This window comes from Pseudomonas sp. NPDC089422 (genome assembly GCF_044749405.1).
GTDB lineage: Bacteria > Pseudomonadota > Gammaproteobacteria > Pseudomonadales > Pseudomonadaceae > Aquipseudomonas.
The window spans coordinates 57,030-158,486 of the sequence record NZ_JBIVHW010000015.1 but is presented as its reverse complement, the minus strand read 5'-3'; the positions used below and the strand labels follow the sequence as shown (position 1 = coordinate 158,486).

Below are 101,457 nucleotides of genomic sequence, written 5' to 3'. Positions count from 1 at the left end.
AGGTCAGAGTACCAACGAACGGGTCGGTGGCAATCTTGAACGCCAGGGCCGAGAACGGCTCGTTGTCGTCAGCAGGACGCTCGTCGTACTGCTCTTCGGTGACTTCTTCCTTCGGCACGTCGATCAGATCAGGGTGGATACCCTTGATCGCAGGGATCTCGGTTGGCGCAGGCAGGAAGTCAATGACGGCGTCGAGAACCAGGGGAACGCCCTTGTTCTTGAACGAGGAACCGCAGACAGCAGGAACGATCTCGCTCGCCAGGGTACGGGCGCGCAGACCAGCCTTGATGTCTTCGACGGACAGGTCACCTTCTTCAAGGTACTTGTTCATCAGCTCTTCGTTGGCCTCGGCAGCAGCCTCGACCATGTTCGCGCGCCATTCTTCGGCCAGATTGAGCATGTCCGCAGGAATTTCTTCCTCGCGGTAGGTGGTGCCTTTGTCGTCTTCGTTCCAGTAGATAGCTTTCATCTTGATCAGGTCGACCTGACCCTGGAAGTTATCTTCCGCACCGATGGCCAGCTGAACCGGGACCGGGGTGTGACCCAGACGGTTCTTGATCTGACCTACGACGCGCAGGAAGTTTGCACCGGCACGGTCCATCTTGTTCACGTAGACAACACGTGGAACGCCGTACTTGTTGGCCTGACGCCACACGGTTTCGAACTGCGGCTCAACGCCGGAAGTTCCGCAGAACACAACGACCGCGCCGTCGAGTATGCGCAGCGAACGTTCTACTTCAATGGTGAAGTCAACGTGGCCGGGGGTATCGATGACGTTTACACGGTAATTGTCATACTGACCAACCGAACCTTTCCAGAAGGTGGTAACGGCAGCGGGGGTAATGGGGATACCGCGCTCCATCTCCTGCACCATCCCGTCGGTGGTCGCGGCGACGTCGTGCACCTCACCTATCTTGTGGCTCACACCTGTGTAGAACAGGATCCTCTCGGTAGTGGTGGTTTTGCCCGCGTCAATGTGGGCATAGATACCGATGTTACGGAAGTGATCGATTGGTGTAGTCCTAGCCATTTTGATTGCTCCTGATTTAGAAACGGCCACCGCCTGCTGAGGTGTCACGCGCACGAGTATGGAGGCAGTCAAAATGCGACGAAACTGGCATAAATATCAGGTCCACTAACATGGTATTTCAGAATTTCCGCTTTACTCATGAGGAATTTGAAACGTGTTATGAGTACGGCCTGAAAAGCTGTAACTGAAATTTGAAGCGTTCTGGGTAGCACTACAAAGCCAATGTCATGCTTGCCGCAGACACTCGTGCAGCACGAGCGCTGGGCAAGTCATTCTCAGTGATACTTCTGAAATACCTCACCAAATTGCCGGCCCTTTTCAAGCCTTACAGCTGCGCCCGGCGCCCGGCCCACGGGCGGTCCTGCTCCAGCTGGCTGGCCAGGCGCAGCAGCACATCTTCGCCACCGAGCCGGGCGGTGAACAGCATGCCCACCGGCAAGCCGCCGTCGCTCTGCCCCAGCGGCAGGGAGATCGACGGTTGGCCGCTGACGTTGGCCAGCACGGTGAAGCCGGCGCTGCCCATCGCCCGTTGCGCGTAGCTGTCCCAGGGCTGGTCGAGGCTGAGCTGGCCCAGGGCCGGGGTGAGGTTGGCGGTGACCGGCGAGAGGATCACATCGAAGCGGGTGAACGGCTGCTCCATCGCCGCGCCAATGCGCTCGAAGCTCTGCCGTGCGCGGTACATCGCCTCGCCGTTGGTGGCGCTGGCTCGCTTTAGCACCACCTGGGTGATCTGCTCCAGGTCGCCCGGCCCTGCCGCGCGGCCCAGCGCCTGCTCGCGCTCGTGCACCAGGTTCGACAGCGCGGTGCCGATCACCGTCCCATGGGCGCCGAACAGCTCGCGCGGGTCCACGGAGAGATGTAATTCTTCGAGTTCATGGCCGAGGCCCTGCAACTGCTTGATGGTCTGCTCCAGGGTGGTGGCCACTGCAGGGTCCAACGGTGCGCCGGTCAGCGACTGGCGCACCACGGCCACACGCAGCTTGCCTGGAGAACGCTTCAACTCCTCCACGTACGGGCGCTCCAGCGGTGCGCTCCAGTAGGCGCTGCCGGCTTCGTGGCCCTGCCCGGCATCGAGGAACAGCGCAGTGTCACGCAGCGTGCGCGACACCACATGGCCAACGCTGGCACCGAACCAGCCCTCGAAGTGCAGCGGGCCACTGGGCGTGCGATACCGGCTGGGCTTGAGCCCGACCAGGCCGCAGTACGACGCCGGGATGCGGATCGAGCCGCCGCCGTCGGTGGCATGGGCCACCGGGACGATGCCGGCTGCCACCGCCGCGGCGGCGCCACCGGATGAGCCACCGGCGCTCATGGCCAGGTTCCACGGGTTGTGGGTCTGGCCCCAGAGCAGCGATTCGGTGGTGGTGGTCAGGCCGAACTCCGGGCAGGTGGTCTTGCCGAACGGCACCGCACCGGCCTGCTCGTAGCGGGCGATCAGGGTGCTGGTGACGCTGGCCGGCGGCGCATCGCGGAACAGCCGGCAGCCATGGGTGGTCGGCGTGCCTTGCAGGTAGGTGTTGAGGTCCTTGAGCAGCAGCGGCACCCCGGCCAGCGCGCCCTTGGCACTGTCACCGGCAGCGCGGCGACGGGCCAGCAGAGCCCGTGCGTAGGCCTCGTGCAGCATGTTCACGGCGCCGACCCTGGGGTTGACGGCGGCATGCCGGGCCAGCGCGGCGGCCAGCAGCTCTTCGCCGCTGAGGCTGCCGGCGCGTACCGCCTCGGCCATGGCCCAGGCGTCCAGGACTTGGTAGTCGGCGGCTGACAGGCCCATGGTTGCGGCGTCGGCAAAACGCCCCAGCAGGCCAACGCCGAGGCCGACAGCCCCGGCCTTGAGCACGCCGCGGCGTGACCAGCTGGAGATAGCAGTGGAATGCGGATCTTGGGTCTGGTTACTCATGGCGTCCTGTTCTTCATTGTTGTAAGTACGCATCAGTCGGCAGTGACCTGGGCCAGCATGGCGGCGAGGTAATGCTCGCCATACGGTGGCAACAGCCCCCACTCGCGGCGCGGGTCGTGTGCCGGGGCCTGGAACACGGTGCGCAGGTGGCTGAACTCCAGGAACCCCTCGCGGCCGTGATAATGCCCCATGCCCGAGGCGCCGACACCGCCAAACGGCGCATCGTGCAGGGCGGCATGCATCATCACGTCGTTGAGCGTCACCCCGCCAGACAGCGTGTGGTCGAGCACCCGCTGTTGCTCCTGCGGGTCCTCGCCGAAGTAGTACAGCGCCAGCGGCCGTGGCCGGCTGTTGATCTGGGCAATGACCTGGTCCAGCGTGTCATAGGCCAGCACCACCAGCGCCGGGCCGAAGATTTCTTCGTGCATGATCTGCGCCTGCCCGGGCGGGTTGACCACCACGCTCAAGGGCCGACGGCGTTCAGCCGCAGTGCCTGGGACCACCTCGGGCATCGTCTCGACGCGCACGCCAAGCTGCTGCGCATCCTGCACCAACGCTTCGACCCGCGCCAAGTGCCGGGCATTGACCACGGCCACCACGTCCGGGTTGCCGGCCACTGTCGGGTTCAGCGCACTGTACGCGGCGCGCAGCTCGGCGAGGAAGCACTCAAGCCGCGCCCGGGGCACGTAGACCAGGTCCGGGTTGATGCAGATCTGCCCGGCATTGGTGGCCTTGGCCACCGCAATACTGTGCGCGGCCTTGGCCAGGTCGGCGCTGGCCGACACGATCACTGGCGACTTGCCGCCCAGTTCCAAAGTCACCGGCACCAGATTCTGCGCAGCATTGGCCATCACCTTGCGCCCCACCGCCGTGCTGCCGGTGAACACCAGGTGGTCGAACGGCTGGGCGGTGAAGGCATCGGCCAGCTCCGGGCCACCGGTCACTACCGCCACCTCCAGCGGGTCGAGGTGCGCGGCGCACAGTTCGGCGACCAGCGCCGCCGTGCGCGGCAGCACCTCGGACGGTTTGAGGATGGCCCGGTTGCCGGCGGCCAGGGCCGACGCCAGCGGGCTGAACAGGGTGTACAACGGGGCATTCCAGGTGCCGATGATGCCCACCGTGCCCTTGGGCTGGTAACGCACCCAGGCCTTGGCGCCGAGCTGGTCGTAGGGCGCGAAGGGCGCCCTGGGCTCATCGGCCATCCACTGCTGCAGGTGGTCCCTGGCGTGCTTGAGGCTGGCCAGGGCACCGAGCACATCGTTCATCAGGGTGAAGCCGGCGGGCCGACCGCCGAAATCCTCGTCGATGGCCTGGGTCAGGCTCTCGTGGTGGCGCACCAGCAGATCGATCACCTGCTGCAGGCGCTGGCGACGGCGCTCGGCCGTGACGGCGCCCTCGCCGACGAAGGCGCTTTGCTGGCGCGCTAACAGGCCGCTGAGCGCCTGGACCGATGACGGAACGGGTGGCATGGGTGTCTCCTCTGGCTGTTGACTGCGCCCGATGCGCATGGCGCCACACTAGCCATGGCGCGGCGGCTGCGCCTCGTCCGATCGGACCAGAATCGAGCCACTGCGTTAGTCCGTTGAGACGATGCCCGGCAAGGCCTGCAGGCCAATACTGGCGGCACAAAAGCCACCCGCATGAGGCCAGCCATGGCAACCCAACAGATCGGTTTCGACCCCCAGGCCTTCCGTGCCGCACTTGGCACCTTCACCACTGGTGTCACCATCATCACCTCCCAGGGCGAAGACGGCGCGCCAGTGGGCATTACCGCCAACAGCTTCAACTCGGTGTCGCTTAACCCGCCGCTGGTGCTGTGGAGCCTGTCCAAGCAGGCGCGCAGCCTGCCGGTGTTCAGCAACGGCAAGCACTGGAACGTGCACGTGCTGTCGATCGGGCAAGAGAAGCTGTCCGGCCGCTTCGCCACCCAGGGCGAGGACAAGTTCGCCGAAATCGAGCTCGACAACGGTATCAGCGATGCCCCGCTGCTGCAGGATTGCACCGCGCGTTTCCAGTGTCGCACCGCCTTCCAGTACGAAGGCGGCGACCATGTGATCTTCGTCGGCGAGGTGCTGGCGTTCGACCACAGCGACCGCGCGCCGCTGGCCTTCCAGAGCGGCCAGTACGCCCTGGCCACGCGCAAGCCGCGCAGTGAGCTGCGCCTGGCCACCACGCCGCCGCCACCGGAATGCAGCTACACCGAAGACCTGCTGGGCTACCTGCTGGGCCGCGGCCACTACCAGGTGCTCAACCGGTTGCGCCAGCTGCTCAGCAACCAGCAACTGGATGAACAGGCGTTCTTCGTGCTGGCGGTGCTGTCGATCCGCGACAACCTGACCCTGGACGAGCTCAATACCTTCGTCAGCTACACCGGCCATGTGGTGACCCTGGCCGGCATGCGCTTCCTCGAACGCCAGGGGCTGGTGGCCATCGAAGGGGATGACGCGCCATTGCGCTTCGTGCTGACCGCCAATGGCCGCGAGCTGTCGTTGCAGCAGGTGGCGCTGGCCAAGGTGGTCGAGGAAGATCTCATCGGCAAGCTCGGTGAGGCCGATGCCCAGGCGCTGAAGGTGTTGCTCAAGCGCCTGATCGTGGTCAGCGACCCCGGCCTGCCGGACCTGTGGGCACCGCGATGAGCAGCGCCACGCCTACCCTGCCGTCGACCACGGTCGGCTGGCGCAGCCACGGCCTGCTGCTGTTGCTGGCGGCCGTGTTCGCCGACAACTTCGTCGGCCGGCAGATCCTGGCGGTGATGTTCGAGCCGATCAAGGCTGAGTTTCAGGTCGGTGACAGCGCCCTGGGCCTGATCTCGGGGCTGGCTTTCGCCGCGGTGTATGCCCTGCTCGGCTTGCCGGCCGGGCGCCTGGTCGACCGCCTGCCACGCCTGCGCCTGCTGGCGCTGGCCTGCCTGCTGTGGGCGCTGGCGACCATGAGTTGCGGGCTGGCGGGCAGTTTCGTGGTGCTGGCCCTGGCGCGCATGCTGGTGGCGGTGAGCGAGGCGCCGACCACCTCGGCGTCGCTGTCGCTGATCGCCGACCTGTACCCGCCGCAGCGGCGCTCGTTCGCCATCAGTTGCTTCACCGCTGCACCGACCTTCTCGTCGATCATCGGCCTGAGCATCGGGGCCTGGGTAGTCGAGCAGTATGGCTGGCGCACGGCGTTCATCGCCCTGGGGCTGCCGGCCCTGGCCTTTGCCGTCATCCTTGGGCTGCTGGTGCGCGAGCCGGCACGTGGCCGCTGGGACCTGAATAGCCACCCTGCACCGGCGCCGCGCCTCGGCCTTGGTGCCGAAGCCCGCGCACTGTGGGCGCTGGCGCCCTACCGCTGGCTGATCCTCGCAGGCGGGCTGACCACGCTGGGTTCCTATGCCGTGGCCATGTGGAACACCAGCTTCCTGGTGCGCTCCCATGGCTTGTCGCTGCGCGAGGCCGGCATGCTTGCGGGTGTGGTCTGCGGCAGCGCTGCCGGCATGGGCGGGCTGTTTAGCGGCTGGCTGAGCGACCGCCTGGCCCGCCGGGGCGCGCACTGGCAGCTGTCACTGCCAGTGCTGGGCCATTTGGCAGCGCTGTCGGCACTGGCCAGCTACCTGCTGTGGCCCAGCGAGCGGCTGATGTACCTGGGCGCCCTGCCGGTGCCGGTGGCGATGCTGTGGTGCGCGCTGTACAGCTTCTTTGCCGTGTGGTGGGTGGCGCCGTCCTACAACCTGGTCACGCAGCTGGTGGCGGCGCAGCAGCGCGGCACGGCCATGGCCCTGCAGACCATCGTCAGCACCTTGCTGGGTGTGGGGGCCGGGCCACTGCTGACGGGCCTGCTCAGCGACCTGCTGCAACCGCTGTTCGGCGTGCAATCGCTGCGCTACGCGCTGTTGCTGGTGAGCCTGCCGGTACTTGGGGCGGTGCTGCTGTTGCTGCGCACGTCCCTGCATGTGCAGGCCGGTGTCAGCGATCAGCGCACCTTCAGCAGGTGATCCAGGGACACCTTGCCCGCCCCACGCGCGATCAGCAGCAGGAGCAAGCCCGCCCAGGTCAGGTGGGTGGGCCAGGCATCCGGGTAGACGAACACTTCGATCACCGTGGTCATGCCCAGCAACGCCAGGGCTGACAGTCGGGTCATCAGGCCCAGCACCAGCAGCAGCGAAAACAGGTGCTCGGCGTAAGTCGCCAGGTGCGCCGCCAGCCAGGGGGAAAGCAACGGCAAGGCGTACTCGGTGCGAAACAGCTCGTAGGTACTCGGCGTGATGGTGAGAAAGCCTTCGACCTTGGTTCGCCCGGACAGGAAGAACACCGAGGCAATGCCGAAGCGCGCAACCAGGCACAAAATGCTGTCGCCCAGGTGCTGTTGCAGGGCGTCGGCAAGCCGGTTCCAGGCGTGGCGCAGGTTGCCGGCCGAGGGTGTGGAGTGGACGTGGTCCATGGCGGTGTCCTCAAGCAAAGCTGAGCGGGCGGAAGACCTGTGCACCGACCAGGCGGCCGAGCAGGTCGCCGAAGTCCAGGTCCGGTTGGGTGTGTTGGGCAAACTGTGAGGCCTGTTCAAGCGACTGCCCGGCTGCGCAGGCCTGCAGGAACGCGCAGCCGCCCTGCTCCAGCGGCTGGTGACTGACGCCCTCGGGGCCACCGACAAACAGCGCGCCTTCACCGACCCAGGGCTGATCGTCTGCCCAGGCCAGCTGCTCGCGGCCGCAGCGCCAGAGGCGATAAGCCGGGTGCACCGCGCACCAGTGCCAGCGGGCATTGCCACGGGGGTACAGGACGCTGCGCGCCAGGTCGCCGGCCGTCATGCCCGCCAGCTCCGCCAGGTCGAGGCAAGGCGCATCGAGCGCGCTGAAGGCCTCGTTCCAGCAGGCATCCAGCCGTGCAACCTCGGCCAGGTACGGCACACCATGTTGTGCCTGCGCCTGCTCGATAAAATCGGCGAAGGCTGCGCCGTAATGGATCAACCGTGGGTCGTCGGGTGGCGCTTGCCGTGCGTAGGCCGCTGCGGCCGCTTCCATCCATTCGCGCCCGACCAGGGTCAGCACGCTGGGAAAGTTGTCACACAACGCCTCTACGCAGCCGGCCATGACCGTATTGCGGTACACCGCGAACGCCGGCTGCCCGGTGAGCGCCGCCAGCCCTGGCGCCGGGTGCCCCTGCAGGGCGGCGACGAACGCGTCCTGAAACTGGCTCAAGGTGAGGTTCATGGCCGCTCTCCTGGGCTATCAAGGGTCGCCTGGGCCATGGCCCGTTCGCCCAGCAGTTCATTGAACGACGGGACATTGCCATCCCGCTCGACCAGCGTCGGGCGCGAGCCAATCCGGGCGATCAGGCGCCGGTAAAGGGCCCAGACCGGCTCGGCGACTCGCGCATCGTGCGAGTCGATCAGCAAGCTGCCTTGTGCGTCGTGGCTGTAACCGGCCAGGTGGATTTCGCTGATCGCCTGTGCCGGAAAGCGGTCCAGATAATCGGCAGCACTGAAGCCCAGGTTATGCGCGCTGACATAGACGTTGTTGACGTCCAGCAGCAAGCCGCAACCCGTACGCCGGGCCAGTTCCGCCAGGAAATCGATCTCGTCCCATTCATGCCCGTCCAGCTGCAGGTAATGGCTGGGGTTCTCGATCGAGATCCGCCGCCCCAGCGCTTCCTGGCTGCGCTGGATGTTGCTGCTGATGCGGGCCAGCGCTTCGTTGCTGCGCGGGAACGGCAGCAGGTCGGGGTGATAGGCGCCGCGCCAGGTCGACCAGGCCAGGTGCTCGGACACCAGCACCGGCCGCACCTGGTCGATCAGCGTGCGCAAGCGTTGCAGGTGCTGCGGGTCCGGCTCGGCATCGGCCGCCAGCGACAGCGCCACGCCGTGCAGCGACAGCGGGTGGCGCTCGGCGATGCGCAGCAGCCAGGCAAGGCGCGGGCCGCCGACCATGTAGTTCTCCGGGTGAACCTCGAACCAGAGCCCTTCGGCGCTGCACGCCAGCGCCGCGTCATAGTGCTCGGCCTTGAGCCCGATCCCGGCGCCCAGTGCTGCCTTGCCGTTCATGGTCGGCCTCCCCTGCTCAGGACTGGATCGGGGTCAACGAACCCATGCCGTTCGGGGTCTTGATCGAGGTGCAGGTGCCGGCCGGGACGTTCTTCCAGTGCATGCCGTCGTAGTCCTTTTTCGCAGAGCCTGCGCAAGTGGTGCCGGCGCCAGCCTTGCAGTCGTTCTTGCCGGCCATGGCGACGCCGTAGCATTTTTCCATGGTGGCGCCGCTGCCGGCCGGTTGGGTGGGGGTGGCCGCCAGGGCGGCGCTTGCCAGCGAAGCGAGGGCCATGGCAGCGGTGGCGAGGGCTAAGGTTTTCATGCTGAAGTCTCCAGAGTGGGTGGCCGTGGCAGGTTTACCGGCGGCTCATGGAGTAGTTCGTGGCGTGGGCGGATCGGGTTACAGACCTCGGAAAAAATTTTCGCTCAACCGGCTGGTGCTGAGCCTGATCTGAGAGGTGTAGCGCCTATGAGATCGAGCGCCGCCCGCGCGGCGCATCGCAGGCAAGCCTGCTCCTACATTTGTTTCGGGCCAGTCATGCCTGTGCCATTGGCGCGCGTACCCTTGGTGCATGGCTCGAAATCGCGTCGTAAAAACAAGGGGGCGCGCGCCAATGCCTCAGGAATAATTGGCCCGAAACAAATGTAGGAGCAGGCTTGCCTGCGATGCGCCGCGCGGGCGGCGCTCGATCTCATAGGCGCTGAAAATGGTTTGTAGATATTTTTCGTACAGCGCCTAAGGTTCAATCCAGGGGGTCGCCAACGGCTGGCTCACCAAAATGCACCCACGGTGTAACCCAGGCGACCCATGCAGCGAACTAACTCACAGGCAGTGCTCGATGCGCGCGAAGCCCAGCTGCAAGCCTTGCTGCTGGCCGGGCTGGCAGGCGATGCGCAGGCCTACCGGGCCTTCCTCGCGGCCCTGGCGCTGCATATCCGGGCGTTTCTGCGGCGGCGCCTGGCCAGCCGTCCGGCCGAGATCGAAGACCTGCTGCAGGAGGTGCTACTGGCGGTGCACAACGCGCGGCATACTTATCAGGCGCAGCAACCGTTGACCGCCTGGGTGCAGGCGATCGCCCGCTACAAGCTGGTCGACTACCTGCGCAGCCGGGCCCGCCTGGATGCCCACAGCGCGCCACTGGATGACGACGCCGAGCTGTTCGCCAGCAGCGATGCGGAACCGGCCGAAGCCAGCCGCGACCTGGCCAGGCTGCTGCAACAGCTGCCCGAGCGCCAGCGGCTGCCGATCGTCCACGTCAAGTTGCAGGGGCTGTCGGTGGAGGAAACTGCGCAACTGACCGGGCTTTCCAGCTCAGCGGTCAAGGTGGGCATACACCGCGGCCTGAAGGCCCTGGCCAGGTTGATTGGAGGTAGGAGCGACGATGAAGACCGATGACCTGATCAGCCTGCTGGCCGCAGGCGAAGGCCCGGTACAGCACAACGCTACGATTCGGCGCCTGGCGTTGGCCGTGTTGCTTGGCGGCCTGGCCGCAGTGCTGATGACTGCAGCCCTCTACGGCGTGCGCAGCGACCTGGCCGAGGTGGCGCGCACGCCGCTGTTCTGGGCCAAGGTGGCCTTGCCCGGCAGCCTGGCGTTGCTCGCGCTGTGGCTGACCAGCCGGCTGGCCAGGCCGGGCGTGCGCGGTGGCCTGGCCCGGGGGCTGCTCGGCCTGCCCCTGCTGCTGCTGTGGCTGGGCGCGGCGCTGAGCCTGGCCGGCGCCCCGCTCGATGCGCGTGCCGACCTGCTGTTCGGCCGCACCTGGCGCACCTGCGCGCTGAATATCACCTTGCTCTCGCTGCCGGGGCTGGTCAGCGTGTTCTGGGCGCTGCGCGGCCTGGCACCGACCCGTTTGCGCCAGGCCGGTGCCGCTGGTGGCCTGCTGGCCGGGTCGACGGCCACCCTGGCCTACTGCCTGCACTGCCCGGAGATGGGCGTACCGTTCTGGGGCCTGTGGTACGTGCTCGGCATGCTGCTGCCGACCGCGCTCGGCGCCTGGCTGGGCCCGCGCCTGCTGCGCTGGTGAGCCCGCTCAGATCCGCCGCAGCCAGCCGATGAACTGGGCGAACAGCTCCGATTGCGAGTTGATGTCCAGCTTCAGGTACAGGTTCTTGCGGTGCATGCGCACCGTCTCTGGCGAGATGCCCAGCTCATGGGCGGTGGATTTCACCGAGTGCCCCTGCAACACCATCTGCGCCACTTGCCGCTCGCGCTCGGTCAGCACCCCACACCCGAAACTGTCGAACGCGGCCTGCACGCTTTCATTGGCTTCCGGCTGCGGCTCCAGGCCGTGCCGGGCAAAGCGCATCAGCAGCTCGCGAACCATCGGCTCAACGGCCTGCAACAGGTGCAGTTGCGCCACACCCAGCCGCGCACCGCTGCAGCCCTGGAACAGGCTCAGGGAGATCTTGCTGTCGTTGCCCAGGTCGACGATGAAGTAGCTGTCCTCGCTGCAGCCGGTGCCCAGGTAATAGGTCTTGTAGTAGTCGCTGTCAAAGAAGTTGTCCGGGGCGATCTCTTCCAGGTGGTAGAAGCCCTGCGCCAGGCCCTTCTGCACCGCCAGGCAGAACGGGTCGAGCAGGTAGCCAGCGGCGAAATAGCGCTCCAGCACCGCCTCGTGATAACGGTCGGGGATGCCCTGCTGGTACAGCAGCTGCGGCGGCTGGCCCTTGCGTTCGAGGCTGATCAGCATCGACTCGGCGTTCACCAGCTGGCTGATGGCCGCCGCCAGCCAGGCCAGCGCGTCCGGGCCCTCGCTGTGGGCGAAGGCCTGTTGCAGGGCGCTGTGCCATTGCTGCAGGGCATGAAACGGCAGGTTTATTGTGGTGTTTTCGTGTGCTCGGCTCATGCCCCGCAGTCTACCGGCCGGGGCACGCGCGCGCATCTTTGGCTGCAGGTCGGTCATTGGCCGTGATACAGGCCCTGCTCGGTCAGCTCCTGCGCCGCCTCGAGAATGCAGCTGCGCAGGGTCTCGACGATCTCGTCCACCTGGGCGTGGGTGACGATCAGCGGCGGCGACATCACGTTCAGGTGCATGATCGGGCGCACCAGCAACCCCTTGGCCTGGGCCCGCACATGGATGCGCTCGCCGATGTTCACCGCGTCCGGGAACAGCGCCTTGGTCTGCTTGTTGGCGACGAACTCGACACAGGCCATCAGCTTCATGCAGCGCACCTGGCCGACCAGCGGCAGCTCGGCCAAGGTCTGCAGGCGCTGCTCCAGGTAGCTGCCGACATCGTTGACGTGGGCCAGCAGGTTCTCCCGCTCGATGATCTCGATGTTCTTCAGCGCCGCCACGCAGCACACCGGGTGCCCGCTGTAGGTGAAGCCGTGGGTGAAGCAGCGGCCCTGGCCCGGTTCGGCGATCACCTTCCAGATGCGCGCAGAGAAGATGCACGCGCCCAGGGGCAGGTAGGCCGAGGTCAGGCCCTTGGCGGTGGTGATGATGTCCGGGGTGACGCCGAACAGCGCTTCGGAGGCGAAGAACGTGCCCAGGCGGCCGAACGAGGTGACCACTTCGTCGGCGACGAAGAGGATGTCGTAGGTCTGGCACACCTGCCACATGCGCTGGAAGTAGCCCTTGGGCGGGATGATCACCCCGCCCGAACCCATGATCGGCTCGGCGAAGAAGGCGGCGACGTTGTCCGCGCCCAGGGAGAGGATCTTGTCCTCGAACTCGGCCACCAGGAAGTCGAGGAACTCGGCCTCGTCCATGTCGTCGCCGGCCCGGTAGAAGTTGGGGTTGGAGACGTGGTGGATCAGCTCGTGGGCGTAGTCGAACTCCGGTACCCGGTCGGCGGCCTTGTTGCCGATCGACATGGTCAGGCAGGTCGAGCCGTGGTAGGCATTGTAGCGGGCGATCACATGCTTTTTGTGCGGTTTGCCGCGGCAGTTCTGGTAGTACTGGATCAGCCGGTAGGCGGTGTCCACGGCGGTGGAGCCACCGGTGGTGAGGAACACGTGGTCGAGGTCGCCGGGCGCAAGGCTCGCGAGCTTCTGGCACAGCTCGATGGCTTTCGGGTTGGCCATGTCCGAGAATGGGTTGGAATAGGCCAGCTGGCGCACCTGGTCGGCAATGGCCAGGGCCATTTCCTCGCGGCCCAGGCCGATGTTGGTGCACCACATGCCGCCAACAGCGTCGAGGAAGCGGTTGCCCTGGGTGTCATGGATGTAGGCGCCGTCGCCGGCCTGGATGTTCAGCGCGCCCTGCTCGGCGTGCTCGTCAAACATGTGGTAACCGTGCATGTAGTGGGCTTTGTCGGCTTTCACCAGCTGGTCGTTGTGCGAGGTGGCGGCCAATGGGCGAGTCGGGGTAGCCATAAGCAATTCCTTGTCGGATCGGTACGGTGAAAGGTGTCAGATGCCGGTCTTGACCGTGCTCCAGACCCGGGTGATGGCGCGCATGGCCTGGGGGTCCTGGGACTTCTGGGTGAACAGCCGCTCGCGGGTCGGCTCGTCGGGGTAGATGGCCGGGTCGTTGCGGATATCGGCCTGCACCAGCGGCGTGGCGGCGGCGTTGCTGTTGGCGTAGTGGATGTAGTTGGTCACCTCGGCCATGGTCTTGGGTTGCAGCAGGTATTCGATGAAGCGGTGGGCATTGGCCACGTGGGGGGCGTCGTTGGGCAGGTAGAGGCTGTCGAACCAGATCAGCGAGCCTTCCTTGGGAATGAAGAACGCCAGGTTGATGTCTTTCTTCGCTTCCACCGCGCGAGCCTGGGCGGTGGCGTAGTCGCCGGACCAGGTCAGGGCCATGCACACGTCACCGTTGGGCAGGCTGGTGAGGTAGTTCACCGAGTCGAACTTCTTGATGTAGGGGCGGATGCCCATGAGCACGTCCTGGGCGGCCTTGAGATCTGCCGGCTTGGCGCTCTGTGGGTCCTTGCCGAGGTACTTGAGGGCCAGCGGGATGACTTCACTGGGCGCGTCCATCACGGTCACGCCGCAGTCGGCGAAGCGCGAGACGATCTTCGGGTCGAACAGCATGGCCAGCGAGCCGATCGGCGCGTCGGGCATGCGCTGCCTGATCTTGTCGACGTTGTAGGTGATGCCCGAGCTGCCCCAGGTGTAGGGCGCCGAGTAGCGCATGCCGGGGTCGAAGGCCTGCAGGCTCTGCACCACTTGCGGGTCGAGGTTGGCCCAGCTGGGCAGCTTGGATTTATCCAGCGGCTGGAACACCCCGGCCTTGATCAGCGGTGGCACCAGCGAGCCGTTGAGCATCACCAGGTCGTAGCCGGAGCGGCCGGTGAGCAGTTTGGTCTGGACCGTCTCGTAGCCGTCGAAGGTGTCGTAGATCACCTTGATGCCGGTCTGCTTCTCGAAATCGGCGAGGGTGTTTTCGCCGATGTAGTCGGTCCAGTTGTACAACCTGAGCGTGTTGCTGGTGTCTGCCTCGGTGGCCAGGGCGGCCGTGGCGGTACAGCACAGCAACAGACTGGAAATCACCTTCAATGCCTTGCGCATAGCAACTCCATCGCGTGGTCAGGATGGAACCACTATCGAGGGATTGGCGGGTGGGGACCATACCCCGAATGGGTGTGTCCCGCGTCCTCGTTGAATCAGACAGTTAAACCATGCATAGGCTCAGCTTATGAATGCATGCGTTTAATCGATTTTATTTATGCACTCCGTACTGCAAGGATGCCTGGCCCAAGGTGCGCTTTCACCCGCGCTCCGCCTGGCCCCTTTCCGGAGACACACGATGCGACCGTTCTGGCTTGAACAAGCCCTGAAAAACCAGCCCGACGAACCCTGCCCGCCCCTGCGCCAGGACACCCGCGCCGATGTCTGCATCATCGGTGGCGGCTACACCGGCCTGTGGACCGCAATCATGCTCAAGGAACAGAACCCCGAACTCGATGTGGTCATCGTTGAAGCGGACATCTGCGGCGCGGGGGCCAGTGGGCGCAATGGCGGTTGTGCGCTGTCCTGGTCGGCGAAGTTCTTTACCCTGGAGCGTTTGTTCGGGCTTGAAGAGGCCATACGCCTGGTGAAGGCATCGGAGCAAAGCATCTATGCGATCGGCGACTTCTGCAGAAAGTACGGCGTGGATGCCGACTACCGTCTGGACGGCACGCTGTATACCTCGACCAGCCAGGCTCAGGTCGGCTCCACGGACGCGGTGGTCGCGGCGCTGGAACGCCATGGCATCAACACCTTCACCAAGCGCGCGCTCGCCGATGTGCAACGCATGGCGGGCTCGGCCCAACACCTTGAAGGCTGGTACTCGCCCGCCGCGGCCAGCGTGCAACCGGCCAAGCTGGTGCGTGGCCTGCGCCGCGTCGCACTGGGGCTGGGCGTGCGTATCCATGAAGGCACGCCCATGGTCGGCCTGGACGAAGGGCAGTCCACCTCGGTCATCACCCCCCATGGCAAGGTCACTTGCGCCAACGTGGTGCTGGCGATCAATGCCTGGATGGCCCGGGCCTTTCCACAATTTTCGCGTTCGGTGGCCATTGTCTCGAGCGACATGATCATTACCGAACCTCGGCCCGACCTGCTGCAGCGCATAGGTCTGACCAGCGGCGTGACCGTGCTCGACTCACGCATCTTCGTTCACTACTACCACAACACCCCCGACGGGCGAATCATGCTGGGCAAAGGGGGCAATACCTTTGCCTTCGGCGGGCGCATGCTGCCGGTGTTCGACCAGCCATCACCCTATGCGGACCTGTTGCGCGGGGCGTTGGAAAAGTTCTTCCCGGCCTTCGCTGGCGTCGATATCGCGGCGACCTGGAACGGCCCTTCGGATCGCTCGGTCACCGGCTTGCCGTTCTTCGGCCGCATGGGCGCCAGGGGCAATATCTTCTATGGCTTCGGTTATTCCGGAAGTGGCGTGGGCCCCTGCCACATGGGTGGTCAGATTTTGTCATCGCTGGTGCTGGGGCTGGACAACCCGTGGACACGTTCGCCCTTGCTCGACGGCCCGCTCGGGCATTTCCCGCCGGAACCTATCCGTTACCTGGGCTCATTGATGGTACGCAATGCCATCCGCCGAAAGGAGCATGCCGAGGACCTTGGCCGGCGCCCTCGCCGGCTGGATGTTCAGTTGGCCAGGTTCGCCGCCGCCGCCGGCAAGGCGGACAAGGGGTGAACCCGGCGTCTGCCTGACCTTTGTAGGAGCGGCCTTGTGTCGCGATAGGGCCGCAGAGCGGCCCCGGCAATATCAGCGGCAAAGCTGAAAACCTGGGGCCGCTTCGCGGCCCTTTCGCGACACAAGGCCGCTCCTACAGATCGCGCCATGCTTGCTTCAGCGCGGCAGCGGATACAACGCCTCATCGAACTGGTCCAGCCGTGGGAAATTCAGCGGCAGGTCATCCGACAGGTGCTGCAGGCGCTGCTCGTAACTGCGCAGGAACGCCTGGCGCGCCTCGTCGTTGATGTACGGCACATGCCAGGCCACGAACGGTTCCAACACCTCGAAGCCGACATAGGCCAGGGTGCCGCGCAGGATCGGCCGCAGCATGTCTTCCAGCGGCCCGTGGATCGCCCCCTCGCCGAACATGTGCTCACGCCCGCCCAGGGTCACGGTCACCAGTGCACGCTTGCCGGCCAGGCCGCCCTGGTCGTAGAAGCGCTTGCCGCCGTAGCACACCCCGGACACCAGCACCCGGTCGATCCAGCCCTTGAGCATCGCCGGCGCCGAGAACCAGAAGATCGGGAAGTTCAGCACCAGCAGGTCGGCCCACAGCAGCTTGTCCAGCTCCTGCTGGATGTCCGGGGCGATGGAACCGCTCTTCACGCCCAGACGCTGCTCCAGGGCATACACCAGGTATTCCGGGTTTTCCCGGTGGCTGAAGTCGTCGGCGCTGGCCACCGGGTTCCAGCCCATGGCGTACAGGTCGCTGACCTGCACCTCATGGCCCTGGGCACGGAAGGTCTGTGCCGCCTGGTCGCGCAGCGCGGCGGTGAAGGATTGAGGCTCGGGATGAGCGTGAACGATCAGGACTTTCATGGGCAATCCTCAAACAGTTGCCAAAGGGGAAGTGGAGTTGCGCGCCGCCAGCAGGCGGTCGAGCCAGTCGGGGTCCATCTCGGGCTCGCAGGCGAACAGCAGCCCGGTGTAATCGCGGTGCGGCGGCTGGAAGATCGCTTCGCGGCTGCCCTGGTCGACCACCCGCCCGCGCTGCATCACCAGCACCTCGTCGGCGATGGCGCGCACGGTGGCCACGTCGTGGGTGATGAACAGGTAGGCCACGCCCAGCTCGCGCTGGATCCGGTCGAGCAGTTTCAGCACGCCCTCGGCCACCAACTGGTCAAGGGCCGAGGTCACTTCGTCGCAGATGATCAGCTGGGGTTCGGCGGCCAGGGCACGGGCGATGCAGATGCGCTGCTTCTGCCCGCCCGACAGCTCGCGTGGCAGGCGGTCCATGTACTTGGCCGGCTCCAGGTCGATCATCCGCAGCAGGTCGGCGACCCGCTCACGCAGCGCCTTGCCCTTGAGCCCCAGGTAGAAGCTCAGCGGCCGGCCGATGATGTCGACGATGCGCTGGCGTGGGTTGAGCGCGGTGTCGGGGATCTGGTAGATCATCTGGATGCGCCGCAGCTGCTCCTTGCTGCGCTGGCGGTAGTCGGCCGGCAGGGCTTCGCCGTCATACAGCACCTGGCCCGCGGTTGGCGGCAGCAGGCCGCTGATCAGGCGCGCGGTGGTACTCTTGCCGCTGCCCGACTCGCCGATCACCGCCAGGGTCTGGCCGCGATAAAGCTTCAGCGACACATCGTGCAGCACCGGCTGCTGGCCATAGCGGGCATCGGCATTGCGCACTTCCAGCAAGGGTTTTTCATTTCCCGGGCAGGCCTTGGCCGCGGTGTGGAAGTTGCGCACCGCCCACAGCGACTGGGTGTATTCCTGCTGCGGGGCACTGAGCATGTGGCGGGTCTGCGCCTCTTCCACCAGGCTGCCGTGGCGCAGCACCATGATGCGGTCGGCCATCTGCGCCACCACCGCCAGGTCATGGCTGATGTACAGCGCGGCGCTGCCGAAGGTTTTCACCGCATCGCGGATTGCCGCCAGCACTTCGATCTGGGTGGTGACGTCCAGCGCCGTGGTCGGTTCGTCGAAGATGATCAGGTCCGGGTGGCAGGCCATCGCCATGGCAGTCATCACCCGCTGCAGCTGGCCGCCGGACAGCTGGTGCGGGTAACGCTGGCCGATGTGCTCGGGGTCGGGCAGGCGCAGGATACGGTACAGCTCCACCGCCTCGGCCTCGGCCTTGGCGCGGTCGATGCCGCCATTGGTCACGGCCGTTTCCACATGCTGGTCGATCAGCCGGTGCGCCGGGTTGAACGAGGCGGCAGCGCTCTGCGCCACATAGGCGATGCGCAGGCCGCGCAGCTTGCGCAGGGTATCGGCGCTGCACTCGAGCAACGGGATGCCGTCGAAGCACACGCTGCCGCCGGTGATCCGGCAGCCATCGCGCACGTAGCCCATCGCGGCCAGGCCCAGGGTGGACTTGCCGGCACCGGACTCACCGATCAGGCCCAGCACCTCGCCGCGCTTGAGGGTCAGGTCGATGCCCTTGATCAGCGGGTGCCAGGCGTCGTCATGCTGGCCTTCGATGCGCAGGCCACGGATTTCCAGCAAGGTATCAGGGTTCATGCTCAGCACTCCTTCAGGCCGCTGGACAGGTGCAGCACCCAGTCGACGACAAAGTTCACGCTCACCGTGATCAACGCCACCGCCAGCGCCGGCAGCAACGGGCTGATGTCACCGAAGGTGATCAGCACCGCGTTGTCGCGCACCATGCTGCCCCAGTCGGCAGTCGGCGGCTGAATGCCGAGGCCGAGGAACGACAAGGCGCTGATGAACAGGAAGACGAAGCAGAAGCGCAGACCGAATTCGGCAATCAGCGGCGCGGCGGCATTGGGCAGCACTTCACGGCTGACCAGCCACCACAGCCCTTCGCCACGTAGCCGTGCGGCCTCGACGAAGTCCTGCACCACCACATTCATGGCCACCGCCCGCGACAGGCGGAACACCCGCGTGGCGTCGAGCAGGGCGATCACCAGCACCAGCGAGGTGGCCGTGGTGCCGACCACGCTGAGGATCAGCAAGGCGAAGATCAGCTGCGGGATGGCCATCAGGATGTCCACCAGGCGCGACAGGCCCTGGTCGATCCAGCCGCCCTTGATGGCCGCGACCAGCCCGCACAGACCGCCCAGCAGGAACGCCAGGCTGGTGGTCAGGAAGGCGATGCCCAGGGTGTTGCGGGCGCCGAACAGCAGGCGGCTGAAGGTGTCGCGGCCAAGGTTGTCGGTGCCCAGCAGGAACTGCGGGCTCCACGGCGCAAAGCCCTCGCCGACCACCTGGGTTTCGCCGTAAGGCGCCAGCAGCGGCGCGAACAGCGCCACCACGGTGTAGGCAACAATCACCAGCAGGCCGAACTTGGCGCTCAGGGGCGCGCGCAGCACAGGTGTGATCAGGCTCATGGTCTACCCCTTCGGATGCATCAGGCGTGGGTTGCTGGCGATCGACAGCACGTCGGCGCCGGTATTGAGCAGGATGTAGGTGCCGGCGAAGATCAGGCTGCAGGCCTGCACCACCGGGATATCGCGCTTGGCCACCGAGTCCACCAGCAACTGGCCGAGCCCCGGGTAGACGAACACCACTTCCACCACCACCACGCCCACCACCAGGTACGCCAGGTTCAGCGCCACCACGTTGACGATCGGCGCCAGGGCATTGGGCAAGGCATGCCTGAAGATCACCCGCGCCGGCGACACGCCCTTGAGCCGGGCCATCTCGATATAGGGGCTGGCCAACAGGTTGATCAGCGACGCACGGGTCATGCGCATCATCTGCGCGATCACCACCAGGCTCAGGGTCGCCACCGGCAGCACCGAGACTTCCAGCACCTCGCCCAGCGAGGCATCCGCAGGCAGGCTGGAGATACCTGGCAGCCATTCGAGCTTCACCGCGAACACCAGGATCAACAGGTAGGCGACGAAGAACTCGGGGAACGACACGGCGCTCAAGGCGCCGGTATTGAGCAGGCGGTCGAACCAGCTGTTGCGGTACAGCGCCGCGAGCATGCCCAGCAGCAAGGCCGTCGGCACCGAGAACAGCGCCGCCAGCAAGGCCAGGCTGAAGGTGTTGCCCAGCCGTGCGCCGACCAGTTCGATGATCGGCCGCTGGTTGGCCAGCGAAACCCCCAAATCACCGTGCAGCAGGCGCCACGCCCACTGCACGAAACGCTGCACGGGCGACAGGTCCAGCCCCAGCTGGGCGCGCAGGGCCGCCACGGTTTCCGGGGTGGCCGACTGGCCGAGCATGGCCTGGGCGATGTCGCCTGGCAGCAGGCTGACTGCCAGGAAGATCACCACCGAGACCGCAAACAGCGACAACAGGCCCAGGGCCAGCCGCTGCACAAGCAGTTTGCCAAGATTGTTCACCGTACCATTCCTCGTCTGGATGCTTGCGAAACGTCAGCGGCTCAAGCCTGCCACCAGCGCTCGATCACCCGCAGGCCGTCCAGCTCGCCATAGGGCGCGGTGAGCGGGCCATGGGCCACGCGGCTGGAACGGGCGGCGACGGAGCTGGCGAACAGCGGCACGATCGCCCCGCCTTCATCGCGGCACAGCGCCTGCATCTCGTTGTACATCTCGCGGCGCAGCGGCTCGTTCATCTCGCCGCGGGCGGCGTTGAGCAGCTGGTTGAAGCGCGGGTTGTCCCAGTGGGTCTCGTTCCACGCCGCGCCCTTGGCGTAACCGATGCTGAACATGCGGTCGGCGGTGAGGCTGGAGTACCAGAACGAGGTGGTGAACGGCTGTTTCATCCAGACATTGGTGAAGAACCCGTCGGCAGGTTCGCGCACCACGTCGATGTCGATGCCGGCCTGACGCGCCTGCTCCTTGAACAGCACCGAGGCATCCACCGCGCCGCTGTAGGCGGCGTCGGAGGCCTGCAGGCGCACCTTGAGGCTGTCCATGCCGGCCTGGCGCAGGTAGAAGCGGGCCTTGTCCGGGTCGTAGACGCGCTGCTCCAGCGCCGGGTTGATGAAGCGGTTGGCCGGCTGCAGCGGGTGGTCGTTGCCGACCTGGCCGTAGCCGTAGAGCACCGAGGCCAGCAGGGTCTCGCGGTTGATCGCGTGCTTGAGGGCCAGGCGCACGTTGTTGTCGCGGAACTGCTCGCTGTCGGTGAGCATCGGGAAGGTGTAGTGCTGGGCGCCCTTGGTTTCCTCGATCACCAGCTTCGGGTTGCGCTTGAGCAAGGCCACGGTCTTGAGGTCGACCTTGTTGATCACATCGACCTTGCCGGTGACCAGGGCGTTTACCCGCGCGGCGCCGTCGGCGATGGCGATCAGCTCGGCGCTGGCGAAGTGCGCCCTGCCCGGCTTCCAGTAGTCCGGGCTGCGCTCCAGGTCCATGCGCACGCCCGGCTCGAAGCCCTTGATGCGGTAGCCGCCGGTGCCGACGCCGGCCTGCCAGTCGGCCAGGCCATCCTTGGCGGGCATGATCACCAGGTGGTAGTCGGCGACCACGTAGGCAAAGTCGGCGTTGCCCGAGTGCAGCTCGAACACCACGGTGTCGGGGGCGCTGGCGCTCACCTTGGCGACATCGCCCAGTACGGTCTTGGCGGCGGAGGTGGACTTGTCGCCCAGGTGGTGCTGGATCGAGGCCACCACGTCGTCGGCGTTCAGGGTCTTGCCGTTGTGGAAGGTCACGCCCTGGCGCAGGGTGAAGGTCCAGACCTTGGCGTCGGGGCTCGACTCCCAGCGTTCGGCCAGCTCAGGGATGGCAGTGCCTTCCACGGAAATTTCGGTGAGGGTGTTGTACACCGCCGAGAAGCCGATGAAGGTGAAGGTGTCGACCCACGAGCCGGGGTCCCTGGAGTCGGTGGTGCTGCCCCCGGCCAGGCCCAGGCGCAAGGTGCCGCCCGGCTTTGGCGTGGCCTCGTCGGCATGGCCACGCAGCGGCAGGCCGAGGGAAAATGCCCCGGCGATGGCTGCGGCGGCCGCGCTGTACTTGAGGAAATCCCGGCGCGGCAGGCTGCCGTCGAGGATGGCGTGAGGATTGTTCTTGTTGTTATCGCTCATGGCATTTGCCCCTGTTGAACCGCAAGAAATTGTTGTTCGGTCAAAGCGGATTGCGTAGAAGCTGTTTACAATTTGTAATTGTTACCGTAACAAATACATTAGCGGCAGGACAAGCTGATTTCCAGCGCCCGATACCGGGCTTTTTCAGTGGTGTAACATTGACGTTTTCGCAGGGAGCCTTTGCCCCATGAGCCAGTCGACTCGACTCATCACCGCCTCGTACATCCTTTCGTTCGTGGCGGCCAATGCCCCGCAGAAGTTGCGCACCGAGACCATCGCCAAATGGGTCAAGGTGCACCCGACCCGCGTGCGCTCGATGGTGTCGCAGATGGTCAAGGCCAATATCCTGACCTCCTATCGCGGCGCCCAGGGCGGCGTGACCCTGGCCCGCGCACCGCAAGAGATCACCTTGCGCGAGGTGTATGACGCGGTGCAGGAAAGCTCGCTGATCGCCGAGAAGATCGACAACCCGTTTGCCGGGCTCGAAGACCACTGCAAGGTGTACGAAGTGTTCACCCGGCTGTTCGCGATGCTGGAGCAGAACATGCGCCTGGACCTGGGGGCGATCACCGCGGACCAGTTGTTCGTGGCGTTTGATACGCCCAAGGAACATACGGCCTGAACACGGTCCCGGTAGGAGCGGCCTTGTGTCGCGAAAGGGCCGCAAAGCGGCCCCAGCAGTTTCTGCGGCGAAGCTGAAACCCTGGGGCTGCTTCACAGCCCTTTCGCGACACAAGGCCGCTCCTACAGGGGGCCGCGTCAGCCATTCAGAGCTGGATGGCCTTCACCTCGACGAACTCGTGCAGGCCCTCCTCCCCCCACTCGCGGCCATTGCCCGACTGCTTGTAGCCGCCGAACGGTGCCTGGTAGTTGAACGCCCCGCCATTGATAAAGCACTGCCCCGCACGCAGCTGGCGGCCCAGTTGCAGCGCCTGGTCACGGCTACCCGCCCACACCGCGCTGGACAGCCCGAACGGCGAGTCGTTGGCCAGGGCAATGCCTTCGGCCTCGTCGGCGTAGGGAATCAGGCACAGCACCGGCCCGAAGATTTCCTCCTGGGCAATGCGCATGCGGTTGTCGACGTCGGCGAAAATCGTTGGCGGTACATAGAACCCACGCTCGAAGCCCACTGCCGTCTCCCCGCCACAGACCATCCGTGCGCCCTCTACCTGCCCCGCCCGGATGTATTCCTGCACCGTGCGCCGCTGCCCGGCCGAACACATCGGCCCGAGGAAACTGCGCGGGTCCTGCGGATCGCCCATGACCATGCTACGGGCCTCGTCCACGGCGATCTCCACGGCTTCGGCATAGCGCGAGGCCGGCAACAGCATGCGCGTCAGCGCCGTACAGGTCTGCCCCGAGTTGATCATCACGTCCTGCACGCCATGGCGCACCGCTGCTTCGAGCGGGGCGTCGGCGGTGATCAGGAACGGCGACTTGCCACCCAGCTCCAGGCACACCCGCTTCACCGACGGCGCTGCCGCCTGGGCAACCCGCACACCCGCCCCGGTGGACCCGGTGAACGAGACCATGTCCACCAGCGGGTGCCGCGCCAGCGCCTCACCGACCTTGGCCCCCGGCCCGCTGACCAGGTTGAACACCCCGGCCGGCAACCCGATGGCCTCGATCATTTCCGCCAGCAGGAAGGCATGCAGCGGGGTCTCTTGGCTCGGCTTGACCACCACCGTGCAGCCCGCCGCCAAGGCCGGCGCCAGCTTGCCGATCAGTTGATGCAGCGGGTAGTTCCAGGGGTTGATGAACGCACACACGCCTACGGCCTCGCGGTACACCCGCGAGTTGCCGATTTCGCGCACCTCGTCCATCCTGCCGGCCAGCTCGATGTACTGCTCCAGACCGTCGATGGGCCCATCGACCTGCACCGGCCGGCACCACTGCACCGGCATGCCCAGCTCGGTGGTGATCACTGCGGCCATCTCGTCGGCCCGCGCCTTGAGCTGTTCGGCCAGGGCGCGAATGAACCCGGCGCGTACGCTGGACGGCGTGCGTGACCAGCCGGCGAAGGCCCTGCGCGCCGCGTTGACGGCGCGTTGCACATCTTCTTCATTACCCAGCGGCACCTTGCCGGCCACCGCCTCGCTGGCCGGGTCGATCACCTCGGCCATGCCCTGCCCCACTGGTTGCTGCCAGCGGCCATCGATGAACAGACGGCGGTATTCACGCATTGCGTTGCGCCTCCATCAGTTCGCTGGCGCACAGGGCAATGCGGCGGCAGGCTTCACCCAGCGGCTCGGCGCCGAGCACCAGGCCCAGGCGGATATGCCCGGCCGCACTCGGGCCGAACGCTTCACCGGCCAGCACCGACACACCATGCTGGTCGAGCAGGCGGTCGGCGAAGGCTTGTGCGCTGAGCCCGGTCTCGCGGATATCGACCATCACGAACATCCCGCCATCGGGCTTGAGTGCCCGCAAGCCCGGGCAGTGGGCCAGGCGCTCGCACACCAGGTCACGGCGCAGGCGGTAGGCTTCGCGCATGCCGTCCAGTTCCGGCAATGGCTGCTCCAGCGCGGCCACCGCGGCATCCTGAATGAAGTCCGGCGAGCCATAGAGCATGCACAGCGCCAGGTTTTCCAGGTGCCCGGACAGCGCCGGCGAGCCGACCACCCAGCCGACCCGCCAACCGGTCATGGCATGGGACTTGGACAGGCTGTTCAGCGTCGCCGTGCGCTCGGCCATGCCTGGCAGGCTGGCCGGGCTGACGTGCTCGCCCTCGAACAGCAGCTCGCTGTAGACCTCGTCGCTGATCAGCCACAGGTCATGGGCGATGCACAGTTCGGCCAGGGCCTCCCACGTGCTGCGCGGCAGGCTGGCGCCGGAGGGGTTGTGCGGGCTGTTCAGCGCCAGGGCACGGGTGCGCGGGGTGATCCGTGCGGCGACGTCCTCGGGTTGCACGCGAAAGCCATGCTCCGGGCGCACCGGCACCGGCATCACCTTGGCGCCACAGGCACCGAACACCGCCTCGTAGGTGACATACATCGGCTCGGCGACGATCACTTCATCGCCCGGCTCCAGCACGCATTGTGCGACGCAGAACAGCGCGCACTGCGCGCCCGCCAGCACCGTCACCTGGTCGGCGGTGACCGCCTGACCACTGCGTTGCTGGTGGCGACGGGCGATGGCCTCGCGCAGGCTGCGCTTGCCGCGCACATCGGCGTAATGGGTGTTGCCGGCTTCGAGGCTGGCCACGGCCGCCTGGACGATCGGCGCCGGGGTGTCGAAGTCCGGGTCGCCGACCGACAGCAGCAGCACATCGCGGCCCTGTTCGAGCATGGCCAGGGCGCGGTAGTGGATCTCCCAGGCGGCAGCGCCGTCACCGGCGATCCGTTGGGTCAAAGAGGAAAATCGCATGGCTGGTCGTCCTGTTGGGCGGGGTGGGCTCAGCGCGCGCAGGCGTGCTTGAGCTCGATCAGGGTCACGCCGTTGCGGGCAAAGCCGCCGCGCAGGTCGCGTTGCAATTCGTCGAGGCTTTGCGGCTGCGCGACCGTGCAACCGAAGGCGCGGGCCAGGCCGGCAAAGTCCGGGTTGCGCGGCAGTACGCCGATGGGCTCGATGTTCAGGTCGAGCATGTCGTCGCGGATCTGCCCCAGCGCATCGTTGTTCCACAGCAGCACCACCAGCGGGCGGTCCAGTTCCTCGACCGCGGTCGCCAGCTCCTGCGCGGTGTAGAGGAAACCACCGTCGCCCACCAGCACCAGGCCCGGGCGGTCGGCCGTGGCGAACATCCCGCCGATACCGGCCGGCAGGCCGTAGCCGAGGGTGCCGTAGCCGGTCGGGTGCAGCCAGCTGCGCGGCGCCCGGCTGTTGAACACATAGTTACCGGTGTAGGCCAGCTGGGTCATGTCGGTGCTGATGAAGGCGTTGTCCGGCAGCTCGGCCGCAACCCGCTGCAGGATCGCTTGGTGGATCGCCTGCAACGGGCCATGGCTGGCCTGCACGGCGTCACGCAGGCGGGCCACTGCCGCGCTTGCCCAGGTTGCATCACGCACGCCGTCCGGCAACTGTTCGAGCAGCCCCGCCAGGGTCTGCCGGGCATCACCGTGCAACGCCAGCGCGCAGGGGTAGAAGTCATTGAACTTGCGCGGGTCGATATCCACCCGTAGCAGCTCGCCGGCCACGGGCAGGCGCTCGCGCCAGAAGTCGGTGTCGGCCATTTCGGTGCCGACCGCCAGCACCACGTCGGCCTCGGCGATCAGCGCCCAGCCCGGTTCCACGCACAGGGTGGAGCCGGCGTTGAGCGGCGAGTCCAGCGGTGCCAGGCCCTTGCCGGCGACGCTGGTGAACAGTGGCGCCGCCAGGCGTGTGCTCAGCTGCTGCAGCTCGGCCCCCGCCTGCAGGGCGCCACCGCCGGCGATGATCATCGGGCGCTTTGCCGCCGCCAGCCTGGCGGCCGCCTGTTGCAAGCTGTCGAGGCTGGCCGGGCCACGCCCGGGGCGGCGCACCACTTCATTGCTCCAGTCTCGCGCCACCGGCGCAGCCAGCACATCCAGCGGCACCGAGATATGCACCGGGCGCGGGCGTTCGCTGTCGAACACGGCATAAGCACGGGCGATCAGCTCCGGCAGGTCCTCGGCCTTCAGCGCCACGGCCGAGAAGGCGGTGATCGGCGCGGTCATGGCGCGCTGGTCCTGGGTCTCGTGCAGGCAGCCCCAGCCTTTGCCCAGGCTGGCGGTGTGGTTGACGCTGGAAATCACCAGCAGCGGAATCGAGTCGGCGTAGGCCTGGCCGATGGCGGTGGCCGCGTTGGTCACGCCGGGGCCGGTGATGACAAAGCACACGCCCGGCTTGCCGCTGACCCGGGCATAGCCGTCGGCCATGAAGCCGGCGCCCTGCTCGTGCCGGGTGAGCACGTGGCGAATGCCGCTGCCGGGCAGGCCGCGGTACAGCTCCAGGGTGTGCACGCCGGGGATGCCGAAGACGGTATCGACGCCGTAGTTGGCCAGCAGGCGCACCAGCGCCTGGCCGCCCGTGAGTGTGGGGTGGGTCATGTTCATGTCCTTACACTTGGCCGAGGCGGATCAAGGCATCGACCGCCGTGGTGCCATTGGCACCGACCATCAATGGGTTCACATCCAGCTCCAGCAGCTGGCTGGCGTTTTCGCAGGCGTAGTCGGCCACCGCGCGGATGGCGGTGACCAGTGCCTCCAGGTCAGCCGCCGGCTTGCCGCGAAAGCCCTGCAGCAAGGCCGCGCTGCGCAGGCCGAGCACAGCCTTGCGAATGGCACCGTCGGTGGTCGGCAGCAGCAGGCTGTTGCTGTCCTTAAGCAGTTCGACGAGGATGCCGCCGACACCGATCACCAGCGCCAGGCCGAAATCCGCCTCGCGCTTGATGCCGACGATCAGCTCGGCCAGCGGCGCGCCGGCCATCGGTTCGAGTAGTACCTGGTCGAAGGCGACGCCCGGCGCGTAAGCGGCAATGCGCGTGCGCATCTGTTCAAGGGCACGGCTGAGGGCTGCCTCGTCGGCCAGGTTCAGCGCCACCGCACCGGCCTCGGTCTTGTGCGGCAACTGCGCGCTGACGGCCTTGAGCACCAGCGGGAAGCCCACCTGGCCGGCATCGGCCAGTGCGTGCTGCGGGCTGCTCAGCACGCCATTCGGAATGGGCAGGCCGAAGCCGCGCAGGGCCTGCTTGGAATCCCACTCGTTGAGCAGGCGGCTGTCGCCAGCCAGCGGCTGCGGGCACAGCGGCACCAGCGCCGACTCGCCCAGCGCCAGCAAGGCTGGGCGCTGCTGCGCGTAACGGGCAACCCGGCCCCAGGCCGCCAGGCCATCCTCCACGCCTTGCAGCGCCGGCACCCCGGCCGCGTGCAGGCGCTCACGGGCGCTGGCTGGCAGCAGTTCGGGGAAGGCCGAGGTGACGAAACCGGTCTTGCCATGGCGCTTGAGCGCCGCGCAGTACAGCTCCAGCAGCAGGTCGCATTCCTTGCGCTCGCCGGTGAACTCGGCGGGGTAATCGAGCACCAGCATCGCCGCGTCGGCGTCGCTGCGCAGGGCGCTGTCGAGCATGCGCGCCTTGGCCGGGCCGTCGCCCCAGATCGCCGTGGTGAAGTCCAGCGGGTTGACCAGGTTGGCGTAGGTCGGCAGCACTTGCGCCAGTTCTTCGACTTGGCTGGCGTCCAGGGCTGGCAGGCTCAGCTGGTTGCTTTCGCTGTAGTCGGCGATCAGCCCGGCATCGCCGCCCGAGCAGGCCAGTGCGATCAGGCTGGGGCCCTTGGGCAGGTTGCCGCAGGCGGCGGCCTTGAGGGTTTCGACGAAACTTACCGGGCCGCTGACGCGAATCACCCCCAGGCGCTCGAACAGGCTGTCGTACAGGGCATCGGAGCCGGACAGCGAGCTGGTGTGGCTCAGCGCCAGCTCGGCGCCAATCTGCGACACGCCGGTCTTCAGCGCAACGATCGGGATGCCCTTCTCCAGCGCCTTGTGCGCGGCACGGGCGAAGCCCGGCACGTTCTTCAGGCCTTCCAGGTGCAGGCCGATGGCGGTGACCCGGGGTTCATCGAGCAGCACGTCCATCAGTTCGGCGATGCCCAGTTGCGCCTGGTTGCCGACCGAGGCCATGTAAGCCACCGGCAGCGAGCGGTCGCTCATCGACAGGTTGTAGGCGAAGTTGCCGCTCTGGGTCAGCACCGCCACGCCCTTCTCTACCGCCTTGCCACCGTGGGCCACGGGCCACAGCGCGGCACTGTGCAGGTAGTCGAGCAGGCCGTAGCAGTTGGGCCCGAGCAGGGCCATGTCGCCGGCGGCTTCGAGCAGTTGCCGTTGCAGCGCCTGGCCCTCGGCGCCGCTTTCGGCGAAGCCAGAGGCGTAGCAGATCGCCCCGCCCGCGCCTTTGGCGGCAAGCTCGGCGACACAGGTCAGGGTCAGTTCGCGGTTGGTGGCGATGAACACCGCGTCCGGCGCGCAGGGCAGCTCGGCCACGCTGCGCACGCAGGGCACGCCGTCGATGCTGTCCTGCTGCGGGTTGACCAGCCACATCTGGCCCGGGTAGCCGCCGTCGGCGCAGCGCTTGAGCGCACGGGCCATGCTGCGCCCGCCGACGAAAGCCAGGTGCCGGGGTGCCAGCAGGCGTTTGAGGTTGTCACGAATGGCTTGCGACATGGGGAGGCTCCGGTCAGCGCAGCAGTGGACGCAGCAGTTCGCGCGAGATGATGTGCCGCTGGATCTCCGAGGTGCCTTCCCAGATCCGCTCGATGCGCGCGTTGCGCCAGATGCGCTCGACCGGCCCCTCGTCCATCAGGCCCATGCCGCCGTAGATCTGCACCGCCTCGTCGGCGACCTTGCCGAGCACTTCGCTGGCGAACAGCTTGGCCATGCCCGCCTCGCCGTCGGTCATGCTGCCCTGGTCCATCTTCCAGGCGGTGTGCAGGGTCAGCAGTTCGGCGGCGCGGATCTGCGTGGCCATGTCGGCGAGCTTGAACGACACGCCCTGGTAGGTGCCGATCGGCTGGCCGAACTGCTTGCGGTCGGCGGCCCATTGCAGCGACACGTCCAGCGCGCGCTGGGCCTGGCCGACGCAGTTGGCGGCGACCATGACCCGGCCTGCGGTCAGCCAGGCGTTGGCCACGTCCCAGCCCTTGCCGACTTCACCGAGCACCTTGGCGGCCGGCACCTTGCAGTCGTCGAAGAACAGCTCGTAGGTGTGGTAGCCACGGTTGCTCACGCATTTCGGGCCACGGCGGATGGTCATGCCCGGGGTGCCGCGGTCGACCAGGAAGGCGGTGACGGCGTTGCGCTTGCGGCCGTTGTGCTCGTAGGTGTCGGTGACGGCAAAGACGATGGCGAAGTCGGCGTGCCCGGCATGGCTGATGAAGTGCTTGCTGCCATTGATCACGAAGTCGTCGCCTTCACGCACGGCGCGGGTCTTGATCGAGTTGGCGTCGGAGCCGGCGCCCGGTTCGGTCAGGGCGAAGCAATCAGTCTTCTCGCCACGGATGCACGGCAGCAGGTAGTCTTCGACCTGCTGGCCGGTGCAGGCCATGAGGATCTTCGACGGCCGGGCGACGAATACGTGCAGCGCCCAGGAAACCTTCGACAACTCGCGCTCGATCAGGGCCTGGGACAGGTAGTCGAGGCCGCCGCCACCGACTTCCTCGGGCATGTTGAAGGCGTAGAAGCCGGCGGCAATGGCCTTGCCACGGATCTGCGCGGCGAGCTCCGGGGATACTTCGTCGGCACGGTCCACGGCTTCTTCATGGGGCAACAGCTCCTTGGCGACGAAGCTGCGTACGGCATCCACCAACATTTCTTGTTCTTGGGTCAGTTGGAAATTCATGGCCTGTTCCTGGGTAACCGGGGAAAGAGTGAGTGCTTATTTGCCGCTGAAGCGTGGCGCGCGTTTTTCCGTGGCTGCGCGCAAGGCCTCGGCGCCGTCCTCGCTGCGCCCGCAGAGCAGGCCGGCGGCCAGTTCGGCAGTGAGCTGCTCGGCCAGGCTGCGCGAGGCACCGTCGCGCATCAGGCGCTTGGTCTGGGCGTAGGCGAAGGTCGGGCCCTGGGCCAGGCGCGCCGCCAGTTCGGCAGTGGCGGTTGGCAGCTGGTCGTCGGCGACCACTTCACCGACCAGCCCGGCCGCCAGGGCGCGTTCGGCGCCCCACAGCTCGTCGAGGAACAGCAGGCGCTTGGCCTGTTCGCTGCCGATCAGCCGAGGCAGGTGCCAGCTGGCGCCAGCATCCGGCGAGTAGGCCATGCTGGTGTAGCCGGCTTTGAAGCGGGCCGACTGGGCCGCCAGGCGCAGGTCACAGCACAGCGACAGGTCCATGCCGGCGCCGACGGCGGTGCCGTTGATGGCGGCGACGGTGGGCTTGTCGAGGGTGTGCAGGCAGTGCATCAGGGCGTGGGCGGTTTCGGTCCAGCCGTAGGTTTCCAGTGCGCCGCGGGCTTCGGCTTCGGCCCATTCGGCGAGGTCGGCGCCGGCGCAGAAGCTGCGGCCGGTGCCGGTCAGCACCACCACGCGCACGGCCGGGTCGAGGTTGTACGCCTCAAGGGTGGCGTGGAGCTGCTTCAGGGTGGGGATGTCCAGCGCGTTGCGCTGCTCGGGGCGGTTCAGGGTGATCCAAGCGACGCCGGCTTCAACCTGGGTGAGTAGGGACGACGGAACGGTCATGACGGGCCTCGGATTATTGTGATTGCTGTGAGAGGTGAGGCTCATGCTAAACGAGTGTTCAACAAGGAGGCAATTGGGGTTGAGGCGGTGTTACAACTTCGAACAAGTGGTGCGTAATCGGGGGGGAAGCAGATCGCGTTTGGGCCACAAGGTGCATGGCGACAGGGTTGCAGCGCCTGTGAGATCGAGCGCCGCCCGCGCGGCGCATCGCAGGCAAGCCTGCTCCTACATTTGTTTCGGGCCAGTGAGTCCTGTGGCAGAGGCGCGCGTACCCCTTGGCGCATGGCTCGATATCGTGTCGTAAAAACAAGGGGCGCGCGCCAATGGTTCAGCCATGACTGGCTCGAAACAAATGTAGGAGCAGGCTTGCCTGCGATGCGCCGCGCGGGCGGCGCTCGATCTCACAGGCGCTGCAAAAACACCGACGAACACTTGCTGGCCCTCAAGCCGCCGGCATTTCCAGCGCTACCCCCTGACGCTTGCGCTGCACCAGGAAGTACGCCGCATAGCACAGCGCAATGAAGCCAAAGCCCCAGTACAGCGAAGGCCGCTGCGTCTCATCCATTGCCAGGAACACAAACAGCGAACTGCACAGGGTAATGCACAGCAACGGCACCAGCGGGTACAGCGGCGCGCGGTACTTGAGATCGCTCAGCTGGCCGCCGTCACGCAGGAACTGCTGGCGGAAGCGGTACTGCGCCAGGGCGATGACGATCCAGGTCACCGTGCCGGCCATGCCGCTCACCGCCATCAGCACCATGAACAGGGTATCGGCGGCGACAAAGCTGGTCAGCAGCGACACCAGCGCGAAGCACAGGGTGACGAACAGGGCGCGCAGTGGCACGCCACGGCTGCTCAGCGGCGACAGGCTGCGCGGTGCCATGCCGGTCTTGGACATCGCCCAGAGGATGCGGGTGGAGGCATACAGGCCGGAGTTGCCCACCGAGAGAATGGCGGTGAGGATCACGAAGTTCATCAGGTCGGCGGCGTAGGGAATGCCGACCATGTCGAACACCTGCACGAACGGGCTTTCCATCAGCCCGGCCTGCTGCCACGGCACGATCGCCGACAGCACCACGATCGCCAGCACGTAGAAGATCAGCACGCGGAACACCACGTTGCGCACGGCCCGCGGGATGCTCTTTTCCGGCTGATCGGTCTCGCCGGCCGCCACGCCCATGATCTCGCAGCCCTGGAAGGCATAGACCACGGTCATCATCACCGCGAACACTGCCGACAGGCCATTGGGGAACAGCGAATCGCCGATCAGGTTGCTCATCATCGGCGCCGGCGCCCCGCTGTTCAGCGAAATGCCGCCGAAGATCACCAGCACACCGACGATGATGAAGCCGAGAATCGCCGCCACCTTGATCCCGGAGAACCAGTATTCCGCCTCACCGAAGGCGCGGGTGGCCATGGCGTTGATGCCAAACAGCACCGCCACGAACAACGCCGACCAGTACCAGATCGGCACCTCCGGGAACCAGCGCGTCATCAGCATGCCGGCGGCGGTGAACTCAAGGCCCACGGTGGTGGCCCAGCTCATCCAGTACACCCAGCCGATCATGAAGCCGGTGGCCGGGCCGATGAATTTCGTCGCATGGGCCTGGAACGAACCGGACACCGGCATCTGTACCGACAGTTCACCCAGGCAGACCATCACCAGGTACATCAGGAAACCGGCGACCAGGTAGGCCAGGATCGCGCCCATCGGCCCGCCCTGGTTGATGGTCACCCCCGAGCCCATGAACAGCCCGGTGCCGATCACGCCACCGAGCGAGAGCATGAAGATGTGCCGGCTCTTCAATGCCCGCGTGAGGTGGATACCTTCAGCTTTACGGCCTTTCATTATTATTATCTCCAATAAGCGTCGAAGACCGCGTGTGCAGCGGTTAAGGCCGATTATTGGAAAGCGATGTAAGGCCCGGTTGATCGTAAAGATCAAAGATGTAAAAAGTCGTAAGGATTTTGTCGCTCAGGCGAGCAGCAGTTCGGTGAGGGTGTGTTCGGCACGCTGCAACTGCTCGGCCAGCAACGGGCCCATGGCCCGCACACCCGCCTTGTCACGGGCCTGGGCCTGCTCTTCCAGCCGGCGCAAGGTCGCCGCCAGGCCGCACAATCCCATGGAATCGCTGCTGCCGGCCAGCCGGTGGGCCAGGTGGGTCACCTCGGTGCAGTCCCCCGCGTCGACCGCTTCGAGCAACGGCTGGCGCTGTTGCGCCAGGCCGTCTTGCAAGCCAGCCAGCAGGCCTTGCAGTTTCTGTTCGCCAAGCAGCGTGCGGTGCGTGGCCAACAGTTCGTGGTCAAGCCAGGCGGACGTGGCCGGCGTTTCCTCCTGACACTGCCCCGCCAACGCCTGGCGCAGATTGGCAAGCTTCAGCGGCTTGCCCAGCACCCCCTGCATGCCGGCATCCAGATAGGCACGCACCAGCCCCGGCTGAACGCTGGCAGTCAGCGCCAGGATGCGCGTATCGCGGTTGGGCGTGGCGCCGCCACGCAGCTGTCGGCACAGTTCCACGCCACTGATGCCTGGCAAGTGCACATCCAGCAGGAGCAGGTCGAAGCGTTGCCGCGCACACAGCTGCAAACCCTGCTCGGCATCTTCGGCCAGCCAGACTTCATGCCCGTCACGCTCCAGCAGCCCGCGCACCACCTCACGGTTCAGGGCCACGTCTTCCACCACCAGAATCTGCAGCGGCGTCGCGGCACGCTCAGCCTGCGCCATGGCCTGCGGCGCCTGTGCCGTCTGCAGCTCCAGCTCCAGCCAGAAGCAGCTGCCCTCCCCCTCGCGGCTGCGCACGCCAATCTGCCCGGCCATCTGCTCGACCAGGTGCTTGCTGATCGCCAGCCCCAGGCCGGTGCCGCCATAGCGCCGCGCGACCGCCTCGCTGGCCTGGACGAAACGGTCGAAGATCTTCGGCTGCATTGCCTCGCAGATGCCAATGCCGTCGTCGGTGACGCTCAGGCGCAGGCGCTGCCGCCCGGGTTGCTCCTGCAACACCTGTACTTCGACCAGAATTTCGCCGCCTTCGGTGAACTTGATGGCGTTGGCCAGCAGGTTGCTCAGCACCTGGCGCAGGTACTGCTCGGCGCCTTGCTGGTACGCGGCCAGCTGCGGGTCGATGCGGCACAGCACCAGGCTGTCGTTGACCAGCGCGCGGGGTTCGAGCAGGGTCACCACCTCGGCGCACAACTGGCGCAGGGAGAACGCCACGGCCTCGGGGCGGCTTTCGCCCTCTTCGAGGCGGGCAAAATACAGCACCTCGTTGAGGATGCTCAGCAAACCCTCGCCGGCCTTGTACAACGCCTCCAGGCGCTGGCGGTCCGGCGCCGCGAGCCCGGCGCCACGCAGCAGTTCGGCCATGCCGAGGATGCCGTTGAGCGGCGTGCGCAGCTCATGGCTCATGGTGGCGAGGAAGCGCGACTTGGCCAGGTTGGCTGCCTCGGCATCGTCCTTGGCGCGCATCAGGCTTGCCGTGCGCCGCTCGACCTGCTTCTGCAGTTCGTCGCGCTTGTCCTGCAAGGCCAGGCGGTCGGTTTCGCGGCGTTCGCTGTCACTGAGGATCGCCCGGCGCATGTCGTCCAGTGCCAGCGCCACGCTGTCGATCTCGTCGGTATGGGGCGAGCGGCGCTTGTTCAGGCGCAGAGGCTCGTGCCATTGCCCGGCACCGATGCGCCGGGCGAAGTCGGCCATGACCTGCAGGTGACGGGTCACCAGGCGATAGAACAGCCCCGACAGCGCCAGCGCCAGGCCACAGAGGAACACGCTCATCCACAACAGGCTGGTCAGGCCGGTGGCGAACAGCCGCCGGTGTACCGCGCCCAGGTCAGTACTCACTTCCAGCTCGCCCAGGTGCCGCACCGGCCCGGAAGGTGGCTGGTAGTCCAGGGGAAAACGCTCGACCCGCAGCGGCCCTTGAGGGTTCGGGTCACCTTGCTGCAAGCTGAAGTCGACGCTGCTCAGGCGCACCCGCGCCACATCGGAAAAGTCCACCAGCCCGCGCAACTGCACGTTCAGCTGCTCCTGGTTCAGGTCCCACAGGCTGCGCTCCAGGCTGGCCAGGTAGCCGGCGCGGATCAGCGCCATGCGCGCATCGATCTCGCGCATCTCGCGGCGGTACTCGAAATACAGCTGCACGCTGCTGGCCAGCACCGTGAAGCACAGGCTGAACAGCAGGATGAACAGCAGCAGCCGGCGCAACAGGCCACCCGGTTGCAGGCGGCTCATGGCTGGCTGACCATGTCGCGGTAGGTGACCTCGCTTTCATGCAGCCAGCGCTCCAGCTCGCCGGCGTCGGTCATCTGCTGCAGTTGCGCGTCGATGTCGGCCATGCGCTTGCTCAACGGCGAGTGGCGCGACACCGCCACGCGCAGGTAGTCGACACTCAGGGCCGGGGGCAGCGCGACGATGTCCTGGGCGCCGGGCAGGTGCTCGACGAACAGCTGGCCGGTGCGCCGCTCCTGGACCACGAAGTCGATACGCCCGCGAATCAGCTTGCCGAAGTTCTGCCCGCTGTCCGACACCCACTCGATATTCTGGTGCTGCGCCACGAAGCGGTCGAATGCCGGACCGTAGCTTTCACCGAACAACAGCCCGCCCCGATACCTGGCCAGGTCTTCGAGCTTGTCGAACTGCAGCGGGTGCTGACGGTTGGCGAACACCGCCACCTCCTCACGCAGCACCGGTACCTGCGAGAAGCGCATGGATTTGGCACGCTGCTCCGAGGTGTAGGCCAACACCACATCCACCCGCCCTTCGGCAGCGTCGAGCAGGCAGCGTTGCCAGTTGCCGAGCACGACCATCTCGACCTGGTAACCCAGCCGCCCGAACAGCTCGCGCACCACCGTCGGCGCCAGCCCGCGCGGCTGCTTGCCATCGCTCCAGGACACCGGTGGGTATACCGGGTAGTCGCAGTAACGCACGGTCTCGGCGGCCTGCAGCGCACCGCTGGCCAGCAACATCAGCAGGCCGAACAGGTACTGGCTCACGCGGCCACGCTGGCAGTGAACAGGTAGCCGGCGCCGTGGATGGTGATGATCAGTTCGGGCTCGGCGGGGTCATCGTGCAGCTTGCGCCGCAGGCGGCCGACCAGCACGTCGATGGAACGGTCGTTGGGCACCCACTCACGGTTGCGGATCTGGTCCATCAGCTGGTCGCGGCTCAAGGTATGGCCGCTGTTGCGCAGGAACACGCTGAGCAGCTGGAACTCACCGTGGGTCAACAGGGTTTCGCCGCCTTGCGCATCGATCAGGCGGCGGCGGTCGCAGTCCAGCGACCAGTCACCGAACTGCTTGAGGGTGACAGTGGCCACGCAGGCCGGCCGGGCGCCCTGGGCGTGGCGCACGCGACGGATCAGGTTCTTCGCGCGGGACACCAGTTCGCGGGGGTTGAGCGGTTTGCTGACATAATCGTCGGCGCCGCATTCCAAACCGACGATGCGGTCGATCTCGTCGTTGCGCCCGGTGATCAGGATGATCCCCACCTCCGAGCGCACCCGCAGCTCGCGGGTCAGGGTCAGGCCGTCCTTGCCGGGCAGGCGGATGTCGAGCATCACCAGTTCCACCGGCTGCTCGCTCAGTAGCGTTTCGGCCTGCTCCGCGGTGGCGGCGCAGTGGACGGTATAGCCTTCCTGGGACAGGTAGGCCTGGAGCAAGTCACGAATCAGCGGATCGTCATCGACGATCAGTACCTGAGAGGTCATTGCGGGTAGTCCTGAAGCGCCCGAAGGCGATTTTTTTATTAGAGTGGGCCAAGACTAGCGATTGCTGAACGGTCGATCAACAGCCCTCGGTGGCCGCGGTGAAGCGTTGCCGACCGCCGGCCTGCAGGCCATCGACCCAGGCCTCGCAGATCTGCACGCCCTGGGCCGGGGTGAAGGTGCCCGGGTTCAGCCCGGACTCCAGCCACAGGCCGTCGAGCAAGGCGCTGAGGCTGATGGCGGCGAGGTCGGCATCGAAGTGTTCCCAGCCCTCCTCCCGCGCCAGCTCGGCCAGCAGCGTGCGCAGTTCGCGGCGGTACTCGCCATAGGAGTGGTCGTGCACCTGGTTGATCGCCTCGGCGGTCTTCACCGCGCCCCAGAACGCCAGCCAGGCATCGAGCAGTTGCGGGTCGAGCAGCTCGGCGCTGAACGAGCCACGGAAGAACGCCGACAGCCGTTCGCGGGCATTGGGTGCGACCTGGGCCATGGCCTCGCGCAGCAGTTGCATGACCCGGCCGGTGACGGCCATGTAGGCTTCGGCGACCAGTTCGTCCTTGCCCGAATAGTGGTGGCTGATCAGGCCCACCGAGACGCCGGCTTCGGCGGAAATCTTGCGGATCGATGCGCCCTGGAAGCCATGGCGCTTCAGGCAGGCCAGGGTGGCCTCGACCAGATTGGCCTTGCGCAGTTCGGGCAGCATGCGGCTGAAGCGGGCTTCCTGGGTCATGGGTGGCTCTCGTGGATCGCACAGTTGAACGACTGTATAGCAACTCGCCTCGGTCGCGAAAGCCTGTTTATACTCGGCCACGATAACAACAACAGAGGCACCGCCCATGACCGACCTGATCCACGCGCAGCTCGACGAAGGCCTGCTGACCCTGCGCCTGAACCGCGCGGACAAACTCAACGCCCTGACCAACGCCATGTACACGCGGCTGGCGGAGCTGTTCGAGGCCGCCAACAACGACCCGCAGGTCGAAGTGATCCTGATCACCGGCAGCACCGAGTGCTTCACCGCCGGCAACGACTTGCCGGACTTTCTCGACCAGCCGCCGACCGACCTGCAAAGCCCGGTGTTCCGCATGATGTGGGCGGTGCTGGCGCTGGACAAACCGCTGATCGCCGCGGTGGCCGGGCCTGCGATCGGCATCGGCACCACGCTGCTGCTGCACTGCGACCAGGTACTGATCAGCCGTGACGCCAAGCTGCGCACACCGTTCGTGGCGTTGGGCGTGTGCCCGGAGTTTGGCGCGAGCCTGTTGCTGCCACAGATGCTCGGGCATGCGCGGGCGGCGCAGCTGTTGCTGTGTAATCAGGCGCTGAATGGCGAACAGGCCGTGCAGTGGGGGCTGGCGACCGAGTTGTTCGACGATGGCACACAATGCCTGGCTGCCGCCGTCAAGCTGGCGCGGCGCCTGCAGCAGCTGCCGGCCGACGCGCTGCGCATCAGCAGGCGTCTGCTCAAGGATGGGCAGCGCGAAGCATTGACCGCAACGGTGGCCAGGGAAGGCCTGCTGTTCATCGAGCGGCTCAACAGTGATGAGGCAAAGGCTGCCCTGACCGCGATGGTGACGCGCAAGGGCGCCTGAGGCGACGGGTTGATACACTTGGTAGCACAGTATTACGGCATACCACATGCCAGCAAGTAACACTGCCAAGCTCAACCCGTCAAAGACGACACTCCCAGCGCATTCGCGGTATTGGCCCGAGTTTTGCTGCCATGACTGAACCTATCACGCGAGTGTTCTGTTCATGGCCCGCTTCCCCTCCCTCGTTGCCAAGTTTCGCACCCGCCGTTCTGGCTGGGTGCGCGCCTTGCCGTGTGGGGCCATGAACGGATTCCTGCGCCGAGCGTCGGCACCGTTGCAGGTCACCCTGCAACGCCTTCCCGCCGCAGTCGCCGCCAAGCAGAACGGGTTCTGGCAAATAGTCGGCTGATTTCTTCCACGAGCGTTGCTGCTCGATTCTCGCAGGCCCTTTAGCGGCGCCTGCATCACTGCATCCGCAGAATGGCCTGGCGAGCTCCTGGAGCAGCGTCCGGTGTTCTGCACCTGGAAGAAACCCGATGACTCAAGACACTGCCATGCTGGTAATCGACCTGCAGCAGGAAGACAGCTTCCCCCTGCCGCGCTTCGACACTGTAATCGACAACGCTGCGGCGCTGATTGACGACGCCCGCCGTCGCAACCTGCCGCTGTTCTACACCCGCCACGTCAACGATGCGCAAGGCCGCGACCTGGCATTTGGCGAACCGGTCGACGCACAAGGCCGTCCGACCACTTACCGCGCTGGCACCCCTGCCATCGAAATCATCGACGCCCTGGCACCGCAGGCCGGTGACGTGGTGATCGACAAGCAGCGCTACAGCGCCTTTCACGGCACGCATCTGGCCCAGACCTTGAAAGGCCGCGGCATCAAGCGGCTGGTGGTGATCGGTGTATTGACCGACGTGTGCGTAATGAGCAGCCTGTTCGATGCCTACCAGCACGACTTCCAGCTGGTGCTGGTCGCCGACGCCTGCACGGCGACCACGCTCGCCGCCCATTACTCGGCGCTGTTCATCCTCTCCAACTGGCTCTACGGGCTGGAAATCTTCGCCACCGAGCAGTTGCTGCGCCGCTGGAACCACCAGCCGGCAGCCTCTGTGCGCAGCGCAGAACCCGACCACCTCGCCTTTGCGCCAGATGCGTTCGTGCAGACGATTGCGCGCTTCGAACACCAACTGGCTACCCAGCGCTGAGGGGAGAACGACATGAAAGTAGAGAAAAGAAGTATCGACTTCATCCCGGAAGCCGAACGCCATGGCGAGCCGCGTTCGCTGTTCTTCGTCTGGTTTGGCGCCAACGCCAACATCACCACGGTGGCCGCCGGTGTGCTGCCGATCAGCATGGGGCTCAACCTGTTCTGGAGCGCGCTGTCGATCCTGCTCGGCTCGTTGATCGGCGCGATCTTCATGGCGTCGCATTCCGCCCAGGGCCCGCGCCTGGGCATCCCGCAGATGATCCAGAGCCGCGCGCAGTTCGGCGTGTTCGGCGCCATCGTGCCGTTGCTGTTCGTGATGCTCATCTACCTGGGCTTCTTTGTCAGCAACACGCTATTGGCCGCCCAGGCCATCGCCAGTGCCAGCCCGTTCGGCAACGGCGGCAACATCGCCCTGCTCGGCGGCCTGTGCTTTCTGGTGGCGCTGTTTGGCTATCAGCTCATCCACCGCCTGCAGAAGCTGCTGTCGTTGCTGTCGATCGCAGTCTTCGGCATCGCCACCCTGCTGGCCCTGGCGTTGCCGATGGAAAGCGGGCAATGGACAGCGCAAGGCTTCAACCTGGCCACCTTCCTCGCCTCGGTGAGCATCGCGGTAACCTGGCAGTTGTCCTATGCGCCTTACGTGGCCGACTACTCGCGCTATCTGCCAACCCGCACGTCCACGCGGCAGGTGTTCTGGTACAGCTACGCGGGCACGGTCATCGGCGGCAGCTGGATGATGCTGCTGGGGGCGGTGCTGGCCAAGGCCATCGCCGGCTTTTCCGACAACGTCGGCCTGCAGTTACTCGGCGTGCTCGGTGGCGGCACCTTGCTGGCGGTGGCGTTCGTGCTCTACGGGCAGATCGCGATCAATGTGTTCAACCTGTATGGCGCCTTCATGTCGACGGTGACGGTGATCGAGCCGTTCGCGGCGCTGAAGGTCACCCCTGGGGTACGCGCAGGCTTCATGCTGGTGATCTGTGCCCTGGCGACGGCGTTGTGCACTTTGGCTCAGGATGACTTCATCCAGTTCTTCCTGAACTTCATCTTCTTCATGAGTTACTTCCTGATCCCATGGACGGCGATCAACCTGGTGGACTACTACGCGCTGCGCAAGGGGGTCTACCAAATTGCCGATATCTTCGACCCGTCGGGCATCTACGGCCGGGTCAACTGGATCGCTGTGGGCGTGTTCCTCGCCACCATCGCGCTGGAGATTCCGTTCATGAACACCTCCCTCTACGTCGGGCCGGTCGCAGCTTCGCTGCAGGGCATCGACCTGGCCTGGGTGGTGGGGCTGCTGTTCCCGGCAGCCTGTTATTACGGCCTGATGAGCAAGCGCAGGGTCGCGGCGGCCAGCACCGTCAAGACCTGATAAATGCAGCACTGAAGGATTGCGCGGCTCTTTTGGGAGCCGCGCTTGTCGTGGCGACGAACCGCAGCGATGGCCGCAAAGCGGCACCAACATTCTTGGGTCTGCCTTTGCTCGACAGCGTTCACCCTCAAACGGCCGATTTCGACCCGGACATTCACCAGAGGCTACAATACAGCCTCGAACCACAAGCAACTGCCTGCCCCAATCAATCGCAGGCTCATGAAAAGGAAGTCAAGCACATGGATGTACGTTGCACCTCTCTGGACGAAGTCCGCCAAGAAATCGATGAAATCGACCGCAGCCTCGTTTCGCTTCTCGCCAAACGGGGACGGCTAGTGACGCAAGCTGCGGCCTTCAAGAAAACCACCGATGATGTGCGTGCGCCTGCCCGGGTCGAGCAAGTGATCCGGAAGGTTCGTGAAATGGCAGACAACACCGGTGCCTCGGCTGAGGTTGTGGAACAGGTCTACCGGGCGATGATTTCGGCCTTTATCACTGAGGAGCTGACCACCCATGCGAAGCTGGCCCAGGAAACTTCAGCATCTTGATGACAACGCGGGACTCATCCGAAGCCCCGTCGCTTTTCTCCACCCACTATCTTGAAGCCGGGCAGTGTCTGCGCGCAGGTACGTTGCTGCCCATGATGTTTCGCGGTAGGAATACCCGACTCAAGTCACGGAGGACGACCATGCAGATACGAAAGATGACTCACGAAGACCTGCCAAGCGCCAATGCCTTGTGCCTTGAGTCGTTCATGCTGGCGGTTGCGCCCTTAGTCTCGGACCAGGGCGTGGAAACATTCACCAAGATTGCTGCACAGGAGGCGTTAGCTGAACGAATGGCTGGTGACAACCTGACACTGGTTTGTATCGTAGAGGGGACCCTGGCCGGACTTGTTGAACTCAAGGAAGGGCGCCATGTAGCGATGCTGTTCGTTGCGCCAGCCTGGCAGCGCCGCGGTATTGGCAAGCTCCTGATGAATTCGGCTCTGGAACAGGCCCGGGCCAACGTAGTAACCGTCAGGGCGTCGCTGTCTTCAGTGGCAGCTTATGAAAGTTACGGTTTTGCACTGGCAGGGGCAGTGGGCGAGGTTGCTGGACTGATCTATCAGCCAATGGAGAAGCGACTGAGCAGTTGAATGGCGCCTTCCGTCCCTGGGTAAACACCGCCCAAAGCTCATCGCTCCGGTTCGTTGCCACGACAAGCGCGGCTCCTACAGAGATCGCGCCAACTTTCAGAGATCGAGCAAGACAGCTGCTCCTGCAACAGACAGAGGCAGAGCCCTAGGAAATCGGGCTACCCGCCAGCTGCGACTCCAAGGCTTCGATTTTCATCAGCAACGCCTGCTGCTCGACCTTGGCCGCGTGGATGTCTTCGAAAACGCTGATGAGGTAGTCGGCAGCGCCATCGCCCTGGCGCTGGATGGAGGTCCGCACCCTCACCCACTTGTAGCTGCCATCGCCACAACGTACGCGTTTTTCGACCACGTAGCGGTTGATCGAGCCTGCCAGCAACTGCACCAGCAGGCTCAGATTGGCCTGCAGGTCATCGGGGTGGGTGATCTGTTGGAAATTCAGCGCGCACAGATCCTGCTGGCTGTAGCCGAGCAACGCGCAGAGGCTGTCATTGACGCGCTGCAAGCGCCCATCCAGATGAATGAATGCAAGCGCACCTTCGCTCAGCTCGAAGATCGAGCGGAAGCGTTCCTCACTGGTGCGCAGCGCTTGCTCCATCAGCTTGCGCGCGGTGTTGTCCATGCTGATGCCGACGATCTTGATCGGCCGGCCCGCCGCATCGTGCACCACCGTCGAGCGCGACGAAATCCAGCGCACGCTGCCGTCGGGCTGGGACATCCGGTAATCGTAATCGCAGTTTTCACCCGAGCGGATGATGCGGTCGTACATCGCCTGCATCGCCTCGACGTCCTCGTCAGGGAGATGGCTCCAGAAGTCTTCGTTCGAGCTGATGGTCCAGCCGTAGACGTCCTGCACGTTCGGCGAGTAGGTCAACTCGTCGCTGATCAGGTTCCACTCCCAGGTCACGATACGCGCGGCTTCCTGGGCAAGCTTCATGCGGGCTTCGTTTTCCATGATCTCGGCGGCGTAGCGGCGGCGCAGGTCGGTCATCGGCAGCTCGACGGGCTCCGCATGCTGCACGCTGTTCAAGGCCTCCTGGCCGTAGCGCAACCAGATCCAGTTCACCCGCAGAAAGTCGGCGAGCTTGCGCAGGTTGTCGTAGTCGATTTCCCCGCCCTTGGTCCATTTGTGGACGGCGGTGCGGGAGATACCCAGGGCGGTACCGACGGCCTGAAGCGTCAGCTTGTTGTGTTCCAGCAATTCCTTGAGGCGGAAGGCGAAGCTGTTTTCCTGCATGAGGGGGCGGTCCTGGGAGGGCTTGGCTGCCAGTATACACATCTGTCAACCGATGGATGACAGACGTGCCTGGCAAGCCCTTGACCTGGACCGGGGCTCAGAGGTCGATGACCAACCTTGCGCCACGGGCCCTGGAGACGCAGATCATCAAGGTCTGCTGGGACGCCTTTTCTTCATCGGAGAGGTACTGGTCAAAGTGCTCGGCTTCGCCTTCGAGGATGGCCGTTTCGCAGGTACCGCAAACGCCTTCGCGGCACAGGCACTCGACCTGGGCGGCCTTGACGTTCTCGATGGCCTGGATGATGGTCATGCCTTCCTCGACCTGGAGTTCGCGCCCAGACTTGCCAAGCACCAGGGTGAATGCACCGCCGGCAGCCGGGGTGGCCGCGAACTGCTCGAAATGCACGCGGGCTTCGGCAATGCCCGCCGCTTCGGCCCCCTCCACCACCGCATCGATCAAGGGCTTGGGGCCGCACACATAAACGTGCGCGTCCTCGCTCATGCTGGCAAACAGTGCCTGCAGGTCCAGGCGACGCCCGAGGCTGTCGACGTACACGTTGACACTGGCGGCATGCGGGCCATCCACCAGTTGCCCGTGGAAGGCGCCGTGATCGGGGCTGCGGAAGGCGTAGTGGAGCTCGTAAGGCGTAGCGCCCCCTTCCAGTTCGTGGAGTTGCGACAGGAAGGGGGTGATGCCGATGCCACCGGCGATCATCACATGCTTGCCGGCCGTGGCGTCGAGCGCGAACAGGTTGTTCGGCGTCGAGATGGTCAGTTCGCTACCGACTTCGACCTGCTCATGCATGAAGGCCGAGCCACCCTTGGACTGCTCTTCCAGGCGTACGCCGATCTGGTAGTGCGACAGGTCCCTGGGGTCGCTCATCAGGGAATACGCATTGCTGAGGCCTTCCGCCATCTTCACGATCACGTGGCTGCCACCGGTGAAGGCCGGCATAGGCTGGCCATCGGCGCGCGCAAGGGTGAAGCGCTTGATTTGTGGCGTCGCCTGTTCGACCTCGAGCACTCGCACACTGAACATCTCGTAAACACTGGCCATCTTGCACCTCAACTCCGCACAGGACGGCGGCCCCGCCGCCCTGGCCATAACTCGATCCGAAATCAACGATAGGTATGAACGCGCCCGGCGCTTTTCCGCCGGGGCTCTGGGTCAGTCCAGGTGGGCAACCGCAATCAGGTTGTGGAAGTGAGCGATGCCGTGCTCGCTGATGCCGGAGCGCTGCTTGTCGACCATGATCCGGCCTTGGCCACGGTAGCCCCGCGACTTCAGGCCCTTCTGCACGCTCTCGACCAGGCGCAGGTCTTCCGGGCGGAACACTTCGCGGTACCAGTCGATCAGCACTTGCTGCTCCGGGGTGATGTCCTTGTTCAGGAAATAGATGTCGTAGTGCTGCAAAGTGGTCTCGGCATCGACCGGGAACTCGTAGATGCAGGTCATGAAGTTGGCCCCCGGCGGCACGTTGAACATCGTGCACGGCCAGGCCCAGAAGCCTGCAAAGGACGGGTCGGTGACCGACTCGTCGACCTTGAACGATTGCTCGGACGACTTGGCCACGCCGTACTGCAGCGTCCAGTTGCCGTGCAGGGTGTGGCCGTACTGGCCGACGTCCACCGAGTCGGCAAAGCTCGGGTGCGCCGGGCCGCAGTGGTAGCACTCCAGGTAGTTGTCGACGATCGATTTCCAGTTGGCCGGGGTGTGGCTGACAAAGCGTGCCGCCAGCTGCAGGTCGTCAATGACGCTGCAGGCTTCGCGCATGCGCTGCTGCAGGCCGGGCAGCTGCTCTTCCACAGGGCCTGCGGCATTGTCCATGTTGATGTAGATGAAGCCTGCATACTCTTCGACACGCAGCTGCACGAGGCTGTAGTCACCCTTGTCGAAGGCCTCGACCTGGTCGCAGTTGCGCACATGGGTGAGGTCGCCGTCGAGCTTGAAGGTCCAGGCGTGGTACGGGCAGGCGATCACGTTCTTGGCCTTGCCGCTGCCTTCGAGCAGTTGGTGGCCGCGGTGCGGGCAGACGTTGTAGAAGGCGCGCAGCACGCTGTCGCGGCCACGGATGACGATGATGCTCTCGCCAATCACTTCGCGGGTGATGTAGGCGTTGTTCTCCGCCACTTCACTGCGATGGCCGACGCAAATCCAGCTCTTGGCGAAGATCTGCTCCTTCTCGTGTTCGAAGACTTCCTTGCTGGTGTAGTAGGTGGCCGGAATGGTGAACGCTTTTTCGTGGTCGCTGCAGAAATCAGCAGGCAGGCGTTGGAACTTGGTCATCTCTTGTCTCCAGGCTGCGCATTGCGCATCTTGTAATTCATGGTTAACTGGAACCTGTCAGTTAACACGCAGGGCAAAAAAAAGCCTGCTGCGGTCTCAACCAAGGGTCAGGGCGACACCGAGCAGGAAAAATCATCAGGCCGGCTCGGCAGCAGCAGCGATTGGCTGGGCCACCTGGCGTTCGCTGACCGGTTGCTCTTCGCGCGCCATGGCCGCGGCTTCTTCCTCGATGCGATGGGCCGGCACGGAGCCGTAGTCGGCCAGCATCCATTTGAAGAAGCCATACACCTTGATCAGCAGGATCACGGTAAACGGAATGGCGGTGAGCACCACGGCCGTCTTCATGGTGGACAGCGACGCCTTGGCAAACAGCATGGCCAGCGGCACCAGGGTCAGGGTCACGCACCAGAACAACCGATGAGTGGGCGACGGGTCTTCACCGTCCTGCAGGTTGCGGGTGCTGGTCGCGGCGACGGCGTAGGCGGCGGCGTCCATGTGCGACGCACAGAAGACCGCCATGATGAACAGGTACACCGCCATGAACACCTTGCCCCATGGCAGGCCCATGACCACCGCTTCAACGGCACTTTCACCGCCCTGTTCGGTGAGGATCTTCGGTACATCGATGGCGCCCGTGATGAACTGGTGCATGCTGTAGCTTTCCAGCGCGCCGAAGAAGAACCAGCAGCCGACGCTGCCGCCCATGATCAGCGCGAGCACCACTTCCTTGATCTGCCGACCGCGCGATACGCGGGTGACGAACATCGCGACGCCGGGTGCGTACGACACCCACCACAGCCAGTAGAACACGGTCCAGTTGCGGGTGAATTCGCCCTCGCCGGCCGGGTCGGTGAACAGGCTCATGTGCACATAGTTCTGGATCATCAGGCCAATGCCGTTGGCCGTGTTGTTGATGGTGAACTGGGTCGGGCCGACCAGCAGCACCACGGCGGCGAAGACCAGGGCGCCATAGCAGACGATCTTGCTGAGTTTCTGCAGGCCACCGTCGATGCCGATGTAGGAACTCAGCGAGAACAGGATCGCAATTACCCCGATCAGCATGACCTGCACAGTGAAGGTGTCTGGCGTACCCACCAGGCCCGACAGGCCGCGGGTCAGGGTCGAGGCGGTCAGTGCCAGGGACACCGTCAGCGCGCCCATCATGGTCAGCAGGAAGATCAGGTCGACCAGCCGGCCCACCGGCCCGGTGGCCTTGAGCCCGGTCACCGCCTCGACGACCGAGGCCAGGTTCAGGCCGCTCTTCTTGCGCACATGGAAGTGATAGGCCATGGCCAGCGACGCCAGGGCGTAGATCGACCAGGCGCTGATACCCCAGTGGAAGAATGAATAGCCGACGCTGTATTCCAGGGCTTCACGGGACTGCGCGGCAATGTTCAGGCCGGGGGTCTGGTAGTAGTAGGCCCACTCCATCACGCCCCAGTAGAGGGTCGAGGACCCCATGCCGGCGCAGATGAACATGAACACCCAGGTCACGGTGGCGTATTCCGGCTTGCCGGCGCCGAGGCGGATGTTGCCGTACTTGCTGAAGGCGATGCCCAGCACGGCAATGGTGCTGGCGAAGATGAGCAGTTGCACCGCGGTGCCAAAGGACCGCGTGGACCATTCGAACAGTTGATTGGCAGCAATGCCGGCCTGCTCGGGGAAGGCGGCCAGGCCAACCACCGTCAGCAGGACCGCGATCAGGCTCATGCTGATGAGGAACACATCAACCTTTTTGTTGAGGTAAGACATCAAGTGACTCCCAGGACGTTTTTGTTTTTTTGTCACATCCAACGCAGGCTCGGGATGAGGACGCTCTCCCTGGCGTCGTAACCAGTGGTTAACTGCAATCCTTTGGTTAACAGTCTGCGGACAATTCATCTGTTTCGCAAGCGCCTTTCATCCTTGGCCTGCCTTTGCGCAGGAAGGGTGAAAACGAAGTCGAGGTGTTCAAGAAAGGGAAATCAGGTGATTTGCGCCGAAAAACAGCGAATAGCCAACAAACCGAGGCCGCTTCGGATCGAAGGCGGCCTGCCTGTTGCTGCCGCGCTCGCTACTTGCTGGCGATCGACTGGCTCGCCAGCGGGCAGCTCTGGGCGTTGAGAAAGCGCGATGTCTTCAGCCAGTCCTGCTGCGGGTAATAGGCAAATACATAGCTGCCGCGCTGCAGCGTGTCGATCAGCCTGCCGGCAATGGCCGGCCGCACCGCCGGGCAGCCCTGGCTGCGCCCCAGGCGCCCAAGGCCCGGAACCACCTTGGGGTCGGCATAGGCGGCGGCATGCATGACAATCGCCCGCGACATGCTGTTGTCGTTGAACCCCGGCTCCAGCCCCTGCAGGCGCAGCGAGCGACCATGCTTGCCACTGTAGATCTGGCCGGTTTCATACAGGCCGATGGACGATTGGTAGCTGTTCGGGGCATTGGAGAATGTGGTTGGTACATCGGCGCCACTGTTCTTGCCGTGGGCGACCCACTCCTCGAACAACAGTTTGCGCGTGCGCAGGTCGAACACCCACAGGCGCTTGTCACGCGAGGCCTTGGAGTAATCGATCACCGTCAGCAGCTTGCCCGCCTCGCCGTGGCTGGCGCAGGCGTAGGCCGTGAGGGCCATGCCCAGCGCCGACAGGCTGGCGTTGGGTGCCAGCTGCTGCAGCTCGGCGGCGCTGGGCAGGGGCTGCGCGTGGGCGGCTTGCCAGGCGCTGAGGAAAAACAGGCCAATACTGGCCGCCGAGAGCCGCAAAGCTCCCCGCAAGGGTTCAAACATCGACATGGACTACCCCGGTAAAGGCCTGTCAGCAAAAAATCAGCTGGCTTGCGGCCAAAAGCCACCACTTTGCTTGAATTCTTCGGGATTGCCGATCATTTCTTGACCAATGGCTTGTGTGCCTTGCCATCGTCGGTGCTGATCACGGTGAATTTCCCGTCGCTGCGGGTATCCCGGGTCGACGCCCAATCGGTGATCACCAGCATCGTGCCGACGTCCATCGCCGCGCGCAGGTGCTGGCGGAACTCCGGGTTGATGGTCAATTGCCCTAGCTGTTCATAGGGCGTGTTCCCGTACTCCGGGTTGCTCAGGGCGACCACCGACCAACGTAAGGGTAGTGCATCATCGAGCGCCAGGGCGGAGGGTTTTTGCAGCAACGAGTAAACCGCCATGCCACTGCGGTGCTTGCTGCTTTCAAGCGAGAGTACCGGCGCCGAGCCGATCAGCTGGCCACCGCGATACACGTAGGCGCGCAGGTCGGCACGGCTGATCAGGATCGACAGCGGCCCGGCCGTCGGGTCCGGGTCGCTCCAGAACTGCTCGTTGCTCAATACCAGCGGGCCCTGGGCCTTGCCAGCGCTGACCGTGGGTGCCAGCACGCCAGGGTGGTAGACCTCCACCGGTGCACTCTGGGTATCGGAGACGATCACGGTGGTAGAGCTGAAGCCGGTGACCTCATACAGCCGCTTGGCAAACTCCAATGGCAGGCGCACGCAACCGTGGGAAGCCGGGTAGCCTGGCAGATGCCCGGCGTGCAGGGCGATACCGTCCCAGGTCAACCGCTCCATGTAGGGCATCGGTGCGTTGTTGTAGAGGCTGGAATTGTACTCGACCTTCTTCTGCAGAATGCTGAAGACCCCGGTGGGGGTTTCCCGCCCTGCCTTGCCGCTGCTCACGGTGCTGACGCCAATGGCGATGCCATTGCGATAGACGTAGGCACGTTGCTCGGTGAGGCTGACCACAACGGTAACCGGCCCCGCCGGCGAGACCTGCGGGTACCAGAGAAACTGGCCAGGCTTGAGGTTGTCGATCTGGCTCCTCAGTGCAGCCGGGGTGGGCACCTGCAGCGGCGCCGCTTCGACCCAGGTGGTGGCAAGCAACAGCCCCAGCGCGAGCGGTACATGCAACATCGAACTGATCCTCATGGCATCCTGCCCACAGCTTATGCGGAACATGCCCCGCAAGCCACCCGAGCCTCCTCGCGGGGTGCGGGGCGGTAACAACCCTGCACCAAAGTGTGCACAAAATTCCCAGCTCAGCGCACATTACCTGTGGGAGCGGCTTTAGCCGCGAACACCGGCAAAGCCGGTGCCAGGCACCGCGTCGCCTGCTTCGCGACTAAAGCCGCTCCCACAGAACTCCCGGCGCTCTTCACGCTCACGGGTTGGTACGAATCTTGTTTGTATACAAATACAAACAATAAAAGTACACAACCATCATGGAGTCCCGATGGCGTCGATTTCCCGTTCCGATGTTGGCCAGCTTGCCGATCGCGCCGCCGAAACGGCCGGCCCCCGCGAGATGCAGCTGAGCCCGCGCCTTTACAGCAACGACCTTGCACCGACCCGTGCGGCCAATCGCACCTGGGGGCGCTACAGCCTGTTTGCGCTGTGGACCAACGATGTGCACAACATTGCCAACTACTCCTTCGCCATCGGCCTGTTCGCCCTGGGCATGAGCGGCGCACAGATCCTCGCCGCCTTCGCGCTCGGTGCGCTGGTGATCTACGGCCTGATGAACCTGTCCGGCTACATGGGGCAGAAGACCGGCCTGCCCTACCCGGTCATGTGCCGGATCAGCTTCGGCATCCACGGCGCGCAGATCCCGGCACTGATCCGCGCGGTGATCGCCATCGCCTGGTTCGGCATCCAGACCTACCTCGCCTCGGTGGTCCTGCGCGTGCTGCTCACCGCCATCGCCCCCGACCTCAAGGCCTACGACCAGAACGCGATCCTCGGCCTGTCGACCCTGGGCTGGGTCACCTTCCTCGGCATCTGGTGCGTGCAGGTGGCGATCTTCGCCTATGGCATGGAGATGGTGCGCCGCTTCGAATCCCTCGCCGGGCCGATCATCCTGGTCGCCTTCAGCGGCCTGGCAGGCTGGATGTACTGGCGCAGCGGCCTGTCGATCGCCTGGTCCAGCGGCAACGCGCCGACCGGCTCCGGCATGTGGCTGAAAGTGTTCGGTGCCGCCGCGCTGTGGGTCTCGCTGTACGGCACCATGATCCTCAACTTCTGCGACTTCACCCGCAACTGCCCGGACCGCCGCACCATCAGCGTGGGCAACTTCTGGGGCCTGCCGGTGAACATGCTCGGCTTCGCGCTGATCGCCGTGGTGCTCGCCGGTGCGCAGTTCAGCATCGACGGCAAGCTGGTACAGAGCCCGAGCGAAATCGTTGCCGCCATCCCCAACACCGCCGGCCTGGTACTGGCCTGCCTGGCCTTCCTGCTGGTCACCGTGGCAGTGAACATCATGGCCAACTTCGTCGCCCCGGCCTTCGTGCTCACCAACCTGGCACCAAAGGTACTGAACTTCCGCCGCGCGGGCTTGCTCAGCGCCTCCATCGCGGTGCTGATCCTGCCCTGGCACCTGTACAACAGCCCGTCGGTGATCGTGTACTTCCTCGGCGGCCTGGGTGCCCTGCTCGGCCCGCTATACGGCATCATGGTCACCGACTACTACCTGGTACGCCGCGGCCGGGTGAACCTGCCGGAGCTGTACAGCGAAAGCCCCGAGGGTGCCTATCACTACCGTGGCGGGGTCAACCTGCGCGCCGTGGCGGCGTTCATCCCGGCCTCGCTGATTGCCATTCTGCTGGCGCTGGTGCCAGCGTTCGAGACGCTGTCGCAGTTCTCCTGGTTCTTCGGCGCAGGGCTGGGCGGGCTGATCCACTACGCCATCGCCAACCGCAGTGCCCGGTATCAGGCAGTGTCCGGCGAAAGCATTGCCGTGGACGCCGCGCACCACTGATTTGGGCCGGGAACAGGATCAGGTGCTTGTCTTGGGCTCTTGAGCTAGTGCGTAAATCGAGCGCCGCGCGGGCGGCGCTCGATCCCACAGACGCCGCATAACCCACACCAGGAATTAATTTCAGGGTGACCGCAAACGATCAGGATGCAAGCACTTGCGAACGCCTCGCTACGGGTGCCTCGTAGCGGTGCGGTTGCTGCCAGGCCAGCTGAGCCTGCACCTGCTGCGCCGCATCCATCACCTTCTGCGCCCAGCTGTCATCTTCCGGGTTGACCACGACCACCCGGAATCCGTGGTCAAAGCCCTCGATCCCGACCCCTTCGGAATCGTCGACGTGCAAGTCGATGTCGAATGCCGGTGGGTACTTCGAGGGGGTGTTCTCAAGCCCGTGCTGCGACAGGGCATGCTGGTGGCGATCACTGTTGACCACGCCGTCGACGTGAATGCCGTAGAGCATCAGCCAGCGCCGGATGTAGGCCGGTGTGCGGCCCGAAGAGGTGTAGATCCAGATGCTGCAGCCCTGGCGGCGCAGGTCGCGGATCAGCGAACGGGTGCCGCTGCGCAGCGGCTCGCCCAGCCAGCGGTGGACGAACGCCGGCAGCTTGCTGTGTTCTTCATCGGCGTGGTGCGGCAGACAGGCGAGCGTGTCATCGATATCGAAGGAAATGCGCATCTGCGGGCGCCTGAATCTGCGCCCGATGGCTTTCCACGCACGCCGTCCACCGGCCTTGCCTTGCTCCAGCATCGAATACCTTTCCATCAGCGGCTCCCCTGACGGGCCGGCACGCAGGTGCCGCGCAGGAAGAACTTTTCGGGTTCAGGTGCCTTCGCTTCCAGGAAGGCCGCATACTTTTTCTTGATCTTGGGCAATTCGTACAAAGCTTTCACACCATGCTTGGCGGAGTTGCGAATGACCGAGGACGGGTTGAAGTAGCCCTCGGCGTTGTCCAGCGTCAGCACGAACGGCGGCAGCCCTGCACGCATCAGCAGATAGCTGACGATGAGCGACCCCGTGCGATTGTTCCCTTCGATGAACAGCTGCGGCTTGCTGAGGATGCGCACGTAGACACCGGCCGCACGCTTCCAGACCGAATCACTGCGGTACGAGCAATACCAGTTGTACAGATCCTTGATGCCGCCTTCCACGTTGTTGAAAAAACGTGCCTCGGTGGCTTCGAGGTGCGCCGCGAACTCGCGGCGGCGTGCCGGGTCGCTGCCGCACAGCACGGTGGCGTTGATCTCCAGCATCAGGTTCAGCTGCTGCAGGTCGAACAGGTCCACACCCCGTGCGACATAGTCGTCAATCAAGGCATAGCCTTCAAGCACATTGAGCAGCACCTCGTCGGTGAACGGGTCACGCGGCTCGGTGAAATCTTGGCTGAGCTCGGCAAAACGGCCCTGCACCTCGCGCAGTGCGCGCTCTACCGCTGGCAGGTCAAGACGACATGTCGCATCCATTGGTAATCTCTTGAAACAGTACAAACGTGAAAGCGACCTGCCCCGCTCGGCCTTCCTGGCCTGCGGGGCGGGTCGCCTGGCGGGTGCCGGCGACTCAGCTGAACTTGCCGCTGATGTAGTCACTGGTCAGCTGTTCACGCGGATTCTGGAAGATCTGCGTGGTCGGGCCCATCTCCACCAGGTAACCGGTGCGGGTGCCCTGGGAGATGTCGACCGAGAAGAACGCGGTGGTGTCGGCCACACGAATCGCCTGCTGCATGTTGTGGGTCACCAGGGCGATGGTGTAGTCCTTCTTCAGCTCGACCATCAGCTCTTCCACACGGCGGGTGGCAATCGGGTCGAGTGCCGAGCACGGCTCGTCGAGCAGCAGCACTTCCGGCTCGGTGGCGATGGCACGGGCGATGCAAAGGCGCTGCTGCTGGCCACCGGACAGCGACAGGCCGCTGACCTTGAGCTTGTCCTTGACCTCGTCCCACAGCGCCGCACCTTGCAGGGCGTGCTTGACGCGGTCGCCGATGTCGCCCTTGTAGCGGTTCAGGCGCAGGCCGAAGGCAACGTTGTCGAAGATGCTCATCGAGAACGGGTTCGGCTGCTGGAACACCATGCCGATGTAGCGGCGCACCACCACCGGGTCCACGCCCTTGCCGTAGACATCCTGGCCGAGGAAGTGCACATGGCCTTCGAAACGGAAGCCCTTGACCAGGTCGTTCATGCGGTTGAGGCTGCGCAGCACGGTACTCTTGCCGCAGCCGGACGGGCCGATGAAACCGGTGATCTCGTTCTTGCGGATCGGTACATGGCTGTCACGCACGGCCATGAAGTTGCCGTAGAAAATCTTGTCCAGCTTGCAGTCCATGACGATTGGCGCTTCGCTGACCATGGGAGCGGCTCTCTGTGCAGTTGATACGTTCACGGTCGAATGCTCCCTTTCAATACTTTGGCTTGCCGAAGATTCGGCTAAGAATGTTGACTACCAGCACGATCATCACCAACACCAGCGAGGCCGCCCAGGCGAGCTCCAGCTGGTTGTCGAACGGCATGCCGGAGAAGTTGTAGATCAGTACGGCAAGTGATGCCGTGGGGTTCATGACGGCCAGGCTGCCGTCGTGGTAGATCCAGTAGTTGCTGAACAGCGCGGTGAACAGCAGCGGCGCGGTTTCGCCTGCGGCGCGGGCCACGGCCAGCATGACGCCGGTAAGGATGGCCGGCATGCCGGTCGGCAGGACGATCTTCCAGATCACCTGGGCGCGGGTGCAGCCCATACCGTAGGCGGCGTCCTTCATGATCTTGGGGACCATCTTCATCGCTTCTTCAGCGGTCAGCACGACGATCGGCAGCATCAGCACGGCCAGTGCCACGCCACCGGCCGGGGCCGAGTAGGTACCGGTGGTCATCACCACAAGGGCGTAGGCGAAAACACCGGCGAGGATCGACGGCAAACCAGTGAGCATTTTTGCGGCGAAGCGCGAAGCGTTGGCCAGCTTGCTCTCGGGGCCAAGTTCGGCGAGGAACACCGCTGCCAGGATGCCGACCGGCACTGCGATGGCGGCGGCGATACCGACCATGACGAAGGTACCGGCCATGGCGTTGCCAAAACCACCGCCCATCTCGAAACCGGTGGGAGGCAGCTCGGTGAAGACTTCCAGGCTCAGGCGCGCACCGCCGCGGGTGATCAGCATGTACAGCACGGAAATCAGCGGCACGCTGGCCAGCAGGGCCACGCACCAGACCGTGGAGGTCAGCACCAGGCTGCGCAGGGCGCGGCCTTCGAAGCGACGCTGCAGGCTGGGCAATGCGGTGGTGGCTGCAGTGAGGTCAGTCATTATTTGTTACCCCGCTGGGCGTAGAGCATGATCATCGAACCGAACACGTTCACCAGCAACGTGATGAACATCAGGACCAGGGCAGCGTACATCAGCACCTCGATCTCGTTCGGCCCGGCCTCCGGGAAGTTCAGCGCCAGCAAGGCTGCCAGCGTGTTGGCCGGGGCAAACAGCGAAAGGGTGATGGTGTTGGCGTTACCCACCAGCATCGCCAGGGCCATGGTTTCGCCCAGTGCGCGGCCAAGGCCCAGCACCAGGGAACCGAAGATGCCGGTGGCGGCCGACGGCACCATCACCTTGAGGATGGCTTCCCAGTGGGTAGTGCCCATGCCGTAGGCGGCCTGCTTGGTCTTCATCGGTACGCTGGTCAGCGCATCCTGGGACACTGCGGCAATGGTCGGCAGGATCATGATCGCCAGCACCAACGCCGCCGGCAGCAGGCCGGGGCCACTCAGGGAGGTGCCAAAGAACGGGATCCAGCCCAGCTCGCTGTTCAGCCAGGCGGTCAACGGCCGGATGGCCGGAATCACCACATAGATGCCCCACAGGCCATAAACGACGCTGGGGATGGCGGCGAGCAGCTCGACGATGGTGCGAAACACCGCGGCAAGCCTCGCCGGCAAGAAATCCTGGGTAAGGAAAATGGCCATGCTGACGCCGAAGAAACCAGCGATCAACAAGGCGATCAGGGCGCTGTAAAGCGTGCCCCAGATGGCTGGCAGAATGCCGTATTTGCCTTGGTTGACGTCCCACACACTGCCGAACAGCACGTCAAACCCGTGCTTTTCCATTCCTGGAAGTGCTTTGCGTCCTACTTCGTATACCAACGCGAAAACCAGCGCGAGAATCAGCACCACACCGATACGTGCAAGGGCACGGAAGGTGCGGTCAACCAGGAAGTCCTTGGCGGACGGTGGCTGGCACGCGGAGTCTGGGTTATCCGGTATGGCAAAAGGTGTGTTCATTGTCTTGTTCCGGGACAAAGGGCAAACACTCCCGACACGGCTGTCACACCATGCCGGGAGCGCCTGAGGGTGTTACTGGATGCTCTGCGACGCTTTGCGCACTTCGTCGACAACCGACGGTGGCAGCGGGATGTAGCCCATCGAGTCGGCGATCTTCTGACCGTGGGTCAGGCCGTACTCGACCATCTCACGCATGGCCTTGGCCTTTTCCGGGCTGCCGTTGTCCTTGCGGAAGATCATCCAGGTGTAGGAAGTGATCGGGTAGGACTTGGCACCTTCCGGGTCTGGCAGGTGAGCGATCAGGTTTTCCGGCATCTTCACCGCCGCCAGTGCTTCGGCACCGCTCTCGGCGTTTGGCACGACGTATTGGCCGGCCTTGTTTTCCAGCTCGGCGAAGTCGACCTTGGCCAGCTTGGCGAAGCCGTATTCGATGTAGCCGATGGCGCCCGGGGTCTGGCGAACGGTGGCGGTCACGCCGTCGTTCTTCGGCGACTTGATGAACTTGTCGGTAGCCGGCCAGTTGACGGTGTTGCCTTCACCCAGGTCTTTCTTGAAGTCGGCGTTGATGGCCGACAGGTGTTTGGTGAAGACCGCGTTGGTACCGCTGGAGTCGGCACGCACGACCACGGTGATCGGCAGGTCAGGCAGTTTCATGCCTGGGTTGGCCTTGACGATCTGTGGGTCGCTCCACTTGGTGATCTTGCCCAGGAAGATGTTGGAGTACACATCGCGCGGCAGCTTCAGGCCTTTCGGGTTGCCCGGCAGGTTGTAGGCCAGGACGATTTCACCGGCGGTCATCGGCAGCAACTGCACGCCTTCGCCGACCTTGGCCATGTCTGCTTCGCTCATGGCCGAGTCGCTGGCGGCGAAGTCGACGGTCTTGTTCAGGAAGTCCTGAACGCCTGCGCCGCTCCCCTTGGACTGGTAGTCGACGGTGACGCCAGCAGTGTTCTTGCTGAAGTCCTTGAACCAGGTCAGGTAGATCGGTGCAGGGAAACTGGCGCCGGAACCGGTCAGGCGAACGTTGTCTGCGGCAAAGGCCGAAGTGGCAGACAGAGAAACCGCAACGGCAAGTGCAGCAGACTTCATCAGGCGTATCATGGAAAGCGCTCCGTGTGATGGCGAGCACACTTTGCATCAGCTGTGTTACAGCTTTGTGACCGTTGAATGGCAAACGCCTCTTTCACCCCCTCTAAACCGGGGCATACACGCAGTGGATCCTCATTCCGTAGTAACTAAATGTGACTAAACACATCGTCCTCATCCGTCTGGGTCAGAGCGCCATGACCATTTCATGCCAGGCCATGCCCCCGTGGTCCGAGGGCGAAGGCTGCACATACTGGTAGCCCATCTTGCGGTACAGCTCGACGTGCTGCTCTTTGCACATCAGGTGGATGGTCTGTTTGCCCTGCGCCTGCATGCGGCTGATGAACTCGCTCATCAGCCGCTTGGCGTAGCCCTTGCCCTGGTGGGCCGTGTCCACCACCACCGACATGATCACCACGTTGGGCGCCTGCGGGTCATGACCGACCAGCTCCTTGAAGGCCTCATCGGACATCACCACGTCGTGGGCGCAGCCGCTGTTGATGAAGCCGACGATGCCATGGGCGTCTTCGAGCAGCAGGAAGCCTTCAGGGTATTGGCTGATGCGCGTGCGGATCTTCTCCAGCGTGGCCGCTTCGTCACCTTCGTAGGCACCGATTTCGATCACGAAGCAGCGCTCGGCATCCGCGATGACGGGTTGGCGGAATGAGGTGTTGCTCATGGGCAGGCATCCATAAATGAAATGATCGTGCTGCCAGGGTAATTGACTAAGCGGCAAACCCCGCAATCTTTTCGAGGGCTATCATGGAACGCCTGCGGCGCCCTGCCCTCCCACCTTCATGCAGGGCGAACAGCGCACTGCCCATTCACCTCTGGAGGAGTGGCTTTGATGAAAAAGATCCTGATGGTGCTCACCTCGCACGACCAACTGGGTGACACCGGCAAGAAGACCGGCTTCTGGCTGGAAGAATTTGCCGCGCCCTACTACGTGTTCGTCGACGCCAATGCCGACGTTACCCTCGCCTCACCCAAAGGTGGCCAGCCACCGCTGGACCCGAAAAGCGACGAACCCGACGCCCAGACCGACGCCACCCGGCGCTTTGCCAGCGACACCGACGGGCAGATGGCCTTGGCCGACACCGTGCCGCTTGGCGAAATCGACCCGTATGGCTTCGACGCGGTGTTCTACCCCGGTGGCCACGGGCCGCTGTGGGACCTGGCCGAGGACAGCGACTCCAGGGCCTTGTTGGAGGCCTTCTATGCCGCCAACAAGCCGATAGCTGCCGTTTGCCACGCGCCTGGGGTGCTCAAGCACGTCAAGGCGCCAGACGGCCATCCGGTGGTCAAGGGCAAGAAGGTCACCGGCTTTGCCAATAGCGAAGAACAGGCGGTCGGGTTGACCGAAGTGGTGCCCTTCCTGGTGGAAGACATGCTCAAGGCCAACGGTGGCGAATACTCCAAGGCAGCGGACTGGGCGAGCCATGTGGTCGAGGATGGCCATCTGATCACCGGCCAGAACCCGGCCTCTTCGGAGGGGGTGGCCAAGGCGCTACTTGAGCGACTGGCTCGCTGATAGCACACCGGAGCAACACGGCAGTTACTCCCGGCAGCCGAGTGCGAGTGGTGGCTATTTTGTAACTCCTTGATTCGGTTGTGCTGTTTGAACCGATGAACCAGGGTGAAGCGCCGGTCGGCCGCATATATTCCGCAAAGTAGCGCCGTTACTGGGCCGGCGCTCTTTCCCAGCGACGGGTACTTTCGCGCAGTGTAGGAAAGCGCGAAATCACCCGGTTACTCGGTCCTACACACACGTTTTTCACTCAACACACTGTTCATTGTCAGCCTCTCGATCATTGCCCTAGCCTCCGAGCGCTTCTCGCCCTCAAGGACAATGCCATGATCAGGGACCTGGCCGAGCGCCTCTCGCCGCAGCATCGCCGACTGTTCCAGTTTCACCACCTGAGCGACCCCGATCAGCCGCTGCTGCTGGAAAGCTTCAGGGGCGCCGAGGCCCTGTCGCAGCCATTCGCCTATGAGCTGCTGCTGATCTGCGACGCACCGCACATGCCGCTCAAGTCGATGATCGGCCAGCAGGTCAGCCTCGAGATCGAACTGGCCGATGCCGCACCGCGTTTCATCAACGGCTACCTCACGCGCTTTGCCAGCCAAGGTAGCGACGGCGCCCTCGACCGCTATGGCGCGACCCTGAGCCCTTGGCTGACGATGCTCAGGCACCGCACCGACACGCGCATCTTCCAGAACTGCACCGTCATTGACGTGCTCGCGGATGTCTTCGCCCTGTACCCGGCCTATGCCGACTACGCCTTGCGCCTGAGCCAGCCGCAGAAACGCCACACCTACCTCACCCAGTATCGCGAATGCGACCTCAACTTCGTCCAGCGTCTGCTGGATGACGCCGGGCTGTTCTACTTTTTCGAACACAGCCGCGAAGGCCATACCCTGATCATCTGCGACGACTCCACGATGCTTGACGCGCTCCCCGAGCAAGCGCAGATCCGCTTCCACAGCGCCTCGGTCACCGAAACCGCCGACGCGATCACCCAGTGGTGCGGCCAGCGCCAGTTGCAGGCCGGCAGCATGGCTGCGCAAACCTTCGACTATCGCCAGCCACGCAACCGCCTGCCAGTGGCGATGCGCAGCCTCAATGAGCAAGGCGCCGTGCAGCGTTTCGAAATCTACGACCCCGGCCAGTACACCCACAGCACCCATGACGAAGGCGAGGCGCTGTTGCGCCGGCGCGTCGAGGCGCTGGAACTCGTTGGCAAGCAGTTCGAGGGTGCCAGCAACTGCCGCGCCATGCGCCCCGGTTACAGCTTCGAATTGCTGCAGCACCCTGGCCACCAGCGCGGTCCGGTGGAAGAGCGCGAGTTCCTGCTGATGGGCGTGACCTGCGAGGGCCACAACAACTACCTCAGCGGCCGGCAGGCAGGCTACTTCAACACCTTCACCTGCGTGCGCAAGAAGATCCCTTACCGCCCGCCGCTGAACACACCGAGGCCGACCATCGCCGGCCCGCAGACCGCCATTGTCGTCGGCCCGCCCGGCGAAGAGATCTTCACCGACGAACTGGGCCGGGTGAAAGTGCAGTTCCACTGGGACCGCAACGGCGCCTTCAACGACCACAGCTCCTGCTGGGTGCGGGTGGCGCAGGCTGGTGCCAGCGGTGGCTTTGGCAGCATCCAGATCCCGCGGGTAGAGGACGAGGTCGTGGTGGTGTTCCTCGACGGCAATCCGGACCGGCCACTGATCATCGGCAGCCTCTACAACAGCAGCAACACCCCGCCATGGGCGCTGCCAGTGAACAAGACCCAGAGCGGGTTGTTGACGCGCTCGATCAAGGGTGATGGTGGCACCGCGAACTTTTTCCGCTTCGAAGACAAGGCCGGCGCCGAGCAGGTGATCCTGCATGCCGAGCGCAACCTGGACACGGAAGTCGAGCGCGACGAGACCCACTTCGTGGGCAACGACCGCAAGGTCAACGTCGCCGGCACACACCAGGAAATCATCGGCAAAGACACGCTGATCAACATCAAGGAGGGCTCGTACACCCTGCAGGTCGACAACCAGTTCATTCAGGTTCTGGCGCAGCAACACATCATCCTGCAGGTCGGCAGCAGCACCCTCACGTTGAAGCCGAACAAGATCCTGATCCAGGCGGACAACATCGAAGTGCGGGGCAAGCACACCTTCGTCAAGGGTGACCGGGTGGATATCAATGAGTAACGCATTCGGCATCGCAAAAGGAAATCTCTACGACCGCCTCTGGCAGCAACGCGAAGCGGCTGAAGCCCGGGCCAGAGCGCAGGCCGAAGAGGAAGCCGCGCTCGCGTTGTCGCAGCCCGCACCCGCGCTGCCAGTGCTGCCTGAACGCAACGCCATGACAATCGCCGGTCTGCAGTTGCTCATGCCTGAACGTGCAAGGCTGCGCGATGTGTCGGCCGCTCTGCAGGTTGGCGAGCACAGCGTCACCCTCAGGGCTCGATGCCGCAGCGTTGCACAGACGCTGACCCTCGACCAGGCAATGGACAGCTACCAGGCAGAGGCCCGCCAACAGCATGAGGCGCTCACCCTCGTGCGTCAGCAGCCATCCCTGCTCGCCGGGCACCCGGCGTTGATGCTGGATTATCTGTTCGGTCAGGACGAGGCGCGACGGCATTGCCGCACCTTGCTCACCCTGATCCCGCCCAGTGACGGCCATGAAGCGCTGTCATTTTCCCTCTCGACTGTCATCGATCCCGACCTGAGGCCGCTGGCCGACTGGCTGATCGACTTCGACGCCATGCTCGCCGCCGTTACCGCCATTTGATTTCGCTCGCAAAGGAAGACAGCAACCAATGGACTACCCACTTGCCGAAGGCACCCTCCAGCTGCCCGAGGGTTTGCAGGACCGCACCGTCAACATTTTCGTTCAGCCCAGCAGCGGCCCGGCGCACTTGAACTTCAACGTAGCCCGCGATGATCTGCCAGCGGAAGAAAGCCTGGGCGCCTATGTCGATCGTCAGCTCGCGCTGATAGGCAGCAAGCTGCGCAACTACACCCTGCTGGGAAAACGCCCGGTCAGTTTGTCGACCGCCGCACCGCTGGCCGGCCTGCAGGTCGATGCCTACTACCTGCACGATGGCCGGCCCGTGTACCAGCGCCAGGCGGCATTCGAGGTCACACCAGGCCGCATCCTGGTGTTCTCCGCGACCAGCCAGAGCGAATTCAATGCCGGGCAGGACGCGTGCTGGCAACAACTGCTCGACGGTTTTCAGCCTCGCGCTCAATCGCCGCAGGAGTAAGCGTCATGTTCGAAGCAGCGCGCCTGGGCGATGAGATCGAGCACACTGGCGCCTTGGCCGGCTTTCTGGCCGGTGCCGTGGTGGGCCTGGCCATGGTGGCGGCAGCGTCCTTCATGATTTGCACGGGAGGCCTGGGCGGCATCCTGTTGCCGCTGGTCATTGGCATCGGTGCCAGTTTCCTGCCGTCGCTGGGGGAATCTTTTGGATCGCTATTCAGCTCGGCGGCCGGGCACCTCGAACGGCCAGGCTGTTCCGACAACGTGTTCATCAACGGGCGCAACGCCGCCCACGCCACCTTGAGCACTGCCCAATGCGACAAGCACCCGGCACCGGTCCTGGTCGCCGAAGGCTCGACCAATGTGTTCATCAACGGCGTGGCCGCCGCGCGCTCGGGTGACAAGCTCACCTGCGGCGCGAGGATTGCCAGCGGTTCGCGCAATGTCTTCATCGGGGGCGGCAGCAAGCGTTACTTGCCAGTGAACGAAGAGGTGCCCGACGCATTGCGCGTCACCGTCGACATCCTGATGGTGGTCGCGTCGATGGGCCGCTCGGTGTTCAACGTCGCCACCCTGGGGCTGCAGGCCGGCCTGAAAGCGGCGCGGCCGTGCGCCTTGCGGGTCGGTGCGTCGATTGCAGCCAGTTACCTGGCGGGCCGCTACCTCATTGGCCCGGCGGTGGAGCGCGCACTGGGCGGCCTGGTGGGTAACCCGGTGGACCTGGTCGGCGGCCGCAAGGTGCTGCCCGACGAGACCGACTTCAGCTTGCCCGGCCTGATGCCGCTGAACTGGACACGCTTCTATGCCAGCGACCTCGATGTCGGCGGCGTGCTGGGGCGAGGCTGGGTTCTGCCCTGGGAACAAAGCCTGCGCCGCAATGGCCGGTTCATCTACCTCAGGGACAACCAGGGGCGCAGCGTGCCCTTCGTCGATGTTGAGCCCGGCCAACGCCTGTTCAACCCCAACGAGCAGGTCTACCTGGTGCGTAGCCAGGGTGGGCACTACCTGGTGCAGACGCTGGATAACCTGTTCTTCTATTTCGGCGAAGTCCCGAATAACAACCGTGAAGTGCCGTTGCAGCGCCTTGAAAATGCTCATGGTCATTACCTGCATTTCAACCGCGACGGGGCCGGCCTGCTGACGGATATCAGCGCCCCCGGCGGCATCAGGGTCCACCTGCAGCACGACCATCCGCTCGGTCGCCTGACCGAGGTCCGCCGCATCGTCGGCCACGCGTCCGTGGAAACCCTGGTGCAGTACCGTTACGACGATGCCGGCCAGTTGACCGAAGTGATCAACCGCAACGGCGATACGCTGCGCGAATTCGGTTACACGGATGGCTTGATGAGCCGTCACGGCAATGCCCTGGGCCTCATCTGCGAATACCGCTGGCAAACCCTCGAGGGCCAGCCTCGCGTGGTCGAGCACACGACCAGCGACGGCGAGCACTACTACTTCCGCTATGACATTGCTGGCCGAACCAGCCGGGTCATCGATGTGCTGGGCCGCGAGCTGGAGCTCCGGTACAACGCAGACAACCGCGTCATCGCCAGCCGCGACTTCGGCGGCGAGCGCTATGGCCTGGAGCTGGACGACTCCGGCAATCTGCTCGGCATCGATCTACCCGACAGCAATCACCTGGCCTTCAAGTACGACGAGTTCTGCCGGCTGATCGAAGAAACCGACCCGTTGGGCCGGCAGATCCGCTACAAGCACCACCTGGCCACGCCACAGGTCACCGAAACCCGCTTCCCCGACGGCAGCGTCTGGCAGTGGCGCTACGACCACAAAGGCAACCTGATCACCGAGATCGACCCGCTGGGCCACAAGACCGAGTACCTCATCAGCGACGACGGCCTGCCGCACACGATCATCGATGACAACTTCAAGTCCAGGTACCTGTGGTGGAACGCCCATGCCCAGGTCGAGCACTTCCAGGACTGCTCGGGCAAGAGCACCTACTACCGCTATGACGAACGTCAGCACCTGATCGCGGTGACCGATGCGCTGAACCAGACCACCGCGCTGGAGCGCAAGCCGGACGGTGAAGTGCTGCGCATCCGCCATCCGGATGGCAGCGCGGAAACCTTCACCTACAACGCCCTGGGTCAGGTGCTGAGCCACACCGACGGCAAAGGCCAGACCACGCGCCTGCAACGCACCCCACGCGGCCTGCCGAGGGGCCGGCAGGATGCCAAGGGCGAATGGATCCGCTACGAATACGACGAGGCCCTGCGCCTGACCGCACTGGTCAACGAGAACAATGCGGCCTATCGCTTTGCCTATGACGCGTCGGACCGCCTAAGTGAAGAAATACGGGTGGACAACCTGACCCGGCGTTTCAGCTACAACATCGGCGGCCATCTGATACGCCTGGACGAAATCGGCTACGGCGAAAACGGCGAGCGCCCTGAGCGGCATACGCTGTTCGAGCGGGACGCGATTGGCCGGTTGCTGGCCAAGGTCAATCGCGATGCCCGGCAGGATTTCACGTACGACGAGGCTGATAGGCTGCTCAGTATTGAGCGTCAGCCGACCCCCACGGGCAGAAAGCTAGGTATCACCGAAGAGAAACTGGGCTACAGCTACGACCTGCTAGGTCGACTGACGCAGGAACTGAGCCCGCACGGTGCCCTGGGTTACGCCTACGATCGGCTCAGCAACCTGACCACGCTGACCCTGCCGGACGGCCGCAAGCTCAACCACCTGTACTACGGCAGCGGCCACCTGCACCAGTTGAACCTGGACGGTCAGGTGATCAGCGACATGGAGCGCGATGACCTGCACCGCGAGGTCTACCGCACCCAGGGCAAGCTCACCAGTTGCTTTGGCTACGACCCCATGGGGCGCAAGGCCTGGCAGTTTGCGTCTACCTTGCCTGCCGACAAGCTTTCCCAGGTGCACAACAACGGCATCAACACGTCGCTGCTGGTGGAACACGCTTACAACCCGATTCATCGCCGTTACCACTACGACCCGGCCGGCGAGCTGGCGCGCACGCTCGACAAGCTGCGTGGCGAGGTCCAGTACGAATACGAAGCCAACGGCCAGCTACGCGGCCGTAATACCGGCTCGTTGATCAGCAGCGAAGAATTCCGCTACGACGCAGCGGCCAACCGGCTGGACTTCAATGTGGGTCAATTTGCCAAGGTCAAGGACAACCGGATCAGGCAGTGGCGGAATCAGGAGTACAGGTATGACCCTTGGGGCAACTTGATCAAGAAGCGCACGGGGTACGACAAGCTGCAGAGTTTCAGCTACGACTGCGAAAATCGCCTGGTCCATGCCGAAACGCTGCGCGAGGGCACGCTGGAGAGTTGGGGTAAGTATCGCTACGACAGCCTCGGGCGGCGGGTGGCCAAGCAGGCTGAGGTCAACGGTAAAACTGAGCAGAAACACTTCCTCTGGCAAGGGTTGAGGATGCTGCGTGAGGAGACGTCTGGGCAGAGCATCTTGTACCTGTATGAGCCGGGTAGCTACGCGCCGCTGGCGCGGGTCGATCAGGTGGAAGGTGAAGAGCAGAAGCTCTACTACTTCCATACGGATCAGATTGGGACGCCGTTGGAACTGACCGACAGCGACGGCACGATTGTTTGGCAAGCGACGTATCGTTCGTGGGGGGCGATTGAGCATCTGGCAGTCGATCAGGTCGAGCAGAATCTGCGTTTCCAAGGCCAGTATCTCGATGACGAAACGGCGCTGAACTACAACACGTTCCGGTACTATGATCCGGAGATAGGAAAGTTCATCACTCAGGATCCTATAGGCCTTCAAGGTGACTATAATCTTTACGGCTATGCTCCGAATGCACTTACATGGATTGATCCTTTTGGTCTGTGCAAGAGTGCTGCAAGTGGTGACAAAGGACGAGCTAAGGCCATGCACGACTTGGAGCGGAACGGGTACAAGATCGTCGCGGAAGAAGTCACCATGAAAGTCAATGGAAGTAGAGTTAGAGCGGATTTTGTTACCAGAGATTCTCATGGGATTTTACATGTATTCGAAGTTAAGCATGGCTCTGGGGCGCTAACGAAAAATCAGAATGCTTCTGGGGTTTTCGATATGAGCAACCCTGCTAATGTTACGCATCATTTAGGAGGGGGTGTAATTAAGCCGTCCAGTGGCACAGCAGCCAAACTCAAAGTTGATACTAATAGTTCGCGCGGCAAACTGCTTGGTGGCAAAGGTGCTGTGCATGAAGCTGTATTCAATGTTCTTAAGTATCGGTGATTTATGAGCTCTGAAAATCGATTGCATTTCGAATCTGAACTGCTGAAGGTGTTGAAGATTGTTGCTTCGCAATTTGATGGCGTGGTCGCATCTAAAAACAAGCTAAAGTTTAAATTTAACAAAAAGTATGTGGCTGAGATTTTTCTAGATCATCTTGCGCGAATAGATTCTTATGTGCTTTGCGGGATGGTGTATGGAGGGGAGATTCATGAGTGCGCGTTAAGCTTTGCGCCTCCTTACAAAAGCAATCTATTCAACGAGAGCAGCTTTTCCTTTATTTCGTCAGGCGAAAATAATAAACGCTTTGGTGATGGCTTAAGTGGCGCAATAAAAACCCCATTGCCTGATGTGGCAGGGGAGGTCTGTGCGCATATTAGATCCGTACTGGAAGAATTTTATGTTCCGAAAATTCTAGCCTGTATCAAGCCAGGAAGTCGGACGATAAATGATGTGTTGTCTGCGCCCGACCAGTATGCCTATCCTGCTGTTTTCATACACTGCGCGGCAAAAATAGGCGGGGTGGGCGAAGCAATAGGTCTAATTAATAACGCCGTAACGTCAAAACAAATCATCAAGGACAAATCTTACGACATTCAATTGCTTGTTGGAATCTCATGATTTTTATTCGCTTTTTTAAAGCTAGGCAGTATTACTGCTGATGGTTGGGAATTGCTGCTGAGTGACATGGAGCGCGATCACCTGCACCGCGAGGTCTACCGCACCCAGGGCAAGCTCACCAGTTGCTTTGGCTACGACGCCATGGGGCGCAAGGCCTGGCAGTTTGCGTCTACCTTGCCTGCCGACAAGCTTTCCCAGGTGCACAACAACGGCATCAACACGTCGCTGCTGGTGGAACACGCTTACAACCCGATTCATCGCCGTTACCACTACGACCCGGCCGGTGAGCTGGCGCGCACGCTCGACAAGCTGCGTGGCGAGGTCCAGTACGAATACGAAGCCAACGGCCAGCTACGCGGCCGTAATACCGGCTCGTTGATCAGCAGCGAAGAATACTGCGAAAATCGCCTGGTCCATGCCGAAACGCTGCGCGAGGGCACGCTGGAGAGTTGGGGTAAGTATCGCTACGACAGCCTCGGGCGACGGGTGGCCAAGCAGGCTGAGGTCAACGGTAAAACTGAGCAGAAACACTTCCTCTGGCAAGGGTTGAGGATGCTGCGTGAGGAGACGTCTGGGCAGAGCATCCTGTACCTGTATGAGCCGGGTAGCTACGCGCCGCTGGCGCGGGTCGGCGGCGTTCGCTCGAACAGGTGGCCGGGCCACTGTCGCAGGTGAGCGAATCCTGACCTCATCGCCCAACCTGATGTTGCAGAACAAACACCTCGGCAACAGTTGGCCGTGCATTCACACAGGCAAAATCCGCGCTACTCGGCTACAACGCCCGGATTTATTGGGCCCCTCGTGCTGGCACAACAGCTGCAATGTGAAGTCGTCCGACTACACATCGAGTTGTCCATGCCTAACGAAACACGCTCTGCTGCCTACGAAATCCGCCTTCCCGCAGCACACATCATCCGCGACGACGCCGAGGCGATCACCGTCGCCCACCAGGTCGCCGCCCTGTTGCGCGAAGGTGCAGCCGAACGCGATCGACAGCGGGAAGTGCCGGCAGACATTGTCGACGCATTCTCCAACAGCGGGCTCTGGGGCATCACCGTGCCACGGGCACATGGCGGTGCACAGGTCTCGTTCGCCACGCTCGCCCAGGTGATCGCCATCATCTCCGCCGCCGACCCCTCGCTGGGGCAGATCCCGCAGAACCACTATTGCCTGCTCGAAGACATCCGCCTGCAAGGCACGCCCGAGCAGCAGCGCCACTTCTTCAGCCTGGTGCTGCAGGGCCATCGCTTTGCCAATGCCCTGTCGGAAACCGGCGGCAAGACCGTGCAGGACATCCGCACACGCCTGGTCAGCGAGGGCGACGGCTATCGCATCAATGGGCAAAAAGGCTATTGCACCGGCTCCTTGTACGCCCACTGGATCGGAGTACTGGCGCTGGATGAGCAGGACCGGGCACAGCTGGCATTCGTCGAACGCGGCACGCCTGGCCTGGTGATCGTCGACGACTGGAGCAGCATGGGCCAGCGCACCACCTCCAGCGGTACGGTGCTGCTCGATGGTCTGCGGGTACCGGCGTTCAACCTGTTCCCCAGCTACCGCTCCTACGAAAGCCCGACGCTGGCCGGCCCCTTCGCCCAGCTGACCACCGCCGCCATCGATGCCGGCATCGGCCGCGCCGCGCTGGATGACACCATTGCCTTCGTGCGCCAGCACGCCCGCCCCTGGATCGATGCCAAGGTCGAAAAGGCCAGCGAAGACCCGCTGACCATCATCCAGGTCGGTTCACTGGAAATCCGCCAGGAAGCGGCCGAGGCGCTGCTTGAACGTGCCGGCCTGGCGCTGGATGCGGCGAGACCAGCACCGGATGAAGACAACGTGGCCCTGGCCTCGGTGGCCGTGGCCAAGGCCAAGGTGCTCACCACCGAGGTGGCCATCGAGGCCAGCAACCGCCTGTTCGAACTCGGCGGCACGCGCTCGTCGCTGACCCGGCACAACTTTGACCGTCACTGGCGCAACGCCCGCGTGCACACCCTGCACGACCCGGTGCGCTGGAAGTATCACCTGGTCGGCAACTGGGCGTTGAACGGCATCAAGCCTGCCCGCCATGACTGGAACTGAGGCCCCGCGACCATGACCAAGCAGATCCGCCTCAATGCCTTTGCCATGAACACCGTCGGCCACCTCTCGCCCGGGCTGTGGCGCCACCCGCGGGACCAGGCCACCCGCTACACCGATATCCACTACTGGGTGGAGCTGGCCAGGACCCTGGAGCGTGGCTGCATCGACGGCCTGTTCATCGCCGACGTGCTGGGCGTCTATGACGTGTATGGCGGCAATGCCGACGCGGCCTTGTGCAACGCCGCCCAGGTGCCGGTCAACGACCCGTTGCAACTGGTGCCCGCCATGGCCGCTGCCACCCGCCACCTGGGGTTCGGCGTGACCGCGTCGGTGTCGTTCGAACACCCCTACCCGTTCGCCCGACGCATGAGCACCCTCGATCACCTGACCCAGGGGCGCGCTGGCTGGAACATCGTCACCTCGTACCTGGCCAGCGGCGCGCGCAACCTCGGCCAGCCCCCGCTCAGCCATGACCAGCGCTACGCCCTGGCCGAGGAGTACCTGCAGGTCTGCTACAAGCTCTGGGAAACCAGCTGGGAAGACGATGCAGTGCAGGCCGACCGGGCAACCGGCGTGTATGCCGACCCACACAAGGTCCACGGCATCGGCCACCAGGGCACCTGGTTCAAGGTGCCGGGTTTTCACCTGAGCGAACCTTCGCCGCAGCGTTCCCCGGTGATCTACCAGGCGGGCGCCTCCAACCGCGGGCGCGCTTTTGCCGCCGCCAACGCCGAGTGCGTATTTGTCGCCGCGCCAAGCAAGGCGGTGCTGAAAAAGCAGGTGGCGGAACTGCGCGCTGCCGTGGCTGCTGCCGGCCGAGTGCCGGACGATGTGCAGATTCTCGAGCAACTGACGGTCATCGTCGCGCCCACCGATCAGCAGGCCTTGGCCCTGCTCGACGAATACCGCCAGTATGCCAGCGCCAGTGGCGCCTTGACGCTGATGTCCGGCTGGACCGGCATCGATTTCGCCGAATACGCGCCCGACCAGGTGCTGCGCGAAGTGCCCAGCGAAGCCATCCAGTCGGCCGTGGAGGCATTCACCCGCGCCGACCCGGCACGCACCTGGACTACCGCCGAGATTGCCGACTACTGCGCCATCGGCGGTGACGGGCCGGTGCTGGTGGGCTCGGCCCGGACCGTGGCCGACCAGTTGCAGGAGTGGGTCGAGCAGACCGGGGTGGACGGTTTCAACCTGGCCAGCGTAGTCGCCCCGGAAACCTTCGAGGCGGTGGTCGACCTGTTGATACCGGAACTGCAGGCGCGGGGGCTGTTCAAGCGCGCCTATGAACCCGGCACCTTGCGTAACAAGCTGTTCGGCCGTGGCGACCGCCTGGCAGGCACTCACCCGGCAGCCGTGCTGCGCCGCGAGGCACGCCCATGAACGAACTGCTGAGCCACCTCGACTGGGCCGAAATCGCCCAGGCGTGCCTCGATACCCTGAGCATGCTGGGCGCAGCCCTGGGCTTCACCGTGCTGTTCGGCCTGCCGCTGGGTGTGTTGCTGTACCTCACCGGGCAACGCCAGTTGCTGGCCAACGGGCCGCTCTACCGTGGCCTTTCGGTGGTGGTCAACGTGCTGCGTTCACTGCCGTTCATTATCCTGCTGATCGTGCTGATCCCGCTGACCACGCTGCTGACCGGCACCTCCCTCGGGGTCAAGGGCACCATCCCGCCGCTGGTGGTGGGCTGCACGCCGTTCTTCGCGCGTCTGGTGGAAACCGCCCTGCGCGAGGTCGACCACGGCGTGGTGGAAGCCACCCAGGCCATGGGCGCCAGCCTTACCCAGATCATCCGCTACACCCTGCTGCCCGAAGCCCTCACCGGGCTGATCGCAGCGGTCACGGTCACCGCCATCGTGCTGGTCGACTACACCGCCATGGCGGGCGTGATCGGCGGTGGCGGCCTTGGCGACCTGGCGATCCGCTTCGGTTACCAGCGCTTCCAGACCGATGTGATGGTGGTCACCGTGCTGCTGCTGATCCTGCTGGTGCAGGTGCTGCAGATGAGCGGCGATCGCCTGGTAAGACATTTCACCCGACGCTGACTTTTGCAAGGTATCCCCCTCATGAAAAAGACCCTCACTGCCCTCGCCGCCTTCATCGCCTTCAGCGCCCAGGCCGCTGAACACCTGGTAGTCGGCGCCACACCGGTACCCCACGCCGAGATCCTCGAGTTCGTCAAACCGACCCTGGCCAAGCAAGGCGTGGACCTGGACATCAAGGTGTTCAACGACTTCATCCAGCCCAACCTGCAACTGGCGCAGAAGCACCTGGACGCCAACTACTACCAGTACCGGCCGTTCCTCAACGATTTCAACCAGACCCGGCATACCGACCTGGTCCCGGTGGTGGGCGTGCACATCGAGCCGTTCGGTGCCTATTCAGCCCGGTACAAGACCCTGGCCGAGCTGCCAGAGGGCGCCAGCGTGGCCATCCCCAACGACCCGGTGAATACTGGCCGCGCCCTGGTGCTGCTGGCCGAGGCCGGGTTGCTCAAGCTCAAGGACCCGAGCAACCCGCAGTCCACCCAGCGTGACATCACCGACAACCCGCGCCACCTGAAGATCCGCGAGCTGGAAGGCGCCATGCTGGCCCGCTCGGTCAAGCAGGTGGACCTGGCCTTCGTCTTCGCCAACTATGCGCTGGAGGCCGGTATCGATACCAACAGCGCGCTGATCGTCGAAAAAGGCAAGGACCTGTACGTGGAATACCTGGTTGCCCGCCCCGACAACCTGCAAGACCCGGGCATCCAGAAACTGGCCAAAGCCCTCAACTCGCCCGAAGTGCGCAACTTCATCCTGACCCGCTACAAGGGCCAGATCGCCCCGGGGTTCTGAGCCATGAGCAGCTGGCCCCTGGTGATCACCGTTCGAGCGAAGACGCCATCTCCAGGCTCATGCCACGGGTTTCCGGGGCCAGCCACACCGACACCACCAACCCCGCCAGGGATACCAGCGCTGCAACCAGCATGGTGTTGCCGATGCCCAGGTGCAGCAGCGAAACCGGCACCAGCCAGGTGCCCGCCGCAGAGCCGATGCGCGACATGGACGAGCCCATGCCGACAGCGAATGCACGGATTTCAGTGGGGAACAGCTCGTTCGGATACACCAGCTCCAGCACCTGGGCACCACCGATGAACAGCGCATAGGCCCCGAACATCAACAGGACCAGGGCTTCGGAGCTGTTGGAGAACAGGCCCAGGCCCAACAAGGCCAGGGTCGACCAGAGGAAGCTGTGGATGATCAGCGGGCGACGCCCCAGGGTGTCGATCAGGCGCGTCGCGACGATGCAACCGACCACGAACAGCAGCGTGATCAGCACCGAGCCGTACGACGCCCAGTCACCCTTCAGGTTCAGTGCCTGCAAAACCACCGGCGCGAAGGAGTACACGGCAAACATCGGCACCACCGCCGAACTCCAGAAGACAGCAACGAAAAACATGCGCTTGCCATAACCCGAACGCATCAAGTCGCCCAGCGAGACTTTCTGCTCTGCCGCCTGCTCGGGCATGTTGGCCAGCGAGTACGACGGCCCGTAGACCTGCTTGATGATGCGCTCGGCTTCAGCAAAACGCCCCTTGCTCACCAGCCAGCGTGGCGATTCCGGGGTGCGCAGGCGGACGATGAACAGCAACGCCCCGAGCACGGCGGAGCTGGCCAGCACCAGGCGCCAGGCCTCATCGCCACCGCGCGCGAGGATGAGGTTGCCGACCATGTACGACAGCGCGGCGCCAGCGAACCAGAGGATGGTCAACCCGGCCAGGCGCTGGCCACGGTGTTTCTGCGGCAGGAACTCGGTCAGCAGCGAACCTGCAACCGGGTATTCCAGGCCAACGCCCACCCCGACCAGGAAGCGCAGGATGAACAGCGCGATGCCCGACTCGACCCACAAGGAGCCGAGCGAGCCGACCATGAACAGGATCGGGCCGACGAAGAACAAGCGGCGGCGCCCGACCTTGTCGGTCAGCCAGCCGCCGAGAAAGCCGCTGCAGAAGGTGCCGAGCATCGCCGAGGCAGCGACCATGCCCTGCCAGAACGAATCCAGCTTCAGGTAATCGGAAAACTGCACGATCACCACGCCGATGATGCTGAGGATGTAACCGTCGAGAATCCAGCCACCGCCGGCGCGCACGGTCATCAATTGGTGGAAGTTGTTTAATGGCGCATCTTCGATGGACAACTTTGTATTACTCACCGCGACAGCTCTCCTGTTGTATTAATTATGTCGAGTCACTGCAGACAATCAGCCAGCCGCGCGCCAGCCGCCCGCGGTTTTGCGGGAAGCCTGTGATCGAGGCAGTTTTCAATGGGCGCTTACGCGGCCCTGACGACTGAATTAGACATGTCTACTGTATGTCTACAATTTGTCGGCGCAGGATAGACGATAGATTTGGAGAGGGTCAACGGTAGGAAAAATATAATTATTTACGGCGCAAAGAGGCATGAAACAGGCGTGCGCGGAAGTTATGAAGTTGTCAGTTTGAAGTGTTCGCCTTGGTATTTTCAGCGCCTGTAAGATCGAGCGCCGCCCGCGCGGCGCATCGCAGGCAAGCCTGCTCCTACATCTGTTTCGGGCCAGTGAGTCCTGTGGCAGCGCGCGCGGCCACCTTGGCGTATGGCTCGATACCGCGTCGTACAAACAAGGGGCCGCGCGCCAATGCTTCAGGAATAATTGGCCCGAAACAAATGTAGGAGCAGGCTTGCCTGCGATGCGCCGCGCGGGCGGCGCTCGATCTCATAGGCGCTGCAGAGACCAAGACGAACCCTCCCGCCCCCCACTGAATACAAAATAAAGCATCCCCGCCAGCACCAACCCGGCAATCCAGCTGACATCCGCGCCGATCAACCTCGCAAAATACCCCTCAAAAAACGACAACTTCATGAACGGCACCGTGCCGATAATGGAAACCCCATACACCATCATGGTTTTGCGGTTCCACCCCCCGTACCGCCCTTGCGCATCGTAAAGATCATCAATGCTGTAACTCCCCCGCCGCACCACGTAGTAATCCACCAGGTTGATCGCACTCCAGGGAATCAACAGGTACAGCTGCCCGATCAGGATGTCGGCAAAGAAGGTGTCGAAGTGGTACTGGGTCTGTGTGGCAATGGCACAGGCCAGCACCGACAGCACCGCCATCAGCAGGCGCTTGGTGCCCTGCCGTACCTGCTGCAGCCTGGCGAACCCACTGAAGATCGTGGTGGTCGACATGTAGGCGCTGTAGAGGCACAGCACGTTGTACTGGATGACGCCCAGGGCAATCACGACCAGGGCGGCGGGCGCCCAGGGGCCGAACAGGTTGGCAATCGCACTGCCCGGGTCGACGCTCAGTGCCGAAGGCACCACCGCTGCCAGCGTGGCCCCCAACGCCATCATGCCCAGCGAGCCCAGTGCGCAACCGAAGTAGGTGGTCCAGAACGTGTGCCGGGTATCGACATCGGCGGGCAGGTAGCGCGAGTAATCCGCCACATAGGGGCCATAGCCCAAGGTCCAGGAGGCGGCCTGGGCGATCACCAGGTTGAACACCGGCATCGAAAAGCCGCCCGTTTCACCGTGGAAGGTCCCTGATGCGTTGGCCTGCGTCAGGATCAGGACCAAGGCAGCACCGAACACCACCGACGACAGCACACTCATCCAGGCGCCCAGGCGGTGGATCAGCTCATACCCGACGACGCCAATCAGGAAGGTCGCGACCGCAACGATCACGATCGCCTGGTTGTCGGTGACCGGCAGCAATGCCTTCAACGGGTCGCGCAACAGCACACCGCTGGCGGCCATGAACAGCACCGCGGCAGTCACCATCACCAACAGCGGAATAGCGGCGCCGAACACGCCGAACTGCGCGCGGCTCTGGATCATCTGCGGCACGCCCAGGTGCGGGCCTTGCGCCGAGTGGGCGGCCATGAACACCGTGCCCAGCATGCAGCCGATGACCAGCCCGGCCAGCGTCCACAGCAGGCTCAGCCCGGAGGCCACACCCAAGGTGCCGACCATCAGCGCGGTCACCTGCAGGTTGGAGCTGAACCACACGGAAAACAACCGGCGCGGCCTGCCGTAGCGCTCGCTGTGGGGCACGAACTCGATGCTGCGCTGCTCGATCATGGCGCCACCTGCGCTTTGACTTCAGCAAGGCCGGGCTGGCCATCCCAGGTGGTCACCCCTGCCAGCCAGCCGTCGAGCACTTGCGGGTTCTGCTTCAACCAGGCCCTGGCAGCGGCCTCCGGCTCCATCTTGTCGTAGAGGATGGCGCCCATGATGTGGTTCTCCATGTCCAGGGTGAAACTCAGGTTCTTCAGCAGTTGCCCGACGTTCGGGCACTCGTCGGCATAGCCTTTGCGGGTGCTGGTGTAGACCGTCGCATCGCCGAAATCGGGGCCGAAGTAATCGTCGCCGCCGGTGAGGAACTTCATCTTGAAGCGCGTGTTCATCGGGTGCGGCTCCCAGCCCAGGTAAAGGATCGCCTGGTTGCGCCGCTGCGCACGCTCGACCTGCGCCAGCATGCCCGACTCGCTGGACGCGACCACCGAGAACCCAGCGTCTTTCAGGCCAAAGGCGTTGTCGCCGATGGCTTTGAGTACCGCGTTGTTGCCGCCGTCGCCAGGCTCCAGGCCGTAGATCTTGCCGCCCAGTTCGTTCTTGAACCGGGGGATATCGGAGAAGTCCTTCAGCCCTTGGTCCCACAAGGTCTGCGGCACCGCCAAGGTGTACTTGGCATGCTGCAGGTTGACCCGCACGATATCGATGGCGCCCGCGTCGCGGTGGGGTTTGAGGTCAGGTTCCATGGTCGGCAGCCAGGTGCCCAGGAACACATCCATGTTCTTGCCATCGGCCAGGGCCTTGAAGGTCAGCGGTACCCCGACCAGGGTCGACTTGGTCTGGTAGCCGAGGCTCTTCAGCAAGGTGGTGGCAATGGCCGTGGTGGTCTGGATGTCGGTCCAGCCGGGGTCGGACATCCGCACCAGGCGGCATTGGGGCGGCTCGGCGGCATAGGTGTGTGCACTCATGGCCAAGGCGGAGCAGAACATAACGCGCAGTGCATTTTTCATGACGCAAATCCTCTCTGTGGCAGCTATGGGAAGCGGCAGTTTTTGTTATTCAGAGGCAACGCAGTCTTGTCGTTATCTGGCCCAGCGGGTGATGCGTGCTAGCGGCGAATGCCGATGACGCGACCGCAGTAGCCGGGGCGCGGCAGCGTTCGATGGGCCTGGAAGATCGCGCTGATCTTCGCTTCGACGGACGTGGCGAATTTCGCCGCCCGCCCGGCTTCGCTGGCGATGTTCATAAGCATCTGCTCGCTGGCAGCCAGCAGTTCTCCATCCTTGGGGCGATACAGGTGATGGACGATGTGCAGGCGCTTGCTGTCATGGTCGATCACCTGGGTAAACACTTGCACCTCCTCCCCTAGCCGGGTTTCGCTCAGGTAGTTGATGTGGGCCTCCAGCGTGTAAAGCGTGTGGCCGTAGATGGCTCGGCCGTCGGCGTCAAGGCCGATGTGGTCCATCAGCGCATCGGTGGCATGGCTGAACAGCAGGAAGTAGAAGGCATCGCGCAGGTGCCCGTTGTAATCGATCCAGTCTTCGCCGATGGTGGCCTGGTGAATCAGTAGCAGGTTGTTCACGAACAGTTCCTTGCAGAAGTCATGGCGTCGGCCTACAGGTCGAGCACCAGGGTTTGCGACAGCGCGCGGGAGACGCAGATCATCATCACGTCGTTGCTCTTGCGTTCGGCTGGCGTCAGCACGCTGTCGCGGTGGTCCGGCACGCCGTCCAGCACACAGGTCTCGCATGACGCGCAGGTGCCCTCCCGGCACGAACTTTCCACGCGCAGGCCGTTGGCTTCCAGCACCTGGAGGATGCTTTGCTCCGCAGGCACTTCGAAGGCCCTGCCGCTGCGCGCCAGCTGGACGGTGAAGGGCTTGTCGGTTGCCGTGGATTTCGGCTCTTTCGGGGTGAACCACTCGAAATGCACCTGTTCTTCGGGGTAACCGTGCGCGGCGGCTTCGACCGCCAGCATCAAGGGCGTCGGGCCGCAGGTGTAGAAATGCACGTTGCCTGGCTGCTGGCCGATGGCCGCGGCAATATCGAACAGCCCACCGGCCTCGTCATCGGCATGCAGGGTGACCCGCTCGCCAAACGGCTGCAGCTGCTCCAGGAACGCCGCCCGCTGGCGACTGCGCACCAGGTAGTAGAGATGCCACGGGCGCTGGTTGGCCTCGCACCACTGGATCATCGACCACACCGGCGTGATGCCGATGCCGCCCGCGAAAAACACGAAACCCGGGGCGTCTTCCGCCAGCGGGAAATGGTTGCGTGGCGCGCTGACTGTCAGCGTGTCGCCCACCCGCAGCGACTGGTGCACGTGCCGCGAGCCGCCGCGGCTGACGGGCGACAGGCCAACGCCCACGCAGTAGCGATGGGTTTCGCGGGCGTCATTGCACAGCGAAAACTGGCGTACCAGATCCCCCGGCAGATGCAGCTCGATATGGGCACCGGGCTTGAACGGTGGCAATGCGGCCCCATCCGGCGAACGCAGCTCGATGACCACGACACCTTTGGCTTCGGCAATCAGGTCGGTTATCTGTAGGGTCAATTGTTCTGGCATGGCAAACCTCGCACAGCGGCAAACTGGCCCGAAGCCTGGTGGGCTTCGGGCCGACTCTCAACCGCGCCGAAGCGGCGTGGTCGCCTTCAACATGCGGGTGATCAGTTCGTCCCGCTGCGTGGCGAGGGTCGCCCAGCTTTGCTCGCCGGCTTCATCGTGCACGCCCTCGACCAGCATCGAAGCCGTCTGCGCATCAAGGCGAGGATCGCCCAGGTCGTCCCACCAGCCGTGGAAGCTCTCGGTGTACTTCTGGCAGAACGAGCTCAGGCCCTCCGACCCGCCGCCAAGGTGGAACAGCAAGGTCGGTCCCATGGCCGCCCAGCGCAGGCCGGGCCCAGCCCAGACAGCCTTGTCGACGTCTTCCACACTGGCCACGCCGCTCTTGACCAGGTGAATGGCCTCGCGCCACAGCGCGGCCTGCAGGCGGTTGGCAACATGCCCCTTCACTTCACGGTTGACCCGGATGGTCACTTTGCCGACCAGCGCATAGAAGCGCTCGGCCTGCTCGACCACGCCGGCAGCTGTCTTGTCGTTGCCCATGACCTCGACCAGCGGGATCAGGTGTGGCGGGTTGAACGGATGACCGAGGATGAAGTGCGACGGGTTCTGCCAACCCGCCTGCATCTCGCCCAGGCGCAGGCCGGAGGCGGACGACGCGACGATGGCACCGGGCTTGAGGGCCGCCTCCAGCTTGGCGAACAGCTCATGCTTGATGGCGATGCGCTCCGGCACGCTTTCCTGGATGAAATCCGCCCCCGCCACGGCGCTGGCGACATCGGCATGGAAACTCAGCTGGCCTGGCTCGCCATCGGCCAGGCCCAGTTCGCGCAGGGTCGGCCAGGCGTTGTCGATGTAGCTACGGACATCAGCCTCCAGGGTCGGCGACGGGTCATACACGGCCACATTGCGCCCGGACGCCAGGAACAGCGCGGCCCAGCTGGCACCGATCACACCCGCGCCAATTACCGCGACATTTTGGAATTCACTCATCAGAAGAACCTCGGTTGCAGGGGGGATGCACGGGTCAGGCCGCCGTCACGACGAAGCACTGCCCGGTAATGAAACGCGCCGCGTCACAGGCCAGCGATGGGGCCATGCTGATCACCCGTGCGCGAGCATGACGTGGCGAACACTGGTGTACGCGTCGAGCGCGAACACCGACATGTCGCAGCCGTGGCCTGAGCCTTTCATCGCGGCCCAGGGCATTTCCGGCGTGGCCACACCGTGGGTATTGACCCAGGTGAAGCCGTAGCGCAGTCGGCTGCTGGCCTCCATGGCGCGGCCACTGTCACGGGTCCACAGCGACGAGGCCAGGCCATAGCGGGTGGCGTTGGCGATCGCGATCGGGTCTTGCCCTTCGCTGAAGCGCGACACCGAAATCACCGGGCCGAACAGCTCCTGGGTGGCGATCTCCGCGTGATGGTCGACATCGGCAATCACGGTCGGGCTGTAGAAGAACCCTCCTCCGGGCTCGACCGTGCCCCCCGTCACGACCTCGGCATAGGCCCGGGCGCGCTCGACGAAACCGGCTACCCGTTGCCGGTGCAGTTCGGTCACCAACGGCCCCATCTCTGTGCCGGCGGCCCTGGGTGCGCCGACCTTGATCGTCGCCGCCGCTTCGGCCAAGGCACTGACCACGCGGTCATAGACCTTGCTGGCCACCAGCACCCGGCAAGGCTGGGCGCAATCCTGGCCGGCATTGAAGAACGCCGTGGCACGCAAGGTGGCGACCAGTTTTTCGATATCGGCATCCTCAAAGACGATGACCGGTGCCTTGCCACCCAGCTCGACATGCACCTGACGCATCTGTTGCGCAGCGGCGCGCATGGCCGCGCTGCCGGTCGCCGGCGAACCGGTGATGCTTACGGCTTCGATGCCCTCGGCATTGATCAGCCGAGCGCCGGTCGAACTGCCGACCCCGTGGACGATATTGATGACGCCCTTGGGCACCACGTCCGCCAGCAGCTGCCCCAGCCGCAAAGTCGACAGCGGGGTCACCTCGGAAGGCTTGAGCACCACGCTGCAACCGGCCGCCAGCGGCGCCGCCAGCTTCCAGGCGGCCATCATCAGCGGGTAGTTCCACGGCGCGATGGCCGCCACCGGGCCGATCGGGTCGCGCCGGATCAGGCTGGTGTGCCCGGTCACATACTCGCCCGCCGCGACACCCGCCAGGGTGCGTGCCGCACCGGCAAAGAAACGGAAGGTGTCGAGGGTCAGCGGCATCTCGTCATGCAGTGCCGATGGCCAGGGCTTGCCGACGTTCTGGCTTTCCAGCGCCGCCAGTTCTTCGGCATGGGTTTCGATGACCCCGGCAATGTCCTGCAGCAGCGCGGCACGCTGCGCCGGGGTGGTCTTCGAATACGACGCGAAGGCTTCATGGGCGCTGCGCACGGCGCAGTCCAGCTGAGCGTCATCCGCCTGCCCGACGCTGACAATCTCTTCCCCGGTGGCCGGGTCGATGACAGCCAGGGGCGCAGCGGCGCCTTCAACGAGCTCGCCGTTGATCAACATTTTGTTATGCATGGCGTATCCCCATCGCGAATCACAAGGTGATCTTGTCGCGCCCTTTCAAGCCCAGACGCGCCCGGGCTTCTGCAGGCGTGGCCACCTTGAGCCCGAGGTTTTCGATGATCGAGCGGATCTTCAGCACCTGCTCGGCATTGCTTCTGGCCTTCTCGCCAGCACCGATGAACAAGCTGTCTTCCAGGCCGACCCGCACGTTGCCGCCGAGCATTGCCGCCTGGGTGGCAAAGGCCATCTGGTTTTTGCCTGCCGCCAGTACCGACCATTCGTAATCCTTGCCGAACAGCTTCTGCGCCACGGTGTGCATGTGCATCAGGTTGTCCAGGTCAGCGCCGACGCCACCCAGCACCCCGAACACGATCTGGATCAGGAACGGTGGCTTGACCCAGCCCTGGTCGATGACCCACGCCAGGTTGTACAGGTGGCCCAGGTCGTAGCATTCGAATTCGAAGCGGGTACCGTGGCCTTCGCCCAGCTCCTTGACGATGTATTCGATGTCGGCAAAGGTGTTGCGGAAGATGAAGTCGCGGGTGCTGTCGAGGAAGGCCGGTTCCCAGTCATGCTTCCAGTTCGAATACTTGGCCTTCATCGGGAAGATGCCGAAGTTCATCGAGCCGACGTTCAGCGAGGCCATCTCCGGGCTCACCGCCAGCGCCGCACGCAGGCGCTCCTCGCGGGTCATGCCCAGGCCGCCGCCGGTGGACACGTTCAATACCGCATCGCTCTGGCGGTGGATCTGCCCCATGAAATCCTGGAACAGCTCCGGGCGCGGGTCCGGCTTGCCGGTTTCGGGGTTGCGGGCATGCAGGTGGATGATCGAAGCCCCGGCTTCGGCGGCCTCGATGGAAGAATCGGCAATTTCCTGCGGGGTGATCGGCAGGTATTCCGACATGGTCGGGGTGTGCACGCCACCGGTGGTGGCGCAGGTGATGATGACAGACTTTGGCATGGCGAGGCTCACGGTTTCATGTGGGGGACTTGGGCGGCAAGGCCGCCGCTCATGGCTTGACGCAACGTGCGTAGGCATCCAGTACCAGCCCGTGGAAGTGGTGCAAGGCGTGCTCGGACTTGCCCGAGCCGTTCGGGTCGGTGACGATCCGGCCCTGGTCGAAGGCCGGGGTCTGCATGCCACGCTGGACGTTCTCCACCAGCGAGATGTCTTCGACCTGCAGCACTTCATCCAGGTAGCGGATGGCCTCTTTTTCCATGTCGTCCGGTTCAGGGGTTTCGAGGAAGAAGTCGTAGGTCTCGAAGGTGCGGTCAGGGCCCATGGGCACGATGTTCAGCACGATCATCGAGCTGCGGCCGGGGTAGCGCATCAGGCAGGTGTTGGGCCACAGCCACCACACCGCATGGGTGCGCACGCTGGCCTTGGACACGTCGTAGGCCGAGTTCTGGCCCTTGCCGGCTTCGGCCATGTGGCTGGAGTAGATACCGTGGGTCTGCACCTTGTAGGTGTCCATGTCGACCAGGGTGCAGAAGTCCTTGTGCGCGGTCGGGCAGTGGTAGCACTCGAGGAAGTTGTCGACCACGTTCTTCCAGTTGGACTTGATCTCGTAGGTCAGGCGGTGGGCGAAGGTGAGTTTCTCGATATCCGGCGCCCAGTGCAGGATCTCTTTGGCCAGGTCGCCGGACTGCTCGCGCAGCGGCGTGGCCTGCGGGTCGAGGTTGACGTAGACGAAGCCACAGAATTCCTCGACCTGCACCGGGGTCAGGTGAATCTCTTCCTTGTTGAAGTCCTTGAGCCCGCCGACATGCGGCGCGGCGACCAGCCCGCCGTTGAGGCCATAGCACCAGGAGTGGTATGGGCAGACGATCCGCCGGGTCTTGCCTTCACCTTGCAGCACCGGGTGGGCGCGGTGCTTGCAAACGTTGTAGAAGGCCCGCAGTACGCCTTCCTGGTCACGCACTACCGCAATCGGGTGGCCGGCGATGTCCACCGTGGTATAGGCGCCGGGCTCACGGACCTTTTCCACGTGGCACACCCACTGCCAGCTCTTGGCGAGGATGGCCTGCTGATCGAGGCGGAACCACTCGGGGTCTACATAGGCCTCGGCACGCAGGGACTGGGAGCGCAGCGGGTCCGGGTCATAACCCTGCTTGATCGATTCGAATTGGCGAGGATGGATCAGATCAGACATATCAACGGCCCTTTTATTGTGACAGGCAATGGTTTTTTGCCTGCTCTGTGGCGTTGATAGTGATCCGGGCCGGGGGGATTAAATGTGCAAATTACGCCGTGTTTTATTCAGTTTTCGCCATTGTCGTTTTTAGACATGAGACCCTCTATTGGCGACTAGCGGGCTTGCCCTGCTGATGCATCGGCCAGGCCCGATAGTCGAACGGCACCCGCCCTTCCTGACGATCCTGGCGCGGGGTCAGGCCGAAGCGTTCACGGTAGATGCGGCAGAAATGCGATTGGTTGGGGAAGCCCGAAGCGACCCCGACCTTGGTCAGCGCCAGGTCGGTCTGGGTCACCAGGCCACGCGCCCGGTCCAGGCGGATGTCGCGGTAGTACAAGGCCGGGCTCTTGTGCACAACCTGGCGGAACAGGCGATCGAGCTGGCGTTGGGAAATGCCCACCTGCTCGCACAGGTCGGGGATGCTGATCACCTCTTCCAGGTGCCGCTCCATCAGCTTGATCGCTTGCCTGACCGCCAGCGGAATGGTGTGCCCAAGCGGTTGCCGGGCTTCCGGGTTCTGCTGGCTGCTGCCGGGTCGGAACTGTTGGTGGAACACGTAGCGAGCCGCTTCGTTGGCCACGGTTTCGCCCTGCAGGTTGCGGATCAGCTGCAGCGCCGCATCCGTGGAGGCAGCGCCGCCACAACAGGTGATGCGGTTCTGGTCGAAGACATACAGGTCCTCGACGATGGTCACGTCCGGATACAGTTCGAGCAAGGCGTCGATATGCTCGTAGTGCGCGGTAGCCCGGCGCCCCGCCAACAAGCCGGCTTCGGCCAGCAGGAAGGTGCCGGTGTCCAGGCCGGCCAGCATGCAGCCCTTGCTGGCCCAGGCCCGCAGCGCCCCTTGCAGGTGGGTGCTGTGGTGCTGCTCCGGTGCCCAGCTGCACGACACCACGATCAGGTCCCAAGGCTGATCGCGCACGCTGGCCAGGGACGGGGTGAACAGGTCCATGCCGTTGGACGCGCGGATACCGCCGCCCTCGACCGAGGCGAACTGCCAGTGGAAGCGGCTTTCCCCGCTCAGGTAGTTGGCCGCCCGGAACGGGTCGACGAACGCCGTGGTGGCGGCGGCGTTGAAGTAGGGAAACACGATGACCAGGAAGTTGAACACGTGGATCTCGCTTCGCAGGGGATGCCCCAGTCTATACGGAACGCTGCACTCAAATCCTGCGCGCGCTTTGCAGGAGCGTCACTCATCACCAGCCCGTAGTTCCTTGAGCTTCATGTTGGCCTTTGCACCGATAGTCAGGAAAGGTTGCGGTGGCAACTGCCTGGGTTTGTCGAAGCCGGTGAAGATTTCCACCAGTTCGCTGCGCACACCCAAGGCCTGGTCGGCTGCCGCGATCCCCGCAGCACTGGACTTGGACGCCCCTAGCCCATTGCAACCACAGGCCGCGAACACACCGCGTTCCACCTCTCCAAACGCCGGCACGCTGTTCCAGGTCAGCGCCATCGGGCCGCCCCAGCGGTACTCCATGCGCAGCCCCTTGAGGCTCGGGAAGCGCGTGAGGAACTTGCCGTCGTGCACCCGCCCGGCACTGTCCACCTGGCTGTCGCCAATGGTCAGGCTCGGGTTGTAACTGTAGCGCCAGCGCACCAGGATGCGGTCACTCTCGCCATCGCTGATGCGGCGCACCGTGGTGCCCATCGGCAAGGCCGGGGTCGCCGCCCAGGTACGCTGGCCTGGCAGGCGCTTGGGGTCGAAACGTTCGGTCAGCGAGGCATAGGTGAACACGTGCAGCAGTTGGCCCTTGAAGAAGCCGAAGCTCTGGGCGTGGCCGTTGTTGGCGAGGATGATCTTGCCCGCAGTGACCACACCCTTCGGTGTCTTGATGACCCAGGCGCCGCCCACCTGCTTGAACGACAAGGCAGGTGTCTGCTCGAACACCCGCAGCGAGCCTGCCAACGCATCGGCAAAACGCCGCACATAGGCCACCGGCTGGATCATCACTGTGCCAGGCATGAACAGGCCCGAGGTGTAGGCCGGGCTGCCGGTCACCGCGCCGATCTGGCGGGTGTCGAGCAGTTCGCAAGGCTCGCCCAGCGCGTCCAGCTGCCTGGCATACGACAGGATGTGCGCGTCCCCTTGCGTACCGCGGGCGACACTGAAGCGACCGCAAGGGTCGAACACCTCCTTGCCCCAACCGTGCGCCTCGGCCAGTTCGTGGCCCATGTCGATGGCCGTGCGGTACATCTTGATGTCGCGCCTGGCACGATCGAGCGAACCGCCGCCGAGGCCTTCGGCAGAAACCTCGTGGGGCAGGTCGATGATGAAGCCCGAATTGCGCCCCGAGGCGCCTTCGCCGACGATGCCGGCTTCGAGCAGCACCACTTTCAGGCCTGTGTCCCGGCGCATCAGCTGGCGGGCTGCCGACAAGCCGGCAAAGCCGCCACCGATGATCGCCACATCGGCGCTGACGGCACAGTCCAGTGCGGCGTTGGGCAAACGCGGTGGCAACATCTCAGCCCAGCCGGAGCTGCCATGATTGCTGGGCATTTTCGAGGCAACGTACATGCTCGCAGTCCGCCCGGTCAGGAAGCCGAAGCTTCGTGGTCGATCAGCGGCGCCAGTGCTTCACGCAGCGCGCCCAGCTTTTCCTCGGCCAGACGCCGCAGCGGGCGGCGCGGGTTGCCAGCGTCAAAGCCCATGATCTGCGCACCGGCATACACCGACTGCACATAGTCGCCCTGCCAGATCAGCGACATCACTGGGGCCAGGTGCTTCCAGATCTGCTGCACGTCAGCCCACTTGCCCTCTCTGGCGGCATTGGCCAGGGCCACGCAGGTCTTCGGCGCCATGTTCGCACCGCCCCAGATAAGCCCCGCAGCACCGGCAAATAGCGCATAGGGCACCAGCGGGTCGGCGCCGTTCATGGTCGGCAGCCCGGTGCGCGCCAGCGAGGCCTGGGCCGCCAGGTCGCCGCTGCTGTCCTTGACCGAGACGAAGTTGGGGATCTCGCTCAGTTGCCTGAACAGCGCGGGCGTCACCTCGACACCCACGGCCTGTGGCACGTTGTAGCCGATGATCGGCAAGCCGGCCTGAGCCACGGTCGAGTAGAAATCGATGATGCCCTGGTCATCGGTCGGGCCTTCGAAGAACGGTGGCAGCACCATCACACCATCGGCACCGCAGTCCTTGGCGTGACGGGTGCGCTCGACCACCTCCTCGACCAGCAGCGCGGAGGTCTGCGCGATCACCCGTGCGCGGCCGTTGATGACCTTGGCGCCGAATGCCACCAGTTCCTTGGATTCATCCTTGCTCAGGTACACATGCATCCCGGTTCCGGAGCTGAGCACCAGGCCATGCACACCGGCGGCGAGGTAACGCTCGATCAGGCTCTCGAAGCGTGCGTAGTCGATCTTGCCCTGTGCATCGAACGGCGTGGTGATGGCCAGGTTCACACCGGCAAACTTGAATGCGGACATGCGGTAACTCCTTATTGTTTTCGGCTGGGCCTGCCAGCCATGGCATCGAGCGGTGTCTTGCTCCATGCGAAAAGCCTAAGGCCTCGCCTGCAGGGGTTACAGCGACATTTGCGCAGTCAATTGCCTGATTTTCGGTTATGCCATTCCACCTTGAAGGGGCTCATGCCTGCCGGCGAGTCGCCAGCTCGACCCACACCGGGGCAAGGTGTACACGCGCTCGTCGGGGTGCAGGTGGCGAATGGCATCGCCCCAGCCCTGCTCCAGCAACTGCTGGTAACAGGCCCGCGACTCGGGTTGCAGCAGCGCGTCCTTCAGCCATGAGCGTGGGTTGTAGATGTCCATGTCGGTGGGCACCACGTTGAAATCGCCTGCATAACCGGCTGCCTGCAGGTCCAGGTGCGGCGCAATTTTCAAGTACTGCACCTAAGCGTCAGCGTTCAGCCTTTGCCAGCTGCACCTGCAGAAAGGCCATCAACGCCCCTGCCGCAGGTGACAAGCTGCGCCCCTTGCGCGTCAGCATGCCGATGTGCCGCTCGACCTTGGGTTCGATCAGCGGCACGAACACCAGCTTGTCGTTCTCCAGGGGGAACGCCAGGTACGGCAAGGTGCTGATGCCCACCCCCTCCTCCAGCATCGCGATCAACGAGATCATGTTGGAGACGAACAATCGGCTATGCCCCAGCAGGCACTCGGCCTCGGTGCCCGCCAGCAGCTGCGAGGTACCGTTGCGCACCATCGGCACGCCCTGCAACTGCGACCAGTGCAGGGCAACGCCGGCCTGCGCCAGCGGATGGTCGGCGCGGCACACCACGCCCACCTGGTCATTGACGATCGGTGAAAAGTCGAGCTGCTCGTCCTCCTGCCACAGGCTGCTGATGCCAAAGTCCACCTGCCCCTGGGCCAGCAACTGCTGGACGCGCTCGGCCGTGCCGTCCTGGATGCTGACCTGCACATTCGGGTGCTCGGCGACGAACCGCGCCAATGGCCCAGGCAACATGCGGCTGGCCACCGACGGCACGGTGGCGATGCTGACCTGGCCGATCTCGTGGCGGGCCAGCAAGGTGGCCTCGCGGGCAATGCGGTCGTGGTGCTCGATCAGGCCGCGAAACAACGGCAGGCAATGCTCGCCGAACGGGGTCAGCTCAACCCGGCCGCCGCCCTTCTCGACCAGCGCCTGGCCCAGCTTCTGCTCCAGCTCGCGCACCGCCAGCGATATCGCCGGCTGGGTGCGAAAGGCCTGGCGCGCTGCGGCGTGGAAGCTCTTGAGTTCAGCAACCAGCAGGAAATAGCGCAGCTGGGCGATTTTCAGCTCGGGCAACATGGTTAGCATTCCTTATCAAAGCATTTTTTTTATTAATTTTTATTTGCTGCATATTGCTCGCAAGATGGACGCCAGGCAAACAGAGGCTTTCATCCATGTCACTCAACACCTACAAGAACTACATCGATGGCCAGTGGTGCGAAGGCCACGCCACCCTGGGCAACCACAGCCCCTCGGACACCCGCGACCTGATCGGCGAATACCACCAGGCCAGCGCCGAACAAGCCCGCCAGGCGATCCAGGCCGCCCGCGCCGCCCAGCCGAAGTGGGCCGCCAGCGGCCTGGAGGCCCGTCAGCAGGTGCTGATGGCCATCGGTGACGAGCTGATTGCACGCAAGCAGGAGCTCGGTGAACTGCTCTCCCGTGAAGAAGGCAAACCGCTGGCCGAAGGCATCGGCGAAGTCGCCCGCAGTGGCCAGTTCTTCCATTACTACGCCGCCGAAGTGCTGCGCCAGATGGGCGAGACCGCCGCGTCGGTGCGCCCCGGCATCGACATCGAAGTGCATCGCGAACCGGTGGGTGTGGTCGGCATCATCACCCCGTGGAATTTCCCCATGGCCACCGCCGCCTGGAAGATCGCCCCCGCGCTGGCCTTCGGCAACGCCGTGGTGTTCAAGCCGGCCAACCTGGTGCCGGCCAGCGCTTGGGCGCTGACCGAAATCATCAGCCGCCAGGGCTTGCCCAATGGCACCTTCAACCTGGTCATGGGCAGCGGCGCCAGCGTCGGCGAAACCCTGGTGCAGTCGGCCGAGATCGACGCCCTGACCTTTACCGGCTCGTTGCAGACCGGGCGCCGCGTCGCAGTCGCCACGGCGGGCAACCTGGTGCGCTGCCAGCTGGAAATGGGCAGCAAGAACGCCCTGGTGGTGATGGACGATGCCGACCTCGACCTGGCGGTGGAATGCGCCCTCAACGGCGCCTTCTTCGGCACCGGGCAGAAGTGCACGGCCTCTTCACGGCTGATCGTCTGCGAAGGCATCCACGACCGCTTCGTCGAGGCCCTGCGCCTGCGCATGCGCCAGCTCAAGGTCGGCCATGCCCTGCAGGCCGGCGTGCAAATCGGCCCGGTGGCCGATGCGCGCCAGCTGGAACAGAACCTGGCGTACCTGCAGCTGGCACAGGACGAAGGCGCCACCCTGATCGAAGGTGGCGAACGCCTGCAGCTGGAAAGCGACGGCTACTACATGCGCCCGGCGCTGTTCATCGACAGCCGCAACGACATGCGCATCAACCGCGAGGAAGTGTTCGGCCCGATCGCCTGCGTGATCCGCGTACGTGACTTCGACGAGGCGCTGGCCACGCTCAACGACACCGAATACGGCCTGACCGCCGGCATCATCACCCAGTCGCTGCGCCACGCCAGCGCCTTCAAACGCGGCGCCCAGACCGGCTGCGTGATGGTCAACCTGCCCACCGCCGGCACCGACTACCACGTACCGTTCGGTGGGCGCAAAGCTTCGAGCTTCGGCCCCCGCGAACAGGGCCAGTACGCCCGCGACTTCTACACCGTGGTCAAGACCACCTACCTGCGGCCCTGAAGGAATACGCGCCATGCACGACCTCTTGATGATCGACGGCCTGCAGTACTCCAACTGGAGCCCGGAAATATTCCAGCAGATGCAGGCCGGTGGCCTGAGCGCGGTGCACGCCACCATCGCCTACCACGAGAACGCCCGCGAGACCTTGTCGCGCCTGGGTGAGTGGAACCGCCGCTTCGAAACCTGGCCCGAGCTGATCCGCCCGGTGCGCTCGGCCAGCGACATTCGCCTGGCCCACGAGGAAGGCCGGGTGGGGATCTTCTTCGGCTTCCAGAACTGCTCGCCGATCGAGGACGACATTGCCCTGGTGGAGGTGTTCCGCCAGCTCGGGGTGTTCGTCATGCAGCTCACCTACAACAACCAGAGCCTGCTGGCCAGCGGTTGCTACGAGCGCGAGGACAACGGCATCAGCCGTTTCGGCCGCCAGGTGATTGCCGAAATGAACCGGGTCGGCATGCTCATCGACATGTCCCACAGTGCCGAACGCAGCACCCTGGAAGCCATCGAGCTGTCGAGCCGGCCAGTGATCATCTCCCATGCCAACCCGGCGAGCTTCCACGCCGCCAAGCGCAACAAGTCCGACGCCGTGCTGCGTGGTATTGCCGAGTCCGGCGGGCTGCTGGGCTTCAGCACCTACCCGTTCCACCTCAAGGGCGCCTCGGACTGCAGCCTGGAAAGCTTCTGCGACATGGTCGCGCGCACCGCCGACCTGATGGGCGTCGAGCATATCGGCATCGGCACCGACCTGTGCCAGGCACAACCGCTGGCGGTGCTCGAATGGATGCGCAATGGCCGCTGGAGCAAGGACAAGGACTACGGCGAAGGCTCCAAGGACAACGCCAACTGGCCGGCACCGTTGCAGTGGTTCCGCGACAGCCGCGACTTCGGCAACATCGCCCAGGGCCTGCGCGCCCGCGGCTTTGCCGAGGCCGACGTGGCCAGCATCATGGGGCTGAACTGGTTGCGCCTGCTGGAGACCGCCACCACGGCGCAGGCCTGAGCCCCTTGCACGGACAGCATCAACAATAACAACAATCGCAGGTTCCGGAGGCTTCATGAAAAACCCAACCACCCTGCAGGCTGAAGGCCAGGCCATGGGCCTGCCGCTGACGCGGGACATCGACTGGCCGCTGTTCCTGATCAGCGGCGGCTTCCTCGGCGCCTTCCTGCTGGCGGCGCTGATCGACATCGACACGGTGTCGGCGCTGGTCAACACCCTGTTCGCCTGGTCGACCAAGGCCTTTGGCCTGTACTGGCAGGTGCTGATGCTGGCGACCTTCGCGGTCAGCCTGGCCATCGGCTTCTCCCGCTGCGGGCGGGTGCGCCTGGGCGGCGTGACCCAGCGCCCGGACATCAGCACCTTCAACTGGATCGCGGTGATCATGTGCGCCCTGCTGGCAGGCGGCGGCGCCTTCTGGGCGGCGGCCGAACCGCTGATGCACTTTGCCAGCCCGCCGCCCCTGTTCGCCGGCCTGCAACCGCACAGCGAGGCCGCCGCCACCGCGGCACTGGCGCAATCCTTCGTGCACTGGGGCTTCCTCGCCTGGGCGGTGCTGGGCAGCCTGCTGGCCATCGTGCTGATGCACCTGCACTACGACAAGGGCCTGCCGCTGGCACCGCGCACCCTGCTCTACCCACTGTTTGGCGAGCGTGCGCTGAAGGGCCCGATCGGCACCCTGGCCGACGCCACCTCGATCATCGCCGTGGTCGCCGGCACCATCGGCCCGATCGGCTTCCTCGGCCTGCAGATCAGCAGCGCAATGCATGCGGTGTGGGGCCTGCCCAACGACATCGTCACCCAGTCGCTGACCATCGTGCTGGTCACGGCGATGTACACCGTGTCCTGCCTGGTGGGGCTCAAGGGCATCCGCTTCGTCAGCGAGATCAACGTCTGGCTGATGATCGGCCTGGCGCTGTTCATGGTGGTGTTCGGCCCGACGCTGTTCATCCTCGGCGGCTTCCCGGCGGCGTTCGCCCTGCATGTGGAGCACTTCATCCCGATGACGCTGTTTCGCGCCGACCCCAAGTGGCTGGACTGGTGGACGGTGTTCTACTGGGGCTGGTTCATCGGCTACGCGCCCATGGTAGCGCTGTACGTCGCGCGGATCTCGCGGGGCCGCACCATTCGCGAGATCATCATGACGCTGTCGATCATCGCGCCGCTGGTGACCATGTTCTGGTTCACCGTGGTCGGCGGCACCGGCATCGGCCTGGAGCTGCAGACACCGGGCATCGTCACCGCCCATGGCGCACAGCCCGAGGATTTGCTGCTGGGGGTGACGCAGAACCTGCCGCTGGGCGGCCTGATCAGTGCGCTGTTCCTGTTCCTGAGCTTCATCTCGGTGGCGACCAATGGCGATGCCATGGCCTTCACCGTGGCGCTGGCGATGTCCAGCAACGATAAACCGAAGAAATGGCTGTGTGGTTTCTGGGCCATCGGCATGGGCCTGGCGGCGGTGGTGCTGATCACCATCGGCGCGGGCGGCGTGACGGCCCTGCAGTCCTTCATTGTCATCACCGCGGTGCCGGTGTCGCTGGTGATCCTGCCAGCGCTGTGGGATGCCGTACGCATCGCCCGGCACATGGCCCGCGAACAAGGCGTCTGAACATGATCCATCCAGGTATGACAACAATGCCCAACAGACTACCTGCATCACTGGCGTTGCGCCCTGCCGCCCAGGTCATGGACCTGGCCCGGCTGGGCAGCCACTTCCAGAGCCCGCTGAGCTTCGTGCGCAGCAGCATGCGGCGGATGATGAACCAGCGCTGGCAGATCCAGCGCAGCCGCTTCGACCTCGATGCACAAGGTTTCGGCACCGCCATATACCGCATCGACACGCCGAACGGGCATTACCACTGCGTGATCTTCTCGGCCTACCTGCCGCCGGAAAAACGCAGCGACCGGGTGATTGCCGACCAGTGGGACGTTGCCTTCGTGCTGGTCGCAGGCGACGTCGACGCGGCGCAACTGGCCGACCTGCAGCGCAACGTGCCACTGCAGGAAGCTGGCCGCTTCGATGCCCGCGTATTGGTGCTGTCCCGGGCCAACCGCAGCCTGCGCAACTTCGACCGCTTCCTGGCGGCGCTGGCCGAAGGGCAGCAACCCGACCCCTGCCAACTGGCCGAAGTCGGCTACCTCTACCGCACCACTGCGGTGTACGGCAACGGCAAGTTCGGCATCGCCGACTTTGGCTGCCTGCAGGACAACCCGGACTTCAACCAGCCGTTCAGCGCGCAGATGTTCACGGTCTACCTGCTGCGCCATTTCAGCATCGAACAGATCGAACACATGGCCCGTGCCCTCGATCCGCAACGGGCCGTGCCGCTGGCCCCCGCCCTGCAACGCTACCTGGGGGTTGGCAACGCGACCGGGCTGGGCATGGCGCCCTTCCTGATCAACCACCCGCAACTGGTGGAACGCTGGCTCAGCACGCGCGAAACCGCGCTGGCCCTGGCCTTGGCGCAACCGGCCGAGCCCACCCGACTGGCGCGTATGCAAGGCTTGCTGACGCGGGCCCGCCTGCACCTCGGGCAGACCCAGACCGAAGACCTGCGCCAGGACCAACAGAACCGGCAAACCCTGGGCGAGCTTGCGGCGCTGGCCGACTGGCTCGCTGACCAGCCTGCGAGCGATGACCTCTGGCCGCGGCTGCTGGCCTGGAGCGAGGCGCACGCCGGGCTGGGCTGCCAGGAACTGCTGGTGAGCCTGCTGCTGGAGTTGTACCCCGAGCAGGTCACGCCGCTGGCCGAGCGGATGGGCGCCGACGAAGGCTGGCAACTGGACGCGCAGATGCCCCTGCGGCAGTTGCGCGAGCTCATCGAGCAGCAGTATGCGTGGGCCCTGGCCTACGACTTCACTGCCGTGGAGGCCGAGCATTTCTTCTGGTACCGCTCGGCCGAGAAAGAGGAACCCCGCCTGGGCACGCGCGCCGAGGAACCGGGCGCGGAAAAGGAAATGCAACTGGGCATCGCCCGCAACATCCAGCGCTGCCACGCCGCCGTGCTCGAGCACCTGCAGGCTCACCCTCAGGCCCTGACCGCGCATCTGCTCATCGCGGTGCCCACCCTCAAGGGCACGGTGCGTCGCCTGCAAGGCATGGCGCAGAGCAACTACGGCGAAATCCGCACCAACCTGCTGGACCGCGACATGCTGCCGATCCACCTGCTGCGCTGCAAGCTGGCGTTCTTCGGTGCGGGCAAGTTCGACCCCAAGTCGAGCCGCTGGGTGCGCATCACACTGTTCCAGGGCGCGCCGCTGGTGAGCGACATCGGGCTCAATGACATCGGCCAGCCGTTCGCAGACGACTGGAACTTCGCGGTCATGCCGCAAGGAGAGCTGTGACCATGCGTGTATCGCTCAACGAAATCCAGGTGATGTGCCGCAAGGCCTTCGAAGGCATGGGCTTTGCGCCTGGCGACTGCGAGGACGCGGCCGAACTGGTGGGCTGGCTGCACTTGCAAGGGCTGGACGGCATCGGCGCGCTGGCACAGGCGCTGGACTACCTGCAGGGTGAAGCCAGCCAGCCATTCACCCTGAGCTACGAGGACATGACCTTGCTGGTGATCGACGCCCACGGCCAGAGCGTGCTGCGCTGCGCGGCGACGGCGGTGGCGCTGGTGCAGGACAAGGCCATGCACCGTGGCCAGGCGCTGCTACAGATCCATCACTGCCACAACCGCTTGTTGCTGCTGGGCTACCTGAGCAAGGCAGCCGAGTGCGGGCTGCACGTGCAGGCCCGCTGGGAAGATGCGCGCCAGCGTCACCTGGCCGACTTTACTGCCGGCGAGCAACGCCCTGTGCTGCGCAGTGAAGCCCAGCCCGCCACCGTCGAGGCGTTCGAGCAAGGCGTCACGGTGCTGTTCACCCGGCCTGCCGGTGCCCTCCCTGTCGCGGGTGCCACACCGCACACCGCGAACCAGGGTTTCACCGTCAATGAAGGCACCTGGCAGCGGCTCAAGCAGCTGGCCGATCACATCCTCGTCGAAAGCACCGAAGCCTCGCGCCGCCTTGGCGCCGGCGGCGGCAGCGATGCCGACTGATTCCCGCATACCCAGGACCGCATTCAATGAAACAGGCAATCAAGACCGACCTTTACGCCTCCAAGGCACCGCTGGAGTGGGCCGTCGTCGGCAACGGCACGCTCTATACCGCGCAGATCCCCATCGATGCCCAGGGCCAGGTGGTCGCGGGCGGCATCGAGGCGCAGACCCGCCAGACCCTGGACAACCTGCGCCACACCCTGGAGGCCGCTGGCAGTTCGCTGGATGCCGTGACCCAGGTGCTGATCTACGTCACCGATCGCAGCTACCTGGCCACGGTCAACCGCCTGTACGGCGACTACTTCCAGCCCCCCTACCCCAACCGCGCGGCGGTGGTGGTGGAGCTGGTGGTGTACGCCTGCCTCTCGTAAAGCACTGATCGACAGGCTTTCGCCCGCTAATGGTTGGGCCGGTGGTGGTTAAAGCCCCTCGTCCGAATGGCTGAAAGTTTTTGCAGAGCAACGCAACCTTCGCCAGTCACACGTGAACACAGAACGTTCTGTGTCTGACTTGAGGTAAGCGATCATGGCTAACAATCAAGACAAAGATAGAAACCAAGGTGGCAGCAACCAGGCCCATGCCGGCGATGCTGGCCAAAAGGGCGGCCAGGGCGGCATGGCGGGTACGCAAAAAGGCGGCCAGCAATCCGGACAGAAACCGGACGACAAGATGGACAAGGATTGGCAGCAGTCCAGGGACACCGGCCGCCAGGGTGGTCATGCTGGCGGTAGTCAGACGGACAAGGACACCGGGCGCATGGGTGGCCAACCCGGCCAGTCTGGTACCCAGCACAAAGACAAGGATCGTTGATCGCTGAAGGTTTGCATCAGGGCGGCCTGCCCGCCCTGGTGTTTCATGTTTCGGCCGCAAACCACCCGGTATTCCCTTCAATGGCATGTTCATCAGCCGCTTCGCACAGGCCATTACGGCAGGCACAGGCGTAATCCGCTTCTGCCCGGGTAGAAAAGTTCAGCACCAGCCTGAGCTTGTCGATCGTGTCATAGAGGTCGTAGCCGTTGCCCAATGCTTTGGGGAAGCCTGCAAGCCGGGGCAGGCACTCTTTCTCCTGAGGTAGAGCGGGAACCACAACGAAGCGCGTCTGCATGACCATCCCTCTTCTTGGCAGCTCTTTAGTATTAGTCGCATTATGTGAAAGCATCAAGGCGACTCATACTGGATTTTCGCTCCCGGGTGGCGCAGCGCACGGCCCTCACATCTCGACCTGGGTACCGAGCTCGATCACTCGGTTCAACGGCAGCTTGAAGTACTTGAGGTTGCTGTTGGCATTCTTCAGCAGGAACGCGAACAGGTGTTCACGCCAGCGCGCCATGCCCTGCTGCTTGCCGGCGATGACCGTTTCGCGGCTGAGGAAGTAAGTGGTGCGCATGGGGCCGAACTCCAGGCCTGCCTGCTGGCAGCGGCTCAGCGCCAAGGGCACGTCGGGCTCCTCCATGAAGCCGAAGTGCAGGCACACACGGAAGAAACCATCGCCAAAGGCCTCGACCTCGCAGCGCCGGGCGGCACTGACCCGCGGCTCGTCCTCGAACACCACGGTCAGCAACACCACCTGTTCATGCAGCACCTGGTTGTGCAACAGGTTGTGCAGCAGCGCATGGGGCACCGCCTCTGGCCTCGCAGAGAGGAACACGGCGGTACCACCCACCCGGTGCGGCGGCTGGGCCTGCAGGCTGGCGATGAACAGCTCCAGCGGCAACGAGCTCTCGTCCAGCCGCTCGACGATGATCGTGCGACCGCGCTTCCAGGTGGTCATCAGCACGAACAGCGCCACCCCGGCAATCACCGGGAACGCCCCGCCCTGGAAGATCTTCGGCGCATTGGCGGCGAAATACAGGCTGTCCACCAGCAGGAACGCCAGCAACATCGGCACCGCCAGCCAGCGCGGTGCTTTCCACAGCAACAGCACCACCGCCGACGCCAGCAACGTGGTGATCAGCATGGTGCCGGTCACGGCCACACCATAGGCCGCCGCCAGTGCCCCGGACGACTCGAAGCCCACCACCAGCAGCACCACGCCGACCATCAGCGCCCAGTTCACCATGCCGATGTAGACCTGCCCCTGCTCCTCGCTGGAGGTGTGCTGGATGAACATGCGCGGCACATAACCCAGCTGGATGGCCTGGCGGGTCAGGGAAAACGCGCCGGAAATCACCGCCTGGGAGGCGATGATCGTGGCCAGGGTGGCCAGCCCGACCATGGGCAGCAGAGCCCAATCGGGCGCCAGCAGGTAGAACGGGTTGCGCACCGCATCCGGGTTGCCGAGGATCAACGCGCCCTGGCCGAAGTAGTTCAGTACCAGCCCAGGCAGCACCAGCAGGAACCAGGCCCGGGCGATGGGCTTGCGGCCGAAGTGCCCCATGTCGGCATACAGCGCTTCTGCGCCGGTCAGCGCCAGCACCACTGCGCCGAGAATGGCCACGCCCATGCCTGGGTGCAGCACGAAGAACTTCACCGCCCAGGCCGGGTTGAGCGCCTGCAGCACCTCCGGGCGTTGCACGATACCGTGGATACCCAGCGCGCCGAGCACGACGAACCACAGCACCATGATCGGCCCGAACAGAATGCCGATGCGTGCGGTGCCGTGCTTCTGGATCAGGAACAGCGCCACCAGCAGCAGCACCGCCAGCGGCACGACCCAGTGCTCGATGCCGTCGAAGGCCAGCTGCAGGCCCTCCACCGCCGACAACACCGACACCGCCGGGGTGATCATGCTGTCACCGTAGAACAGCGCGGCGCCAAACAATCCCAGCAGCACCAGCACCTTGCTCAAGCGCCTGTAGGGCGCCGCGGCGCGGTGCGCCAGTGCGGTCAGGGCCATGATGCCGCCCTCGCCCTGGTTGTCGGCGCGCAGGATGAACAGCACGTACTTGAGCGACACCACCCACAGCAACGACCAGAACACCAGCGACAGCACGCCGAGCACACCGGCGCTATTGGCCTGGACGCCGTAGTGACCGGCGAACACTTCCTTGAGGGTGTACAGCGGGCTGGTGCCGATATCGCCGTAGACCACGCCGACGGCGGCGACGAGCAGGCCGAAGGTGCTGGATTTGCTGGGTTGAGATGAGTTTGCTGCGACGGCGGACTGGCTCACGAAGGGCTTCTCTGGACTGGCGTTTGGATATGCATGCCATCCCTGAGCATCGCGCGCTCAGTATCCCTGCAGGCCGACGATTCAGTCGTAAAAAGTGCGTAAAAAAGAGGGGCATGTGGTTTCGGGGTGTTCGCCTAGGGAGGTTCTGCGCCAGTGAGATCGAGCGCCGCCCGCGCGGCGCATCGCAGGCAAGCCTGCTCCTACATCTGTTTCAGGCCAGTAAAGCCTGTGCCATCAGCGCGCGTACCCTTGGTGCGTGACTTGATATCGCGTCGAACAAACAAGGGGCCGCGCGCCAATAACTTAGGAGTAACTGGCCCGAAACAAATGTAGGAGCAGGCTTGCCTGCGATGCGCCGCGCGGGCGGCGCTCGGTCTCAAAGGCGCTGCAAATCTCTCGGCAGGCACTTGGTGGCCTTGGTGCTGTATGGTTGTTGCTACTGAATCCCCCCCGGAGACCCTCATGTTCCGTGCCTTTGAACGCTGGCTCGACCCCTTCCCGCCCGACGAGGTGCCGCCGCCTCCGGTCGGCCTGCTGCGTTTCCTGTGGGCCTGCACCCGCGGTGCCCGCGGCTATATCCTGGCGCTGGCGCTGTTCAGTGCCGGGGTGTCGGTCTACGAGGCCTGGCTGTTTTCCTTCCTCGGCCAGGTCGTGGACCTGCTCTCCAACTGGCAGGCCGGCGGTGGCGTGAGCCCGGAGGAAAGCCGAGTGCTGTGGGGCGTCGGCCTGCTGCTGATCGCCAGCATCGTGCTGGTGGCCCTGCGCACGCTGATGCAGCACCAGGTGCTGGCGATCAACCTGCCACTGCGCCTGCGCTGGGATTTCCACCGGCTGATGCTGCGCCAGAGCCTGTCGTTCTTCTCCGACGAGTTTTCCGGCCGGGTCACCACCAAGGTGATGCAGACCGCGCTGGCCGTGCGTGAAGTGCTGTTCACGGTAATCGAGATCGTGCCGGGCATCGGTGTGTACTTCATCGCCATCATCGCCCTGGCCGGTGGTTTTGCCGCCAAGCTGATGCTGCCGTTCATTGCCTGGCTGGTGCTGTTCGGCCTGGCCATGCTGTATTTCGTGCCGCGCCTGGGCAAGGTCGGCCAGGAACAGGCCCATGCGCGCTCGTCGATGACCGGGCGGGTGTCCGATGCCTACACCAACATCACCACCGTGAAGCTGTTTTCCCACTCTAAGCGCGAGGCGCACTTCGCCCGGGCGGCAATGGAAGACTTCAAGCAGACCGGGTTCCGCCAGATGCGTCTGGTCAGCCAGTTCGAGATCGTCAACCAGGCGCTGGTGGTCGGGCTGATTTTCGGCGCCGGCGGCTATGCCCTGTGGCTGTGGCACCAGGGCCAGGTCGGTACCGGTGCGGTGGCCGCGATCACGGCCATGGCCCTGCGCATCAACGGTATGTCGCACTGGATCATGTGGCAGATGACCTCGCTGTTCGAGAACATCGGCACCGTGCAGGACGGCATGGCCACCCTCACCCACGGGCCCAAGGTGCAGGATGTGCCGAATGCCGCCGTGCTGGAAACCCGCGGCGGCGCGGTAACCTTCGACAACGTGCGCTTCAACTACAACGGTGAACGCCAGGTGCTTGATGGCCTGAGCCTGAGCATCCGCCCTGGCGAAAAGGTCGGCCTGGTGGGCCGTTCCGGTGCGGGCAAGTCGACGCTGATCAACCTGCTGCTGCGCTTCTATGACGTGCAAGGCGGCGAAATCCGCATCGACGGGCAGAACATCGCCCGCGTCACCCAGGACAGCCTGCGCAGCGCCATCGGCATGGTCACCCAGGACACCTCGCTGTTGCACCGCTCGATTCGCGACAACATCGCCTACGGCCGCCCCGAAGCGAGCGAGGCACAGATCCAGCGCGCCGCCGCCAACGCCCAGGCCGATGGTTTCATCCGCCAGCTCAGCGACCGCGACGGCAACAGCGGTTACGACACGCTGGTCGGCGAGCGCGGCATCAAGCTCTCTGGCGGCCAGCGGCAACGCATCGCCATCGCCCGGGTGATGCTCAAGAACGCCCCGATCCTGCTGCTGGACGAGGCCACCAGCGCCCTGGACTCGGAAGTCGAGGTCGCCATCCAGGAAAGCCTCGACGAGATGATGCAGGGCAAGACCGTGATCGCCATCGCCCACCGGTTGTCCACCATCGCCGCCATGGACCGGCTGATCGTCATGGATGACGGGCGCATCATCGAGCAAGGTACTCACAGTGAGTTACTGGCGAAGAACGGTACCTATGCGCGGCTGTGGCTGCACCAGAGCGGCGGGTTCCTGGGTGAGGATCAGGGGGTGGCCGAGGCGCTCGAATAGCCACGAACTGTCAGAACCACTGCCTTGCTCCGTATCGGAAGGCTGGCGCAATCCTTGTGGAAGATCACACAGCCATTTGGACTGCGGTGTCGCGCAGAGAGACGACCTCCCAAGCGCTGCACATACCCTGAGCGAGCAGGATCCCTGGCGGATCACTCACAGCGTATTGGCAGCGCCCCTGGATACGCTGTGATACAAACCGGCGCGTCCTATCGATAGCGCTGATGATCACTATCAAGCGGCTTGCCTGCCTGGTTGGCAAACCCGGCTTTTATAATCGCCTTCAATTTTCCCTCCCCCTCGCCTGCAACAGGCGACCTCACCTTGGAATCAGGACTATGCCAAGCGTCAGCCAGGCCCCTCACGGCCGCCCCGAACATGATCAACAAAGCGTCAGGCAGCAGTGGCTGGCGATTCTCTCGGTTGCCGTGGGCGCCTTCGCCCTGGTCACCAGCGAGTTTCTCCCGGTGGGCGTACTCAATGATGTGGCCAGCGACCTGGGCATCAGCGCCGGCCACGCCGGCTTGATGGTGACCCTGCCCGGCATCATGGCGGCCCTCGCCGCGCCACTGCTGTCGGTGGGCATTGGCGCCATGGACCGGCGCTACCTGCTGATCGGCCTGACGCTGATCATGATCATCGCCAACTCGGTGGTGGCCTACGCCAGCGACTTCAGCCTGCTGCTGTTCGGGCGTGTACTGCTGGGCATCAGCATCGGTGGTTTCTGGGCCACCGCCATTGCCCTCAGCGGCCGCCTGGCGCCCAAGGGCGTGAGCGTGGCCCGGGCCACCTCGATCATCATGGCCGGCGTGACGTTGGCGACCGTGCTGGGCGTACCCGTGGGCACCTGGCTGAGCGGCCTGATGGGCTGGCGCATGACCTTCCTCGCCACCGCGCTGCTCGGCGTGCCGGTACTGCTGGCGCAGCTGTTCCTGCTGCCGCGGCTCAACCCGGACAAGGCCATCCGCGTCAGTGACCTGCCGGCGCTGTTCATCAACCCGCAAGCCCGGGTTGGCTTGATCGCGGTTCTGCTGATCGGCTTGGCGCACTTTGCCGCCTACACCTATGTCGCGCCGTTCTTCAAGCAAAGTTCCGGCTTCGATGGGCCCACCATCAGCTCACTGTTGCTGCTCTACGGCGTGGCCGGGGTGATCGGCAACCTGTTCGCTGGCTATGCCGCCAACCAGAGCGTGCGCCACACGCTGTTGCTGGTGGCGGTGATGATCGGCGTCAGCACTGCGCTGTTCCCCTACTTCGCCACCGGCCTGACCGGCGCGGCGATGCTGATCGCGCTGTGGGGCTTCGCCTTCGGCGCGTTCCCGGCCTGCTCCAGCATCTGGATGTTCGTCGTGGCACCCAAGGACGTCGAGCGCGGCATGCCGCTGTTCGTGGCCATGTTCCAGGTGATCATCGCCCTGGGTTCGTTCTTCGGTGGGCGCATCGTCGACCAGATGGGCAGCTCGGTGCTGTTGAGCCTGGCCACGGCGCTGGTGGGCTGCGGGTTTGTCACGGTGCTGGTGCTGGGGCGTAATGTCAGCAACAGCCTGGCGGCACAGGCTGGCTGACGCGAGGTGATCGCTCGCGACGGGTCGCAGCCTGGGCTGCGACCCCGCGGCATCACTTGCCACTTGTCACTCGGGTCCAAAGCCGGGTGCTCAGGCGCATCCCCGCCGGCGACAGGGTCTTGATCGGGAACAGCGTGTCGAGTACCGATTCCGGCGGGTAGATTGCCGGGTTGTCGCGCAGATCAGGCGTGATGTACGCCAGCGCGGCCGCATTGCCATTCGGGTACTTCACCGCGTTGCTGATGTTGGCGATCACCTTCGGCTCCAACAGATAGTTCAGGTACGCGTACCCATTCTGCCGGTGCGGAGCCCCCTTGGGCATCACCACCATGTCGACCGCCACGGTCGAACCTTCACGCGGAATGCTGTAGCCCACATCCACCCCGTTCCCGGCCTGCCTGGCACTGCTCATGGCCTGCAACACGTCACCACTGAAACCGATGGCCACGCAAATATTGCCGTTGGCCAGGTCACTTACATACTTGGACTGGTGGAAGTAGCTGATGTAGGGCCGCACCGCAAGCAATGCTGCTTCAGCCTTCTTCAGGTCCTGGGGGTTCTCGCTATGCGGGTCCAGGCCCAGTGTCTTGAGCGTGATGGAAACGATCTGCGTCGGGTTGTCGAGGAACGCCACGCCACACTGGCTGAGCTTCTGGATGTTTTCCGGCTTGAACAACAGGTCCCAGGACTGCGTCACCTCGGTGCTGCCGAAGATCGCCTTGATCTTCTCCACGTTGTAGCCAATGCCGGTGGTCACCCACATGTACGGGATCGCGTAGCGGTTGCCAGGGTCGCTGGCCTCCAGGATCTTCATCAGCTTGGGATCAAGGTTATGCCAGTTGGGCAGCTGGCTGCGGTCCAGCTCCTCGATGGCCCCCGCCTTGATCAGGCGCGGCAGGAAGTGGTTCGAGGGGCTCGCCAGGTCGTAACCACTGTTGCCGGTCATCAGCTTGGCTTCGGTGGTCTCGTTGCTGTCGATCAGGTCGTAGGTGGTCTGGATGCCGGTGCGCCGGGTGAACTCGGCCAGCGTGTCATCGGCGATGTAACCGCTCCAGTTGGCGATATTGACCCGTTCTTCGGCATGCGCTGCGGTAGCCAGCAACGCTGAGGACAACAGGGCCACGCAAATGTGCTTGTTCATGGACTCGCTCTCTTGTTCTTGTTTGAAAGGTAGGTCAGCGTTCGCCCTGGGCACGGCGCACTTCCCAGGCCATGCGCACGCTGGCGCCCAGGTCGAAAAACGGCCGTGGCGGCAGGTAGCCCGGGCGGGCCTGGCCCAGCACATCGCCGAGCAAGGCCGAATCGGCGCCCGTGGCCATCTCCACCAGCAAGCGGCCCCACAAGGTGCCGCGGGCGACACCGGAGCCATTGCACCCGGCCACGGCATGCAAGCCATCCTCAACCCGGGCGAAGTAAGGCTCGCCGGAGCGGGTGCCGCTGAGGTGGCCGGTCCAGGTGTATTCGAGGTCCTGGGCGGTGATGCCCGGGAAGCGCTTTTGCAGGCCCCACAGGTGCTCGCGCTGGCGTACGGCCAGGCCGGCGGCATCGA

At 64.4% G+C, this 101,457-nt stretch carries 87 protein-coding genes and 2 pseudogenes (1 of these 89 cut by a window edge); 32 read left to right on the top strand and 57 right to left on the bottom strand.

Annotated features, from left to right (window positions below; all coding sequences use genetic code 11):
- The 3 genes from ACIPZ8_RS24740 to ACIPZ8_RS24730 form a co-directional block, all read right to left on the bottom strand.
- A partial coding sequence (locus ACIPZ8_RS24740; protein WP_400728845.1) for a GTP-binding protein occupies positions 1-1,030 on the bottom strand: 1,030 nt, incomplete at its 3' end.
- A gap of 325 nt (positions 1,031-1,355) precedes the next feature.
- On the bottom strand, positions 1,356-2,927 hold the full coding sequence (locus ACIPZ8_RS24735; RefSeq protein ID WP_400728853.1) for an amidase: 1,572 nt from the start codon (positions 2,925-2,927) through the stop codon (positions 1,356-1,358).
- Between the two features lie 32 nt (positions 2,928-2,959).
- Positions 2,960-4,396 (bottom strand): coniferyl aldehyde dehydrogenase, encoded by a 1,437-nt coding sequence (locus ACIPZ8_RS24730; RefSeq protein WP_400728842.1) that lies wholly within the window; start codon positions 4,394-4,396, stop codon positions 2,960-2,962.
- A gap of 183 nt (positions 4,397-4,579) precedes the next feature.
- Here ACIPZ8_RS24730 and ACIPZ8_RS24725 point away from each other — a divergent pair, with 183 nt between their 5' ends.
- On the top strand, positions 4,580-5,563 hold the full coding sequence (locus tag ACIPZ8_RS24725) for a flavin reductase (RefSeq protein WP_400728839.1): 984 nt from the start codon (positions 4,580-4,582) through the stop codon (positions 5,561-5,563).
- Entirely contained in the window at positions 5,560-6,894 is a 1,335-nt protein-coding gene (locus tag ACIPZ8_RS24720; protein ID WP_400728836.1) for an MFS transporter, read from the top strand. Before ACIPZ8_RS24725 ends, ACIPZ8_RS24720 begins: the two co-directional genes overlap by 4 nt.
- Here ACIPZ8_RS24720 and ACIPZ8_RS24715 read toward each other — a convergent pair.
- Genes ACIPZ8_RS24715 through ACIPZ8_RS24700 form a run of 4 tightly spaced genes read right to left on the bottom strand, consistent with a single transcriptional unit; the run spans position 6,873 to position 9,240 of the window.
- Positions 6,873-7,340 (bottom strand): DoxX family protein, encoded by a 468-nt coding sequence (locus ACIPZ8_RS24715; RefSeq protein ID WP_400728833.1) that lies wholly within the window; start codon positions 7,338-7,340, stop codon positions 6,873-6,875. The genes ACIPZ8_RS24720 and ACIPZ8_RS24715 overlap by 22 nt on opposite strands.
- 10 nt (positions 7,341-7,350) lie before the next feature.
- Complete coding sequence (locus ACIPZ8_RS24710) at positions 7,351-8,106, bottom strand: DNA-binding domain-containing protein (protein ID WP_400728830.1); 756 nt, start codon at positions 8,104-8,106, stop codon at positions 7,351-7,353.
- The gene (locus tag ACIPZ8_RS24705) at positions 8,103-8,936 is read right to left on the bottom strand and encodes a DUF692 domain-containing protein (protein ID WP_400728827.1); all 834 of its coding nucleotides are present in this window, start codon (positions 8,934-8,936) and stop codon (positions 8,103-8,105) included. The genes ACIPZ8_RS24710 and ACIPZ8_RS24705 overlap by 4 nt, the downstream gene beginning before the upstream one ends.
- 16 nt (positions 8,937-8,952) lie before the next feature.
- Positions 8,953-9,240 carry a DUF2282 domain-containing protein gene (locus tag ACIPZ8_RS24700; protein ID WP_400728824.1) on the bottom strand — a complete coding sequence of 96 codons (288 nt, stop codon included), beginning with the start codon at positions 9,238-9,240 and terminating at the stop codon, positions 8,953-8,955.
- A 486-nt stretch (positions 9,241-9,726) separates the two neighbouring features.
- Here ACIPZ8_RS24700 and ACIPZ8_RS24695 point away from each other — a divergent pair, with 486 nt between their 5' ends.
- The gene (locus ACIPZ8_RS24695) at positions 9,727-10,314 is read left to right on the top strand and encodes a sigma-70 family RNA polymerase sigma factor (RefSeq protein WP_400728822.1); all 588 of its coding nucleotides are present in this window, start codon (positions 9,727-9,729) and stop codon (positions 10,312-10,314) included.
- Positions 10,301-10,942 (top strand): DUF1109 domain-containing protein, encoded by a 642-nt coding sequence (locus ACIPZ8_RS24690; protein ID WP_400728819.1) that lies wholly within the window; start codon positions 10,301-10,303, stop codon positions 10,940-10,942. The genes ACIPZ8_RS24695 and ACIPZ8_RS24690 overlap by 14 nt, the downstream gene beginning before the upstream one ends.
- A gap of 6 nt (positions 10,943-10,948) precedes the next feature.
- On the opposite strand, the gene ACIPZ8_RS24685 is transcribed toward ACIPZ8_RS24690, so the two are convergent.
- From ACIPZ8_RS24685 to ACIPZ8_RS24675, 3 genes are read right to left on the bottom strand one after another with little or no spacing between them, the layout of a single operon-like run.
- Positions 10,949-11,764 (bottom strand): LuxR C-terminal-related transcriptional regulator, encoded by an 816-nt coding sequence (locus tag ACIPZ8_RS24685; RefSeq protein ID WP_400728816.1) that lies wholly within the window; start codon positions 11,762-11,764, stop codon positions 10,949-10,951.
- A 53-nt stretch (positions 11,765-11,817) separates the two neighbouring features.
- The gene (locus ACIPZ8_RS24680) at positions 11,818-13,236 is read right to left on the bottom strand and encodes an aminotransferase (RefSeq protein ID WP_400728813.1); all 1,419 of its coding nucleotides are present in this window, start codon (positions 13,234-13,236) and stop codon (positions 11,818-11,820) included.
- Between the two features lie 36 nt (positions 13,237-13,272).
- The gene (locus ACIPZ8_RS24675; protein WP_400728810.1) at positions 13,273-14,376 is read right to left on the bottom strand and encodes a polyamine ABC transporter substrate-binding protein; all 1,104 of its coding nucleotides are present in this window, start codon (positions 14,374-14,376) and stop codon (positions 13,273-13,275) included.
- Between the two features lie 238 nt (positions 14,377-14,614).
- Here ACIPZ8_RS24675 and ACIPZ8_RS24670 point away from each other — a divergent pair, with 238 nt between their 5' ends.
- Positions 14,615-16,006, top strand: a complete 1,392-nt coding sequence (locus ACIPZ8_RS24670; RefSeq protein WP_400728807.1) for an FAD-dependent oxidoreductase — start codon at positions 14,615-14,617, stop codon at positions 16,004-16,006.
- A gap of 156 nt (positions 16,007-16,162) precedes the next feature.
- On the opposite strand, the gene ACIPZ8_RS24665 is transcribed toward ACIPZ8_RS24670, so the two are convergent.
- From ACIPZ8_RS24665 to ACIPZ8_RS24645, 5 genes are read right to left on the bottom strand one after another with little or no spacing between them, the layout of a single operon-like run.
- Positions 16,163-16,867 carry an NAD(P)H-dependent oxidoreductase gene (locus ACIPZ8_RS24665; RefSeq protein ID WP_400728804.1) on the bottom strand — a complete coding sequence of 235 codons (705 nt, stop codon included), beginning with the start codon at positions 16,865-16,867 and terminating at the stop codon, positions 16,163-16,165.
- Between the two features lie 9 nt (positions 16,868-16,876).
- Entirely contained in the window at positions 16,877-18,511 is a 1,635-nt protein-coding gene (locus tag ACIPZ8_RS24660; RefSeq protein ID WP_400728801.1) for an ABC transporter ATP-binding protein, read from the bottom strand.
- Between the two features lie 2 nt (positions 18,512-18,513).
- Entirely contained in the window at positions 18,514-19,341 is an 828-nt protein-coding gene (locus ACIPZ8_RS24655) for an ABC transporter permease (RefSeq protein ID WP_261943893.1), read from the bottom strand.
- A gap of 3 nt (positions 19,342-19,344) precedes the next feature.
- Positions 19,345-20,304 (bottom strand): ABC transporter permease, encoded by a 960-nt coding sequence (locus ACIPZ8_RS24650; protein WP_400728798.1) that lies wholly within the window; start codon positions 20,302-20,304, stop codon positions 19,345-19,347.
- A 41-nt stretch (positions 20,305-20,345) separates the two neighbouring features.
- The gene (locus ACIPZ8_RS24645; protein ID WP_400728795.1) at positions 20,346-21,947 is read right to left on the bottom strand and encodes an ABC transporter substrate-binding protein; all 1,602 of its coding nucleotides are present in this window, start codon (positions 21,945-21,947) and stop codon (positions 20,346-20,348) included.
- Positions 21,948-22,134: 187 nt separating this feature from the next.
- On the opposite strand from ACIPZ8_RS24645, the gene ACIPZ8_RS24640 reads away from it, so the two are divergent.
- Entirely contained in the window at positions 22,135-22,569 is a 435-nt protein-coding gene (locus tag ACIPZ8_RS24640; protein ID WP_079228574.1) for an Rrf2 family transcriptional regulator, read from the top strand.
- 145 nt (positions 22,570-22,714) lie between these two features.
- Here ACIPZ8_RS24640 and ACIPZ8_RS24635 read toward each other — a convergent pair whose 3' ends face one another.
- The 11 genes from ACIPZ8_RS24635 to ACIPZ8_RS24585 all read right to left on the bottom strand — a co-directional run bounded on the left by ACIPZ8_RS24635 (position 22,715) and on the right by ACIPZ8_RS24585 (position 37,488).
- A complete protein-coding gene (locus ACIPZ8_RS24635; protein ID WP_400728792.1) occupies positions 22,715-24,130 on the bottom strand; it encodes an aldehyde dehydrogenase family protein in 1,416 nt (471 codons plus the stop codon).
- A complete protein-coding gene (locus tag ACIPZ8_RS24630; RefSeq protein WP_400728790.1) occupies positions 24,123-25,313 on the bottom strand; it encodes a pyridoxal phosphate-dependent aminotransferase in 1,191 nt (396 codons plus the stop codon). Before ACIPZ8_RS24630 ends, ACIPZ8_RS24635 begins: the two co-directional genes overlap by 8 nt.
- A 29-nt stretch (positions 25,314-25,342) precedes the next feature.
- Entirely contained in the window at positions 25,343-26,950 is a 1,608-nt protein-coding gene (locus tag ACIPZ8_RS24625; RefSeq protein ID WP_400728787.1) for a 5-guanidino-2-oxopentanoate decarboxylase, read from the bottom strand.
- A gap of 10 nt (positions 26,951-26,960) precedes the next feature.
- Entirely contained in the window at positions 26,961-29,060 is a 2,100-nt protein-coding gene (locus ACIPZ8_RS24620) for an acetate--CoA ligase family protein (protein WP_400728784.1), read from the bottom strand.
- A gap of 13 nt (positions 29,061-29,073) precedes the next feature.
- Positions 29,074-30,234: an acyl-CoA dehydrogenase family protein gene (locus ACIPZ8_RS24615; RefSeq protein ID WP_261943885.1), complete on the bottom strand. Its 1,161-nt coding sequence runs from the start codon at positions 30,232-30,234 to the stop codon at positions 29,074-29,076.
- A 36-nt stretch (positions 30,235-30,270) separates the two neighbouring features.
- Positions 30,271-31,062, bottom strand: coding sequence for an enoyl-CoA hydratase/isomerase family protein (locus ACIPZ8_RS24610; protein ID WP_400728781.1), 792 nt, complete (start codon positions 31,060-31,062; stop codon positions 30,271-30,273).
- A 442-nt stretch (positions 31,063-31,504) separates the two neighbouring features.
- Positions 31,505-32,911 (bottom strand): amino acid permease, encoded by a 1,407-nt coding sequence (locus ACIPZ8_RS24605; protein WP_400728778.1) that lies wholly within the window; start codon positions 32,909-32,911, stop codon positions 31,505-31,507.
- Positions 32,912-33,037: 126 nt separating this feature from the next.
- Positions 33,038-35,290: an ATP-binding protein gene (locus tag ACIPZ8_RS24600; RefSeq protein WP_400728775.1), complete on the bottom strand. Its 2,253-nt coding sequence runs from the start codon at positions 35,288-35,290 to the stop codon at positions 33,038-33,040.
- Positions 35,287-36,024 (bottom strand): substrate-binding periplasmic protein, encoded by a 738-nt coding sequence (locus tag ACIPZ8_RS24595; RefSeq protein ID WP_400728850.1) that lies wholly within the window; start codon positions 36,022-36,024, stop codon positions 35,287-35,289. Before ACIPZ8_RS24595 ends, ACIPZ8_RS24600 begins: the two co-directional genes overlap by 4 nt.
- Positions 36,025-36,047: 23 nt before the next feature.
- Positions 36,048-36,764: a response regulator gene (locus tag ACIPZ8_RS24590; protein WP_400728772.1), complete on the bottom strand. Its 717-nt coding sequence runs from the start codon at positions 36,762-36,764 to the stop codon at positions 36,048-36,050.
- A gap of 76 nt (positions 36,765-36,840) precedes the next feature.
- Positions 36,841-37,488: a TetR family transcriptional regulator C-terminal domain-containing protein gene (locus ACIPZ8_RS24585; RefSeq protein WP_400728769.1), complete on the bottom strand. Its 648-nt coding sequence runs from the start codon at positions 37,486-37,488 to the stop codon at positions 36,841-36,843.
- 106 nt (positions 37,489-37,594) lie between these two features.
- On the opposite strand from ACIPZ8_RS24585, the gene ACIPZ8_RS24580 reads away from it, so the two are divergent.
- The 5 genes from ACIPZ8_RS24580 (at position 37,595) to ACIPZ8_RS24560 (ending at position 42,013) form a co-directional block, all read left to right on the top strand.
- On the top strand, positions 37,595-38,350 hold the full coding sequence (locus ACIPZ8_RS24580; protein ID WP_400728766.1) for an enoyl-CoA hydratase-related protein: 756 nt from the start codon (positions 37,595-37,597) through the stop codon (positions 38,348-38,350).
- Between the two features lie 476 nt (positions 38,351-38,826).
- Entirely contained in the window at positions 38,827-39,501 is a 675-nt protein-coding gene (locus ACIPZ8_RS24575) for a cysteine hydrolase family protein (RefSeq protein WP_400728764.1), read from the top strand.
- Between the two features lie 12 nt (positions 39,502-39,513).
- Positions 39,514-40,875, top strand: coding sequence for a purine-cytosine permease family protein (locus tag ACIPZ8_RS24570; RefSeq protein WP_400728761.1), 1,362 nt, complete (start codon positions 39,514-39,516; stop codon positions 40,873-40,875).
- A 239-nt stretch (positions 40,876-41,114) separates the two neighbouring features.
- Positions 41,115-41,423 (top strand): chorismate mutase, encoded by a 309-nt coding sequence (locus ACIPZ8_RS24565; protein WP_400728847.1) that lies wholly within the window; start codon positions 41,115-41,117, stop codon positions 41,421-41,423.
- 140 nt (positions 41,424-41,563) lie between these two features.
- Positions 41,564-42,013 (top strand): GNAT family N-acetyltransferase, encoded by a 450-nt coding sequence (locus ACIPZ8_RS24560; RefSeq protein ID WP_400728758.1) that lies wholly within the window; start codon positions 41,564-41,566, stop codon positions 42,011-42,013.
- A 145-nt stretch (positions 42,014-42,158) separates the two neighbouring features.
- Here ACIPZ8_RS24560 and ACIPZ8_RS24555 read toward each other — a convergent pair whose 3' ends face one another.
- The 6 genes from ACIPZ8_RS24555 to ACIPZ8_RS24530 form a co-directional block, all read right to left on the bottom strand.
- Positions 42,159-43,247: a PAS domain S-box protein gene (locus ACIPZ8_RS24555; RefSeq protein WP_400728755.1), complete on the bottom strand. Its 1,089-nt coding sequence runs from the start codon at positions 43,245-43,247 to the stop codon at positions 42,159-42,161.
- Between the two features lie 97 nt (positions 43,248-43,344).
- A complete protein-coding gene (locus ACIPZ8_RS24550; protein WP_400728753.1) occupies positions 43,345-44,304 on the bottom strand; it encodes a PDR/VanB family oxidoreductase in 960 nt (319 codons plus the stop codon).
- A gap of 111 nt (positions 44,305-44,415) precedes the next feature.
- On the bottom strand, positions 44,416-45,534 hold the full coding sequence (locus ACIPZ8_RS24545; protein ID WP_400728750.1) for an aromatic ring-hydroxylating dioxygenase subunit alpha: 1,119 nt from the start codon (positions 45,532-45,534) through the stop codon (positions 44,416-44,418).
- 135 nt (positions 45,535-45,669) lie between these two features.
- Complete coding sequence (locus tag ACIPZ8_RS24540) at positions 45,670-47,286, bottom strand: BCCT family transporter (RefSeq protein ID WP_400728747.1); 1,617 nt, start codon at positions 47,284-47,286, stop codon at positions 45,670-45,672.
- A 301-nt stretch (positions 47,287-47,587) separates the two neighbouring features.
- Positions 47,588-48,304 carry a murein L,D-transpeptidase catalytic domain family protein gene (locus tag ACIPZ8_RS24535; RefSeq protein ID WP_400728744.1) on the bottom strand — a complete coding sequence of 239 codons (717 nt, stop codon included), beginning with the start codon at positions 48,302-48,304 and terminating at the stop codon, positions 47,588-47,590.
- Between the two features lie 89 nt (positions 48,305-48,393).
- Positions 48,394-49,428 carry a L,D-transpeptidase gene (locus tag ACIPZ8_RS24530; protein ID WP_400728741.1) on the bottom strand — a complete coding sequence of 345 codons (1,035 nt, stop codon included), beginning with the start codon at positions 49,426-49,428 and terminating at the stop codon, positions 48,394-48,396.
- 319 nt (positions 49,429-49,747) lie between these two features.
- Here ACIPZ8_RS24530 and ACIPZ8_RS24525 point away from each other — a divergent pair, with 319 nt between their 5' ends.
- Positions 49,748-51,268 carry an NCS1 family nucleobase:cation symporter-1 gene (locus ACIPZ8_RS24525; RefSeq protein WP_400728738.1) on the top strand — a complete coding sequence of 507 codons (1,521 nt, stop codon included), beginning with the start codon at positions 49,748-49,750 and terminating at the stop codon, positions 51,266-51,268.
- Positions 51,269-51,407: 139 nt separating this feature from the next.
- On the opposite strand, the gene ACIPZ8_RS24520 is transcribed toward ACIPZ8_RS24525, so the two are convergent.
- From ACIPZ8_RS24520 to ACIPZ8_RS24490, 7 genes are all read right to left on the bottom strand, one after another.
- Positions 51,408-52,028, bottom strand: a complete 621-nt coding sequence (locus ACIPZ8_RS24520; RefSeq protein WP_400728735.1) for a hypothetical protein — start codon at positions 52,026-52,028, stop codon at positions 51,408-51,410.
- A complete protein-coding gene (locus ACIPZ8_RS24515; RefSeq protein WP_400728733.1) occupies positions 52,028-52,726 on the bottom strand; it encodes a hypothetical protein in 699 nt (232 codons plus the stop codon). The genes ACIPZ8_RS24520 and ACIPZ8_RS24515 overlap by 1 nt, the downstream gene beginning before the upstream one ends.
- A 94-nt stretch (positions 52,727-52,820) precedes the next feature.
- Complete coding sequence (gene pstB, locus ACIPZ8_RS24510) at positions 52,821-53,606, bottom strand: phosphate ABC transporter ATP-binding protein PstB (protein ID WP_027918791.1); 786 nt, start codon at positions 53,604-53,606, stop codon at positions 52,821-52,823.
- Positions 53,607-53,655: 49 nt separating this feature from the next.
- Complete coding sequence (gene pstA / locus ACIPZ8_RS24505) at positions 53,656-54,549, bottom strand: phosphate ABC transporter permease PstA (protein WP_400728730.1); 894 nt, start codon at positions 54,547-54,549, stop codon at positions 53,656-53,658.
- On the bottom strand, positions 54,549-55,514 hold the full coding sequence (pstC, locus tag ACIPZ8_RS24500; protein WP_110635505.1) for a phosphate ABC transporter permease subunit PstC: 966 nt from the start codon (positions 55,512-55,514) through the stop codon (positions 54,549-54,551). Before pstC ends, pstA begins: the two co-directional genes overlap by 1 nt.
- Before the next feature lie 72 nt (positions 55,515-55,586).
- Complete coding sequence (pstS, locus tag ACIPZ8_RS24495) at positions 55,587-56,615, bottom strand: phosphate ABC transporter substrate-binding protein PstS (protein WP_400728727.1); 1,029 nt, start codon at positions 56,613-56,615, stop codon at positions 55,587-55,589.
- A 172-nt stretch (positions 56,616-56,787) separates the two neighbouring features.
- On the bottom strand, positions 56,788-57,279 hold the full coding sequence (locus ACIPZ8_RS24490) for a GNAT family N-acetyltransferase (protein WP_400728724.1): 492 nt from the start codon (positions 57,277-57,279) through the stop codon (positions 56,788-56,790).
- Between the two features lie 168 nt (positions 57,280-57,447).
- Here ACIPZ8_RS24490 and ACIPZ8_RS24485 point away from each other — a divergent pair, with 168 nt between their 5' ends.
- The 11 genes and pseudogenes from ACIPZ8_RS24485 (at position 57,448) to ACIPZ8_RS24435 (ending at position 71,120) form a co-directional block, all read left to right on the top strand.
- Complete coding sequence (locus ACIPZ8_RS24485; protein ID WP_400728721.1) at positions 57,448-58,131, top strand: type 1 glutamine amidotransferase domain-containing protein; 684 nt, start codon at positions 57,448-57,450, stop codon at positions 58,129-58,131.
- A gap of 323 nt (positions 58,132-58,454) precedes the next feature.
- Positions 58,455-60,302, top strand: a complete 1,848-nt coding sequence (tssI, locus tag ACIPZ8_RS24480) for a type VI secretion system tip protein TssI/VgrG (RefSeq protein ID WP_400728718.1) — start codon at positions 58,455-58,457, stop codon at positions 60,300-60,302.
- Positions 60,295-60,885, top strand: coding sequence for a hypothetical protein (locus ACIPZ8_RS24475; RefSeq protein WP_400728715.1), 591 nt, complete (start codon positions 60,295-60,297; stop codon positions 60,883-60,885). The genes tssI and ACIPZ8_RS24475 overlap by 8 nt, the downstream gene beginning before the upstream one ends.
- A 28-nt stretch (positions 60,886-60,913) precedes the next feature.
- On the top strand, positions 60,914-61,360 hold the full coding sequence (locus ACIPZ8_RS24470; RefSeq protein ID WP_400728712.1) for a DcrB-related protein: 447 nt from the start codon (positions 60,914-60,916) through the stop codon (positions 61,358-61,360).
- A gap of 5 nt (positions 61,361-61,365) precedes the next feature.
- The gene (locus ACIPZ8_RS24465) at positions 61,366-65,586 is read left to right on the top strand and encodes an RHS repeat-associated core domain-containing protein (RefSeq protein ID WP_400728710.1); all 4,221 of its coding nucleotides are present in this window, start codon (positions 61,366-61,368) and stop codon (positions 65,584-65,586) included.
- Between the two features lie 3 nt (positions 65,587-65,589).
- Positions 65,590-66,204, top strand: a complete 615-nt coding sequence (locus ACIPZ8_RS24460; protein WP_400728707.1) for a hypothetical protein — start codon at positions 65,590-65,592, stop codon at positions 66,202-66,204.
- A gap of 54 nt (positions 66,205-66,258) precedes the next feature.
- A pseudogene (locus ACIPZ8_RS24455) lies at positions 66,259-66,843 on the top strand (type IV secretion protein Rhs); the annotation flags it as partial.
- Positions 66,844-67,059: 216 nt separating this feature from the next.
- Positions 67,060-68,283, top strand: a complete 1,224-nt coding sequence (locus ACIPZ8_RS24450; RefSeq protein ID WP_400728704.1) for an SfnB family sulfur acquisition oxidoreductase — start codon at positions 67,060-67,062, stop codon at positions 68,281-68,283.
- 12 nt (positions 68,284-68,295) lie between these two features.
- Positions 68,296-69,666: an LLM class flavin-dependent oxidoreductase gene (locus ACIPZ8_RS24445; protein WP_400728702.1), complete on the top strand. Its 1,371-nt coding sequence runs from the start codon at positions 68,296-68,298 to the stop codon at positions 69,664-69,666.
- A complete protein-coding gene (locus tag ACIPZ8_RS24440; protein WP_400728699.1) occupies positions 69,663-70,328 on the top strand; it encodes a methionine ABC transporter permease in 666 nt (221 codons plus the stop codon). The genes ACIPZ8_RS24445 and ACIPZ8_RS24440 overlap by 4 nt, the downstream gene beginning before the upstream one ends.
- A gap of 21 nt (positions 70,329-70,349) precedes the next feature.
- Positions 70,350-71,120, top strand: a complete 771-nt coding sequence (locus ACIPZ8_RS24435) for a MetQ/NlpA family ABC transporter substrate-binding protein (protein WP_400728697.1) — start codon at positions 70,350-70,352, stop codon at positions 71,118-71,120.
- 25 nt (positions 71,121-71,145) lie between these two features.
- On the opposite strand, the gene ACIPZ8_RS24430 is transcribed toward ACIPZ8_RS24435, so the two are convergent.
- The 14 genes and pseudogenes from ACIPZ8_RS24430 to ACIPZ8_RS24365 all read right to left on the bottom strand — a co-directional run bounded on the left by ACIPZ8_RS24430 (position 71,146) and on the right by ACIPZ8_RS24365 (position 86,337).
- A complete protein-coding gene (locus ACIPZ8_RS24430; RefSeq protein WP_400728694.1) occupies positions 71,146-72,477 on the bottom strand; it encodes an MFS transporter in 1,332 nt (443 codons plus the stop codon).
- Between the two features lie 540 nt (positions 72,478-73,017).
- Entirely contained in the window at positions 73,018-74,385 is a 1,368-nt protein-coding gene (locus tag ACIPZ8_RS24425; RefSeq protein ID WP_400728691.1) for a purine-cytosine permease family protein, read from the bottom strand.
- On the bottom strand, positions 74,382-75,329 hold the full coding sequence (gene choX / locus ACIPZ8_RS24420; protein ID WP_400728688.1) for a choline ABC transporter substrate-binding protein: 948 nt from the start codon (positions 75,327-75,329) through the stop codon (positions 74,382-74,384). Before choX ends, ACIPZ8_RS24425 begins: the two co-directional genes overlap by 4 nt.
- Before the next feature lie 98 nt (positions 75,330-75,427).
- Positions 75,428-75,901 carry a thioesterase family protein gene (locus ACIPZ8_RS24415; RefSeq protein WP_400728685.1) on the bottom strand — a complete coding sequence of 158 codons (474 nt, stop codon included), beginning with the start codon at positions 75,899-75,901 and terminating at the stop codon, positions 75,428-75,430.
- Positions 75,902-75,933: 32 nt separating this feature from the next.
- The gene (locus ACIPZ8_RS24410; protein ID WP_400728682.1) at positions 75,934-76,884 is read right to left on the bottom strand and encodes a PDR/VanB family oxidoreductase; all 951 of its coding nucleotides are present in this window, start codon (positions 76,882-76,884) and stop codon (positions 75,934-75,936) included.
- Between the two features lie 57 nt (positions 76,885-76,941).
- Complete coding sequence (locus ACIPZ8_RS24405; RefSeq protein ID WP_400728679.1) at positions 76,942-77,874, bottom strand: 3-hydroxyacyl-CoA dehydrogenase NAD-binding domain-containing protein; 933 nt, start codon at positions 77,872-77,874, stop codon at positions 76,942-76,944.
- A gap of 111 nt (positions 77,875-77,985) precedes the next feature.
- Positions 77,986-79,407, bottom strand: a complete 1,422-nt coding sequence (locus ACIPZ8_RS24400) for an aminobutyraldehyde dehydrogenase (RefSeq protein WP_400728676.1) — start codon at positions 79,405-79,407, stop codon at positions 77,986-77,988.
- Positions 79,408-79,426: 19 nt separating this feature from the next.
- Positions 79,427-80,356 carry a 3-keto-5-aminohexanoate cleavage protein gene (locus tag ACIPZ8_RS24395; RefSeq protein ID WP_294335463.1) on the bottom strand — a complete coding sequence of 310 codons (930 nt, stop codon included), beginning with the start codon at positions 80,354-80,356 and terminating at the stop codon, positions 79,427-79,429.
- 49 nt (positions 80,357-80,405) lie between these two features.
- Positions 80,406-81,548 carry a ring-hydroxylating oxygenase subunit alpha gene (locus tag ACIPZ8_RS24390; protein ID WP_294335461.1) on the bottom strand — a complete coding sequence of 381 codons (1,143 nt, stop codon included), beginning with the start codon at positions 81,546-81,548 and terminating at the stop codon, positions 80,406-80,408.
- Positions 81,549-81,693: 145 nt separating this feature from the next.
- Positions 81,694-82,701 carry a GlxA family transcriptional regulator gene (locus tag ACIPZ8_RS24385; RefSeq protein ID WP_400728674.1) on the bottom strand — a complete coding sequence of 336 codons (1,008 nt, stop codon included), beginning with the start codon at positions 82,699-82,701 and terminating at the stop codon, positions 81,694-81,696.
- A gap of 78 nt (positions 82,702-82,779) precedes the next feature.
- Positions 82,780-84,105 (bottom strand): NAD(P)/FAD-dependent oxidoreductase, encoded by a 1,326-nt coding sequence (locus ACIPZ8_RS24380; RefSeq protein ID WP_400728671.1) that lies wholly within the window; start codon positions 84,103-84,105, stop codon positions 82,780-82,782.
- 17 nt (positions 84,106-84,122) lie between these two features.
- Positions 84,123-85,016 carry a dihydrodipicolinate synthase family protein gene (locus tag ACIPZ8_RS24375; RefSeq protein WP_400728669.1) on the bottom strand — a complete coding sequence of 298 codons (894 nt, stop codon included), beginning with the start codon at positions 85,014-85,016 and terminating at the stop codon, positions 84,123-84,125.
- 204 nt (positions 85,017-85,220) lie between these two features.
- Positions 85,221-85,388: pseudogene (locus ACIPZ8_RS24370) on the bottom strand (exodeoxyribonuclease III); the annotation flags it as partial.
- Between the two features lie 58 nt (positions 85,389-85,446).
- Positions 85,447-86,337, bottom strand: a complete 891-nt coding sequence (locus ACIPZ8_RS24365; protein WP_400728666.1) for a LysR substrate-binding domain-containing protein — start codon at positions 86,335-86,337, stop codon at positions 85,447-85,449.
- Positions 86,338-86,432: 95 nt separating this feature from the next.
- On the opposite strand from ACIPZ8_RS24365, the gene ACIPZ8_RS24360 reads away from it, so the two are divergent.
- The 7 genes from ACIPZ8_RS24360 (at position 86,433) to ACIPZ8_RS24330 (ending at position 93,725) form a co-directional block, all read left to right on the top strand.
- Positions 86,433-87,875: an aldehyde dehydrogenase family protein gene (locus ACIPZ8_RS24360; protein ID WP_400728663.1), complete on the top strand. Its 1,443-nt coding sequence runs from the start codon at positions 86,433-86,435 to the stop codon at positions 87,873-87,875.
- A gap of 13 nt (positions 87,876-87,888) precedes the next feature.
- A complete protein-coding gene (locus tag ACIPZ8_RS24355) occupies positions 87,889-88,875 on the top strand; it encodes a dipeptidase (RefSeq protein WP_400728660.1) in 987 nt (328 codons plus the stop codon).
- Between the two features lie 55 nt (positions 88,876-88,930).
- Positions 88,931-90,481, top strand: coding sequence for a BCCT family transporter (locus ACIPZ8_RS24350; RefSeq protein WP_400728657.1), 1,551 nt, complete (start codon positions 88,931-88,933; stop codon positions 90,479-90,481).
- Between the two features lie 26 nt (positions 90,482-90,507).
- Positions 90,508-92,217: a hypothetical protein gene (locus ACIPZ8_RS24345; RefSeq protein WP_400728654.1), complete on the top strand. Its 1,710-nt coding sequence runs from the start codon at positions 90,508-90,510 to the stop codon at positions 92,215-92,217.
- Positions 92,218-92,219: 2 nt separating this feature from the next.
- A complete protein-coding gene (locus ACIPZ8_RS24340) occupies positions 92,220-92,915 on the top strand; it encodes a DUF3726 domain-containing protein (protein WP_400728651.1) in 696 nt (231 codons plus the stop codon).
- 26 nt (positions 92,916-92,941) lie between these two features.
- Complete coding sequence (locus ACIPZ8_RS24335) at positions 92,942-93,286, top strand: RidA family protein (protein ID WP_400728648.1); 345 nt, start codon at positions 92,942-92,944, stop codon at positions 93,284-93,286.
- Positions 93,287-93,440: 154 nt separating this feature from the next.
- Positions 93,441-93,725: a hypothetical protein gene (locus ACIPZ8_RS24330; RefSeq protein WP_400728645.1), complete on the top strand. Its 285-nt coding sequence runs from the start codon at positions 93,441-93,443 to the stop codon at positions 93,723-93,725.
- A gap of 43 nt (positions 93,726-93,768) precedes the next feature.
- Here the strand turns inward: ACIPZ8_RS24330 and ACIPZ8_RS24325 are convergent, their stop codons facing one another.
- Positions 93,769-94,026, bottom strand: a complete 258-nt coding sequence (locus ACIPZ8_RS24325) for a hypothetical protein (protein ID WP_400728642.1) — start codon at positions 94,024-94,026, stop codon at positions 93,769-93,771.
- Between the two features lie 99 nt (positions 94,027-94,125).
- Positions 94,126-96,027 carry a potassium transporter Kup gene (locus ACIPZ8_RS24320; protein ID WP_400728640.1) on the bottom strand — a complete coding sequence of 634 codons (1,902 nt, stop codon included), beginning with the start codon at positions 96,025-96,027 and terminating at the stop codon, positions 94,126-94,128.
- Positions 96,028-96,489: 462 nt separating this feature from the next.
- Here ACIPZ8_RS24320 and ACIPZ8_RS24315 point away from each other — a divergent pair, with 462 nt between their 5' ends.
- Positions 96,490-98,343 (top strand): ABC transporter ATP-binding protein, encoded by a 1,854-nt coding sequence (locus tag ACIPZ8_RS24315; protein ID WP_400728637.1) that lies wholly within the window; start codon positions 96,490-96,492, stop codon positions 98,341-98,343.
- 338 nt (positions 98,344-98,681) lie between these two features.
- Positions 98,682-99,908 carry an MFS transporter gene (locus ACIPZ8_RS24310; RefSeq protein ID WP_400728634.1) on the top strand — a complete coding sequence of 409 codons (1,227 nt, stop codon included), beginning with the start codon at positions 98,682-98,684 and terminating at the stop codon, positions 99,906-99,908.
- A gap of 52 nt (positions 99,909-99,960) precedes the next feature.
- On the opposite strand, the gene ACIPZ8_RS24305 is transcribed toward ACIPZ8_RS24310, so the two are convergent.
- A complete protein-coding gene (locus ACIPZ8_RS24305; protein ID WP_400728631.1) occupies positions 99,961-101,049 on the bottom strand; it encodes a polyamine ABC transporter substrate-binding protein in 1,089 nt (362 codons plus the stop codon).
- Positions 101,050-101,083: 34 nt separating this feature from the next.
- Positions 101,084-101,457, bottom strand: partial view of an NAD(P)/FAD-dependent oxidoreductase gene (locus ACIPZ8_RS24300; RefSeq protein WP_400728628.1) — the 3' end only. 928 nt of this gene lie beyond the right edge of the window; 374 of the gene's 1,302 nt are visible here — the last part of the coding sequence; its start codon lies off the right edge, out of view — the gene reads right to left on this strand; the stop codon is at positions 101,084-101,086.

What these genes read in the sequence shown, in the direction of transcription:
- ACIPZ8_RS24710 (WP_400728830.1), bottom strand. Translation starts at nt 8,106, where the DNA reads ATGAACCTCACCTTGAGCCAGTTTCAGGACGCGTTCGTCGCCGCCCTG.
- ACIPZ8_RS24410 (WP_400728682.1), bottom strand. Translation starts at nt 76,884, where the DNA reads ATGCCAGAACAATTGACCCTACAGATAACCGACCTGATTGCCGAAGCC.
- ACIPZ8_RS24705 (WP_400728827.1), bottom strand. Translation starts at nt 8,936, where the DNA reads ATGAACGGCAAGGCAGCACTGGGCGCCGGGATCGGGCTCAAGGCCGAG.
- ACIPZ8_RS24620 (WP_400728784.1), bottom strand. Translation starts at nt 29,060, where the DNA reads ATGTCGCAAGCCATTCGTGACAACCTCAAACGCCTGCTGGCACCCCGG.
- ACIPZ8_RS24405 (WP_400728679.1), bottom strand. Translation starts at nt 77,874, where the DNA reads ATGAGTGAATTCCAAAATGTCGCGGTAATTGGCGCGGGTGTGATCGGT.
- ACIPZ8_RS24530 (WP_400728741.1), bottom strand. Translation starts at nt 49,428, where the DNA reads ATGTTGCATGTACCGCTCGCGCTGGGGCTGTTGCTTGCCACCACCTGG.
- ACIPZ8_RS24725 (WP_400728839.1), top strand. Translation starts at nt 4,580, where the DNA reads ATGGCAACCCAACAGATCGGTTTCGACCCCCAGGCCTTCCGTGCCGCA.
- ACIPZ8_RS24310 (WP_400728634.1), top strand. Translation starts at nt 98,682, where the DNA reads ATGCCAAGCGTCAGCCAGGCCCCTCACGGCCGCCCCGAACATGATCAA.
- ACIPZ8_RS24720 (WP_400728836.1), top strand. Translation starts at nt 5,560, where the DNA reads ATGAGCAGCGCCACGCCTACCCTGCCGTCGACCACGGTCGGCTGGCGC.
- ACIPZ8_RS24345 (WP_400728654.1), top strand. Translation starts at nt 90,508, where the DNA reads ATGCCCAACAGACTACCTGCATCACTGGCGTTGCGCCCTGCCGCCCAG.
- ACIPZ8_RS24555 (WP_400728755.1), bottom strand. Translation starts at nt 43,247, where the DNA reads ATGCAGGAAAACAGCTTCGCCTTCCGCCTCAAGGAATTGCTGGAACAC.
- ACIPZ8_RS24665 (WP_400728804.1), bottom strand. Translation starts at nt 16,867, where the DNA reads ATGAAAGTCCTGATCGTTCACGCTCATCCCGAGCCTCAATCCTTCACC.
- ACIPZ8_RS24380 (WP_400728671.1), bottom strand. Translation starts at nt 84,105, where the DNA reads ATGTACGTTGCCTCGAAAATGCCCAGCAATCATGGCAGCTCCGGCTGG.
- ACIPZ8_RS24515 (WP_400728733.1), bottom strand. Translation starts at nt 52,726, where the DNA reads ATGGATGCGACATGTCGTCTTGACCTGCCAGCGGTAGAGCGCGCACTG.
- ACIPZ8_RS24645 (WP_400728795.1), bottom strand. Translation starts at nt 21,947, where the DNA reads ATGAGCGATAACAACAAGAACAATCCTCACGCCATCCTCGACGGCAGC.
- ACIPZ8_RS24465 (WP_400728710.1), top strand. Translation starts at nt 61,366, where the DNA reads ATGTTCGAAGCAGCGCGCCTGGGCGATGAGATCGAGCACACTGGCGCC.
- ACIPZ8_RS24685 (WP_400728816.1), bottom strand. Translation starts at nt 11,764, where the DNA reads ATGAGCCGAGCACACGAAAACACCACAATAAACCTGCCGTTTCATGCC.
- ACIPZ8_RS24485 (WP_400728721.1), top strand. Translation starts at nt 57,448, where the DNA reads ATGAAAAAGATCCTGATGGTGCTCACCTCGCACGACCAACTGGGTGAC.
- ACIPZ8_RS24535 (WP_400728744.1), bottom strand. Translation starts at nt 48,304, where the DNA reads ATGTCGATGTTTGAACCCTTGCGGGGAGCTTTGCGGCTCTCGGCGGCC.
- ACIPZ8_RS24340 (WP_400728651.1), top strand. Translation starts at nt 92,220, where the DNA reads ATGCGTGTATCGCTCAACGAAATCCAGGTGATGTGCCGCAAGGCCTTC.
- ACIPZ8_RS24550 (WP_400728753.1), bottom strand. Translation starts at nt 44,304, where the DNA reads ATGGCCAGTGTTTACGAGATGTTCAGTGTGCGAGTGCTCGAGGTCGAA.
- ACIPZ8_RS24655 (WP_261943893.1), bottom strand. Translation starts at nt 19,341, where the DNA reads ATGAGCCTGATCACACCTGTGCTGCGCGCGCCCCTGAGCGCCAAGTTC.
- ACIPZ8_RS24680 (WP_400728813.1), bottom strand. Translation starts at nt 13,236, where the DNA reads ATGGCTACCCCGACTCGCCCATTGGCCGCCACCTCGCACAACGACCAG.
- ACIPZ8_RS24400 (WP_400728676.1), bottom strand. Translation starts at nt 79,407, where the DNA reads ATGCATAACAAAATGTTGATCAACGGCGAGCTCGTTGAAGGCGCCGCT.
- ACIPZ8_RS24450 (WP_400728704.1), top strand. Translation starts at nt 67,060, where the DNA reads ATGCCTAACGAAACACGCTCTGCTGCCTACGAAATCCGCCTTCCCGCA.
- pstB (WP_027918791.1), bottom strand. Translation starts at nt 53,606, where the DNA reads ATGGTCAGCGAAGCGCCAATCGTCATGGACTGCAAGCTGGACAAGATT.
- ACIPZ8_RS24335 (WP_400728648.1), top strand. Translation starts at nt 92,942, where the DNA reads ATGAAACAGGCAATCAAGACCGACCTTTACGCCTCCAAGGCACCGCTG.
- ACIPZ8_RS24565 (WP_400728847.1), top strand. Translation starts at nt 41,115, where the DNA reads ATGGATGTACGTTGCACCTCTCTGGACGAAGTCCGCCAAGAAATCGAT.
- pstC (WP_110635505.1), bottom strand. Translation starts at nt 55,514, where the DNA reads ATGAACACACCTTTTGCCATACCGGATAACCCAGACTCCGCGTGCCAG.
- choX (WP_400728688.1), bottom strand. Translation starts at nt 75,329, where the DNA reads ATGAAAAATGCACTGCGCGTTATGTTCTGCTCCGCCTTGGCCATGAGT.
- ACIPZ8_RS24580 (WP_400728766.1), top strand. Translation starts at nt 37,595, where the DNA reads ATGACCGACCTGATCCACGCGCAGCTCGACGAAGGCCTGCTGACCCTG.
- ACIPZ8_RS24435 (WP_400728697.1), top strand. Translation starts at nt 70,350, where the DNA reads ATGAAAAAGACCCTCACTGCCCTCGCCGCCTTCATCGCCTTCAGCGCC.
- ACIPZ8_RS24630 (WP_400728790.1), bottom strand. Translation starts at nt 25,313, where the DNA reads ATGCGATTTTCCTCTTTGACCCAACGGATCGCCGGTGACGGCGCTGCC.
- ACIPZ8_RS24425 (WP_400728691.1), bottom strand. Translation starts at nt 74,385, where the DNA reads ATGATCGAGCAGCGCAGCATCGAGTTCGTGCCCCACAGCGAGCGCTAC.
- ACIPZ8_RS24360 (WP_400728663.1), top strand. Translation starts at nt 86,433, where the DNA reads ATGTCACTCAACACCTACAAGAACTACATCGATGGCCAGTGGTGCGAA.
- ACIPZ8_RS24570 (WP_400728761.1), top strand. Translation starts at nt 39,514, where the DNA reads ATGAAAGTAGAGAAAAGAAGTATCGACTTCATCCCGGAAGCCGAACGC.
- ACIPZ8_RS24735 (WP_400728853.1), bottom strand. Translation starts at nt 2,927, where the DNA reads ATGAGTAACCAGACCCAAGATCCGCATTCCACTGCTATCTCCAGCTGG.
- ACIPZ8_RS24715 (WP_400728833.1), bottom strand. Translation starts at nt 7,340, where the DNA reads ATGGACCACGTCCACTCCACACCCTCGGCCGGCAACCTGCGCCACGCC.
- ACIPZ8_RS24490 (WP_400728724.1), bottom strand. Translation starts at nt 57,279, where the DNA reads ATGAGCAACACCTCATTCCGCCAACCCGTCATCGCGGATGCCGAGCGC.
- ACIPZ8_RS24395 (WP_294335463.1), bottom strand. Translation starts at nt 80,356, where the DNA reads ATGCCAAAGTCTGTCATCATCACCTGCGCCACCACCGGTGGCGTGCAC.
- ACIPZ8_RS24635 (WP_400728792.1), bottom strand. Translation starts at nt 24,130, where the DNA reads ATGCGTGAATACCGCCGTCTGTTCATCGATGGCCGCTGGCAGCAACCA.
- ACIPZ8_RS24700 (WP_400728824.1), bottom strand. Translation starts at nt 9,240, where the DNA reads ATGAAAACCTTAGCCCTCGCCACCGCTGCCATGGCCCTCGCTTCGCTG.
- ACIPZ8_RS24305 (WP_400728631.1), bottom strand. Translation starts at nt 101,049, where the DNA reads ATGAACAAGCACATTTGCGTGGCCCTGTTGTCCTCAGCGTTGCTGGCT.
- ACIPZ8_RS24540 (WP_400728747.1), bottom strand. Translation starts at nt 47,286, where the DNA reads ATGTCTTACCTCAACAAAAAGGTTGATGTGTTCCTCATCAGCATGAGC.
- ACIPZ8_RS24575 (WP_400728764.1), top strand. Translation starts at nt 38,827, where the DNA reads ATGACTCAAGACACTGCCATGCTGGTAATCGACCTGCAGCAGGAAGAC.
- ACIPZ8_RS24600 (WP_400728775.1), bottom strand. Translation starts at nt 35,290, where the DNA reads ATGAGCCGCCTGCAACCGGGTGGCCTGTTGCGCCGGCTGCTGCTGTTC.
- ACIPZ8_RS24325 (WP_400728642.1), bottom strand. Translation starts at nt 94,026, where the DNA reads ATGGTCATGCAGACGCGCTTCGTTGTGGTTCCCGCTCTACCTCAGGAG.
- ACIPZ8_RS24315 (WP_400728637.1), top strand. Translation starts at nt 96,490, where the DNA reads ATGTTCCGTGCCTTTGAACGCTGGCTCGACCCCTTCCCGCCCGACGAG.
- ACIPZ8_RS24660 (WP_400728801.1), bottom strand. Translation starts at nt 18,511, where the DNA reads ATGAACCCTGATACCTTGCTGGAAATCCGTGGCCTGCGCATCGAAGGC.
- ACIPZ8_RS24670 (WP_400728807.1), top strand. Translation starts at nt 14,615, where the DNA reads ATGCGACCGTTCTGGCTTGAACAAGCCCTGAAAAACCAGCCCGACGAA.
- ACIPZ8_RS24585 (WP_400728769.1), bottom strand. Translation starts at nt 37,488, where the DNA reads ATGACCCAGGAAGCCCGCTTCAGCCGCATGCTGCCCGAACTGCGCAAG.
- pstS (WP_400728727.1), bottom strand. Translation starts at nt 56,615, where the DNA reads ATGATACGCCTGATGAAGTCTGCTGCACTTGCCGTTGCGGTTTCTCTG.
- ACIPZ8_RS24610 (WP_400728781.1), bottom strand. Translation starts at nt 31,062, where the DNA reads ATGACCGTTCCGTCGTCCCTACTCACCCAGGTTGAAGCCGGCGTCGCT.
- ACIPZ8_RS24520 (WP_400728735.1), bottom strand. Translation starts at nt 52,028, where the DNA reads ATGGAAAGGTATTCGATGCTGGAGCAAGGCAAGGCCGGTGGACGGCGT.
- ACIPZ8_RS24350 (WP_400728657.1), top strand. Translation starts at nt 88,931, where the DNA reads ATGAAAAACCCAACCACCCTGCAGGCTGAAGGCCAGGCCATGGGCCTG.
- ACIPZ8_RS24730 (WP_400728842.1), bottom strand. Translation starts at nt 4,396, where the DNA reads ATGCCACCCGTTCCGTCATCGGTCCAGGCGCTCAGCGGCCTGTTAGCG.
- ACIPZ8_RS24445 (WP_400728702.1), top strand. Translation starts at nt 68,296, where the DNA reads ATGACCAAGCAGATCCGCCTCAATGCCTTTGCCATGAACACCGTCGGC.
- ACIPZ8_RS24625 (WP_400728787.1), bottom strand. Translation starts at nt 26,950, where the DNA reads ATGACCCACCCCACACTCACGGGCGGCCAGGCGCTGGTGCGCCTGCTG.
- ACIPZ8_RS24605 (WP_400728778.1), bottom strand. Translation starts at nt 32,911, where the DNA reads ATGAAAGGCCGTAAAGCTGAAGGTATCCACCTCACGCGGGCATTGAAG.
- ACIPZ8_RS24595 (WP_400728850.1), bottom strand. Translation starts at nt 36,024, where the DNA reads ATGTTGCTGGCCAGCGGTGCGCTGCAGGCCGCCGAGACCGTGCGTTAC.
- ACIPZ8_RS24615 (WP_261943885.1), bottom strand. Translation starts at nt 30,234, where the DNA reads ATGAATTTCCAACTGACCCAAGAACAAGAAATGTTGGTGGATGCCGTA.
- ACIPZ8_RS24460 (WP_400728707.1), top strand. Translation starts at nt 65,590, where the DNA reads ATGAGCTCTGAAAATCGATTGCATTTCGAATCTGAACTGCTGAAGGTG.
- ACIPZ8_RS24640 (WP_079228574.1), top strand. Translation starts at nt 22,135, where the DNA reads ATGAGCCAGTCGACTCGACTCATCACCGCCTCGTACATCCTTTCGTTC.
- ACIPZ8_RS24475 (WP_400728715.1), top strand. Translation starts at nt 60,295, where the DNA reads ATGAGTAACGCATTCGGCATCGCAAAAGGAAATCTCTACGACCGCCTC.
- ACIPZ8_RS24470 (WP_400728712.1), top strand. Translation starts at nt 60,914, where the DNA reads ATGGACTACCCACTTGCCGAAGGCACCCTCCAGCTGCCCGAGGGTTTG.
- ACIPZ8_RS24560 (WP_400728758.1), top strand. Translation starts at nt 41,564, where the DNA reads ATGCAGATACGAAAGATGACTCACGAAGACCTGCCAAGCGCCAATGCC.
- ACIPZ8_RS24695 (WP_400728822.1), top strand. Translation starts at nt 9,727, where the DNA reads ATGCAGCGAACTAACTCACAGGCAGTGCTCGATGCGCGCGAAGCCCAG.
- ACIPZ8_RS24440 (WP_400728699.1), top strand. Translation starts at nt 69,663, where the DNA reads ATGAACGAACTGCTGAGCCACCTCGACTGGGCCGAAATCGCCCAGGCG.
- ACIPZ8_RS24545 (WP_400728750.1), bottom strand. Translation starts at nt 45,534, where the DNA reads ATGACCAAGTTCCAACGCCTGCCTGCTGATTTCTGCAGCGACCACGAA.
- ACIPZ8_RS24525 (WP_400728738.1), top strand. Translation starts at nt 49,748, where the DNA reads ATGGCGTCGATTTCCCGTTCCGATGTTGGCCAGCTTGCCGATCGCGCC.
- ACIPZ8_RS24590 (WP_400728772.1), bottom strand. Translation starts at nt 36,764, where the DNA reads ATGACCTCTCAGGTACTGATCGTCGATGACGATCCGCTGATTCGTGAC.
- pstA (WP_400728730.1), bottom strand. Translation starts at nt 54,549, where the DNA reads ATGACTGACCTCACTGCAGCCACCACCGCATTGCCCAGCCTGCAGCGT.
- ACIPZ8_RS24375 (WP_400728669.1), bottom strand. Translation starts at nt 85,016, where the DNA reads ATGTCCGCATTCAAGTTTGCCGGTGTGAACCTGGCCATCACCACGCCG.
- ACIPZ8_RS24330 (WP_400728645.1), top strand. Translation starts at nt 93,441, where the DNA reads ATGGCTAACAATCAAGACAAAGATAGAAACCAAGGTGGCAGCAACCAG.
- ACIPZ8_RS24355 (WP_400728660.1), top strand. Translation starts at nt 87,889, where the DNA reads ATGCACGACCTCTTGATGATCGACGGCCTGCAGTACTCCAACTGGAGC.
- ACIPZ8_RS24390 (WP_294335461.1), bottom strand. Translation starts at nt 81,548, where the DNA reads ATGTCTGATCTGATCCATCCTCGCCAATTCGAATCGATCAAGCAGGGT.
- ACIPZ8_RS24675 (WP_400728810.1), bottom strand. Translation starts at nt 14,376, where the DNA reads ATGCGCAAGGCATTGAAGGTGATTTCCAGTCTGTTGCTGTGCTGTACC.
- tssI (WP_400728718.1), top strand. Translation starts at nt 58,455, where the DNA reads ATGATCAGGGACCTGGCCGAGCGCCTCTCGCCGCAGCATCGCCGACTG.
- ACIPZ8_RS24690 (WP_400728819.1), top strand. Translation starts at nt 10,301, where the DNA reads ATGAAGACCGATGACCTGATCAGCCTGCTGGCCGCAGGCGAAGGCCCG.
- ACIPZ8_RS24365 (WP_400728666.1), bottom strand. Translation starts at nt 86,337, where the DNA reads ATGTTGCCCGAGCTGAAAATCGCCCAGCTGCGCTATTTCCTGCTGGTT.